Origin of the sequence: Shinella sp. G-2 (assembly GCF_050172695.1) — a bacterium.
Classification (GTDB): domain Bacteria; phylum Pseudomonadota; class Alphaproteobacteria; order Rhizobiales; family Rhizobiaceae; genus Shinella.
In genome coordinates, this window is the sequence record NZ_JBBEYH010000004.1 from 113,536 (window position 1) to 224,617 (window position 111,082).

General features: G+C 65.8%; 105 protein-coding genes, 3 tRNA genes and 1 other RNA gene (2 of these 109 running past the window's edge). 66 read left to right on the forward strand and 43 right to left on the reverse strand.

Annotated features, from left to right (window positions below):
* From V8U06_RS09600 to V8U06_RS09610, 3 genes are all read left to right on the forward strand, one after another.
* Positions 1–3,184: the 3' portion of a peptidoglycan-binding protein gene (locus V8U06_RS09600; RefSeq protein ID WP_427140451.1), read on the forward strand. It extends 668 nt beyond the left edge of the window; the window shows 3,184 of its 3,852 coding nt (coding positions 669–3,852); its start codon lies beyond the left edge, outside the window; the stop codon is at positions 3,182–3,184.
* Positions 3,185–3,702: 518 nt separating this feature from the next.
* The gene (locus V8U06_RS09605; protein ID WP_226920560.1) at positions 3,703–4,629 is read left to right on the forward strand and encodes a sulfite exporter TauE/SafE family protein; all 927 of its coding nucleotides are present in this window, start codon (positions 3,703–3,705) and stop codon (positions 4,627–4,629) included.
* Positions 4,626–5,420 carry a TIGR02186 family protein gene (locus tag V8U06_RS09610; protein ID WP_427140452.1) on the forward strand — a complete coding sequence of 265 codons (795 nt, stop codon included), beginning with the start codon at positions 4,626–4,628 and terminating at the stop codon, positions 5,418–5,420. The genes V8U06_RS09605 and V8U06_RS09610 overlap by 4 nt, the downstream gene beginning before the upstream one ends.
* Here the strand turns inward: V8U06_RS09610 and V8U06_RS09615 are convergent, their stop codons facing one another.
* On the reverse strand, positions 5,421–5,921 hold the full coding sequence (locus tag V8U06_RS09615) for a winged helix-turn-helix transcriptional regulator (RefSeq protein WP_427140453.1): 501 nt from the start codon (positions 5,919–5,921) through the stop codon (positions 5,421–5,423).
* A 116-nt stretch (positions 5,922–6,037) separates the two neighbouring features.
* Here V8U06_RS09615 and V8U06_RS09620 point away from each other — a divergent pair, with 116 nt between their 5' ends.
* Together V8U06_RS09620 and V8U06_RS09625 are read left to right on the forward strand one after the other, a co-directional pair.
* Entirely contained in the window at positions 6,038–6,598 is a 561-nt protein-coding gene (locus V8U06_RS09620) for a dihydrofolate reductase family protein (RefSeq protein WP_427140454.1), read from the forward strand.
* 127 nt (positions 6,599–6,725) lie between these two features.
* Complete coding sequence (locus tag V8U06_RS09625; protein WP_427140455.1) at positions 6,726–7,946, forward strand: PQQ-dependent sugar dehydrogenase; 1,221 nt, start codon at positions 6,726–6,728, stop codon at positions 7,944–7,946.
* 130 nt (positions 7,947–8,076) lie between these two features.
* On the opposite strand, the gene pdeM is transcribed toward V8U06_RS09625, so the two are convergent.
* The 4 genes from pdeM to V8U06_RS09645 form a co-directional block, all read right to left on the reverse strand.
* Entirely contained in the window at positions 8,077–8,802 is a 726-nt protein-coding gene (gene pdeM / locus V8U06_RS09630) for a ligase-associated DNA damage response endonuclease PdeM (protein WP_427140456.1), read from the reverse strand.
* 117 nt (positions 8,803–8,919) lie between these two features.
* A complete protein-coding gene (locus V8U06_RS09635) occupies positions 8,920–11,445 on the reverse strand; it encodes a ligase-associated DNA damage response DEXH box helicase (RefSeq protein ID WP_427140457.1) in 2,526 nt (841 codons plus the stop codon).
* 81 nt (positions 11,446–11,526) lie between these two features.
* Positions 11,527–12,162, reverse strand: a complete 636-nt coding sequence (locus V8U06_RS09640; RefSeq protein ID WP_226920553.1) for a YitT family protein — start codon at positions 12,160–12,162, stop codon at positions 11,527–11,529.
* A gap of 55 nt (positions 12,163–12,217) precedes the next feature.
* A complete protein-coding gene (locus V8U06_RS09645) occupies positions 12,218–13,159 on the reverse strand; it encodes a methyltransferase domain-containing protein (protein ID WP_427140458.1) in 942 nt (313 codons plus the stop codon).
* 143 nt (positions 13,160–13,302) lie between these two features.
* Between V8U06_RS09645 and V8U06_RS09650 the strand changes: the two genes are divergently transcribed.
* From V8U06_RS09650 to V8U06_RS09660, 3 genes are all read left to right on the forward strand, one after another.
* Complete coding sequence (locus tag V8U06_RS09650) at positions 13,303–13,569, forward strand: DUF6460 domain-containing protein (RefSeq protein WP_226920551.1); 267 nt, start codon at positions 13,303–13,305, stop codon at positions 13,567–13,569.
* 2 nt (positions 13,570–13,571) lie between these two features.
* Positions 13,572–14,051 (forward strand): CAP domain-containing protein, encoded by a 480-nt coding sequence (locus tag V8U06_RS09655; protein WP_427140459.1) that lies wholly within the window; start codon positions 13,572–13,574, stop codon positions 14,049–14,051.
* A gap of 79 nt (positions 14,052–14,130) precedes the next feature.
* Complete coding sequence (locus tag V8U06_RS09660) at positions 14,131–15,477, forward strand: MATE family efflux transporter (RefSeq protein ID WP_427140460.1); 1,347 nt, start codon at positions 14,131–14,133, stop codon at positions 15,475–15,477.
* 13 nt (positions 15,478–15,490) lie between these two features.
* Here V8U06_RS09660 and V8U06_RS09665 read toward each other — a convergent pair whose 3' ends face one another.
* From V8U06_RS09665 to V8U06_RS09675, 3 genes are all read right to left on the reverse strand, one after another.
* Entirely contained in the window at positions 15,491–15,868 is a 378-nt protein-coding gene (locus tag V8U06_RS09665) for a DUF2934 domain-containing protein (RefSeq protein ID WP_427140461.1), read from the reverse strand.
* Between the two features lie 138 nt (positions 15,869–16,006).
* Positions 16,007–17,095, reverse strand: coding sequence for a quinone-dependent dihydroorotate dehydrogenase (locus V8U06_RS09670; protein ID WP_427140609.1), 1,089 nt, complete (start codon positions 17,093–17,095; stop codon positions 16,007–16,009).
* On the reverse strand, positions 17,092–17,508 hold the full coding sequence (locus V8U06_RS09675) for a DUF952 domain-containing protein (RefSeq protein WP_427140462.1): 417 nt from the start codon (positions 17,506–17,508) through the stop codon (positions 17,092–17,094). The genes V8U06_RS09670 and V8U06_RS09675 overlap by 4 nt, the downstream gene beginning before the upstream one ends.
* Before the next feature lie 39 nt (positions 17,509–17,547).
* Between V8U06_RS09675 and V8U06_RS09680 the strand changes: the two genes are divergently transcribed.
* Complete coding sequence (locus V8U06_RS09680; RefSeq protein WP_427140463.1) at positions 17,548–17,976, forward strand: hypothetical protein; 429 nt, start codon at positions 17,548–17,550, stop codon at positions 17,974–17,976.
* A 69-nt stretch (positions 17,977–18,045) separates the two neighbouring features.
* Positions 18,046–18,699 carry a response regulator transcription factor gene (locus V8U06_RS09685; RefSeq protein ID WP_226920544.1) on the forward strand — a complete coding sequence of 218 codons (654 nt, stop codon included), beginning with the start codon at positions 18,046–18,048 and terminating at the stop codon, positions 18,697–18,699.
* An 85-nt stretch (positions 18,700–18,784) separates the two neighbouring features.
* Here V8U06_RS09685 and V8U06_RS09690 read toward each other — a convergent pair whose 3' ends face one another.
* The gene (locus V8U06_RS09690; protein ID WP_427140464.1) at positions 18,785–22,285 is read right to left on the reverse strand and encodes a hybrid sensor histidine kinase/response regulator; all 3,501 of its coding nucleotides are present in this window, start codon (positions 22,283–22,285) and stop codon (positions 18,785–18,787) included.
* Between the two features lie 200 nt (positions 22,286–22,485).
* Here V8U06_RS09690 and mscL point away from each other — a divergent pair, with 200 nt between their 5' ends.
* Together mscL and V8U06_RS09700 are read left to right on the forward strand one after the other, a co-directional pair.
* The gene (gene mscL / locus V8U06_RS09695; RefSeq protein ID WP_226920542.1) at positions 22,486–22,926 is read left to right on the forward strand and encodes a large conductance mechanosensitive channel protein MscL; all 441 of its coding nucleotides are present in this window, start codon (positions 22,486–22,488) and stop codon (positions 22,924–22,926) included.
* A gap of 99 nt (positions 22,927–23,025) precedes the next feature.
* Entirely contained in the window at positions 23,026–24,279 is a 1,254-nt protein-coding gene (locus tag V8U06_RS09700) for an MFS transporter (protein ID WP_427140465.1), read from the forward strand.
* Positions 24,280–24,332: 53 nt separating this feature from the next.
* On the opposite strand, the gene V8U06_RS09705 is transcribed toward V8U06_RS09700, so the two are convergent.
* The 4 genes from V8U06_RS09705 to V8U06_RS09720 are packed head-to-tail and all read right to left on the reverse strand — an operon-like array spanning position 24,333 to position 28,685.
* Positions 24,333–25,940 (reverse strand): 5-guanidino-2-oxopentanoate decarboxylase, encoded by a 1,608-nt coding sequence (locus tag V8U06_RS09705; RefSeq protein WP_427140466.1) that lies wholly within the window; start codon positions 25,938–25,940, stop codon positions 24,333–24,335.
* Positions 25,937–27,127, reverse strand: coding sequence for a pyridoxal phosphate-dependent aminotransferase (locus V8U06_RS09710; protein ID WP_427140467.1), 1,191 nt, complete (start codon positions 27,125–27,127; stop codon positions 25,937–25,939). Before V8U06_RS09710 ends, V8U06_RS09705 begins: the two co-directional genes overlap by 4 nt.
* Before the next feature lie 30 nt (positions 27,128–27,157).
* The gene (locus tag V8U06_RS09715; protein ID WP_427140468.1) at positions 27,158–27,796 is read right to left on the reverse strand and encodes a TetR family transcriptional regulator C-terminal domain-containing protein; all 639 of its coding nucleotides are present in this window, start codon (positions 27,794–27,796) and stop codon (positions 27,158–27,160) included.
* Between the two features lie 10 nt (positions 27,797–27,806).
* Positions 27,807–28,685, reverse strand: coding sequence for a dimethylarginine dimethylaminohydrolase family protein (locus tag V8U06_RS09720; RefSeq protein ID WP_427140469.1), 879 nt, complete (start codon positions 28,683–28,685; stop codon positions 27,807–27,809).
* Positions 28,686–28,896: 211 nt separating this feature from the next.
* Between V8U06_RS09720 and V8U06_RS09725 the strand changes: the two genes are divergently transcribed.
* The 11 genes from V8U06_RS09725 to V8U06_RS09775 all read left to right on the forward strand — a co-directional run bounded on the left by V8U06_RS09725 (position 28,897) and on the right by V8U06_RS09775 (position 36,192).
* The gene (locus V8U06_RS09725; RefSeq protein WP_226920536.1) at positions 28,897–29,670 is read left to right on the forward strand and encodes an ABC transporter ATP-binding protein; all 774 of its coding nucleotides are present in this window, start codon (positions 28,897–28,899) and stop codon (positions 29,668–29,670) included.
* 28 nt (positions 29,671–29,698) lie between these two features.
* Positions 29,699–30,478, forward strand: coding sequence for a transporter substrate-binding domain-containing protein (locus V8U06_RS09730; RefSeq protein ID WP_427140470.1), 780 nt, complete (start codon positions 29,699–29,701; stop codon positions 30,476–30,478).
* Between the two features lie 242 nt (positions 30,479–30,720).
* A complete protein-coding gene (locus V8U06_RS09735; protein ID WP_427140471.1) occupies positions 30,721–31,449 on the forward strand; it encodes an ABC transporter permease in 729 nt (242 codons plus the stop codon).
* Positions 31,449–32,267 carry an ABC transporter permease subunit gene (locus tag V8U06_RS09740; RefSeq protein WP_427140610.1) on the forward strand — a complete coding sequence of 273 codons (819 nt, stop codon included), beginning with the start codon at positions 31,449–31,451 and terminating at the stop codon, positions 32,265–32,267. Before V8U06_RS09735 ends, V8U06_RS09740 begins: the two co-directional genes overlap by 1 nt.
* Positions 32,268–32,279: 12 nt before the next feature.
* Positions 32,280–33,449: a M20 aminoacylase family protein gene (locus V8U06_RS09745; protein ID WP_427140472.1), complete on the forward strand. Its 1,170-nt coding sequence runs from the start codon at positions 32,280–32,282 to the stop codon at positions 33,447–33,449.
* A 595-nt stretch (positions 33,450–34,044) separates the two neighbouring features.
* Positions 34,045–34,302, forward strand: a complete 258-nt coding sequence (locus tag V8U06_RS09750; RefSeq protein WP_226920530.1) for a hypothetical protein — start codon at positions 34,045–34,047, stop codon at positions 34,300–34,302.
* Between the two features lie 54 nt (positions 34,303–34,356).
* Positions 34,357–34,614, forward strand: coding sequence for a hypothetical protein (locus V8U06_RS09755; RefSeq protein WP_427140473.1), 258 nt, complete (start codon positions 34,357–34,359; stop codon positions 34,612–34,614).
* 95 nt (positions 34,615–34,709) lie between these two features.
* Positions 34,710–34,961 (forward strand): hypothetical protein, encoded by a 252-nt coding sequence (locus V8U06_RS09760; protein WP_427140474.1) that lies wholly within the window; start codon positions 34,710–34,712, stop codon positions 34,959–34,961.
* A 56-nt stretch (positions 34,962–35,017) separates the two neighbouring features.
* Positions 35,018–35,263: a hypothetical protein gene (locus tag V8U06_RS09765; protein ID WP_226920528.1), complete on the forward strand. Its 246-nt coding sequence runs from the start codon at positions 35,018–35,020 to the stop codon at positions 35,261–35,263.
* Positions 35,264–35,338: 75 nt separating this feature from the next.
* Positions 35,339–35,587 (forward strand): hypothetical protein, encoded by a 249-nt coding sequence (locus V8U06_RS09770; protein ID WP_427140475.1) that lies wholly within the window; start codon positions 35,339–35,341, stop codon positions 35,585–35,587.
* A 305-nt stretch (positions 35,588–35,892) separates the two neighbouring features.
* On the forward strand, positions 35,893–36,192 hold the full coding sequence (locus V8U06_RS09775; protein ID WP_427140476.1) for a chorismate mutase family protein: 300 nt from the start codon (positions 35,893–35,895) through the stop codon (positions 36,190–36,192).
* Between the two features lie 3 nt (positions 36,193–36,195).
* On the opposite strand, the gene galE is transcribed toward V8U06_RS09775, so the two are convergent.
* Entirely contained in the window at positions 36,196–37,188 is a 993-nt protein-coding gene (galE, locus tag V8U06_RS09780; RefSeq protein ID WP_427140477.1) for a UDP-glucose 4-epimerase GalE, read from the reverse strand.
* Positions 37,189–37,296: 108 nt separating this feature from the next.
* On the opposite strand from galE, the gene V8U06_RS09785 reads away from it, so the two are divergent.
* Complete coding sequence (locus V8U06_RS09785) at positions 37,297–37,824, forward strand: AAA family ATPase (protein ID WP_427140478.1); 528 nt, start codon at positions 37,297–37,299, stop codon at positions 37,822–37,824.
* A gap of 6 nt (positions 37,825–37,830) precedes the next feature.
* Here the strand turns inward: V8U06_RS09785 and V8U06_RS09790 are convergent, their stop codons facing one another.
* The 11 genes from V8U06_RS09790 to V8U06_RS09840 form a co-directional block, all read right to left on the reverse strand.
* On the reverse strand, positions 37,831–38,997 hold the full coding sequence (locus tag V8U06_RS09790) for a pyridoxal phosphate-dependent aminotransferase (protein ID WP_427140479.1): 1,167 nt from the start codon (positions 38,995–38,997) through the stop codon (positions 37,831–37,833).
* 316 nt (positions 38,998–39,313) lie between these two features.
* Positions 39,314–39,389: transfer RNA gene (locus V8U06_RS09795), tRNA-Phe, on the reverse strand.
* A gap of 174 nt (positions 39,390–39,563) precedes the next feature.
* Positions 39,564–39,773 (reverse strand): DNA gyrase inhibitor YacG, encoded by a 210-nt coding sequence (gene yacG, locus V8U06_RS09800; RefSeq protein WP_226920521.1) that lies wholly within the window; start codon positions 39,771–39,773, stop codon positions 39,564–39,566.
* Position 39,774: 1 nt separating this feature from the next.
* Positions 39,775–40,395, reverse strand: a complete 621-nt coding sequence (locus V8U06_RS09805; RefSeq protein WP_427140480.1) for a Maf-like protein — start codon at positions 40,393–40,395, stop codon at positions 39,775–39,777.
* A 106-nt stretch (positions 40,396–40,501) separates the two neighbouring features.
* Entirely contained in the window at positions 40,502–40,720 is a 219-nt protein-coding gene (gene infA, locus V8U06_RS09810; RefSeq protein ID WP_004435948.1) for a translation initiation factor IF-1, read from the reverse strand.
* Between the two features lie 145 nt (positions 40,721–40,865).
* Complete coding sequence (locus tag V8U06_RS09815; RefSeq protein WP_427140481.1) at positions 40,866–41,327, reverse strand: low molecular weight phosphatase family protein; 462 nt, start codon at positions 41,325–41,327, stop codon at positions 40,866–40,868.
* 4 nt (positions 41,328–41,331) lie between these two features.
* Positions 41,332–41,808, reverse strand: coding sequence for a UPF0262 family protein (locus V8U06_RS09820; protein ID WP_226920519.1), 477 nt, complete (start codon positions 41,806–41,808; stop codon positions 41,332–41,334).
* A 2-nt stretch (positions 41,809–41,810) separates the two neighbouring features.
* Entirely contained in the window at positions 41,811–43,109 is a 1,299-nt protein-coding gene (hisD, locus tag V8U06_RS09825) for a histidinol dehydrogenase (protein WP_427140482.1), read from the reverse strand.
* A 48-nt stretch (positions 43,110–43,157) separates the two neighbouring features.
* The gene (locus V8U06_RS09830; RefSeq protein WP_427140483.1) at positions 43,158–43,595 is read right to left on the reverse strand and encodes a DUF2948 family protein; all 438 of its coding nucleotides are present in this window, start codon (positions 43,593–43,595) and stop codon (positions 43,158–43,160) included.
* Positions 43,596–43,772: 177 nt separating this feature from the next.
* On the reverse strand, positions 43,773–45,065 hold the full coding sequence (gene murA / locus V8U06_RS09835; RefSeq protein ID WP_427140484.1) for a UDP-N-acetylglucosamine 1-carboxyvinyltransferase: 1,293 nt from the start codon (positions 45,063–45,065) through the stop codon (positions 43,773–43,775).
* A 167-nt stretch (positions 45,066–45,232) separates the two neighbouring features.
* Positions 45,233–45,421: a hypothetical protein gene (locus tag V8U06_RS09840; RefSeq protein WP_226920515.1), complete on the reverse strand. Its 189-nt coding sequence runs from the start codon at positions 45,419–45,421 to the stop codon at positions 45,233–45,235.
* 146 nt (positions 45,422–45,567) lie between these two features.
* Here V8U06_RS09840 and V8U06_RS09845 point away from each other — a divergent pair.
* Positions 45,568–45,642 (forward strand) — tRNA-Thr (locus V8U06_RS09845).
* Here the strand turns inward: V8U06_RS09845 and V8U06_RS09850 are convergent.
* Entirely contained in the window at positions 45,621–46,640 is a 1,020-nt protein-coding gene (locus V8U06_RS09850; protein ID WP_427140485.1) for an AraC family transcriptional regulator, read from the reverse strand. The two genes, V8U06_RS09845 and V8U06_RS09850, sit on opposite strands and share 22 nt — an antisense overlap.
* 78 nt (positions 46,641–46,718) lie before the next feature.
* On the opposite strand from V8U06_RS09850, the gene V8U06_RS09855 reads away from it, so the two are divergent.
* From V8U06_RS09855 to V8U06_RS09900, 10 genes are all read left to right on the forward strand, one after another.
* A complete protein-coding gene (locus V8U06_RS09855) occupies positions 46,719–47,909 on the forward strand; it encodes an MFS transporter (protein ID WP_427140486.1) in 1,191 nt (396 codons plus the stop codon).
* A gap of 68 nt (positions 47,910–47,977) precedes the next feature.
* Positions 47,978–48,658: a permease gene (locus tag V8U06_RS09860; RefSeq protein WP_427140487.1), complete on the forward strand. Its 681-nt coding sequence runs from the start codon at positions 47,978–47,980 to the stop codon at positions 48,656–48,658.
* Between the two features lie 105 nt (positions 48,659–48,763).
* Positions 48,764–49,231, forward strand: coding sequence for an Lrp/AsnC family transcriptional regulator (locus tag V8U06_RS09865; protein WP_226920511.1), 468 nt, complete (start codon positions 48,764–48,766; stop codon positions 49,229–49,231).
* A 162-nt stretch (positions 49,232–49,393) separates the two neighbouring features.
* Positions 49,394–52,855, forward strand: coding sequence for an indolepyruvate ferredoxin oxidoreductase family protein (locus V8U06_RS09870; RefSeq protein ID WP_427140488.1), 3,462 nt, complete (start codon positions 49,394–49,396; stop codon positions 52,853–52,855).
* Between the two features lie 37 nt (positions 52,856–52,892).
* Positions 52,893–54,041, forward strand: a complete 1,149-nt coding sequence (locus V8U06_RS09875) for an isovaleryl-CoA dehydrogenase (protein WP_427140611.1) — start codon at positions 52,893–52,895, stop codon at positions 54,039–54,041.
* Positions 54,041–55,648, forward strand: a complete 1,608-nt coding sequence (locus V8U06_RS09880) for a carboxyl transferase domain-containing protein (RefSeq protein WP_427140489.1) — start codon at positions 54,041–54,043, stop codon at positions 55,646–55,648. Before V8U06_RS09875 ends, V8U06_RS09880 begins: the two co-directional genes overlap by 1 nt.
* 12 nt (positions 55,649–55,660) lie before the next feature.
* A complete protein-coding gene (locus V8U06_RS09885; RefSeq protein WP_427140490.1) occupies positions 55,661–56,044 on the forward strand; it encodes a RidA family protein in 384 nt (127 codons plus the stop codon).
* Between the two features lie 14 nt (positions 56,045–56,058).
* Positions 56,059–58,044, forward strand: a complete 1,986-nt coding sequence (locus tag V8U06_RS09890) for an acetyl/propionyl/methylcrotonyl-CoA carboxylase subunit alpha (RefSeq protein ID WP_427140491.1) — start codon at positions 56,059–56,061, stop codon at positions 58,042–58,044.
* A complete protein-coding gene (locus V8U06_RS09895) occupies positions 58,041–58,916 on the forward strand; it encodes a hydroxymethylglutaryl-CoA lyase (protein ID WP_226920506.1) in 876 nt (291 codons plus the stop codon). Before V8U06_RS09890 ends, V8U06_RS09895 begins: the two co-directional genes overlap by 4 nt.
* 20 nt (positions 58,917–58,936) lie before the next feature.
* Positions 58,937–59,740: a crotonase/enoyl-CoA hydratase family protein gene (locus tag V8U06_RS09900; RefSeq protein ID WP_427140612.1), complete on the forward strand. Its 804-nt coding sequence runs from the start codon at positions 58,937–58,939 to the stop codon at positions 59,738–59,740.
* A 26-nt stretch (positions 59,741–59,766) separates the two neighbouring features.
* Here the strand turns inward: V8U06_RS09900 and pbpC are convergent, their stop codons facing one another.
* Positions 59,767–61,851, reverse strand: a complete 2,085-nt coding sequence (gene pbpC, locus V8U06_RS09905; protein ID WP_427140492.1) for a penicillin-binding protein 1C — start codon at positions 61,849–61,851, stop codon at positions 59,767–59,769.
* A gap of 12 nt (positions 61,852–61,863) precedes the next feature.
* Positions 61,864–67,317: an MG2 domain-containing protein gene (locus V8U06_RS09910; protein WP_427140493.1), complete on the reverse strand. Its 5,454-nt coding sequence runs from the start codon at positions 67,315–67,317 to the stop codon at positions 61,864–61,866.
* A 481-nt stretch (positions 67,318–67,798) separates the two neighbouring features.
* Between V8U06_RS09910 and V8U06_RS09915 the strand changes: the two genes are divergently transcribed.
* The gene (locus V8U06_RS09915; protein ID WP_427140494.1) at positions 67,799–68,743 is read left to right on the forward strand and encodes an AEC family transporter; all 945 of its coding nucleotides are present in this window, start codon (positions 67,799–67,801) and stop codon (positions 68,741–68,743) included.
* Positions 68,744–68,959: 216 nt separating this feature from the next.
* On the opposite strand, the gene V8U06_RS09920 is transcribed toward V8U06_RS09915, so the two are convergent.
* Entirely contained in the window at positions 68,960–69,733 is a 774-nt protein-coding gene (locus V8U06_RS09920) for a c-type cytochrome (RefSeq protein WP_427140495.1), read from the reverse strand.
* 151 nt (positions 69,734–69,884) lie between these two features.
* On the opposite strand from V8U06_RS09920, the gene V8U06_RS09925 reads away from it, so the two are divergent.
* The 3 genes from V8U06_RS09925 (at position 69,885) to V8U06_RS09935 (ending at position 71,815) form a co-directional block, all read left to right on the forward strand.
* Positions 69,885–70,640 carry a 3-deoxy-manno-octulosonate cytidylyltransferase gene (locus V8U06_RS09925; RefSeq protein ID WP_427140496.1) on the forward strand — a complete coding sequence of 252 codons (756 nt, stop codon included), beginning with the start codon at positions 69,885–69,887 and terminating at the stop codon, positions 70,638–70,640.
* 16 nt (positions 70,641–70,656) lie between these two features.
* Positions 70,657–71,508, forward strand: coding sequence for a prephenate dehydratase (locus tag V8U06_RS09930; RefSeq protein WP_427140497.1), 852 nt, complete (start codon positions 70,657–70,659; stop codon positions 71,506–71,508).
* 70 nt (positions 71,509–71,578) lie between these two features.
* On the forward strand, positions 71,579–71,815 hold the full coding sequence (locus V8U06_RS09935; RefSeq protein WP_427140498.1) for a hypothetical protein: 237 nt from the start codon (positions 71,579–71,581) through the stop codon (positions 71,813–71,815).
* On the opposite strand, the gene nudC is transcribed toward V8U06_RS09935, so the two are convergent.
* Together nudC and V8U06_RS09945 are read right to left on the reverse strand one after the other, a co-directional pair.
* On the reverse strand, positions 71,816–72,787 hold the full coding sequence (gene nudC, locus V8U06_RS09940) for an NAD(+) diphosphatase (RefSeq protein ID WP_427140499.1): 972 nt from the start codon (positions 72,785–72,787) through the stop codon (positions 71,816–71,818).
* Entirely contained in the window at positions 72,784–73,221 is a 438-nt protein-coding gene (locus V8U06_RS09945) for an HIT domain-containing protein (protein WP_427140500.1), read from the reverse strand. The genes nudC and V8U06_RS09945 overlap by 4 nt, the downstream gene beginning before the upstream one ends.
* An 89-nt stretch (positions 73,222–73,310) precedes the next feature.
* On the opposite strand from V8U06_RS09945, the gene ffs reads away from it, so the two are divergent.
* The 4 genes from ffs (at position 73,311) to V8U06_RS09965 (ending at position 76,378) form a co-directional block, all read left to right on the forward strand.
* Positions 73,311–73,408, forward strand: an RNA gene (gene ffs, locus V8U06_RS09950) — signal recognition particle sRNA small type.
* A gap of 44 nt (positions 73,409–73,452) precedes the next feature.
* Entirely contained in the window at positions 73,453–75,318 is a 1,866-nt protein-coding gene (locus V8U06_RS09955) for a DNA polymerase III subunit gamma/tau (protein WP_427140501.1), read from the forward strand.
* 89 nt (positions 75,319–75,407) lie between these two features.
* The gene (locus tag V8U06_RS09960) at positions 75,408–75,731 is read left to right on the forward strand and encodes a YbaB/EbfC family nucleoid-associated protein (RefSeq protein ID WP_226920494.1); all 324 of its coding nucleotides are present in this window, start codon (positions 75,408–75,410) and stop codon (positions 75,729–75,731) included.
* Between the two features lie 35 nt (positions 75,732–75,766).
* Complete coding sequence (locus V8U06_RS09965) at positions 75,767–76,378, forward strand: LysE family translocator (RefSeq protein ID WP_427140502.1); 612 nt, start codon at positions 75,767–75,769, stop codon at positions 76,376–76,378.
* Positions 76,379–76,404: 26 nt separating this feature from the next.
* Here V8U06_RS09965 and V8U06_RS09970 read toward each other — a convergent pair whose 3' ends face one another.
* Positions 76,405–77,016 (reverse strand): MOSC domain-containing protein, encoded by a 612-nt coding sequence (locus V8U06_RS09970; protein ID WP_427140613.1) that lies wholly within the window; start codon positions 77,014–77,016, stop codon positions 76,405–76,407.
* A gap of 61 nt (positions 77,017–77,077) precedes the next feature.
* On the opposite strand from V8U06_RS09970, the gene recR reads away from it, so the two are divergent.
* Both recR and V8U06_RS09980 read left to right on the forward strand, forming a co-directional pair.
* The gene (gene recR / locus V8U06_RS09975; RefSeq protein WP_427140503.1) at positions 77,078–77,683 is read left to right on the forward strand and encodes a recombination mediator RecR; all 606 of its coding nucleotides are present in this window, start codon (positions 77,078–77,080) and stop codon (positions 77,681–77,683) included.
* 12 nt (positions 77,684–77,695) lie between these two features.
* Entirely contained in the window at positions 77,696–78,952 is a 1,257-nt protein-coding gene (locus V8U06_RS09980; RefSeq protein ID WP_427140504.1) for a lytic murein transglycosylase, read from the forward strand.
* A 149-nt stretch (positions 78,953–79,101) separates the two neighbouring features.
* On the opposite strand, the gene V8U06_RS09985 is transcribed toward V8U06_RS09980, so the two are convergent.
* Positions 79,102–80,730: an MFS transporter gene (locus tag V8U06_RS09985; RefSeq protein ID WP_427140505.1), complete on the reverse strand. Its 1,629-nt coding sequence runs from the start codon at positions 80,728–80,730 to the stop codon at positions 79,102–79,104.
* Between the two features lie 283 nt (positions 80,731–81,013).
* On the opposite strand from V8U06_RS09985, the gene rimP reads away from it, so the two are divergent.
* The 11 genes from rimP (at position 81,014) to V8U06_RS10040 (ending at position 94,525) form a co-directional block, all read left to right on the forward strand.
* A complete protein-coding gene (gene rimP, locus V8U06_RS09990) occupies positions 81,014–81,628 on the forward strand; it encodes a ribosome maturation factor RimP (protein WP_226920488.1) in 615 nt (204 codons plus the stop codon).
* Positions 81,629–81,743: 115 nt separating this feature from the next.
* A complete protein-coding gene (gene nusA, locus V8U06_RS09995) occupies positions 81,744–83,348 on the forward strand; it encodes a transcription termination factor NusA (RefSeq protein WP_427140506.1) in 1,605 nt (534 codons plus the stop codon).
* A 74-nt stretch (positions 83,349–83,422) separates the two neighbouring features.
* On the forward strand, positions 83,423–84,076 hold the full coding sequence (locus V8U06_RS10000; protein ID WP_427140507.1) for an RNA-binding protein: 654 nt from the start codon (positions 83,423–83,425) through the stop codon (positions 84,074–84,076).
* A gap of 101 nt (positions 84,077–84,177) precedes the next feature.
* The gene (gene infB / locus V8U06_RS10005) at positions 84,178–86,844 is read left to right on the forward strand and encodes a translation initiation factor IF-2 (protein ID WP_427140508.1); all 2,667 of its coding nucleotides are present in this window, start codon (positions 84,178–84,180) and stop codon (positions 86,842–86,844) included.
* 72 nt (positions 86,845–86,916) lie between these two features.
* Positions 86,917–87,327, forward strand: coding sequence for a 30S ribosome-binding factor RbfA (rbfA, locus tag V8U06_RS10010; protein WP_427140509.1), 411 nt, complete (start codon positions 86,917–86,919; stop codon positions 87,325–87,327).
* Between the two features lie 12 nt (positions 87,328–87,339).
* A complete protein-coding gene (truB, locus tag V8U06_RS10015; RefSeq protein WP_226920483.1) occupies positions 87,340–88,272 on the forward strand; it encodes a tRNA pseudouridine(55) synthase TruB in 933 nt (310 codons plus the stop codon).
* A gap of 222 nt (positions 88,273–88,494) precedes the next feature.
* Complete coding sequence (locus tag V8U06_RS10020; protein ID WP_427140510.1) at positions 88,495–90,147, forward strand: sensor histidine kinase; 1,653 nt, start codon at positions 88,495–88,497, stop codon at positions 90,145–90,147.
* A 34-nt stretch (positions 90,148–90,181) separates the two neighbouring features.
* The gene (locus V8U06_RS10025) at positions 90,182–90,499 is read left to right on the forward strand and encodes an SH3 domain-containing protein (protein WP_226920481.1); all 318 of its coding nucleotides are present in this window, start codon (positions 90,182–90,184) and stop codon (positions 90,497–90,499) included.
* 162 nt (positions 90,500–90,661) lie between these two features.
* Positions 90,662–90,931 carry a 30S ribosomal protein S15 gene (gene rpsO, locus V8U06_RS10030; protein WP_119257629.1) on the forward strand — a complete coding sequence of 90 codons (270 nt, stop codon included), beginning with the start codon at positions 90,662–90,664 and terminating at the stop codon, positions 90,929–90,931.
* 348 nt (positions 90,932–91,279) lie between these two features.
* The gene (gene pnp / locus V8U06_RS10035) at positions 91,280–93,421 is read left to right on the forward strand and encodes a polyribonucleotide nucleotidyltransferase (RefSeq protein WP_427140511.1); all 2,142 of its coding nucleotides are present in this window, start codon (positions 91,280–91,282) and stop codon (positions 93,419–93,421) included.
* 87 nt (positions 93,422–93,508) lie between these two features.
* On the forward strand, positions 93,509–94,525 hold the full coding sequence (locus V8U06_RS10040; protein WP_427140512.1) for a class I SAM-dependent methyltransferase: 1,017 nt from the start codon (positions 93,509–93,511) through the stop codon (positions 94,523–94,525).
* A gap of 167 nt (positions 94,526–94,692) precedes the next feature.
* Here the strand turns inward: V8U06_RS10040 and V8U06_RS10045 are convergent, their stop codons facing one another.
* Positions 94,693–95,151: an Lrp/AsnC family transcriptional regulator gene (locus V8U06_RS10045; protein ID WP_427140513.1), complete on the reverse strand. Its 459-nt coding sequence runs from the start codon at positions 95,149–95,151 to the stop codon at positions 94,693–94,695.
* A gap of 129 nt (positions 95,152–95,280) precedes the next feature.
* On the opposite strand from V8U06_RS10045, the gene V8U06_RS10050 reads away from it, so the two are divergent.
* Together V8U06_RS10050 and V8U06_RS10055 are read left to right on the forward strand one after the other, a co-directional pair.
* Positions 95,281–95,880 carry a LysE family translocator gene (locus V8U06_RS10050; protein WP_427140514.1) on the forward strand — a complete coding sequence of 200 codons (600 nt, stop codon included), beginning with the start codon at positions 95,281–95,283 and terminating at the stop codon, positions 95,878–95,880.
* 66 nt (positions 95,881–95,946) lie between these two features.
* Positions 95,947–96,174, forward strand: a complete 228-nt coding sequence (locus V8U06_RS10055) for a hypothetical protein (RefSeq protein WP_226920475.1) — start codon at positions 95,947–95,949, stop codon at positions 96,172–96,174.
* A gap of 46 nt (positions 96,175–96,220) precedes the next feature.
* Here the strand turns inward: V8U06_RS10055 and fabI are convergent, their stop codons facing one another.
* The 3 genes from fabI to fabA form a co-directional block, all read right to left on the reverse strand.
* Entirely contained in the window at positions 96,221–97,027 is an 807-nt protein-coding gene (fabI, locus tag V8U06_RS10060) for an enoyl-ACP reductase FabI (RefSeq protein WP_226920474.1), read from the reverse strand.
* A 5-nt stretch (positions 97,028–97,032) separates the two neighbouring features.
* Positions 97,033–98,256 carry a beta-ketoacyl-ACP synthase I gene (fabB, locus tag V8U06_RS10065; protein ID WP_427140515.1) on the reverse strand — a complete coding sequence of 408 codons (1,224 nt, stop codon included), beginning with the start codon at positions 98,254–98,256 and terminating at the stop codon, positions 97,033–97,035.
* Positions 98,257–98,322: 66 nt separating this feature from the next.
* Entirely contained in the window at positions 98,323–98,838 is a 516-nt protein-coding gene (gene fabA / locus V8U06_RS10070; protein WP_226920472.1) for a 3-hydroxyacyl-[acyl-carrier-protein] dehydratase FabA, read from the reverse strand.
* 315 nt (positions 98,839–99,153) lie between these two features.
* On the opposite strand from fabA, the gene irrA reads away from it, so the two are divergent.
* On the forward strand, positions 99,154–99,573 hold the full coding sequence (irrA, locus tag V8U06_RS10075) for an iron response transcriptional regulator IrrA (protein WP_226920471.1): 420 nt from the start codon (positions 99,154–99,156) through the stop codon (positions 99,571–99,573).
* A gap of 6 nt (positions 99,574–99,579) precedes the next feature.
* Here the strand turns inward: irrA and V8U06_RS10080 are convergent, their stop codons facing one another.
* Positions 99,580–100,215 carry a trimeric intracellular cation channel family protein gene (locus V8U06_RS10080; protein WP_427140516.1) on the reverse strand — a complete coding sequence of 212 codons (636 nt, stop codon included), beginning with the start codon at positions 100,213–100,215 and terminating at the stop codon, positions 99,580–99,582.
* 131 nt (positions 100,216–100,346) lie between these two features.
* On the opposite strand from V8U06_RS10080, the gene V8U06_RS10085 reads away from it, so the two are divergent.
* Positions 100,347–100,820, forward strand: coding sequence for a hypothetical protein (locus V8U06_RS10085; RefSeq protein WP_226920469.1), 474 nt, complete (start codon positions 100,347–100,349; stop codon positions 100,818–100,820).
* A gap of 1 nt (position 100,821) precedes the next feature.
* On the opposite strand, the gene V8U06_RS10090 is transcribed toward V8U06_RS10085, so the two are convergent.
* Both V8U06_RS10090 and V8U06_RS10095 read right to left on the reverse strand, forming a co-directional pair.
* Entirely contained in the window at positions 100,822–101,613 is a 792-nt protein-coding gene (locus V8U06_RS10090; protein WP_427140517.1) for a YdcF family protein, read from the reverse strand.
* Between the two features lie 24 nt (positions 101,614–101,637).
* Positions 101,638–102,807 (reverse strand): TMEM43 family protein, encoded by a 1,170-nt coding sequence (locus V8U06_RS10095; RefSeq protein ID WP_427140518.1) that lies wholly within the window; start codon positions 102,805–102,807, stop codon positions 101,638–101,640.
* Between the two features lie 138 nt (positions 102,808–102,945).
* On the opposite strand from V8U06_RS10095, the gene V8U06_RS10100 reads away from it, so the two are divergent.
* Both V8U06_RS10100 and V8U06_RS10105 read left to right on the forward strand, forming a co-directional pair.
* Positions 102,946–103,215 carry a DUF2934 domain-containing protein gene (locus tag V8U06_RS10100; protein ID WP_427140519.1) on the forward strand — a complete coding sequence of 90 codons (270 nt, stop codon included), beginning with the start codon at positions 102,946–102,948 and terminating at the stop codon, positions 103,213–103,215.
* 101 nt (positions 103,216–103,316) lie between these two features.
* Positions 103,317–103,856, forward strand: coding sequence for an acyloxyacyl hydrolase (locus V8U06_RS10105; RefSeq protein WP_427140520.1), 540 nt, complete (start codon positions 103,317–103,319; stop codon positions 103,854–103,856).
* Between the two features lie 113 nt (positions 103,857–103,969).
* Here the strand turns inward: V8U06_RS10105 and V8U06_RS10110 are convergent.
* Positions 103,970–104,045: transfer RNA gene (locus tag V8U06_RS10110), tRNA-Ala, on the reverse strand.
* Between the two features lie 147 nt (positions 104,046–104,192).
* Positions 104,193–104,582, reverse strand: coding sequence for a TIGR02300 family protein (locus tag V8U06_RS10115; protein ID WP_226920464.1), 390 nt, complete (start codon positions 104,580–104,582; stop codon positions 104,193–104,195).
* A gap of 256 nt (positions 104,583–104,838) precedes the next feature.
* Between V8U06_RS10115 and aroA the strand changes: the two genes are divergently transcribed.
* The 3 genes from aroA (at position 104,839) to rpsA (ending at position 108,656) form a co-directional block, all read left to right on the forward strand.
* Positions 104,839–106,206 (forward strand): 3-phosphoshikimate 1-carboxyvinyltransferase, encoded by a 1,368-nt coding sequence (gene aroA / locus V8U06_RS10120; protein ID WP_427140521.1) that lies wholly within the window; start codon positions 104,839–104,841, stop codon positions 106,204–106,206.
* The gene (cmk, locus tag V8U06_RS10125; protein ID WP_427140522.1) at positions 106,206–106,838 is read left to right on the forward strand and encodes a (d)CMP kinase; all 633 of its coding nucleotides are present in this window, start codon (positions 106,206–106,208) and stop codon (positions 106,836–106,838) included. Before aroA ends, cmk begins: the two co-directional genes overlap by 1 nt.
* A 111-nt stretch (positions 106,839–106,949) precedes the next feature.
* Positions 106,950–108,656, forward strand: coding sequence for a 30S ribosomal protein S1 (gene rpsA, locus V8U06_RS10130; RefSeq protein WP_427140523.1), 1,707 nt, complete (start codon positions 106,950–106,952; stop codon positions 108,654–108,656).
* 69 nt (positions 108,657–108,725) lie between these two features.
* On the opposite strand, the gene V8U06_RS10135 is transcribed toward rpsA, so the two are convergent.
* On the reverse strand, positions 108,726–110,393 hold the full coding sequence (locus V8U06_RS10135) for a hypothetical protein (protein WP_427140524.1): 1,668 nt from the start codon (positions 110,391–110,393) through the stop codon (positions 108,726–108,728).
* Between the two features lie 382 nt (positions 110,394–110,775).
* On the opposite strand from V8U06_RS10135, the gene V8U06_RS10140 reads away from it, so the two are divergent.
* Positions 110,776–111,082: the 5' end (the start) of a nicotinate phosphoribosyltransferase gene (locus tag V8U06_RS10140; RefSeq protein WP_427140525.1), read on the forward strand. The gene runs 1,079 nt beyond the window's last position; only the first 307 of its 1,386 coding nucleotides appear in the window; its start codon is at positions 110,776–110,778; the stop codon falls past the right edge of the window.

The following is a 111,082-nucleotide window of genomic DNA, read 5'->3' on the forward strand; positions in this document are numbered from 1 at the left end:
GCGCCGCATGGAAGACCGCTGGAGCGGCGTCGAGCAGAAGCTGTCCGCTTTCGACCAGACGCGCGACGACGAACTGGTGGCGCTCGCCTACCGGCTCGACGAGTTGAAGACCCAGATCAATACGATGAGCGCCACGCCGGCGATCCGTGCGCTGGAAAGCAAGATCGAAACGATCGCCCAGTCGGTGGAAATGCTCGGCCGCCACGGCGAACCGGACAGCGGCCGCTTCGTTTCCGCCGTCGCCTCGCAATTCGAGGGACTGGATGCGCGCCTCGACGAGATCAGCCGCGCCATTGCCGCCGCCGGCCGCGCGCAGCAGTCGCCCTCCGCCGATCACGGCATGATGCAACGCCTGGAAGGCCGCATCGCCGACCTCGCCGGCCAGCTCGACATGATGGCCCGCCGCCCCGTTCCGGCGGCCGACCACGGCCTTGCCACGCGCATCGAGGCGCTGGCGAGCCGCATCGAGGAAATGTCCAACGAACGCACGGCGCTGCGCCTGGAAGAGCGCATCGAGCACCTGTCGCTGATGCTGGAACAGAACCAGCAGGCAGCGCCCGTTCTGGCGGGCGGCGACGAGCTGGCCTATTTCCTCTCCGACATTTCCCGCAAGATCGACGCGCTCGACCAGGGCAGCGTCAACACCGAACTGGCCGACCGGCTCGACGCGCTGGCCCGCCGCATCGACAATCTCGATGCGCCCGTCGGCAGCCCGTTCCAGGAGGATCGCTTCTCGCATATCGAAGGCCGCCTTTCGGCCATCGCCGACCGGCTCGACGCGACCCGCACGGCGCCCGCCGGCGACCAGGAAGCGCTGCGCGGCCTCGAAGCGCAGATCGCGCATCTCTCCACGCTGATCAGCGCACCGTCGGCTGCTGCCTTCCCCGCCGCATCGCCCGACGTCGAGAGCCGCCTTGCGACCATCGAAGACTATATGGCGACCAATGACGAATATATCGTCGAGGCCGCCCGCCAGGCGGCAGAGGCCGTGATGGAAGCCTACCGTCATGCCGGTCCGGCCGCGGCCGCCAACACCGACATGGAAGCGATCGCCGGCCTTGCCGACGACCTGCGCGCGCTGGAGGAACTGACCCGCTCGAGCGAGGAGCGGACCGCACGCACCTTCGATGCGCTGCACGACACGCTGGTGCAGATCGCCGGCCGCCTCGAAAGCCTCGACGGGCCGCGCGAAACCTTCGGCCGCCGCGAGGCGGCGATGCCGCGCGCCGAAATGCCGGCAATGGATCTCGGCCGCCAGGCCCAGCCGGCCGCCAGCCTCAGCGGCAACGACTACCCGTTCGACGACGACGCCTTCGGCACGACGGACCTGCGCGAGACGGCTGTTGCCGCGCCGCAGGAGGAAAGCCGCTTCGCCGAGATCGAGGTGGAGCACATTCCGGTGCCCGAGCGCGCCGAATACATGGACGAGATTGCCGAAGAGGCCGTCTCCTCCGTTGACGATGCCGCCGAGACCCATCCGAAGGGTGGCCTTCTCGCCGGCCTGAAGCGTCGCTTCGCGCCCGGCCGCAAGGAGACCGTGCCGCAGGCCGCGCGCCACCAGATCGATCCGACGCCTTCCATCGACCCCGCCGACGAACTGGCCCCGGAAGAGGCGAACCAGTTGCTGGAGCCCGGCTCCGGCGTGCCTGACGTGCGCCGCATCCTGGAGCGCGTGCGCGCCGGTCAGGCCTCCGGCGGCCGCGCCGCCGCTGGCAACGAAGGCGACAAGGCCGATTTCATCGCCGCCGCCCGCCGCGCCGCCAAGCTTGCCGCCGAGGAAGCCGACACGATTTCCCGCGTCGCCCCGGCCCGGAAGGCGGAAAAGTCCGCCAAGGGCGAAAAGCCGGCTTCGGCCCTGTCGCGTCACCGCCGGCCGATCCTGCTTGCCGTCGGTGCGGTGCTGCTCGCCATCATGTCCTATCCGCTGGTCAGCACGCTGGTGAGCGGCGACGAAGCGCCCGTCGTCGTCGAACAGACGGCGGTGACGAGCGAAAAGACGGCCGGCGCCAATGACACCGTGACCGCGAATACCGCCGCCGCCCCCGTCATCGAGGAAAAGACCGTCACCGAGCCGGTCCCGGCCGAAACGGGCAGCGAGCGCAGCCTGGCCGCCCCCGACAAGAGCGCGAGCCTCCAGACGACACCGACCGAGACCGCCGCCAAAGACGACGACGTGATCGCCGCCCCGGCCGTGACGGAAGACAACGCGACCGCCGGTTTCGAGCCGGTGACGACGCCGGAAGCCGAGCCGCTGGCCGGCAAGGACACGACGGCCGAAGTCGAGAAGGCGCCGGTCGATGCCATGCAGACGGCGGCCATCGTCGTTCCCACCGCTATCACCCCGGCGTCGCTTTCCAAGGCAGCCGGCGAGGGCGACCCGCTGGCGCTGTTCGAGATCGGCGCACGCTATACGGAAGGCCGCGGCGTCGCCACGGACCTGAAGGAAGCCGCCCGCTGGTACGAGCTTGCCGCCGCCCGCGGCTTCGCTCCGGCCGAGTACCGCCTTGCCAACCTTTATGAAAAGGGCCAGGGCGTCGAACGCGACCTGAACCGTGCCCGCCAGCTCTACGAGGTCTCGGCCGAGAAGGGCAATGCCAGTGCCATGCACAATCTCGCCGTTCTCCTGGCGACAGGCATCGGCGATGCCGCGCCGGACTTCAACGCGGCGGCCAAGTGGTTCCAGAAGGCTTCGGAACTCGGCGTGCGCGACAGCCAGTTCAATCTCGCCATCCTCTATGCGCGCGGCAACGGCGTGAAGCAGGATCTGGAAGAGTCCTACAAGTGGTTCGCCATCGCCGCTCGCGACGGCGACCACGACGCGGCCCAGAAGCGCGACGAGGTGGCCAACGCCATGCGTCCGGAACAGCTCTCCAGCGCCAAGGCGAAGATGGAGCTCTGGAAGCCGCAGGCGCTCGACGACAAGGCGAACTCGGCCGATCTTCCCGACGAATGGGTCGGCAAGCCGACGAAGACCGCGAGCATCGACATGAAGAAGGCGATCCGCAACATCCAGGCCATCCTCAACAACAACGGCTTCAATGCCGGCACGCCGGATGGCGAGATGGGCAAGAAGACGGTCGCCGCCATCAAGGCCTTCCAGAAGTCCGTCGGCCAGACGGAAACCGGCGAGATCGACGACGCGCTCGTCACCGAGCTTCTGAAGCGCAACAAGCAGCCGGGCTGACCCGGCGGCGGAGAGGCCCGATGACAGGGCTTCTCCGGTTGACTTGATCCCATCCCGAGGGCATGACGCTCACCCATGGCGCCGCCAATCGTCCACCCTGGTGTTCACGATGTGCGACAGGCGCCGGGGCATTTTGATCTGCCGTATAATTTCATCCTTAAATCGGCCCCGATTTGCGGAAAGATGCGGATAGAAATTCATGTCGCTCCAAGATGATAACGCCTTCGACAAACGTCATCATCCCTGAGGGCGCAAGGGCGCGCCGTTCGGGCTGCGCCCCGTGACCGATCCTTGCGGAATGCAAGGCGCGACCGGCCGATGGAGGGGGTCTCCTTTCCATGGCAGGGCGCTTCCTTGCATTTTGGGCCTGCCGAAGAGGAGCCGCGGCAGGCACGAGGAATAAATGCGGCTGCAGCACATCTTTGTTTTAAGCAATTTCAGCGAGACTGCGTCGCACGCTTGCCGGAATTGCTCAGGAGCCTCCGCGAGTGCGGGGAATTGCCGATCGGGGTATCGTTGTGACTGTCTATCTGCCCATCGCAGAGCTTTCGGTGAACATCTTCATCATTCTCGGCATGGGTGCGGCCGTCGGTTTCCTGTCCGGCATGTTCGGCGTCGGCGGCGGCTTCCTCATCACGCCGCTCCTCATCTTCTACAACATCCCCCCGATCGTCGCGGTGGCAACCGGCGCCAACCAGGTGGTCGCCTCCTCGATCTCCGGCGCGCTCTCGCATTTCCGGCGCGGCACGCTCGACGTCAAGCTCGGCACGGTGCTGCTCTTCGGCGGCCTTGCGGGCGCCACGGTTGGCATCTGGATCTTCGCGCTCCTGCGCAGCATCGGCCAGCTCGATCTCGTCATCTCGCTGCTCTATGTCGTGCTGCTCGGCACCGTGGGCACGCTGATGCTGCTCGAAAGCATCCGCGCCATGCGCCGCTCGGCCAAGAACCAGCCGGTCTCGCTGCGCCGGCCCGGCCAGCATAGCTGGGTGCATCGCCTGCCGCTGAAGATGCGCTTCAAGAAATCGAAGATCTATCTCTCGGTCATCCCCGTCATCGGGCTCGGCTTCGGCATCGGCATCCTCACCTCCATCATGGGCGTCGGCGGTGGTTTCATCATGGTTCCGGCGATGATCTACCTGCTGCGCATCCCGACCAATGTCGTCGTCGGGACCTCGCTGTTCCAGATCATCTTCGTCACGGCCTATACGACCATCGTGCAGGCGACGACCAACTATTCCGTCGACATCGTACTCGCCTTCATCCTCATGGTGGCGGGGGTGATCGGCGCGCAATACGGCGTGCGCGTCGGCCAGAAGCTGCGCGGCGAACAGTTGCGCGCGCTGCTCGCGCTGCTCGTGCTTGCCGTCGGCGCCCGCCTTGCCGTGGACCTCGTCGTCACGCCGGACGACGTCTATTCGGTCGTCAGCGAGGGGGTCTATCGATGAAGATCCTCGCCGCCCTTCTCCTCGTTCTCGGCCTTGCCGCGCCGGCCGGCGCGCAGGTTCTGGAGGACAAGCCGGTCAACTTTCCCGAGAAGCTCGAGATCGGCATCTCCACCGACGAGATCGCCATCTCCTCGGATTTCCGCGGCGCGGACCTGACGATCTTCGGCGCCATCGAGGGCTACGATCCCTCGCTGCTGGCCCAGGGCAAATACGATATCGTCGTGGCGCTGGAAGGACCGAAGGACAACAACACGGTGCGCATCAAGGAGCGCGTCTTCGGCATCTGGGTCAACCGCCGCTCGATGACCTTCGAGCTGGTGCCGGAATCCTATTCGCTGTCGAGCACGCGCGACGTGGAGACCATCGCGGCCCCCGCCATGCTCAACGGCGTCGGCGTCGGCATCCAGCACATCCGTCTCTCGCCCATCGGCTATGTCGGCGACGGCTCGAAGCTCACCGAATTCCGCGACGCCTTCCGGCGGCTGAAGGAAAGCGGCGGCTTCTACCAGCGCGATCCGGGCGGCGTGCAGTTCATCAGCGCCAGCCTGTTCAAGGCGACCGTCAAGCTGCCGGCGAGCGTGCCGAACGGCACCCATGTGGTGCGCGCCCATCTCTTCCGCGACGGCGTCTTCATCGCCGAAAAGGCGCTGCCGCTGCGCGTGATGAAGACCGGTCTCGAGCAGATGATCTCGAATGCCGCCTACAACAATTCGCTCGCCTATGGCGGGCTGTCGGTGTTGCTGGCGCTGCTGACGGGCTGGCTCGCGAGCGTCGTCTTCCGCCGGGACTGATCAGCCGGCCGCCGCCTGCCGGGCGACGGTCGCGAGATAGGCGGCCTGCAACTCGTTGAACACCGAGCGGGCCGGCGGCGGATTGCCGAGATGGATGGCGCGCAACTCCTCCATGAACGCCTCCCACAGGGCGGGGCCGCCCTCTTCCAGCAGTTCGGCGCGGATCGACAAATCCTTCGTCACCGGCAGGAAGCGCCGGCCCCAGGCGCCCATCATGGCAAAGACCGGCACCAGCGCGATGCCCATCTCGGTAAGGCTGTAGAGCGCCTTCTGCTTGTGGCTCGGATCGTCTTCCCTGGTGATCAGCCCTTCCTCGACGAGGCGGCGCAGACGATCGGCGAGAATGTTCGAGGCGATGCCCTCTTCCGATTTTGTCAGCAGTTCGCGGAAATGACGGCGGTTGCCGAACATCATGTCGCGCAGCACAATCAGGCTCCAGCGGTCGCCGAGGATTTCCAGGGTCAGGTTGATCGGGCAGCCGGAGCGGCGGGCATCTTTCATCAGGGTCTCCAAAACTGCTTGCATAATACAATCGGTTTCGCTATCCATCAACCAGTTGCAAATGACAACTGGTTTGGCTTTTTGACGCGGCACGGTCCGCAAGGGAGGACAGGACGATGGCAAAGGTAATCATCTGGAATCTCGTGACGCTCGACGGGTACTTCGAGGGCGGGAAGAAATGGGATCTCGACTTCCACAACCGCGCCTGGGGACCGGAACTGGAGGCGATGAGCACGGAGTTCGGTGCACTGGCGGGCCTGCTGGTCTTCGGCCGCGTGACCTACGAGGGCATGAAGGCTTACTGGACGACGGCGGAAGGTGAGGGCGAGGTGAAGGCCTTCATGAATGAGCTGCCGAAGCTCGTCGGTTCGCGCACCATTGCCTCTTCCGACTGGAACAACACCGAGATGACGGCCGATATCGTCGGTGAGATCGCCCGCCGCAAGCAGGCGCTGGACAAGACGATCTACATCTTCGGCAGTGCCGCGCTTTCGGACACGCTGCTGAAGGCCGGACTGGTCGACGAGGTCATGCTGGCCATCGTGCCCGTGCAGCTCGGCGAGGGCACGCCCTTCTTCAAGGAAGGCGCCCGGCGCGACTTCGACCTCATCGAGGCAAGGCCGCTGTCCAATGGCACCATCCTCGTGCGTTACACACCGGAACAGATGGCTGCGTGAGGGCGGTAAACATTTCTTGATGGGCGGCCGTGAAACAAATCACGGTGCTGACCTCTTCGGCGGTTAAGGCGGGTTGCGAGACACGCGGCCCGCCGCGTCCTTTGCGGCCGAACCAAGGGGAAATGCCATGCGCCTCAGCCTACGTCTTGCGGGCTCCATGCTCGCCATCTCGCTTCTGACCGTGCCAGCCCTGGCCCAGACAACAGGGACCGCGGAGACGGGGGAGGCCAATGCCCCGGACCAGAAGCCCGCCTTCGAGAACCAGACCCGTGCGGCGCTGCCCGATGCCATCCCGCAGATCAGCGTCGACATCGTCGCGGAAGACCTTCCCCATCTCTGGGCCATGGAATTCCTGCCGGACGGGCGCATGCTGGTGACGGCGAAGGATGGCGCCATGCACGTCATCCTGCAGGAGAACGGCGAGGCGAGCCCGCCCGTCGAGGGCGTGCCGGCGGTGGTGACGGCGGGGCAGGGCGGCCTGCTCGACGTGGCGCTCGCGCCGGATTTCGAGACCTCGAACCGTATCTATTTCTCCTTCTCCGAACCGCGCGACGGCGGCAACGGGACGTCGGTCGCCACGGCGCGCCTGACGGAGGAGGAGGGCAAGTTCGCCCTTCAGGACGTGACGGTGATCTACCGGCAGATGCCGACCTATGACGGCGACAAGCATTTCGGCTCGCGCCTGGTCTTCGGCCCCAAGGGCGAACTCTACGTGACCGTCGGCGAGCGTTCGGACCCCGAGACGCGCGTCGGCGCACAGGACCTCGGCAGCGGTTTCGGCAAGGTGTTTCGTATCGACGCGGAGGGCAAGGCGCTCGCCGACAACCCCTTCGTCAAGACGGACGGCGCCCTGCCGGAAATCTGGAGCTATGGCCACCGCAACCTGCAGGCCGCGACGCTGGATGGCGAGGGACGGCTGTGGACCGTCGAACACGGGCCGAAGGGCGGCGACGAATTGAACCGGCCGGAGGCGGGCAGGAACTACGGCTGGCCGAAGGTGACCTACGGCATCGACTATAGCGGCGCACCGATCGGCGAGGGCATCACCGCCCTCGAAGGCACGGAGCAGCCGGTCTATTACTGGGATCCGGTCATCGGCCCCTCCGGCATGGCCTATTACGCCGGCGATGCCATTCCCGAATGGAAGGGTTCCTTCCTGATCGGCGGGCTCGTCAGCAAGGGGCTCGTCGTGTTGCATATGGACGGCGACCGGGTTGCCCGTGAGGAGCGCGTGCCGCTCGATGCACGCGTCCGCGATGTCAAGGTCGCGCCCGACGGTACGGTCTTCGTGGTGACGGAAGAGCAGGGCGGGCCGTCGACGATCCTTCGGCTGGTCAAGGCGAAGTAAGGAGGCGCGTGTCTCCTAGAGCATGTCCGGTTCAGATTGAACCGGACATGCTCTAAATTCTTTTGTTTTCGTTTGTCTTTTCGGGGAAACCGGTTCCCACTTTTCCCTGACAAACTCTAAGGGCGCGCGCTCAGCCCCTCAGATTGGCGAAGCGGACCGAATAGATGCGGTCGCGGCCGAGCATGTGGGCGACGAGGTTCGGCCGGTCGAAGAGACCGGTCATCGCCTTGTGGCGAAGGTCGAGGCCGCCGGTGAGCACACCGAAGGCCGGCATCAGCAGGCGTCTTCCATCGGTGGCGAAGCAGGGGCGGCGCACGGCCTTTTCGCGGCGGATGACGGTGGCGGCGGGATGGAGATGCCCGGCGATCTCGCCCATCGGCGCGGCGAGTGACGGCTCGTGGCGGAAGGCAAGGCCCGCATAGTGCAGTTCGTCCGCCGATTGGCCGGGCAGGTCCACGGTGCCGTCGGGATCGTGGTTGCCGTTGATCCAGATCCATTCGCGCCCGCGCGCGAGATCCGCGATCTTCGTGCGGAAGATTTCCGGCAGATGGGCCGAGCCGACGCGGTCGTGGAAATTGTCGCCGAGGCTGACGACGATGGCGGGGTCGTGCCGCAGGATGACGGCTTCCAGCACCTTCAGCGTGGCAAGCGTATCGTAGGGCGGCAGCAGCATGCCGCGACGGGCGAAGGCGGCGCCCTTTTCCAGGTGCAGGTCCGAGACGACGAGCAGGCGCGTTTCCGGCAGGTAGAGCGCGCCGAGGGGATCGCACACGGCCTCGACGCCGGCGACAAGCGTGCGCGCCGACGCAGCGCCGAAATCCTGAATGTCCATCGCTGCCAGCGCCAGTCTCTGCATGCGCGTCGTTCAATCCCTGGAGCATGTCCGGCCGAAACGGTTCGCTTCGGCCTCGAACAATGCAATAAAACAAGTGGTTAGAGCTGTCCCGGCGAACCGGTCGTCACCGGAATGGCTCTAGATGTAAGTCTCGCCCATCGCCTCGGCGATCAGGTCTTCGGCGGCCTCCGCCAGCAGGGCATCCTGTGCCTCGCCCGCCACCGGCTCCTTGCCGATCTCCAGCATGATCGGCACGGCGAGCGGCGAGATGCGGTCGAGCCGGCGATGGGTGATGTGGCCCTTGATTCGCGCCAGCATATCGCCCAATCGCTGAATATCCAAAAGCCCCGCCGCCGCATCGTTGCGCGTGGCCTCGAGCAGGATGTGATCCGGCTCGTGGCTGCGGAGCACGTCGTAGATGAGGTCGGCGGAGACCGTGACCTGCCGCCCGGTCTTTTCCTTGCCCGGATGGCGCTGCTCGATAAGACCGGCAATCACGGCGCAATTGCGGAAGGTGCGCTTCAGCATGAAGCTTTCGTCCAGCCAGGCCTCGAGATCGTCGCCCAGCATGTCCTCGTCGAAGAGGCTTGCCAGCGACGGGCGCTCGACGGCGAAGGCATGGCCGAGATCGTCCAGCGCCCAGACGGCCAGCGAATAATCCGTGGCGACGAAGCCGAGCGGGCGGCGGCCGGCGCGCTCCAGCCGGCGGGTCAGCAGCATGCCGAGCGTCTGGTGCGCCAGGCGCCCCTCGAAGGGATAGGCGACCATGTAGTGGCGGCTGCCGCGCGGAAAGGTCTCGATGAGCAGCTCGTCGCGCTTCGGCAGGGCCGAGACGTCGCGCTGAAGGGCGAGCCAGTCGCGCACCTGTTCGGGCAGCGCGCCCCAGCGCTGCGGGTCGTCCAGCATGCCGCGCACCTGCTCGGCGAGATAGGTCGAGAGCGGAAACTTGCCGCCTGCGTAAGCCGGCACTTTCGGATCGAGCGAGAAGGCCTGGGAGACGAGGCATTCGTTCTCGCGGATGCCCTCGAAGCGCAGCACCTTCCCGGAGAAGAGGAAGGTGTCGCCGGGGCTGAGCATTTCGAGGAAATATTCCTCGACCTTGCCGAGCGAGGCGCCGCCGCGCCCGATCGCGCCCTTCGCACCGCGCTTGACCATGCGCACGTTCAGCATCGGCATCTCGACGATGGTGCCGAGATTGAGGCGGTACTGCTGGGCGACGCCCGGATTGGAGACGCGCCAGAGGCCGTCCACCGTCTTGCGGATGCGGGCATAGCGCTCGTAGGTCTTGAGCGCGTAGCCGCCCGTCGCCACGAACTGCACGATGCGGTTGAATTTTTCGCGCGAAAGCCCCGTATAGGACGAGGCGGAGGTGATCTCGGAAAACAGCATGTCCTCGTCGAAGGGCGCGGCGCAGGCCATGCCGAGCACGTGCTGGGCGAGCACGTCGAGCGCGCCCGCGCCGACGGGGGGCGTGTCCTGCGCGCCGAGATAATTGGCGTCGAGCGCGGCCTGGCACTCCATCACCTCGAAGCGATTGGCGGGGACCAGGATGGCGCGGCTCGGCTCGTCCATGCGGTGGTTGGCGCGGCCGATGCGTTGGGCAAGGCGCGAGGCGCCCTTCGGCGCGCCGACATGGATGACGAGATCGACGTCGCCCCAGTCGATGCCGAGATCGAGCGTGGAGGTGGCGACGACGGCGCGCAGACGGTTTTCCGCCATGGCCTGCTCCACCTTGCGCCGCTGGCCGACATCGAGCGAGCCATGGTGGAGAGCGATGGGCAGCGTGTCCTCGTTGATGTTCCAGAGTTCCTGGAAGAGGATTTCCGCCTGGCTGCGCGTGTTGACGAAGAGCAGGGCGGTCTTGTGGTCCTTGATCGCCGCATAGACCTCGGGCATCGCGTATTTTGCCTGATGCCCGGACCAGGGCACGCGCGCCTCGCTTTTGAGGATGGTGATGGTGGGCTTGGCCCCGCCCGGCGCGGTGACGAGACCGGCATGATTTTCCTGGTCCGGCGCCTGCTCGACCAGCCAGCGGCGAAGATCCATCGGCTCGGCGACCGTCGCGGAAAGACCGATGGTCCTGAGCCCCGGGGCAAGACGTCGCAGGCGCGCAAGACCGAGGGAGAGGAGATGCCCGCGCTTGGAGGTGACGAGCGAATGCAGCTCGTCGAAGATGACGTATTTCAGGTCCTTGAAGAAGCGTTGGGCCTCGCCGTTGGCGATCAGCAGGGCGACCTGCTCGGGCGTCGTCAGCAGGATATCCGGTGGGTTGAGGCGCTGGCGCTGGCGCTTGGCCTGCGGCGTGTCGCCGGTGCGCGTCTCGATGGTGATGGGCAGGCCCATCTCCGTGACGGGTTTGGTCAGGTTGCGCTCGATATCGACGGCGAGCGCCTTCAGCGGCGAGATGTAGAGCGTGTGGATGCCGGTAAAGGCGGAGCCCGGCGGGATCTTGCCGCGCTGCGTGAGATCCGTCAGGGCGGGCAGGAAGCCGGCGAGTGTCTTGCCCGCGCCGGTCGGGGCGATGAGCAGCAGGCTTTCGCCCGCCGTGGCGCGCGCGAGCAGCTCCATCTGGTGGGCGCGCGGCTGCCAGCCCTTGGCCGCGAACCAGTCGGCGAAGGATTTGGGCAGGAGAGAGAGGCCGGCGGCAGAATCGGTGCTGTTCACGCGCCTAAGCTAGTGACGGCGCATCGAATGTGAAGCGGCCCCCCGCAAAAATCACAGCGCGAAAAATCCCATCGCGAAACATCACATGGCGATATAGCGGTCGGCGCGGTGGTTGACGGTGAGGAAGAGGTTCAGCACTACGGCGCCGACGACCGAGCAGAGCACGATGAAGGGCGCGGCGACGGAGAAGGCGGCGACCAGAACGACGAGATCGAAGGCAAGCTGCACGAGGCCGGCGCGGATGCCGAAGCGCTCCTGCAGGTAGACGGCGAGCACCCCGACCCCGCCGAGGCTGGCGCGGTGGCGATAGAGGCCGAGCAGGCCGAAGCCGAGCAGGATGCCGGCCAGCACCGCCGTCCACATCGGATCGATGCTCTCGATGCGCACGAAATGCGGCTGGAGCTCGGTGATGGCCGAGGTCATGGCGACGGCAAGGATTGTCTTGATGGTGAAGGCCCAGCCGAGGCGCTTGAGGGCAAGCACGTAGAACGGGATGTTCACGACGGTATAGTAGAGGCCGAAGCTGACGCCCGTGAGGTAGTGCAGGATGAAGGCGACGCCGGCGGTGCCGCTCGCCACCAGGCCGGCGCTGCCCATCAGGGCAAGACCGAGCGCGGCGATCATGCTGCTGGCGAACAGGCCCTGCGCATCTTCCAGCGGCGTATGGCGGGTGGGTGAGGGATTCCAGAAGCCGAAACGCCGTTTTTCGCCGTCCATGGCCGATCTCCGATAATGTCTTGCTGTTGTATAGGGCCGCGCCGCTTGCGCAAGCCTATCCCTGCCGCCGGGCAAGGAAGAGGAGGCCGTGCACCGGCTGGCCGGCATCCTGGCGGATCACGCTCTTCTCCATCGCGACGAGGTCGAAACCGTTCTCGGCAAGCCGCCTGAGGATGAAGGCTTGCGGGTGGGCATAGCGCAGCGAGGGGCGCAGCAGCGGCGTGTCGCCCGCCCCGCCGTCCTCGACGGAAAAGGCGAAGAGAGCACCGGGTTTGACAAGCCGCGCGACGCTCGGGAAGACCTCGGCGAGATCGCCGAGATACATCAGCACGTCGGCGGCGCTGACGAGGTCGGCGCGCGCAGGCGGCGCATCGGCGAAAAGACCGCTTTCCTGGGCGGGGCGGGAGAGATCGGCCTGGGCGAGATGGTCGTAGACGGCCTTCTCCGCGGCTTTCGCCAGCATGCCGGCCGAAAGGTCGTAGCCTTCGAGCCGGCCGGCCTCGGCGCGGAATTCCACGCCGAAAAGGCCGGTGCCGCAGCCGATGTCGCAGACGAGGCCGAACCGGGCATCCTTGCCCGCATGGGCGCGAACGAGGCGGGCGAGCGTCTGGGGCACCGTGTAGTCGAGCTTTGCGACGAGCGCGGTGTCGAAACGGTCGGCATAGTCGTCGAAGAGGCGTTCGACATAGGGCGTCGGCGGCGTCGCGGGAGCCTCTGCCGCGCCGAGCACGGCGCGTTTCAGTCCGGCGCCGAAGATGTCGGTCGGGTCGAGTGCGACGACCTTTTCGAGCGCGGCCACCGCCGCCTCCTTCCGGCCCGATTTCTCGGCATATTCGGCGAGCCGGAACCAGCCGGCGGCCCAGCCAGGCACCTGTTCGAGCGCCTGTTCCATCAACTCCGCGGCCTCCGCGAACTCGCCCGATTCCGCGAACATGCGAGCATAATCGGCGCGACGGTCGGCGATGAGATCGCCGGAGGAGAAATGCGGGCTCGTCATGGGGCGCTTTGCGTTGGGAAACGGACGCCGCTACATGGCAGGGCCGCGGCAAAAGGCAAGCGAATTCTCGTGAGGGCCGCTTGCTTGTCGCGGGACCGGCGACGGCTTATCTGGGGTGCAACGGAATTTTTGGAGAATCAGTGATGTCGAATGGCGTGAACGGCTTCCTCGGCGATACACCGGTCCGCGTGATCATCAAGCTCCTGATCCTGTCGGTGGCCGTGGGCTTCCTGATGTCGATCTTCGGGCTCTATCCGGACGACATCCTCTTCGCCGCGCGCGACTTCGTGCTCGATCTGTGGAACACCGGTTTCAAGACGCTCGGCCGCCTCGGCGACTACCTGCTGCTCGGCGCCGTCATCGTCGTGCCGATCTTCGTCCTCATCCGTCTCCTGAGCTATCGCCGCTGACTATGCTGTCCCGTCGCGCCCTTCTCGCCACGTCCATGGCGGCGCTTGCCGCCGGCTGTTCCACCACGAGTGTGCTTGCCCCCTCGGCCGGCACCGGCAGCGACCAGACGCCGGCTTCGCTCGCCCTCGTCAACAAGCTGCGGGCCGATCGCGGCCTCTCGCCGCTCACCCTCGACAAGGCAGCGCAGCGCGCGGCGATGGACCAGGCGAGCCGCATGGCCGCGGCAGGCAGGATGGAACACAATATCGGCCTCGGCGCGAACTTCCTGAAGCGCATGAAGGGCATGGACGTGCCGCTTCCGGCCGCCGAAAACATCGCGGTCGGACAGGACGGCGCCGCCGCGGCCTTCGAGGCGTGGTATCGCTCGCCGAAGCATCTCGAAAACATGCTGGGGGCCGGCTATCGCGGCCTCGGCGTCGCGGTGGTCTCCAATCCCGCCTCGGGTGGGCGGCCCTATTGGGCGATGGTGCTTTCGAGCTGAGGGATTTGCCCTTCGCCCCGCGAGCGGGGAGATGGTGCCTTAAGGCGATGAGGGGCTGCAGGGCGGCCGGGGGGAAGGCATGAGCGCGACGACGGTGGAAGAGAACGAAGGCGCCGGCCCGTTTGCGGTGACGCACCGGCTGGTGCTGTCCATCGCCATTCCCATGACGCTCGGCTTCCTGACGACGCCGCTGCTCGGCCTTACCGACACGGCGGTCGCCGGGCGGCTCGGTTCGGCGGATGCGCTGGCGGGACTGGCGGTCGGGGCCATTCTCTTCGATCTTCTGCTCGGCAGCTTCAATTTCCTGCGCGCCTCCACCACGGGCCTCATCGCGCAGGCCTTCGGCCGCGGCGCCCGGCGCGAGGAACAGGCGGTGTTCTGGCGCTCGCTCACCATCGCGCTCTGTTCCGGCCTCGTCATCGCCGTCCTGTCGCCGCTGCTGCTTTCGGCCGGTCTCTTCCTGATGGCGCCCTCGCCGGGCGTGGCGGATGTGACGTCCACCTATTTCATCATCCGCGTGCTCTCCGCGCCCATGGCGCTTGCCAACTACGCCCTGCTCGGCTTCGTGCTGGGGCGCGGGCAGGGCATGACGGGTCTGCTGCTGCAGGCGATCATCAACGGTATCAATATCGTCCTCTCCATCTCGCTCGGCCTCGGGCTCGGCTGGGGCGTCGCGGGCATCGCCTGGGGCACCTTCGCCGGCGAGACGGTGGGCGCGCTGGCCGGTTTTCTCATCGTCGTCCTGCGTTTCGACCGGGCGCACCGTCCGGCACGCGGGGAAATCTTCGCGCGTGAGCGCATGAAGGCGCTGTTCTCGCTCAACCGTGACATCATGATCCGCACCTTCGTGCTGATCGGCGCCTTCGCCATCATGACGCGCATCGGCGCGTCGATGGGGCCGCTGGCGCTCGCCGCCAATGCGGTGCTGATGAACATCTTCCTGGTTGCCGGCTACTATCTCGACGGTCTTGCCAATGCGGCCGAGCAGCTGGTCGGCCGCGCTTTCGGCGCGCATTTCCGCCCGGCCTTCGACCGCGCGGTGAAGCTCACGCTGCTCTGGTCCTTCGGTCTCGGCACAGTGACGACGCTGCTCTTCCTCCTTTTCGGCGCCGATGTGATCGGCCTGTTGACGACGACGGAAAGCGTGCGGGCGGAAGCGGTGCAATACCTGCCCTGGGCGGCGCTGACGGCGATTACGGGTGCGCTCGCCTTCCAGATGGACGGGGTCTATATCGGTGCGACCTGGTCCTCGGCCATGCGCAACATGATGCTGGCGGCCTTTGCGGGATATCTTCTGGCGCTGGCGGTCTTCGTGCCGCTGCTCGGCAATCACGGGCTCTGGCTGTCGCTGAACCTCTTCCTGACATTCCGGGGGATCTTCCTGGCATGGCGCCTGCCGGCACTGGCGAGCCGGCAGTTCTCCTGAGGGGCAGGTGCCGTCAGGACGGCTGGTCGAGCTGGGCGTCGATGTCCCTGCCGTCGATCGGCTTCTTCGCGCGAACCGGTTTCAGCCGCGCGATCCTGTCAGGATTTTCCGCCGTCGGGTTTTCCGGCACGGTGCCGGGCGGAAGCGTGTTGCGGGCGATATCCGCCGTGCTGGCGCGTTCCGACGCTTCCTTTTGACGGGGCGCGGCCGGCGCATCGAGATCGGGGCGCAGGATCAGCCCGCTCTGCGCCTGCCGCACGGCCTCGCCCTCCTCTTCATGGATTTCCGCGCGGGCGCGGAGCCAATGAGAATATTCACGGCCTTCCGGGCGGCCTTCGGCCTCCCAGATTTCATGCGCCCGTTCGCGGACCCTTTCGTCGTGATCGTCCATTCGTCGTCCCTTCCTAGCCGTTACGGCCGCTTGGGCGGGATCGGTGCAGGCTACCGTCGACGCATGCCGGCTTCTGCCGAACACTCCACCCGCCTGAGAGAAACCCGGGCGGGCGGGTTTGGTTCCCCCTTTGTCGCGTCAGAGGGCGCGATCCGCCCAGTGGGCGGTGCGGGTGCCGCGAAGCGCGGCGATCGATCCGATCTGCTCGCGGTCGCAGATCCGCGAGAGGCCGGTCACGATCTCGCCGGGCAGCGTCGGGCCGGCATAGACCATGCAGGAATAGAGCTGCACGAGGTTCGCCCCGGCGCGGATCTTCTCCGCCGCCGTCTCGGCCGATGAGACGCCGCCGACGCCGATGATCGGCAGGGTTTCGCCGACGCGCCGGCGCATCTTGGCAAGCGCGATGGTGGATTTTTCGAAGAGCGGCTTGCCGGAAAGGCCGCCCGATTCGCCCGCCTGGCGCGTGTCGCGAAGTCCGTCGCGCGACAGCGTCGTGTTGGAAACGATAAGGCCGTCGAGCGGATGGGCGAGGGCGACCTCGGCGATATCGTCGAGGCCTTCTTCCGTGAGGTCGGGCGCGATCTTCAGGAAGACCGGCACGGCGCGGCCGCTGCGCGCCTGTTCCTCGGCGCGCGCGGCAAGCACGGCCGAAAGCAGCGCATGCAGGCTTTCCTTCGCCTGAAGGTCGCGCAGGCCCGGCGTGTTGGGCGAGGAGATGTTGGCGGTGAAATAGCGTGCGACGTCGTAGAAGGTGCGGATGCCCGCCACATAGTCGGCGATGCGGTCCTCGCTGTCCTTGTTCGCGCCGATATTGACGCCGATGAGCGCATCGCGCTTGCAGGCCTTCAGGCGCTGCAGGGCGGCGGCATGGCCTTCGTTGTTGAAGCCGAGGCGGTTGATGACGGCGTCATCCTCGATCAGGCGGAAGATGCGCGGCTTGGGATTGCCGGCCTGCGCGCGCGGGGTGACGGTGCCGATCTCGGTGAAGCCGAAGCCGAGACGCAGCAGCGCCTCGGGAACCTCGGCATTCTTGTCATAGCCGGCGGCCATGCCGAGCGGATTGGGGAAGGCAAGGCCCGCGACGGTCTGGGCGAGACGCGGATCGGCCTTGGCCGGGCAGGCGGGCACGAGGCCGGTCTTCAGCGCGGCGATGGAGAGGCCGTGCGCGGTTTCCGGATCGAACAGGAAGAGGCCCTTGCGGCCGAGGGCGGAAAAGAGCGACATCAGAGGGACATCTCCGGGAACTGGTGGGCGCCGTCCTCGCCGAGCGGCAGGGGTTTTTCCCAGACGACGGCGGAAAGCGGCAGGTCTGCGTAAAGGTGGGGGAAGAGGTCGCCGCCGCGCGAGGGCTCGAAGACGAGCTTTTCGCCGAGCGCGTCGGCATCGACGGCGATGAGAAGAAGATCGGCCTGGCCGGCGAAATGGCGGGCCACGGTTTCCTTCGCCTGCGGGGCGGTGGAGAAATGGATGTAACCGTCGGTAAGGTCGATGGCTGCGCCCTTGAAAATCCCGGCGTCCTTCGCATTTTGCCACAGACTTGCCGGAACGATCTTGTAGATTGTTTTGGCCATCTCGTCCGTTACTCCCTTGCCTGCCGTACTCACCGGTAGCGCTTGCCGCAAAGAACGGCGAATGTCCACCGGCGACAGGCCCGGAAACCGGCTCTTGGAGGATTTTGCATGCGAATCTCTGCTCTGCCCCTGACCGTCGCCGCCGTGCTGCTTGCGGGCGCCGCCCATGCCGAAGGCGAGGGCCGCTATCGCATGGAGAAGACGGAGACCGGCTTCATCCGCCTCGACACCGCCTCGGGCGAGGTTTCACTCTGCCGGGAGAAGGACGGGCAGATCGTCTGCCGCATGGCGGCGGATGAGCGCGCGGCCTTCGAGAAGGAGCTCGATCTCCTCACCAAACGCGTCGAGGCGCTGGAAAAAGGCGGGGTGAACAGCGAGACGGCGGCAAAACCGTCCCTGCCGACGGATGAAGAGATTGACCGGACCATGACCATCATGGAAAAGATGATGCAAAGGTTCATGGGCATCGTGAAAAACCTGGAGGACGGCAAGGAGGACGCCGCCCCCGGGAAAGACACGGACCCGCAGAAGACCTGACGGACCATTCTGCGCCGGCAAGGCCGTGCCGCATCCGTCGCGAGGTCCAGACACCCTGGGGAGGGACGCATGGCATCGGCACTCACGATCATCATTGCGGACGATCATCCGCTGTTCCGCGGCGCGCTGAAACAGGCGCTGACCGGAATGGCGGGCAATCCCGATATCGTCGAGGCCGGCGATTTCGACGCGGCGCGCAAGGCGGCCGCCGACAATGCCAATGCCGATCTCCTGCTGCTCGATCTCGCCATGCCCGGCGTCAGCGGCCTTTCCGGTCTCATCTCGCTGCGTGCGGAATTCCAGAGCCTTCCCGTCGTCATCGTCTCGGCGAGCGACGACCCGGCCACCATCCGCCGCGCGCTCGATCTCGGCGCTTCGGGCTTCATCTCGAAATCGGCCTCCATCGAGGATATCCGCGAGGGAATCTCCTCGGTGCTGGAGGGAAACATCTATACGCCCGGCGGCTATGTGCGCGGCCCGGAACAGGACAGCGAAGTGGCCGATCTCATCGCGCGGTTGCGCACGCTGACGCCGCAGCAGTCCCGCGTGCTCGCCATGCTGGCCGAGGGCCTGCTCAACAAGCAGATCGCCTATGAACTCGGCGTCTCCGAGGCGACCATCAAGGCGCATGTCTCGGCGATCCTGCTGAAGCTCAATGTCGACAGCCGCACGCAGGCAGTCATCCAGCTCGGCAAGATCGGCGCGGCACAGGCTGCCGCCTGAGGGCTGTCCTGCGTGGTTCCCCTCGTCTGTTCGTAAGGGAGGGCTATCGCTTCGCAGAAGCGCCGCGCCAGATTTCACTCTACCACTATTCCGCCGCCTCCCGCAGCACCGTCGAAAGCTGGGTCAGCCAGGCCCGCATGGATGCGGGGCGGACGGGCTTGTTCTGAACGAGGATCGTGTCCCGCTCGGCTTCGGCGCGCACGTCGGGCGTGCGGTCGGCGGTGACGAGCAGCGCCGGGATGTCGCCGCCGAGCGCGGCGCGCAGCCGGCCGATGGCGGCGATGCCGGTGCCGTCGTCGAGATGGTAGTCGGCGATGACGGCATCCACCGCGGGCGGTCCGGCGGCGACCAGCGCTTCCACGCCTGCGACGGAATCGGCGAGCGTCACCGTGCAGCCCCAGCCGGTGAGCAGGAGCCGCATGCCGTCGAGGATCTTCGGCTCGTTGTCAATGCACAGCACCCGCAGGCCCTTCAGCGGCTCGTCGCTGACCGGCACAGTGGCCGGCTGGTCTGCGACGTGGCGGCTTGCCGCCATGTCGACGGGCACGCGCACCTTGAAGCTGGTGCCCCGGCCCGGCGTCGATTGCAGCTCGACGGGATGGGAGAGCACGCGGGAAATGCGGTCGACGATGGAAAGCCCGAGCCCGAGGCCCGGCGCGGTGCGGGCGCCTTCGTCGAGGCGGGCGAATTCCTTGAAGACCGTGCGGAACTTGGAGGCGGGAATGCCGATGCCCGAATCGAGCACCTGGATGACGGCCTGCCCGCCCTTGCGCCGCACGCCCACCAGCACCTTGCCGGAATTCGTGTACTTGATGGCGTTCGAGACGAGGTTCTGCACGACGCGGCGCAGGAGGTTCGGATCGGTGCGGATGGCGAGCGAAGAGGAGAGCACCGTGAATTTCAGGTTCTTCGCCCGTGCGATGGGCGCGAAATCGGTCTCGATGCGCTTCAGAAGGTCTTTCAGGGCGACGGTTTGCACGCGGGGTTTCATCGCGCCGGTATCGAGGCGGGAAATATCGAGCACGGCGCCGAGGATCGCTTCCACCGATTCCAGCGAGGAATCGATATTGTGCACCATGTCGCGATTTTCCGTCTCGCCCAGCCGCTCGACCAGCGAGGAGGAGTAGAGGCGTGCGGCATTGAGCGGCTGGAGGATGTCGTGGCCGGCGGCGGCGAAGAAGCGCGTCTTGCTGATATTGGCTTCTTCGGCGGCCGCGCGCGCTTCGGCCAGCTCGGTGTTGACGCGGGTGAGTTCGGCGGTGCGCTCGGCGACACGCTGTTCCAGCGTCTCGTTGACCTGCTTGAGGGCGCGGTCGGAGGCGACGCGGTCGGTGATGTCGGTATAGGTGGAGACGAAGCCTTTTTCCGGCATGGCGTTGGTGCGGATTTCGATGATGCGCTCGCCGCCCGCCAGCACCAGCGCGAAGGGTTCGTCGAAGGTCATGGTGCGGGTGATGGCCGCCGCGCGGTCCTCTTCCGCAATGTCGCCGCGCTCGATGAGGATGTCGACGATATCGACCAGCGGAAAACCGACCTGGCCGACATATTCCGGCAGCTCCAGAAGCTGGCGGAAGCGGCGGTTCCAGACGGTGAGGTTGCCCTCGCTGTCGAAGACGGCGATGCCCTGGTCCATCTGGCCGAGCGCGGTCTGCAGCATGTCCTGATTGTATTGCAGCGCCTCGCTGGCCTGGTCGAGCAGCCAGTCGGTGTCGGCGGGCGTGTCGTCGATGCGCTGCAGCACCAGCGAGAGCACGAGGCGGGCGGAGGAGGAGCCGATGGCGCTGCCGAGCAACTGTTCGGAGAAGTGCACGATGGCGGCGTCCGCCGGGGCGTTGTCCTCCAGCCAGCGGCCAACCTGCCGCTCATAGGTATGGAAGGAACGCTGCATGCGCTCCTCGCCGAGATATTTGGCGATGGTGGTCTTGAGGTCGCGCACGGTGACCTTGGTGCGGCGGCCGCGGAAGGCGCGTTCGAGCCTCGGCTTGGAGCGGATGAAGGTGCCGGCCTGCAGACGCTCCAGCGATGTCGGGTTGCGCGTCAGGGACCCGATCACATAGGCGCCGATATTCACCATCATGGCGAGCAGGGTTGCGTTGACCAGCGGGTCGGCGTTCTCGCCGGTGAAGACGGTGGAACCGGGAAAGAGGAAGCCGAGAACGGTTTCGGCGACATAGGCATTGTCGGCGACGCCGATGCTGGGCAGGAAAAGCAGATAGGCCCAGACGACGAGGCCGCAGATCATGCCGGCCATGGCGCCGCGGGCATTGGCGTTGCGCCAGAAGAGGCCGCCGAGCAGGGTGGGGGCGACCTGCGCCACCGCGGCGAAGGCGAGAAGACCCATCGAGGCGAGCCCGGCATTGGCCGTCGCGGCGCGATAGTAGGCGTAACCGAGCAGCAGCACGAAGAAGATGGCGAGCCGGCGGATGCGCAGCAGCATGCGCGACAGGTCGTCCTGCTGTTCGACGCCGCCGATGAGGTTGCGGCGCAGCACGACGGGAATGACGATGTCGTTCGACACCATGATGGAAAGCGCAACCGAGGCGACGATGACCATGGCGGTGGCGGCGGAAAAGCCGCCGATGAAGGCGATCAGCGTCAGCAGCGGCTGATCGAGCGCGAAGGGCAGGGTCAGCACATAGAGGTCGGCATCGCCCGCGCCGTTGAAGGTCATGACGCCGCCGATGGCGACGGGCAGCACGAAGAGGTTGATGGCGATGAGGTAGAGCGGGAAGAGGATGCCCGCCGTGCGCAATTCGCCGGCCGTGCGGTTTTCCACCACCGTGACGTGGAACTGGCGCGGCAGCATGACGATGGCGAAGGCCGAGAGCACGATGAGCAGGATCCAGCGCGCTATCGGCGTCTCGTAGCTCAGCGACTGCATGACGCGCGTGTTTTCCGCCGCGCGCTGCCAGAGATCGCCCGGCCCGTCGAACATGAAATAGATCACGTAGATGCCGACCGAGGCGATGGCGACGAGCTTGACCAGCGATTCCATCGCGATGGCGAGGATGAGGCCGTTCTGGTGCTCGGTCGCATCGGTGTGGCGCGTGCCGAAGACAATGGCGAAGCAGGCAAGGAAGAGGGTGACGACGAGCGGCAGGTCGACGAGCCCGCCCGACGCGTTGATGCCGAAGCCGGTCGTGTCGACCATGGCCGCGACGGAGCTGGACACGGCCTTCAGTTGAAGGGCGATGTAGGGGATGTAGCCGATCAGCGAGATCAGCGCGACGACGGCGGCGACGCCGGGATTCTTGCCGTAGCGGGCGGCGACGAAATCGGCGATCGAGGTGAGGCGCTCGGACTTGGCCAGCGTCACGATGCGGCGGATGAGCGGCATGCCGAAGGTGAACATCAGGATGGGGCCGATATAGATGCCGGCGAATTCCAGCCCGTGGGTGGTCGCCAGACCCACACCGCCGAAATAGGTCCAGGACGTGCAGTAGATCGCAAGGCTCAGGGCATAGACGAGCGGGCGGCCCTTTGCGGCGCGCTCGGAGCCCCTTGCCTTGCGGTCGCCGTAGCTTGCGACTGCGAAGAGCAGCAGCAGATAGGCGAGCGCCAGGGCGAATATCAGCGAGCCCGGCATGCTTCCTCCCGCAGTCCTTCGGCCTTGGTCTTTCGACCGTGTCGAGGAGAGAATAGGCCAAAGCGAAGGGGAAGGAAATTGCGCCGAAGGTCGGGGGTGAAATGCTTTCTGTAGAAACCCCTAAATATTGACGGAGCACAGTTTCTTCCTGCGAAAAACTGCACTAGGTTGCTTTTGCGTCGCAGCAATAGGAGAGGCTTATGCTCAACGAGTTCAAGGCGTTCATCGCCCGCGGCAATGTCATGGACCTTGCGGTGGGTGTCATCATCGGTGCAGCCTTCAACAAGATCGTCGAATCCATCGTCAACGACCTCGTCATGCCCGTCGTCGGCGCCTTGACCGGTGGCGGTTTCGACTTTTCCAACTATTTCATCGCGCTGTCGGGCAATGTGACGGCCACGTCGCTTGCCGCCGCCCGCGAACAGGGCGCGGTCTTCGCCTACGGCAACTTCGTCACCGTGCTCATCAACTTCCTCATCCTCGCCTGGATCATCTTCCTGATGATCAAGGGTGTGAACCGCATGCGCGCGTCGCTGGAGAAGGAAAAGGCAGCCGGTGCCGCCGAACCCGCGCCGCCGCCGGAAGACGTGCTGCTGCTGACGGAAATCCGCGACCTCCTCAAGAGCCGTCCGGCGGTCTGAGGTTTTCGACCTGTCGAAAGGAGCCTCGCCGTCTGCGGCGGGGCTCTTTCTTTTTCCAAAAATGCCATTTCATAACGTCAGCATTGCCGAGGGGCGACGATGGGAACCGAAAAACAAAGACTGAACTACGTGTTGTTCCTCATCGCCGGGGCGGGGCTCGTGAGCGTCGTTCGCGCGATGACGCTGTCCTTCCTTGCCATCAAGCTGCAGCAGTCCTTCGGCCTCGGGCCGGCGATGATCGGCTTGCTTCTGGGCGTCGGCCCGCTGGTGGGCGCCGTCGTTGCGCCTTTCGCGGGGTCCCTGTCGGACAAGGTGGGGCGTACGACCGTGTTGACGCTCACGCTGCTTTCCATGGCGCTCGCGCTTGTCGGGATGGGGATGGCCGAAACGGTCTTCGCCTTCTGCCTTGCCCAGGTCGTCGCGGCTGTTGCAGTCGCGATCAACGAACCGGTCTCGCGCGCCCTGATGAGCGACGTTTGCCCGGAACGCCTGCGCCTCAAATATTTCTCCTGGCGGTACACGGCGATCAATTTCGGCTTCGCCGTCGGCCCGCTGATCGGGATTGCGGCGGGCGCCGCGTCCACGACGCTTTTCATCATTGCCGGCGTCGTTTACGCGCTGTTCGCGCTTGCCCTGCACCTGTGGAAGGTGCCGGTGTCCCAATCCGCAGGCGCGCATGCCGCCGCGCCGCGGGTCTCCGTCCTGCAGAGCATCAGGATGGCGATCCGCGATCCCCGCCTTGCCTTCTTCGTCGGCGGCGGCACCCTGCTGATCGCCGTCTACGGCCAGTGGTCCGCGACGCTCGCGCCCTATCTTGCGGACAATATCGCCGGCGGCGTCGAGATCTTCGCCTATCTGGTTTCCGTCAACGGCGCCGTCGTCCTCCTGGGCAATCCGTTTGCCCGCCGCTTCATCGAGCGCGCCGGCGCGCTGAATGCGCTGGTGATCGGCTGCGTGCTCTTCCTTGTCGGCGAACTCGGCTTCCTGGCCTCGGCGGGCCTGTGGGGCCTGGCGCTGTCGATGGTCGTTTTCACCATCGGGGAAATTCTGGTCGTTCCCTCGGAATATATGCTGGTGGACGGCATCGCGAACGACCGCAACCGCGGCAGCTATTTCGGCGCGCATTCCTTCTCGACCATCGGCAATTTCGTCGGCCCGACGATGGGCGGCCTCATGCTGGGCGCCTTCGGCGGCGCCGGCATGTTCCTGCTGTTCGCGGGCTTTGCGATCCTCAGCGCCGTCCTGTTCGCCGTCGGTACGCGCATGCCGCCGCCGAAGGCATCCGTCGCGCGCGCACCGGCCGGTGCGTCGGAAGGTGCGACCGGCCCGCATCTTCGCGGCGTCTATGCCTGATGCCTCCCCGATCCTGCCGCTGCTCTCGGGGCTGCGGCAGGATGATGTCGTGACTAGGCCGTTGCGCCGGCCGTCCGGGTCTGGTGGATCTCGATGAGGCTCGGACCCTTGCGCCCGCCCGCCCGTTCCATGGCGGCCGGCAGATCGCGCACGTCGGCGAGGCGCTCGGAGGGCACGCCGTAGGCGGTGCCGATGGCGATGAAATCGGGGGCGGAGGGTTTGACGCCTTCCGGGGTGATCCCAGCATCGACCATGTAATTCTCGATCTCCTGATAGCCGTCATTGTTCCAGACGAGGAAGATCACGCGGGCTTCCGCGTCCGCGGCCGAGCCGATTTCCGACAGGGAGAACTGCAGGCCGCCGTCGCCGACGAGGCAGACGATGGGCGCGTCGGGCTCTGCAAGCGCCGCGCCGATGGCGGCGGGCGGGGCGAAGCCGAGCGCGCCGTAACCCGTTGCGGCATTGAACCAGCTGCGGGCGCGCGGTGCGTCGCAGTAATAGTTGCCGGCATAGACGGCCTGTGTCGAGTCGCCGACGATGATCGCCTTGGGCAGCGTGCGCCAGACCGCGTCAATGACACCGACCTCCGCCTGCATCTTCGCCGTCAGCTCGTTCCATGCGCCCTTGCGGGCGGCCTCGGCGCGCGGGGCGCCATTGCCGATGGCCTTGTGCCCCTCGAGGAAGCCGAGCATGCCAGCGGCGGCCGTCTTCGCACTGGAGAAGATGGAAAGGCCGGTCTGCGGCGTGCGGGCGAGCTGGGCGGCGTCGATATCGATGCGGATCAGCGATTTCAGGCGCGGGAAGCCGCCATCGACATTGATGTCGTAATCCGTCGGGCCGAATTCGGTGCCGAAGGCGACGACGAGGTCGGCATCGGACAGAAGCCGGCGCACGGCCTTGAGGCTGGGGCTGGCGGGCACGCGCAGCGGATGGCCGGCCAGCATGCCGCGGCCGTTGACCGTGGTGACGACGGGTGCGCCGAGCCGCTCGGCGAGCGCCCGGATTTCCTCTTCCGCCGTGATCGCGCCGCCGCCGGCCAGGATGACCGGGCGCGAGGCATTGGTGCACAGGATGGCGGCGCGCTGCAGCGTCTCCGCATCGGCGCGCGGGCGCGTGGCGACGGCGGCCGGGAAGCTGCCGGTCTCGATGGGCTTGGCCATCACGTCCGTCGGTATTTCGATATGGACCGGGCCGGGGCGGCCGGAGAGCAGCACGGCGAAGGCGCGCTCGACGACGAGCGGCAGGTCGGCGGGGTTGAGCAGGGTATGGGAATAGAGCGCCAGCGTCTTCATCATGCCCTGCTGGTCCGGCAGTTCATGCAGCAGGCCGCGGCCATGGCCGAGCGAATCGCGCTTGTTGACGCCGGAAATGACCAGCATGGGCACGGAATCCTGCCGCGCCTGCGCCATCGCCGTGATGGTGTTGGTCAGGCCCGGGCCGGTGATGACGAGGGCGACGCCCGGCTTGCCGGAAACGCGCGCATAGCCGTCCGCCATGAAGCCGGCGCCCTGCTCGTGGCGCGGCGTGATATGGCGGATCTTCGAGGCGGCAAGGCCCCGGTAGAGCTCGACCGTGTGCACGCCCGGAATGCCGAACACCACCTCGACGCCGTTCGCCTCCAGGAGATCGACGAGAACTTCCCCGACGGTTTTGGTGGTCATGCGCAACGCTCCTTCGGGCTGGTGGATCGGGCGGCGAGCGCGGCGATGCGCCGGCAGGCCTCGTCGATATGGGCATCGGGTACGGTGAGGCTGAGACGGATGAAGCCCGCAGCCTGCTCGCCGAAGGACGAGCCGGGCATGACGGCGATATGCTCTTCGCGCAGCAGCGCCCAGGCGAAATCCTCGCCGCTCATGCCGGTGGCCGAGACGTCGACGACGATGAACATGCCGGCCTCCGGCGGCAGCGGCACGAGGCCGGGCGCGCGGGCGAGCGCGGCGGCAAAGCGCGCGGCGCGGGCCTTGTAGGTCTCGCGCATCGTGGCAGCGGTGCCGATCGGATTGTCGAGCGCATGGGCGGTCATGTCGGCGATGAAGGGCTGGCCGCCGAACAGCATGGTCTCGGAGACGGAGAGCAGACGCGTGCAGAATTCTTCCGGGCCGACCGCCCAGCCGCTGCGGAAGCCCGGCGCGGCATGGGACTTGGAGATGGAGGAAACGACGACGGTGCGTTCGGCAAGGTCCGGATTGTCGAAGGGCGAGGCGAAGCTGCCGTGGAAGACGAGCTGTTCGTAGACCTCGTCGCAGACGATCCAGAGATCGTGCTTGCGGCAGATGGCGCCGATCTCGGCGATTTCCGCATCCGTCAGCACGGCGCCGGTCGGATTGTGCGGCGTGTTGAGCAGAAGCACGCGGCAGGCGGGCGTGATGGCGGCCTCAAGATCGGCGGCCTTCATGTGGAAACCGTTTTCCGGGCGCAGCGGCACGGTGATGCACTCTGCGCCGGTCGAGCGGATGACGCCTTCGTAACTGGCATAGAGCGGGTCCCCGACGAGCACGGCATCGCCCGCCTCCACGAGGCCGAGCATGACGGCGAAGAGCGCGGTCTGGGTGCCCGGGAAGCAGAGCACGTTCTCGGCGGTGACGCTATCGCGGCGCTTCCTGTACTTGCGCACCAGCGCCTCGACGATGGAGGGCTCGCCCCGGCCGTTGGAATAGCGGTAGCGGCCGGCATGCATGGCGCGCACCGCTTCCGCCAGGAGTGTCGGGTCCGGCGGCACGTCCGGCTCGCCGATGGTGAGCTCGATGATCGGCTTGCCTTCGGCCTTCATGCGCCGCGCTTCGGCGTGGATGGCCCATTTCTCGGAACCGAGAGACTGGAGCCGGTCTGTGATGGATGCGTAGCGCATGGCGTTCTCCGCGGGTGATTGGATCAGGGTTTAGCTGTCGGCGCGCGTGGCGTCGACCGGCTTGAAGCGAAGCCCCAGGAGGGTTTCGATCGAGGTGAGCGCGATGTCGACCAGCTCGCGCTCGCCGAACAATTCGCCGGCAAGGCAGCCTTCCAGCCACAGGCCGTCGAGAAGGCCGTTGATGGCGATGGCCAGATGCCGGCAGCGTTCCGGCGAGGCATCAAGGCCGCGCTCCGTGAAGAAGTCGGCGAGCAGCGCCTCGAGCGAATTGCGGAAGCTGAGATAGCCTTCGCGGTGGATCGCGGCGAGGTCCGGATCGACGCTGACGCGGCTGATGAACGAGGCCCAGAGCGAGAGGCTGCGGCTGTTGGCGACCGGTTCCGTCAGGTTGATGGTGATGAAATCGACCAGCCGCGTCTCCGGATCGCCCGTCACCCGCTCGGCCTTTTCGGTCAGCCGGGCGATGACGATGCGGTAGGCCTCCTGGAGGATATGCTCCTTGGACTGGAAATAGTGCCGGATGAGGCCCGCCGTCACCCCCGCCTTGATGGCGATCTGCCGGACCGTCGCACCCTCGAGGCCGTATTCGGCGATGCAGTCGAGCGTCGCCTCGATCAGGTCGTGGCGGCGTTCGGCTTCGGGGGCGCGATGGAAGGTCCGGCGGGCCATCGTTCCTCCGTTACGCGGCGCGGCGCAGCACCGGCCGCGTCAGGCAGGTCGGGCCGCCCTCGCAGGCGATGCAGAGCGCGTCGGCCTCGAAGGTCTGGACCGTGCAGCCGGCGGCTTCCATCGCCGCCCTGGTTGCTGGGAAGCCTTCCACCATGATGACCTCGTAGGGCTTCATCGGCAGCACGTTCAGCGACAGGCCGTTGCTGGCGTGGAATTCGTCGGCCGGGGCCTCGATGAGCTGGATGCCGCGTTTCTTGAGCAACTGGTAGAAGGCGGCCGGTAGCAGCGGCGCGAAGACGAGCGCGAGGTTTTCCGCCAGCGGGCTCATCACGCTCATCAGGTGAAGGCAGGCTTCCTCGCCATGCCAGAGCGGCAGGTCGTAGGCGAGCACGGTGACGCCGTGGGGGGCGAGGATCGCCGAAATCTGGTCGATGCCTTCCTGGTTGGTGCGCACGCCGCGGCCGATGACCAGCGTTTTGGCGTCGAGCCAGATGCAATCGCCGCCCTCGACGGTGCCGGGCGCCTCGATACGGCCGAGGATCGGGATCTGGCGTTCGGCGTAGGCTTTCTCATGCAGGGCCGTCTCGGCGACGCGCAGCGGCTTGCCCATGCGCAGAAGGATCGCGCCATGGTCGGACATCAGCGACGGGTCATGGGTGAACATGGCGTCGGCGAGGCCGTCGCCGGCATCCTCAAGCCAGATGATTTCGGTGCCGGATTTTTCCACGAGGTCCGCAAAGGCCTTGTACTGGTGGACGGCGCGCGGGCCGTCGAAGGTCGGGCCGTAGTGCCACCTGGCAGGATCGGCGGCCCTCAGGCTTTCGCCGGGGCGGCGCATCAGCACGCGCTTCAGGGGGGCCGACATTTCCTGCGAACCGTAGGCGGTCATTCCATGCTCCTTGAAGAAATTCGTCTTGGGCGGGCGCTGCCGGAAAAGTCGGCGATGACGCTATTATACGCTTGAACAATTTCTTAACAAGTGCCACGATGCTTTCAACAAGACGAACGACGGGCCGAAGATGCCCGCGGGAACATTGGAAAACAGGGGAATTTGGCATGCATCATGCATCGATTTTCCGCGCGCTGGAGACATCTCCGCGATGACGGAACGCGCCGAGGCAATCGCGGTCACGGACCTGCACAAGCGCTTCGGACCGCTCGAGGTTCTCAAGGGCGTATCGCTCACCGCGCATGAGGGCGACGTCATCGCCATCATCGGCGGTTCGGGCTCGGGCAAGTCGACCTTCCTTCGCTGCATCAACATGCTGGAATTGCCGAGCGCCGGCTCGGTGACGATCCACGGCGAGACCATCGCCATGAAGCAGGACGGCCATGGCGGCATGATGCCGGCCGACCGCAAGCAGGTGCAGCGCATCCGCTCGCGTCTCGGCATGGTGTTCCAGAGCTTCAATCTCTGGCAGCACATGACCATCCTGGAAAACGTCATCGAGGCGCCGGTGCACGTGCTCGGCGTGAGGAAGGACGAGGCGGTGGACCGGGCCGAAGCCCTCCTGCGCCGCGTCGGGCTCCACGAGAAGCGCGATGCCTATCCCGCCTTCCTGTCCGGTGGCCAGCAGCAGCGCGCGGCCATCGCCCGGGCGCTCGCCATTCAGCCCCATGTCATGCTCTTCGACGAGCCGACTTCCGCGCTCGACCCGGAACTGGTCGGCGAGGTGCTCTCCGTCATCGGCGATCTCGCCAAGGAAAAGCGCACCATGATCCTCGTCACGCACGAGATGAAGTTCGCGCGCAACGTGGCGAGCCATGTCGTGTTCCTGGCCGGCGGCCTCATCGAGGAACAGGGCCCGCCGGACGAGATTTTCGGCGCGCCGAAATCGGAGCGGCTGAAGAAGTTCATCAGCTCCATCCACTGAGAACCATAAGACCAACAGAGGGAAGATCATGAAGAGTGCCTTGAAGACAATCGCCCTTGCCGCAGCGATCGGCCTTGCCGCGATCAGCGGTGCGGCGGCCCAGCAGGTCCGCGTCGGCTTCGCCGCCGAGCCCTATCCGCCCTTCACCTCGCCGGACGCCTCGGGCAACTGGGAAGGCTGGGAAGTGGACTTCATGAAGGCGATCTGTGCCGAAGCCAAGCTCGACTGCGTCATCACGCCCGTCGCCTGGGACGGCATCATCCCGGCGCTGACGACCAACAAGATCGACATGATCATCGGCTCGATGTCGATCACGCCGGAGCGCCAGCAGACCATCGACTTCTCCGACAAGTACTACAACTCGCCTCCGGGCATTCTCGGCGCCAAGGACGTCAAGTTCGACGCGACGCCGGAAGGCCTTGCCGGCAAGACGCTCGGCGTGCAGGTGGCGACCATCCACCAGGTCTATGCCAACAAGTACTTCGCGCCCGCCGGCGTGACCGTCAAGGAATACCAGACGCAGGACGAGGCCAACAACGACCTCGCCGCCGGCCGTATCGACGCGGTGCAGGCGGACTCCATCGCGCTCAGCGACTTCGCCAAGACCGAACAGGGCGCCTGCTGCGACCTGAAGGGCACCGTGAAGGACGATCCGGAAATCCTCGGCCTCGGCGTCGGCGTCGGCCTGCGCAAGGGCGAGACGGAGCTGAAGGACAAGATCAACGCCGCGATCAAGGCGATCCGCGAGAACGGCACCTACGACACCTTCTCGAAGAAGTATTTCGACTTCGACATCTACGGCGGCTGATCGCTGGCGGGACGGCCGCCTCGCGGCTGCGCCTTTGCTTTGACCCTCTCCCCGTCGGCGGGGAGAGGGAACCTGCCCCGGCCGGACGGCAACGTTCCAAGGCGGGGCGGCATATCCCTTCTTCCGCCTGCGGAAGGAGGGGACCGGCAGGCCGGATGAGGGGCAGGGCAGCAAGGCCGGCCGCTCGCGCGGCAGAAGGATATCGGCACTCATCGCCGCACGACGGAAGGAAAGCGAAACCCATGGCCGATGCCGGATCGCTGATCAACTGGAGCCTGCTTGCCCTCGAACCACCCGGCTGGGGCGGCGTGCTTCTGGCAGGGCTTTGGAACTCCATCCAGATCGCCATCGGCGGCTACGGGCTCGGCCTCATCCTCGGCACCGGCGGGGCGATGGGCAAACTCTACGGCGGCCCCGTCACCAAGGACCTGCTCGAAGTCTATACGACGCTGGTGCGGGCGGTGCCCGAACTCGTGCTGATCCTCATTCTCTATTATGCCGGTACGGACGTGCTGAACCAGATCTCCGCCGCCTTCGGCTGGGGCGTGGTCGATATCAGCGGCCTCGCGGCGGGCATCTTCGTCATCGGTGTGGTGCAGGGCGCCTATTCCACCGAGGTCATCCGCGGGGCGATCAAGGCGGTGCCGGCGGGGCAGATCGAGGCGGCGCGCGCCTATGGCATGTCGCCGATACAGATCATGCGCCGCGTCACGCTGCCGGCGATGCTGCCGCACGCCATTCCCGGTCTTTCCAATCTCTGGCTGATCGCCACCAAGGACACGGCGCTGCTCGCCGTCGTCGGCTTCAGCGAGCTGACGCTCGTCACCCGCCAGGCGGCGGGCAGCACCAAGGCCTATCTGCTCTTCTTCTGCGCGGCGGGCGTGCTCTACCTGACGATCACGCTGCTCTCGAACGTGTTGATCGGTTTCATTGAGCGCCACTACCGGCGCGGCATGACGAGGCCGGCATGATGAGCGAGCAAACCGTTTCCGCCATGGCGCTGACCGAGCTGCCGTCCAGAAAGAGCTTCTTCAAGCCGCACCGCATCGTGTTGATGGCGATCGCCGCCATCCTCGTCTTCTGCGTCGTCTGGTTCATGCGCTGGGACTGGGTGCCGAAATATTCCGGTCGCCTTGCCTATGGCGTCGGCGTGTCGCTGCTGATGCTGTTCAGCACCTCGTTCCTCGGCTTCCTGCTCGCCGTGCCCATCGGGCTCGTGCAGGTGACGGGGCCGTGGCCGCTGAAAATGCTGGCGAAGGTCTTCTGCACCGTCATCCGCGGCACGCCGCTGCTGCTGCAGCTCTGGCTGCTCTATTATGGCCTCGGCTCGCTCTTCCCGCAGTTCCCCGGCATCCGCAGCTCCTTCCTCTGGCCCTATCTGCGCGAGGCCTGGCCCTACGGCGTGGCGGCGCTGACCATTTCCTTCGCCGCCTATGAGGGCGAGGTGATGCGTGGCGCCTTTGCCGGCGTGCCCTCGGGCGAGCTGGAGGCGGCGCGCGCCTATGGCATGAGCCCCTTCACCATGTTCCGCCGCATCTGGCTGCCGCGCGCCGTGCACCGTGCGCTGCCGACGCTGAACGGCGAGACCGTGCTGCAGCTCAAATCGACGCCGCTGGTTGCGACCATCACCGTCATCGACGTCTATGCCGTCATCTCCAAGGTGCGGCAGGAAACCTACATTACCTACGAGCCGCTGCTGCTGCTGGCGCTCATCTATCTTTGCCTGACCGCCATCCTGGTGGTCGCCTTCCGCTATTTCGAAAGCAAGATTCCAACGCGCGGCGCGTAAAAGGAAATTAACATGACGATCCATTCGACCCTCCTCAACTCCATGCCCGAAATGGTGGCGATCCGCCGGGACCTGCACGAGCACCCGGAACTGGGCCTTGAAGAGGTGCGCACGTCCGATGTCATCGCCCGTCACCTGGAAAGCTACGGCTATACGGTCTCGCGCGGCCTTGCGAAGACCGGCCTCGTCGCCACGCTGACGAACGGCACGGGCCGCCGGTCCATCGGCATCCGCGCCGATATCGATGCGCTGCCGATCCTCGAGGAGACCGGCCTTCCCTATGCCAGCAAGACGCCGGGCAAGATGCATGCCTGCGGCCATGACGGACACACGACCATGCTGCTGGGGGCGGCCAAGGCCATTGCCGAACGGCGCAATTTCGACGGCACGGTGCATCTGATCTTCCAGCCGGCGGAGGAGAATTTCGGCGGGGCGAAGATCATGGTGGAGGAGGGACTGTTCGATCGCTTCCCCTGCGACGCCGTCTTCGCGCTTCACAACGAGCCGGGCCTGCCCTTCGGTCAGTTCGCGCTGCGCGAAGGCCCGATCATGGCGGCGGTGGACGAGGCGCGCATCACGGTCAACGGCGTCGGCGGCCATGGCGCGGAGCCGCAGGAGACCTCCGACCCCATCGTCTGCGGCGCCTCCATCGTCATGGCCCTGCAGACCATCGTCTCGCGCAACATCCATCCGCTCGATCCGACGGTGGTGACGGTCGGCTCGTTCCATTCGGGGTCGGCCAGCAACATCATCCCGAGCCGGGCAGAAATCGTCGTCGGCATCCGCTCCTTCGATGCGGGCGTGCGCGACGAACTGGAGCGCCGCATCCGCCTCATCGCCGAGCGGCAGGCGGAAAGCTACGGCATGAGCGCGACCGTCAACTACCAGCGCTTCTACGACGCGACGGTCAACCACAAGGCGGAAACCGATCTCGTGCGCGACCTCGCGGTCCGCTTTGCCGGCGCGGACAAGGTGGTCGACCTTGCGCGGCCCTTCATGGGCAGCGAGGATTTCGCCTATATGTTGAAGGAACGGCCGGGCACCTATTTCTTCCTCGGCGGCAAGAGCGGCGAGAACGACCATTCGCTGCATCACCCGGCCTATAATTTCAACGACGACCTCCTGCCGGTCGGCGCCGCCTTCTGGACGGAACTGACGGAACACTACCTTCGGGCCGCCTGAGTCGGCCCGGAACGGGGAATCGCGCGTCGCCTTCGCCGATGGAGGCACGCGCGGACGTGACTTTTGTCATGGTTTCGTCACAATTCAGATCACGCCGGACCGGGTTTTGTGACGAAATTTTTGAGCGTCACACATTCGTGAAACTCTTGAAATCGGTCCTTCGGATTTTACCGCCACAATTCCTAATGCAGCGGGTTGTAGCTGCATTCCTGGCGTGCGCCTGCGCGGCGGCCGTTTCTGTATTCCTTTAAAATCAATGATTTGAAGTGCAGTTTCTGCGCATTCTCAAACCGTCTTCCTGGACGGTTCCCTCGCTTTTCGCGCTGACCGGTTGTGGCCCGGAACATCCATTTTCACTGTTCAAAAAACGTTGACAGTTGTTTCCAAAAGCAGACCCTTGCGTCCCACAAATTGAGGGACCATCTTTAATTCACGAAAGCGGCACACCCCGCTTCCGGAAGTCAACCAAAGGGAATGACGATGTCGGAACTGTTGAAGCGAAGAGAGCTGTGAGCGCCCCGAACTGGCCCGCCCCGGCAATCAAGCAAGACCACACCGCCGCTTCCACTGTCACATATAGGAAAGGACTACGACCATGACCAAGACCCTGAAGACCACCTTCGCCGCCGCCTTCGTTGCTGCTTCCGCCTTCGGTGCTTCCGCTGCCTTCGCCGGTGGCGACTACTACCAGGGCGTTTCGCCGGACTCGGCTCAGGTCCAGCAGCACAAGATCGACCGCTTCACCACGCAGAGCATCCACAACGGCAATGTCGTCGTGAAGGCTGCTCCGACCAGCGCTGACGTCGGCCCGGCCAACGGCGACTACTACCAGGGCGTTGCAAAGCAGCAGTAACCGCCGCTTTCCACCCAGATCCTCCCCATTGATCCAAATTCAAGGACTACGACCATGACCAAGACCCTCAAGACCACTTTCGCCGCCGCCTTCGTTGCTGCTTCTGCCTTCGGTGCTTCCGCTGCCTTCGCTGGTGGCGACTACTACCAGGGCGTTTCGCCCGACTCGGCTCAGGTCCAGCAGCACAAGATCGACCGCTTCACCACGCAGAGCATCCACAACGGCAACGTCGTCGTGAAGACTGCTCCGACCAGCGCTGACGTCGGCCCGGCCAACGGCGACTATTACCAGGGCGTCGCAAAGCAGCAGTAACGCGCTGCTTTCGACCGAAATCCTCCCAGGACTGCCCGAAATTCCCAAGACTGCAGAAACTCTCCCAAGGCTGCAGAAATTCAAGGACTAAGACCATGAGCAAGACCCTCAAGACCACCTTCGCCGCTGCCTTCGTTGCTGCTTCCGCCTTCGGCGCCTCCGCCGCCTTTGCCGGTGGTGACTACTACCAGGGCGCCTGGCCGCAGCCGGTCGCCAGCCACAGCCAGAAGATCGACCGCACGACGACGCAGAGCATCGGCAACGGCGCCGTGAAGGCCGCTCCGACCAGCGCCGACGTCGGCCCGGCCAACGGCGACTACTACCAGGGCGTCAGCAAGCACCAGTAAGTGCGGCTTCCGTTCGAAACCCTCTCAAGACTGATCCGAATTCAAGGAAAAAGACCATGACCAAGACCCTCAACACCACCTTCGCTGCCGCTCTTCTTGCCGCTTCCGTCTTCGGCGGTTCGGCTGCCCTCGCCGCCGACAACGGCGATTACTATCAGGGCGTTTCGCGCGAACAGGCCCAGGTCGTCGACCGCACGACGACGCAGAGCATCGGCAACGGCGCCGTGAAGGCCGCTCCGACGAGCGCCGAAGTCGGTCCCGCCAATGGCGACTACTACCAGGGCGTCAGCAAGGCCCGCTAACCGGCGGACCTCTGTGCACACCTCCCAAGACACATTGAAATTCCCAAGACACATTGAAATTCAAGGACTAAGACCATGACCAAGACCCTCAACACCACTGTTGCCGCCGCCCTTCTCGCCGCTTCCCTCTTCGGCGGTTCGGCTGCCTTCGCCGCCGGCAAGGGCGACTACTATCCGGGCGTTGCCCGCGAGCAGGCTCAGTCCGTCGACATGATCCGCACGCACAGCACCGGCGACCGCGTCGTCGTCGCCAATGAAACGGCTTCCAATGTCGGCCCGGCCAATGGCGACTACTACCAGGGCGTCAACCGCGACGCCCGGTAACCTGCAAACGCCCGCCCGGCGCTTGCTCGAAGCTCTCGGTGGAAACACCGGGAGCTTCGCTTGTTTTAGCGGTCGAAGACGCGGTGCGATGGCGCTTCACGTAACGTCATTCCATCCAGCTTCGCGCCAGCTTGCTTGCCTAGGTTCCGCCTCGGCCAGCATGCAGGCCCGCAGGCGAAAGACAGGACCGCACCCTCCTTTTGCCTAACCCCCGGGCCTGCATGTGGCCTTGCGCCTTGCGACACCTGAGCGCCTTTCCCCCCAAAGATTCCTCTGCTATCCGATGGCCGACACAGGAGACCGGAATGGCGAAGACTGCGGCAGACTGCACGACGATGGCGGACATCCGGGAAAACATCGACCGGATCGACCGTGCGCTGATGGCGCTCTTTGCCGAGCGCTGGAGCTTCATCGGCCGCGCCGCCGAGATCAAGGCCGGGCTCGGCATTCCCGCCGACGTGCCGGAGCGGGTGCGGCAGGTGCGCGACAACGCGCACCGCAACGCCGAGGCCGAAGGCCTCGACGGCGCGTTCTACGAGGATATCTGGGCGCGGCTCATCGCCCACGCCATCGCGCATGAAAAGACGCTGCTCGGCGAACCGTAAGCGTCAGCGCTGGTTGCGCCGCCCGAGGTGATCTTCCCAGTCGAGCGCGGTGCGCACGATGAAGGCGAGATCGTCATGCTGCGGCTTCCAGCCCAGCTCCGCCATGGCGACGGAAGGATTGGCGACGATGAGCACCGCATCGCCCGGCCGGCGCTCGGCGAAGCGCACCGGGAATTCCATACCGGACACCGCCTTGACCTGCTCCAGCACCTCCAGCACCGAGAAGCCGCGGCCATAACCGCAATTGGCGACGATGGAGTCGCCGCCCGCGCGCATGCGCTGCAGCGCCTTCAGATGCGCATTGGCAAGGTCGGTGACGTGGATGTAGTCGCGGACGCAGGTGCCGTCGGGCGTGGGATAGTCGAGGCCGTAGACATCCATGCCGGCGCGCTTGCCCAGCGCCGCCTCGCACGCCACCTTGATGAGATGCGTCGCGCCCTTGGTGGACTGGCCGGTGCGGCCGCGCGGATCGGCGCCCGCGACGTTGAAGTAGCGCAGCGCCGTATAGGTGAAGTCATGGGCGGCGGCCGTGTCGCGCAGCATGATCTCCGTCATCAGCTTGGACGAGCCATAGGGCGATTCCGGTCGCAGCGCCGCGCTCTCCAGCACCGGTTCGATGCCGTCGGGCGTGCCATAGACGGCGGCAGTGGACGAGAAGACGAAATGCGGCACCTTCGCCGCGACGGCGGCGGCGATCAGCGCCCGTGACTTGACGGTATTGTTGTCGTAGTAGGACAGGGGATCGGCAACCGATTCCGGCACGACGATCGACCCGGCGAAATGGATGATCGCGTCGATCGTGTTCTCCGAGAAGATTTTCGACAGGACCGCCGCATCGGCGATGTCGCCCTCGTAGAAGCGCGCTTCCGGCGCCACGGCCCAGCGGAAACCCGTGGAAAGCCGGTCGAGCACGACCACGTCCTCGCCCGCATCGACAAGGGCCCAGACCATGTGGCTGCCGATGTAACCCGCACCACCCGTCACCAGAACTGCCATGAATAGTCTCCGAATCGTCTGATTTTCAGGCATATCACCCCGCGGACCGGCAAGATGCAACCTTCCGTTCGTCGCCGCGGCCCATTCCCGGTTTCAAGAGGAGGCCCCATGTCCGACAGGTTCATCATTCTCTCCGGCTGTTCGGGCGGCGGAAAGTCGACGCTGCTCGAGGCGCTGCACCGGCGTGGTCATGCGGTGGTCGAGGAGCCGGGGCGGCGCATCGTGCAGCAGGAACTGGCGGCGGGCGGCACGGCGCTGCCCTGGCTGGATCTTGCCGCCTTCGCCCGCCGCGCGGTGGAGATGGCGCTCGCCGACCGGGCGGCGATGAAGGATCATTCCGGTCTCGTCTTCTTCGACCGCGGTCTGATCGACGCGGCTTCGGCGCTCCAAGTGGCTGGCGGTGAACCCGTTCTTGCGACACTGGCAGAGACGCATCGCTACAACAGGCAGGTCTTCCTGACGCCGCCCTGGCCGGAAATCTATGAAGGCGACCCGGAGCGCCGCCACGGTTTCGAGGCGGCGCTTGCCGAATATCAGCGCCTGGAGAGAACCTATCCGTTGCTCGGCTATGAGACGGTCATCCTGCCGAAGGCGCCGGTGGAGGCGCGCGCCGATTTCGTGCTGGCGCGCCTGTGAACGGCTTCAGCGCGCGGCGATGTAGCGGGCAAGCCGCTCCGCCGCCTCGGCCACCTGCGCGGGGTCGCGCAGGAAGCAGGCGCGCATGAAGAGTTCGCCGCCGGGACCGAAGGCCGTGCCCGGCGCGAGGCCGACATTGGTGCGGTCGACGATGTCGAGCGCGGCCTGGCGCGAATCCGTCACGCCGTCGATCTTCAGGAAGGCATAGAGCGCCCCGTCCGGCTTCAGCGTTTCCACCCGGTTGGTGGCGATCAGCGCGTCGCAGAAGACGTCGCGGTTCTTCGCGGCCTTGTCGATATTCGCCTGCACGAAGGCGTCGCCCTCGTCGAGCGCCACGATGGCGCCCTGCTGCAGGAACTGCGGCACGCCCGAGGTGGAATACTGGATGAGGTTTTCCAGCACCTGGCCCATCTCCGGCGGCGCGACGATCCAGCCGACGCGCCAGCCGGTCATCGACCAGTTCTTGGAGAAGGAATTGACGAAGACCACCCGGTCGCCGTCCTCCATCACGTCGAGGAACGAGGGCGCCCGCCCGCCGGCATAGTGGTAGAGCGCATAGATCTCGTCGGCCATGATCCAGAGATCGTGGCGGCGCGCAATGGCGAGAAGATTGGCAAGGTCCTCGCGCGTCGCCGTCCAGCCCGTCGGGTTCGATGGCGTGTTGACGAAGAGAACGCGGGTCTTCGGCGTGATCGCCGCTTCCACGCGGTCGAGATCCACCTGCCAGCGCCCGCCGGCAAAATCGAGCTGCACGGCAATGGGATTGGCGCCGGAAAGCTCGGCCGCCGCCGCGAAATTCGGCCAGGCCGGCGTCAGGTAGATCATGTCGTCGCCAGGCGAAACAAGCGCCTCGATGGCGAGCTTGATCGCCTGCATGCCCGAGCCGACCACGTAGAAATGCTCGGCCGGCAGGGCCGCGCCGAAGCGCCGCGCATAATAGCGCGACAGCGCCGCGCGAAGCTCGGGAATGCCGCGCTGCCAGGTATAGAAGGTCTCGCCGCGCAGAAGCGCCTCGGAGGCCGCCCGCGAAACGAAGTCCGGCGTCGGCAGGTCTCCTTCGCCGACCCACAACGGGATCAGCCCCTCGCGCCCGCGCGCATAATTGACGACCTCCACGATCCCGCTCTCCGGCGCACGAAGCGAACGGGGGCTCAGGCTTTCGACGATGCTCATGCAAACACTCCGGCAAACCGCGATCCGTTTCCGCCTGAAAGGCGGGATGGCCAAGGTCTAGCCGGTTTTCGGAAAGGGTTCACGCGAGTTTCGCTGACACATGCATCGGTTTCGGTGATGGGAATGCTGAGGCCACTCTGTTGCGGCGGCTCGACTTTCTTGGCACGGCGAGGCGGTGGCCCTTGATGAACTGGATGGGCTTGGTGTCCCAGTCGTTCACTTCGCAGTAAAGAGCAGTTCGGACGCGACTGGACGCGCTCACTGACAAGCAGGCGCAAAGAGCATTTCAAAGTTTCAATGAGGCGAAGGCTTAAAATGGTGCCCGGAGGCGGATTTGAACCACCGACACGCGGATTTTCAATCCGCTGCTCTACCAACTGAGCTATCCGGGCATCCGGGTGGATTTCGCTTGGAAATCCGCGGGGCGTTTGGTTTCGCCCCGGAAGCGAGCGGGGTTATAGCATCTTGCAAAAATGTGTCCAGCCCTATCGGCGGTTTTTTGCGGGAAAAATGGCTGGCTTTGCAAGCTGTGGAAAAGATTGCGTTTTCGCCGTGTGACAGCAACGTCACAAATCGTCTTCGTCGACTTTCGCTTCGTCGTCCGCCACCGGAATGGCATAGGAGCCGGAGAGCCAGCGGTTGAGATCGACGTCGCGGCAACGGTTCGAGCAGAAGGGATAGTGCTCGCGGGCCGAGGGGCGCTTGCAGATCGGGCAGGGCACGGCCTTGCGCAGCGGGGCGACGGTCGCCGAGGACTTTTCGTTCTCGTCCGCCATGTCAGGCATCCGCCCAGCCGGCATGCACGTCGAAGCCCTCGCCGGACAGCAGCGTCAGGGTTTCGTAGAGCGGCAGGCCCACGACATTGGTGTAGGAGCCCACCAGCTTAACGACGAAGCTGCCGGCAATGCCCTGGATGGCATAGCCGCCTGCCTTGCCGCGCCATTGGCCGGAGGCGAGGTAATGCTCGATATCGGTGGTCGACAGGCGCTTGAAGCGCACCTTGGTGTCGATGACCTTCTGGCGCACGGTCTTGTCCGGCGTGATCAGGCAGATGCCGGTGAAGACGCGGTGGCTGCGGCCGGAGAGGAGGTGCAGGGCGCTGGAAGCCTCGTCGATCATCTCCGTCTTCGGCAGAATGCGCCGGCCGACCGAGACGACCGTGTCGGCCGCAAGGATATAGCTGCCGGCAAAGGCCGGATCGCCCTTGATGGCGGCAAGCGCGGCCTGCGCCTTGCCGGTCGACAGGCGCCGCGCCAGCGAGCGGGGATGCTCGGAGCGCTTCGGCGTCTCGTCGATATCCATCGGCATCAGGCGCGCGGGTTCGATGCCGGCCTGCGCGAGCAGTTCGACGCGGCGCGGCGAGCCGGAGGCGAGGATGAGCGTGTCGGTCTGCGCCATGGGATCTCCGGGAAATGGGGTCTCCGGGAAAGCGCCGGGGGCGCCTGATATCGCTCTGCGGCCTGCGGCCGGGCGAGGGCGCTGCCCCAGGGCTTTGAGACGCGTCTTACTTGAAACGGTAGGTGATGCGACCCTTGGTAAGGTCGTAGGGGGTCATCTCGACCAGCACCTTATCGCCGGCCAGAACGCGGATGCGGTTCTTGCGCATGCGGCCCGCGGTGTGTGCGATGATCTCGTGTTCGTTTTCGAGCTTGACGCGGAAGGTGGCGTTCGGGAGCAGTTCCGTCACGACGCCGGGAAATTCGAGGACTTCTTCTTTTGCCATCTTTGAGCGGTATTCCTTGAGGGTGGATTCGGGGAGGCTGGATGCCCGCCTCGAAAAAGTTGCCGGAAACTACACAAATCCCAGTGCTTTGTGAACACCGAAGCGCCGGGTTTCTGCATTTGCGTGAATTCACGCCGCTTCGGGCTCAGCCGGGGCCTTTCAGCCGCTTCTCGATCAGCAGCTTCAGGTGCTCGCGGACCTCCCGGTAGGCATGCAGGATCTGGTCGCGCGTGCCGGTCGCCGCGGCCGGGTCCGGCGTCGGCCAGTACATGACATCGACGGCCATGGAGCGGGTCAGTTCGAGCGCGGCATGGTGGGCTTCCGGCGCCAGCGTGACGATGAGGTCGAAATAGTCGTCCTCCAGTTCGTCCAGCGAATGGGGTGCGTGGCGGCCGAGCGACAGGCCGACCTCGCCGAGCACCGCATCGACGAAGGGATCGCGCTCGCCGGGGCGGATGCCGGCGGAGGCGACATAGGTGCCGGGCAGCAGGCTGCGGGCGAGCGTCTCGGCCATCGGCGAGCGAACCGCATTCATGCGGCACATGAAGAGAACCGAACCGGGTGTTCGTGACTTGGGCTTTTCAGGCGACGGGAAAACGCCCTCCATCCGCTCACCCGCGCCAGTAGAGAACGCAGACGAGCGTGAAGAGCCGGCGGGCGGTGTCGAAATCGAATTTGATCTTGCCGGAGAGGCGGTCCATCAGGGTCTGGGAACCCTCGTTGTGGATGCCGCGCCGGCCCATGTCGATGGCCTCGATCTGGCTGGGCGTCGAGGAGCGGATCGCCTGGTAGTAGCTCTCGCAGATCATGAAGTAGTCCTTCACGATGCGCCGGAAGGGCGTCAGCGAGAGGATATGGGTGGCGACATCCTCGCCGCCTTCCGTGCGGATCGCGAAGACGAGCTTGGAATCGAGGAGCGAAAGATTGAGCCGATACGGGCCGCCGGCATGGCCGAGCGGCTCGAACGTGTTCTCCTCGATGAGATCGAAGATGGCGACGGCACGCTCATGCTCCACATCCGGGGTGGCCCGGCCGATCGTATCGTCCAGCACCACGTCGCAGAGGCGGAAGCTGCTCTTCGTGCCCATGGCTATCCTTCCAGGTTGAGCCGGATGGCGACGGAACGCGCATGCGCGCCGAGCCCTTCGGCTTCGGCGAGCGTGACGGCGGCGGGACCGAGCGCGCGCAGCTGCTCGGGGCCGAGCCGCAGGATCGACGTGCGCTTCATATAGTCGAGCACGGACAGGCCCGAGGAGAAACGGGCGGAGCGGGCGGTCGGCAACACGTGGTTGGAGCCGCCGACATAGTCACCGATGACCTCGGGCGTGTGGCGGCCGACGAAGATGGCGCCGGCATTGCGGATGCCGGGCAGCAGCGTGTCGGGATCGGCGGTGGCGATCTCCAGGTGCTCGGCGGCGATGCGGTTGGCGAGCGGCACGGCCTTGCCGAGATCCGGCACGAGGATGACGGCGCCGAAATCGCGCCAGCTTGCTGTGGCGGTTTCGGCCCGCTCCAGCGTCTTCAGCTGCCGCTCGACGGCGGCTTCGACCGCTTCGGCAAGCGCCGCGCTGTCGGTAACGAGGATCGACTGGGCGCCGACATCGTGCTCGGCCTGGGCCAGAAGGTCGGCGGCGAGCCAGTCCGGATCGTTGTCGGCATCGGCGATGACGAGCACTTCCGACGGGCCGGCGATCATGTCGATCCCGACCGTGCCGAAGACCTGGCGCTTGGCGGCGGCGACGAAGGCATTGCCGGGGCCGGTGATCTTGGCGACGGGGGCGATGGTCTCGGTGCCGTAGGCAAGCGCCGCGACGGCCTGCGCGCCGCCGACGCGGTAGATCTCGTCGATGCCGGCAATGCGCGCGGCGGCAAGCACGGCCGGGTTGATCGCGCCATCCTTGGCCGGCACGACCATGACGATGCGCGGCACGCCGGCGACCTTGGCCGGCACGGCGTTCATCAGCACCGAGCTCGGATAGCTCGCCGTGCCGCCCGGAACGTAAAGACCGACCGCATCGATGGCCGTCCAGCGCGAACCGAGGCCGACGCCGATGGCGTCCTCGTAGATGTCGTCCTTCGGCTTCTGGCGGGCGTGGTGCTTTTCGATGCGCTGGGCGGCAAGCTCCAGCGCGGCGATGATCTTCGGATCGACCGCGTCGAAGGCCGCGTCGATCTCCTCCAGCGAAACGCGCATGGAGGTCGTCGCGAAATCGAGGCCGTCGAATTTCTTCGAATAGTCGGCAAGCGCGGCATCGCCACGGGCGCGCACGTCCTCGATGATGGTGCGCACGATGGCGTTGACGTCTTCGGAGACCTCGCGCTTGGTGGTCAGGAAGGCAGCGAACCGGCTTTCGAAATCGCTGCTCTGGTAGTCAAGTCTGATCGCCAAGTCGGTTCGTCCCTGTCGTCTCCCGGCATGCGTGCCGGCCTCATGCATTCAAACCGCTGGATGGCGGGGTTTCAAGCTGGTTTCCCATGCTCCGCCGGTATCTGCAAGCTGAACTTCGATGCATTCCACATCGAGTGCGATGGAGGCATTGCCGGAGAGCACGAGTTCCACCGTTCCCTCCGGGCCTTCGCCCTTCTGGCTGTAGTTCACGGCGAGCAGAGAGAAGACCGCGTCCTTGTCCTTGCGGTCGATGCCGAGCGAGCGCACGGCCTCGACGCGCTTGAAGGCGACGGCGGCACGGCGGCGCTCGAAGGTCTTGCCGCGCCCGCCGGTCTTTTCCCAGACGAAGCGGTTGACGGCGAGCGAAAAGACGTTGTGGCGGGCGTCATAGGCAAGGCCGTCGGTCTTGAAGACCGCGTCCTGCAGGTGGGCCGAGACGACGGCGAGATCTTCGGCGTCGAGGGCGAGCAGTTTCAGGCTGTCCATGTCATGTCCTTCCCGCGGAGGCCGCCGATGCGCGGCATCCTGAATATTTGTCAAACGAGATAGGACGGCGCGCGGCGGACTGCAACTCCGCCGTGCCAGGCGCGCCTTCTTTTGAAGACGCGCCATCGCGTGATCTTCACGCAAGACCTGCGTCGCAGGCCCGCCGGAAGGCTCCGGTCAGTCGCTGACGCGCTCGACGATGGCGCCGCACTGGGTCAGCTTCTCTTCCAGCCGCTCGAAGCCGCGGTCGAGATGGTAGACGCGCGAGACCATGGTCTCGCCCTCGGCGGCAAGGCCGGCGATGACGAGCGAAACGGAGGCGCGCAGGTCCGTCGCCATGACGGGCGCGCCGCGCAGCCGCTCGACGCCCTCGATCTTGGCCGTCTGGCCGGAGAGCGAGATCTTCGCGCCGAGACGGGCAAGCTCCTGCACATGCATGAAGCGGTTCTCGAAGATCGTCTCGGTGATGTGGGAAATGCCGTTCGACTTGGTCATCAGGCCCATGAACTGCGCCTGAAGGTCGGTCGGGAAGCCCGGGAAGGGGTCGGTGACGACGTCGACCGGCTTGATGCCGCCGCCGTTGCGCACGACGCGGATGCCGCTTTCCGTCGCGGTGATCTCGGCGCCCGACCGGCGGATCGCCTCCAGGGCGGTGTCGAGCAGCGCCACATCCGTGCCTTCCAGCACGACGTCGCCGCCGGTCATGGCGACGGCCATGGCATAGGTGCCGGTCTCGATACGGTCCGGCAGCACGCGGTGGCGCGCGCCCGAGAGCTGGTCGACGCCTTCGATGGTGATGGTGGAGGTGCCGGCGCCCGAAATTCTGGCGCCCATGGCGTTGAGGCACTTGGCGAGGTCCTGCACTTCCGGCTCGCGGGCGGCATTGCCGATCACCGTCGTGCCGCGGGCAAGGGTCGCCGCCATCATCATCACATGGGTTGCGCCGACGGAAACCTTCGGGAAGGTGTAGCGCGCGCCGATCAGGCCGCCCTCGGGCGCCGTCGCCTCGACATAGCCGCCGTCGATCTCGATCTTCGCGCCGAGCGCCGCCAGCGCCTCGATGAAGAGGTCGACCGGGCGCGTGCCGATGGCGCAGCCGCCCGGCAGCGAGACGCGGGCCTTGCCTTCGCGGGCGAGCAGCGGGCCGATGACCCAGAACGAGGCGCGCATCTTCGAGACCAGCTCATAGGGCGCCGTCGTGTCGACGATGTTGCGCGAAGTGAAGTGGACCGTGCGGGAATAACCCTCGCCCTGGCGCTCGCGGCGGCCGTTGACGGAAATGTCCGCGCCGTGGTTGCCGAGGATGCGGATGAGCTGCTCGACGTCGGCAAGATGCGGCACGTTTTCCAGCGTCAGCGTGTCGTCGGTCAACAGCGACGCGATCATCAGCGGCAGCGCGGCATTCTTGGCGCCGGAGATCGGGATGATGCCCCGGAGCTCGTTGCCGCCTACAATCCTGATACGATCCATATATGACTACGGGCCGGGCCCGCCTTTCCTGAGATATCGGCTTTCGGAGATGGCGGCTTCTTTAGAGCATCGCGATTGAAAAATGAAGACCATGCCGGCCAGCCGCGTGTTGCGCGCCCGGTTGGTGGATCATCCCCTTGAGCCTTCGTGAATGAAGACCGGTCCGACTAAGCGTCCGATTCGTCTTTTTTTGCGGCAGGAAGCCCCATCGCCTCATCCGCTTCGCCCGCCCGCCGGGCACGCGACTGCTGTTTGCGGCGCTGGAGATTGTCGCGCAACGTCCTCGCCAGCCGCTCGGCGCGAAGCTCCGCTTCCGTCCTGATCTTCCCGCGTTTCGTGTCGTCCTTGCCGTCCATACGTCTCTTTTAATCAAATCTGCCAAGCGAAAAAAGCACCGCCCGCACGCGATTTGTTGCGATAATCGCAAATTGGCCGCTTGCACTGCCCGATCACCTGTGGCAATAGGCCCTCGCCCAAGCGAAGCAGCCTTGTTTCGCCAGATGCTGCTATAGCTCAGGGGTAGAGCACTCCCTTGGTAAGGGAGAGGCCGAGAGTTCAAATCTCTCTAGCAGCACCATTTTTCCTCCCCCGCATTCCAGTCTCAGCCCCGTTTGACATCGCCTTCCGCGTCCTGCCCGGCGGTTCGCCGACGATGCGTTTGAAGGCTCGTGCGAAGGCGGCCTGGGAGCCGAAGCCGAGGCGGCGGGCGGCGGTGTCGATGGGCAGCTTGTCGCGGCGGAACCATTGTTCGGCAAGGCGCATGCGCAGCGCCAGCACGTAGCGCTGCGGCGTGACGCCCGTCACCTCCACGAAACGCTTGGCGAAGACGGAACGGGAGCTGCCCATTTCGCGCGCCATGTCGGAGAGCGTCCAGGCGCGGCCGGGTTCGCGGTGAAGCGCGGCGATGACGCGGCCGAGGCGCGGATCGCGCAGGGCCTCGATCCAGCCCGTCGCATCGCCGCAGCCACACTCCACCCAGCCGCGCACGATGGAGGCGGCGATGACGTCGGCAAGGCGCGCCAGGATGCCGGCCGAGCCGACACGCTCCTCACCCATTTCCCGCTCCATGGCGTCGAGCAGCGGCATCAGTTCCGGCTGGCGGCCGATCAGCGCGCCGACGGACATGACCTGCGGCATGAGACCGACCAGCGGATGCAGCGTGTCGAGCTCGAATTCCATGCGGCCGGTGAAGATCAGCGTATCGCTCTCGCGGCCCGCGGTCTTCAGGCAGGCTTCCACCGCCGCGACCTCGGCGCAGAGCGGCTTCTGCGCATAGCTCTCATAATCGCGCATCTGGACATTCGGACCGGTGACGATCTCGTGCGCCTCGCCGCGCGGCAGCAGCACCGCATCGCCGCAGCCGAGCTCGCGCACCGTCTCTCCCGCGGAGCGCAGCAAAACCTTGCCGCGTGCGACGAAGTGAAAACGCGCGTCCGGTCCCGCGGCAAAGCGGATGCCGAAGGGAGGGCTCAGCTGCAGCCGGCCGTAGCTGGCGCCGCGCAGGCGCATGCCCATCAGGAGTTCGCTGACGGGGTCGTGCGTGTTTTTCGCGTGGTCGGACGATGGATCAAACATTGCGGATAAAATGGCATTGTGCGTCCCTGTTTTCAACCCACCTTTTCCGCACGCACTGCAACAGGAAAGGGACGGCAGATGACGGATGCAACAGTTTTGGCGCCAGACGACGCGGTGGACGCGCGTCCGGCCTGGGGGGCGGTCCTTGCGATGACGCTCGGCGTGTTCGGACTGGTGGGCGCGGAATTCCTGCCGGCGAGCCTCCTGACGCCGATGGCGGCGGATCTCGGCATCAGCGAAGGCATGGCCGGGCAGGCGGTGACGGCGACGGCCGCGGTCGCGCTGGTGACGAGCCTCGTGATCACGGTGGTGACGGGGCGGCTCGACCGGCGGCTGGTGCTGCTCGGCCTTTCGGTTCTGCTGATCCTGTCCAATCTCATGGTCGCGATGGCCTCGAACCTGCCGATGCTTCTGGCCGGCCGCGTGCTGCTCGGCATGGCGCTCGGCGGCTTCTGGACGCTCTCGGCGGCGACCATGATGCGGCTGGTGCCGGAAGCCTATGTGGCGAAGGCGCTGTCGGTGATGTTCCTCGGCGTTTCGGCGGCGACGGTCTTTGCCGCGCCGGTCGGCAGCTATGTCGGCGATATCGTCGGCTGGCGTAACGTCTTCCTCGGCGCGGCCGTGCTGGGTGTGCTCGCCCTCGTCGTGCAGCTCGCTGCGCTCCCCTCGCTGCCGCCGCGCGGCCATTCGCGCTTCGGCACCTTGGTCGAGGTGCTGGCGCGGCCGGGGGTCGGCTTTGCGATGCTGGCGATCCTGCTCGTCTTCACCGGCCATTTCGCCTTCTTCACCTATATCCGTCCGTTCCTTGAAACGGTGACGGGCCTCGGCGTCGAGGGCGTGTCGGCCGTGCTGCTCGGCTTCGGCATCGCCACCTTCTTCGGCAATTCGCTGGGTGCGCTGCTCTTGGAACGGTCGATGCGCCTCACGCTCACCCTCATGCCGGTCGTCATGGGCGTCCTGGCGCTCTCGCTGTCCGTCTTCGGTGGCGGCCTTGCCGGCGATGCGGCCATGGTCGCGCTCTGGGGCCTTGCCTTCGGGGCGGTGCCGGTCGCCTGGTCGACCTGGATCACGCGCGCCGTGCCGGATGAAGCCGAAACCGCCGGGGGCCTCTTCGTCGCAGCCGTCAACTTCGCCATCGCCACGGGCGCGGCGGCCGGCGGCGTGATGTTCGATGCCATCGGCGTGACCAGCGTCTTCATGGCGAGCGGCGTCGTGCTCTTCCTTGCCGCACTCACCATCGTTTCGGCGGTGCGCACCCGCCCGGTATGAGCCCCGGGCTTCCCGGTGGTGGCAAAACGCTCTATGCCAGAGCGGACGCGCCACCGGGGAGCCGCTTCATGGATTTCATGCGCCTGCTGCAATCGCTGGAGGAGCTGCTTTACGAGCTGGTATCCTGGCTCGTCTTCTATCCGGTGACGCTGTGGCGCACGCTCACCCGGCCGCGGCAGATGATGCGTTACGCGGATGTGGAACTCGGCGATACGCTGGAGGAGCGCTACAAGGACACGCTGAGCCCGCCGCTCTTCCTGCTCTTGACACTGCTTCTTGCCCATGGCCTTGAACTGGCGTTGATCGCCCACCGGGACGATGGCATGCTGCCGCAGATCCTGCGCAACGACACCAATCTCCTGATCTTTCGCGCCTTCCTCTTCAGCATCTTTCCGTTGCTGATGGCCGTGCGGCTTTTGAGGAGAAGCGGGGCCGGGCTCGACCGCGAGACGCTGAAGCCGCCGTTCTACAGCCAGTGTTACGTCGCCGCGCCCTTTGCCTTCGGTGTCAGCGCCGGCGCGAATTTCGCGCGCACCGGCGAGCGGGAACTGGTCGTCGCCGGGATCGTGATCCTCGTTCTCTCGCTGCTCTGGTACCTCGTCGTCGAAACCCGCTGGTTCCAGCACGACCTGAAGATCGGCCGGCTTGCGGCGCTCCTCATCGTCGTGCGGGTCGTCGTGGAGGCGACCGTGCTTTTGGTGCTGGCGTCGGCGGTACTCTCCCTTGCGCTGGGGGGCATGCGGGGCTGATGGGCCCTGTTGCCCGCCCTTCTTTTCAGGCTAGAACTCGGACGCGGAATCGGGAGGTGCGGCGCATGGCGACAGACAATGGGATGCGGGAGGCGCGGCGCTGACATGGCTGAGGGCGTTCTGGACGAGACCAGCCGCAAGATCCTGCGGCTTCTGCAAACCGAACCGGAGTTGACGGTGGCCGAGATCGGCGAGCGCGTCGGCCTCAGCCACACGCCCTGCTGGCGGCGCATCAAGGAAATGGAGCGGCTCGGCATCATTCGCGGCCGCATCGTCGCGGTCGATCCCAAGCTCGTCGGCTTCGAGGTTTCGGTCTTCTGTTTCGTGCGGTTGAAGCAGCACGACGAGGAGACGCTGCTCGCCTTCGAGCGGGCGGTGAAGGACATGCCCGAGGTCGTGCAGTGTTACTCCATGACCGGCGATCACGACTATGTGCTGCGCGTCCTGACCAGCAGCGTGCGCCAGTACGAGGAAATCCTGAAGAAGGCGCTGCTGAAGCTGCCGGGCGTCGGTTTCGTCAATTCCAGCTTCGCGCTCGACGAACTGAAAAACACGCATCGCGTCCCGCTTTGAACGGAATAGGATGGCTTTGCGTCAGGCGGCACCTTTTGCGGATGGCATCCTAAAGACATGATTTTCAACCGCGAAAATAAGGACGCGCTCCTCCCAATCTCTGCGTAAGCTCCTACATTAGGAGGATGGCTTTCGTGGAGGAGAGCCATCGAGGAGGAAGTCATGCTGAAGCAGAGCTTTTCTCTCGAGGACAAGTATACGGCGGAGGAGGGAAGGATCTTCCTTTCCGGCATCCAGGCACTCGTGCGCCTGCCGATCGTTCAGATGCGGCGCGACCGCGCCGCAGGCCTGAACACCGCCGCATTCATCTCGGGTTATCGCGGATCGCCGCTCGGCGGCTACGACCAGCAGCTTGCCAAGGCCGGCAAGCATCTGGCCGCGCACGACATCGTGTTCCGCCCGGGTGTCAACGAGGATCTGGCCGCCACCGCCGTCTGGGGCACCCAGCAGCTGCATCTGTCGCCGGGCGCGCGTTATGACGGCGTCGCCGGCTACTGGTACGGCAAGGGGCCGGGCGTCGACCGTTGCGGCGACGTGCTGAAGCACGCCAATGCCGCCGGTACCTCGAAACATGGCGGCGTGCTCTGTTTTGCCGGCGACGACCATTCGGCAAAGTCGTCCTCCATTCCGCATCAGTCCGACCATGCCTTCATGTCGGCGCTGATCCCGGTGCTCTATCCCTCGTCCATCCACGAATTCGTCGAATACGGCCTGCTCGGCACGGCGATGTCGCGCTATTCCGGCTGCTGGGTCGGCATGAAGTTCATCGCCGACACGGTCGAGACGACCGCTTCGGTGGACCTTGCCGGCGAGCGCCGGCAATTCGTCATTCCCGAAGACTTCGAACTGCCGCCGGGCGGGCTCAGCCTGCGCTGGCCCGATCCGCCGCTGCCGCAGGACGAGCGGCTGCAAACCTACAAGGGCTACGCCGCCATCGCCTTTGCCCGCGCCAACCGGGTGGACGAGGTGACGCATGACGTGCCGCGCGCCCGTTTCGGCATCATCGCCTCGGGCAAGGCCTATGAGGATGTGCTGCAGGCGCTGAAGGAGCTGTCGCTCGGGCCGGCGGAAATGGCCGAGATCGGCATGCGCGTCTACAAGGTCCGTATGCCCTGGCCGCTGGAGCCGGAGGGCGTGCGCGAATTCTCGCAGGGGCTGGAAGAGGTGCTCGTCGTCGAGGAGCGGCGCGAGATCATCGAGAACCAGATCAAGCAGCAACTCTTCAACTGGCATCCGGGCGAGCGGCCGCGCATCATCGGCAAGTTCGACCATCAGGACCACCCGTTCCTGCCCCTCTCGCAGGCGCTGACGGTGGGCATGGTGGCACGGGCCATTGCCTCGCGGCTCCTACAGTTCGAGTTCGACGCCGGGCTGAAGACGGTGATCTCCGACGAGCTTGCCTATCTGCTGGATCGCGAGAAGATCCGCAAGACGCATACCGCGCCGGTCGAGCGCGTGCCCTATTTCTGCTCGGGCTGTCCGCACAACACCTCCACCAAGGTGCCCGAAGGCAGCCGCGCGGCGGCTGGCATCGGCTGTCACTACATGGTGCAGTGGATGGACCGCGACACGATGACCTTCACCCATATGGGCGCCGAGGGCGTTCCGTGGTCGGGCATCGCGCCCTTCACCGACGAAAAGCACATGTTCGTCAATCTCGGCGACGGCACCTATTATCATTCCGGCATCCTGGCCGTGCGCCAGTCCGTCGCCGCCGGCGTCAACATCACCTACAAGCTGCTCTACAACGACGCCGTGGCGATGACCGGTGGTCAGGCCGTCGACGGGCCGATCAGCCCCGAAGCGGTGACGCGCCAGCTTCACGATGAAGGCGTCACGCCGATCTACCTCGTCTCCGACCATCCGGAAGCCTATTCGGCCTCGATGCTCGCGCCCGGTGTCATCGTGCGCCACCGCGACGAGATGGACCGGGTGATGCGGGATATCCGCGAGGCGCCCGGCTGCTCGGCCATCGTCTATGTGCAGACCTGCGCGGCGGAAAAGCGCCGCCGTCGCTCGCGCGGCCTGATGGAGGATCCGCCGGTCCGCCTGATGATCAATCCGGCGGTCTGCGAAGGCTGCGGCGACTGTTCCACCCAGTCGAACTGCGTGTCCGTCGAGCCGCTCGACACCGCGCTCGGTCGCAAGCGCAAGATCAACCAGTCGATCTGCAACAAGGACTATTCCTGCCTCAAGGGCTTCTGCCCGTCCTTCGTGACGGTGGAGGGCGGGCGGCTGCGCAAGGCGGCGCGGTCCAACCCGGATATGACGGGCGTTCCCGACCCCGAGATCGCGCGCATCGGCGACCGCTCCTACAACATCGCCATCGCCGGCATCGGCGGCACGGGCATCCTGACGATCAGCGCGATCCTCGGCATGGCCGCCCATCTCGACGGCAAGTCGCCGATGATCCTCGACATGGCCGGCCTCGCGCAGAAGGGCGGGGCCGTGATGAGCCACCTGCGCATCGGCCTGCACGACCAGGACGTCTCCTCGCCGCGCATCATCACCGGCGGGGCGGACCTCCTGATCGCCGCCGACGACGTGGTGGCCGCCTCCAAGGATGCGGCGACGCTCTGCGACCCGCACCGCACGACGGGGGTGGTCAACACCAAGCTGACGCCGGTCGCCGATTTCGTGCGCAAGCGCGATTTCGATTTCCGCCGCCGCGACGTGGAGGGCACGGTGCGCGCCGCGCTGCGCGAGGCCTCATACCTGCTCGACTTCACGACGGTGGCGGAAAAGGTGGCGGGCAATGCCATGGCGACGAACATCCTGATGACGGGCTATGCCTGGCAGAAGGGGCTGATCCCGCTCACCCGTCAGTCCATCGAACAGGCGATCGCGCTCAACGGCGTCGCCGTCGACGCCACGCTCTCGGCCTTCGGCTGGGGCCGGCTGATCGCCGCCGATCCCGCCCGCGCCGAGCGCCTGCTGCATCCGGGCAAGCCGGTGCCGACGCTGGAGACCATGACGACGGCCGATCTCATCGCCCACCGCATGAAGCACCTGACCGCCTATCAGAACGCCGCGCTCGCGAACCGCTACAAGGCGCTGGTGGACCGGGTGCAGGCGGCGGAGACGGCGCTGGGGCTGGACGACAAGCTGACGCGCGCCGTCGCCCATGTCCATGCCCAGCTCCTTGCCTACAAGGACGAATACGAGGTGGCGCGGCTGTTCACCGATCCGGCCTTCAAGGCGGGGCTCGCCGAGCAGTTCGAAGGCAAATACAGCATCGCCTTCAACCTCGCGCCGCCCTTCCTCAAGGGTGAGGATGCCGATGGCCGGCCGCGCAAGCGCCGCTTCGGCCGCTGGATGCTGCCGGCCTTCGGGCTTCTTGCCCGCCTCAAGGGGTTGCGCGGCACGGCTTTCGATCCGTTCGGCCGCACGGCCGAGCGCCGCATGGAGCGCCAGCTCATCGCCGACTACGAAGCGATGGTCGGCCAGGTGTTGCAAGGCCTTGCCCATGAGAACCGTGACGCCGCCGTTGCGCTTCTTTCGCTTTACGGCGAGATTCGCGGCTACGGCCCCGTCAAGGAGGAGGCGGCCAGGCGCGTGAAGGCGCGCGAGGCCGGCATGCGCACGGCTTTCGAGACGGCAGGACAGGAAAAGGCGGTCGCTTGAGAACCGCGAGGGGAGGACGGATATGTATGACGCCGGCATGAGCTTCGGGCTTGGCGAGGACATCGAGGCGCTGCGCGAAAGCGTGCGGCGTTTCGCCATGGACCGCATCGCGCCGCAGGCGGCGGAGATCGACCGCAGCAACAACTTCCCCATGCCGCTCTGGCGGGAAATGGGCGATCTCGGCCTGCTCGGCATCACCGTACCGGAAAGCCTCGGCGGTTCCGGCATGGGCTATCTCGCCCATTGCGTGGCGATGGAGGAGATCAGCCGCGCCTCGGCCTCGGTCGCCCTCAGCTATGGCGCCCATTCCAATCTCTGCGTCAACCAGATCGTGCGCAACGCTTCGCCGGCGCAGCGCGAAAAATACCTGCCGAAGCTGATCTCCGGCGAGCATGTCGGCGCCCTTGCCATGTCCGAGCCGGGCGCCGGCTCCGACGTCGTCTCCATGAAGCTGCGCGCGGAAAAGCGCGGCGACCGCTACGTGCTGAACGGCAACAAGATGTGGATCACCAACGGGCCGGATGCGGACGTTCTGGTGGTCTATGCCAAGACCGACCCCGAGGCCGGCTCGCGCGGCATCACCGCCTTCCTCATCGAGAAGGGCTTCAAGGGTTTCTCCACCGCCCAGAAGCTCGACAAGCTCGGCATGCGCGGCTCCAACACCTGCGAACTCGTCTTTGTCGATTGCGAGGTGCCGGAGGAGAACGTGATGGGCACGGTCGGGCGCGGCGTCAATGTGCTGATGTCCGGCCTCGACTATGAGCGCGTCGTGCTCTCGGGCGGCCCGCTCGGCATCATGGCGGCCTGCCTCGACGTGGTCGTGCCCTACATTCATGAGCGCAAGCAGTTCGACCGTCCCATCGGCGAGTTCCAGCTGATGCAGGGCAAGGTCGCCGACATGTATGTCGCGCTCAATGCCTGCCGCGCCTATGTCTATGCCGTGGCGAGCGCCTGCGACCGCGGCGAGACGACGCGCAAGGACGCGGCGGGCTGCATCCTCTATTCCGCCGAGATGGCGACGAAACTGGCGCTCGACGCCATCCAGTCACTCGGCGGCAACGGCTATATCAACGACTATCCGACCGGCCGGCTGCTGCGCGACGCCAAGCTCTACGAGATCGGCGCCGGCACGTCCGAAATCCGCCGCATGCTGATCGGCCGTGAAATCTTTCAGGAGACGCTGTAATGCCGGTGCTTCCCTCGGCCGTGAACACGCGCAGCGAGACCTTTGCGACCAACCGCAAGGCGATGCTCGACGCACTGGCTCTGGTGGAAGAGGCGGCGACCCTCGCCATGGATGGCGGCGGGCCGAAGGCGCGCGAACGTCACGTTTCCCGCGGCAAGCTCCTGCCGCGCGACCGGGTGGCGCAACTGCTCGACCCCGGCTCCGCCTTCCTCGAAATCGGCCTCACCGCCGGCCACGGCCTCTATGACGGCGCCTCGCCCTCCGGCGGCATGATCGCCGGCATCGGCCGCGTCGCCGGCCGCGAATGCATGATCGTCTGCAACGACGCGACGGTGAAGGGCGGCACCTATTATCCGATCACCGTGAAGAAGCACCTGCGCGCGCAGGAGATCGCCGCGGAAAACCGGCTGCCCTGCATCTACCTCGTCGATTCCGGCGGGGCGAACCTGCCGAACCAGGACGAGGTCTTCCCCGACCGCGATCATTTCGGCCGCATCTTCTACAACCAGGCGCAGATGTCCGCGGCCGGCATTCCGCAGGTCGCCGTCGTCATGGGAAGCTGCACGGCGGGCGGGGCCTATGTGCCCGCCATGAGCGACGAGACCGTCATCGTCGAAAACCAGGGCACCATCTTCCTCGCCGGCCCGCCGCTGGTGAAGGCCGCGACGGGCGAAGTGGTGACGGCGGAAGACCTTGGCGGCGGCGACGTCCACACCCGCCTTTCCGGCGTTGCCGACCATCTCGCCCGCGACGACCGCCACGCATTGGAAATCGCCCGGCAGATCGCCGCGAACCTCAATATGCGTAAGCCAGAGATTACGAAATCAGGCGCCGGAGACGCCCCGCTCTACGATCCGGAAGAGCTGCTCGGCATCGTGCCGGCCGATACACGCACGCCCTATGACGTGCGCGAGGTCATCGCCCGGGTGGTCGACGGGTCACGCTTCGACGAGTTCAAGGCGCGTTTCGGCACCACGCTCGTCTGCGGTTTCGCGGCGCTGCATGGCCTTCCCGTCGGCATCATCGCCAACAATGGCGTGCTCTTTTCCGAGGCCGCGCTGAAGGGGGCGCATTTCATCGAGCTCTGCGCGCAACGCGGCATTCCGCTCCTCTTCCTGCAGAACATCACCGGCTTCATGGTCGGGCGCAAATACGAGGCCGAGGGCATCGCCAAACACGGCGCCAAGCTCGTCACCGCCGTCGCGACGGCGAATGTGCCGAAGCTCACCGTGCTGATCGGCGGCTCCTACGGCGCGGGCAATTACGGCATGTGCGGGCGGGCCTATTCGCCGCGCTTCCTGTGGACCTGGCCGAACAGCCGCATCTCCGTCATGGGCGGCGAACAGGCGGCCGGCGTGCTGGCGACCGTCAAGCGCGAGGGCATCGAGCGCACCGGCGGACGCTGGAGCGCCGAGGAGGAGGCCGCCTTCAAGCAGCCGACCATCGACATGTTCGCCCGCCAGAGCCATCCGCTCTATGCTTCGGCCAGGCTCTGGGACGACGGCATCGTCGATCCGCGCAAGACGCGCGACGTGCTTTCGCTTTCGCTGTCGGCGGCGCTCAACGCGCCCATCGAGCCCACCCGTTTCGGCGTCTTCAGGATGTAGAGGAGGCAAGTGATGAAACGCGAATCGATCAATGCCAAGAACGCGCCCGCCGCGCGCGGCGGCTATTCGCAGGCCGTGAAAATCGAGGATTTCAAGACGCTGGTCTTCATCAGCGGCCAGATCCCCGTCGGCGACGACGACAAGGTGCCGGAGACTTTCGAGGATCAGGCGCGGCTCGTCTGGCGCAATATCGACGCGCAGTTGAAAGCGGCGGGCGTGACGAAGGCCGATCTCGTCAAGGTGACGACCTTCCTGTCCGACCGGCACCACGCCACCGCCAATCGCGAGATCCGCAGCGAATATCTCGGTGCCATCGCCCCGGCGATGAGCGTCGTCATCTGCGCGATCTTCGACGAGAAGTGGCAGCTCGAAGTCGAGGCCATCGCAGCGCGATGAGAACCGGAGCCGGGATGTTCAGAAAGATCCTCATCGCCAACCGCGGCGAAATCGCCTGCCGGGTCATCCGCACCGCACGGCGCATGGGCATCGCGACGGTCGCCGTCCACTCCGACGCCGACCGGGCGGCGCTGCATGTCGCGCTCGCCGACGAGGCCATCCGCATCGGTCCGGCGGAAGCGGCGAAAAGCTACCTGAACATCGCGGCGATCATCGAAGCCGCCAAGGCGAGCGGCGCGGAGGCCGTGCATCCCGGCTACGGCTTCCTGTCGGAAAATCCCGATTTCGTCGAGGCCGTGGAGGCCGCCGGCCTCGCCTTCATCGGTCCCTCTGCCAAGGCCATTCGCGCCATGGGCCTGAAGGACGCCGCCAAGGCGCTGATGGAGAAGGCGGGCGTTCCCGTCGTGCCCGGCTATCACGGCGAGCGGCAGGAGAGCGTCTTCCTGGCCGGCGAAGCGGAAGCCATCGGCTATCCCGTGCTGATCAAGGCGCGCGCCGGCGGTGGCGGCAAGGGCATGCGGCGGGTGGACCATCCGGCGGACTTCGCCGCCGCGCTGGAAAGCGCCCGCCGCGAGGGCGAAAGCGCCTTCGGCGACGGCTGCGTGCTGGTGGAAAAATACATGGCCAAGCCCCGCCATATCGAGGTGCAGGTCTTCGGCGACGGCCACGGCAATGTCGTGCATCTCTTCGAGCGCGACTGCTCGCTGCAGCGCCGCCACCAGAAGGTCATCGAGGAGGCGCCGGCCCCCGGCATGACGGCCGAGATGCGCGAGGCGATGGGGGCGGCCGCGGTGCGCGCGGCGGCGGCCATCGGCTATAGCGGCGCGGGCACGGTGGAGTTCATCGCCGACGTGTCCGAAGGCCTCCGGCAGGACCGCTTCTATTTCATGGAGATGAACACGCGCCTGCAGGTGGAGCATCCGGTGACGGAAGCGATCACCGGTCTCGACCTCGTCGAATGGCAGCTTCGCGTCGCCGCCGGCGAGCCCCTGCCGAAACGGCAGGATGCGCTCTTCATCGACGGCTGGGCCTTCGAGGCGCGGCTCTATGCCGAAAACCCGGCGCGCGATTTCCTGCCCGCCACCGGACGCCTCTCGGTCTTCGAGGGGCCGGAGGGCGTGCGCATCGATTCCGGCGTGCGCGCGGGCGATGTCATCACGCCCTATTACGACCCGATGATCGCCAAGGTCGTCACCCATGGCCGCGCCCGCGCCGAGGCGCTGGCGAAGCTCGAGACGGCGCTGCAGCAGTGCCGCGTCGGCGGCGTAACGACCAATGCCGGCTTCCTTGCCCGGCTTTGCCGCCTGCCGGCCTTTGCCGCCGGCGATGTCGATACCGGCCTGATCGGCCGGGCGGGCGAGGGGCTGCTGGCTGAGCCCGGCGCGCCGGAAGAGGTTTTCGCCCTCGCCGCCCTTGCGGCGCTCGGTTTCCTCGATGCATCGGGTGATGCGGATCCCTGGGGTCACATCCGCGGCTTCCGTCTCTGGGGCGGGGCGGCGCAGACGGTCTTCCTCGAGCATGGCGGAGAGGAGCATGCGCTGCGCGTCACACTTCTCGGCAGCAACCTTTTCCGCGTGGAGCACAGTGGCCTTTCGACGGAGATCGGCCTTGAGGCGAGCGATGGGCGCACCGTCCGGGTCGCCTTCGACGGCCATACATTCCCCGCCACGGTGCATCGCGACGAGACGGGCATCGTCCTCTTCAGCCGCGGCCATGGCCACGCCTTCACCCGCGCCGAAGCGGCCGGCCATCACGGCGCGGCGCAGGCGGGCGGCGACCGGCTGTCGGCGCCCATGCCGGGGCTCGTGCGCATCGTCACGACCGCGCCCGGCGCGCGGGTCGCCAAGGGTGACGCGCTCGTCACCATGGAGGCGATGAAGATGGAGCTGGTGCTGGCCGCGCCCCGCGACGGGGTGGTGGCGGCGGTGCCGGTCGCGGTGGGCGACCAGGTGGCGGAGGGCGCGCTCCTCCTCCAGCTGGAGCCAGAGGAGGCGGCATGAGCGGGCGCGTCGAGATCGTCGAGATGGCGGCCCGCGACGGGCTGCAGAACGAGAAGGCGATCATTCCGTCTACCGAGAAGATCGCGCTGATCGACCTGCTTTCGGACTGCGGCTTCTCGCGCATCGAGGCGACGAGCTTCGTCAGCCCGAAATGGGTGCCGCAACTGGCCGACGGCGCGGCCGTCATGGCCGGCATCCGTCGCCGTCCCGGCATTTCCTACGCGGCCTTGGTGCCCAACATGAAGGGCTACGAGGCGGCGAAGGCGGCCGGCGTTAATGAAGTCGCCGTCTTCCTCTCGGCCTCCGAGGGGTTCTCGCGCGCCAATCTCAACTGCTCGATTGCCGAGAGCATCGAGCGTGCGCGGCCGGTGGCGGAAGCGGCGAGGGCAGATGGCATCCTCCTGCGCGGCTATGTCAGTTGCGTGGTGCAGTGCCCCTATGACGGGCCGGTGGAGCCCTGCGCCGTGGCGCGGGTGACGAACCAGCTCCTGCGCCTCGGCTGTCATGAGGTGAGCCTTGGCGACACGATCGGGCGGGCGCGGCCCGCCGAGGTCGCGGCCATGCTGGATGTCGTGCTCGCCGTCGCGTTTCCGGAAAACCTCGCCGGCCATTTCCACGATACGAACGGCCTGGCGCTGGACAATATCCGCGTTGCGCTCGACCATGGCCTGACGGTGTTCGACGCCTCCGTCGGCGGTCTCGGCGGCTGCCCCTATGCGCCGGGTGCGCGTGGCAATGTCGATACTCTCGCCGTCGCCGAAATGCTGGCGGCGGAAGGCTACGAAACCGGGCTCGACCGGCAGAAACTCGCGGCGGCGGCGGCTTTCGCCCGGCGCATCACCGGCAAGAGCGACACGAGAAAGAGCGCGTAGCGTTTGCGCACAGGAGTGCAATCATGACTTTCGAGACCCTCTCGGTCGCCATCGATCGGCGCGGCGTCGCGGTGCTCACCCTCCGTCGCCCGGCGCAGCACAATGCGCTGTCCGGCCTGATGATCCGCGAACTCACCGCGGCTGCCGGGCGTCTCGGCGCGGACAAGGCGGTGCGCATCGTCGTGCTGACGGGCGAGGGCGAGAGCTTCTGCGCCGGCGGTGACCTCAACTGGATGAAGGCGCAAATCGCCGCGACGCGCGAGGAGCGCATCGCGGAGGCGCGCCAGCTCGCCTTGATGCTGAAGGCGCTGCGCGATCTGCCGAAGCCGCTGATTGCCCGTGTCAACGGTCAGTCCTATGGCGGCGGCGTCGGGCTGATCAGCGTCTGCGACGCGGCGATTGCCGGGGAGAGTGCGCGTTTCGGCCTGACGGAAACCCGCCTCGGCCTTATCCCGGCGACGATCAGCCCCTATGTCGCCGCCCGCATCGGGCCCGCCGCCTTCCTGCGGCTCGCCACCTCGGCGCGCCTGTTCGATACAAAGACTGCAATCGCGATCGGCCTCATAAGCGGCGTCGTTGCGCCGGAGGAACTGGACGCGGCGGTGGAGAGAGAGATCGCGCCCTATTTCGCAGCCTCCCCTAAGGCCGTCGCTGCGTCGAAGGCGCTGGCCCATGCGCTCGCCCCGCCCATCGACGACGCGCTCATCGACATGACGCTGACGCATCTTGCCGATACCTGGGAGACGCCGGAGGCGGCGGAGGGGATTGCTGCGTTTCTGGAAAAGCGCAAGGCGAACTGGGTTCCGGCCGACGGCAAACCGTGAGGGCGCGGGGCTGAGTTGCCTCTCGCCTATTCGATGAACACCCGCACGCTCGCCGCCCGTCCCGCGGCATCGATTACCGTCAGCGTCGAAAAGCCGGCGCCTTCCGGCATCCACTGCGTCGTGCGCCGGCGCGAGGCGTCGGGAAGCACCTTGCCGTTGGCGAGCCAGCGGAAGGGCGCGCGGCCGCCCTGGAGTTTCAGGATCAGCGGCGAGATGTCCGTGCCGGTCGTCGCGCCGAGTTCGACATGCGCCCCTTCGGGTGGGTAGACGATTTCGGGGGCAGGTTCACGCGCCACCGTCGCGACGAGGCCGCTTGCCGTGGTCGAGAAGCGGCGAAGGCTCGCCGGCAGTTCGGACTGGGCGATGCGCACCGCGCCGGCCGGTGCGCGCGGGAGCGCGGTGATGGCGATGCCGGAGCGCGCGAAGGCCTCGAAGAGAATGGGGGCGGCGGCGCCGTAGCCGGTCAGGCCCGGCACGGCGCCATTGTCGGCGCGGCCGACCCAGACGCCAAGCACATGCCGGCCGTCATAGCCGACCGACCAGGCGTCGCGATAGCCGTAGCTCGTGCCGGTCTTGTAGGCGATGCCGAGGCGGCGGCTGCCGGCGGGCGGCGTAACGCCGGAGAGAACGTCCGAGACCTGCCAGACGGCGACGGGGTCGAGCAGCGGATCGCCGCCGATCACCCTGGCATCGTTCGTGATGCCGTCGCCGAGCTGCACCGGCTTGCCGCGATTGGCGAGCGCCGCATAGAGCTGGGTGAGATCGCGCAGCGTGATGCCGAGACCGCCGAGACCGATGGCAAGGCCGGGCGTTTCGCCCGGCGGCAGCTCGGGTCGCACCTCGGCGCGGCGGAACCGCACCATCATCCGCGTCGGCCCGACGGCCTCGAGCAGGCGCACGGCCGGCACGTTGAGCGAAAGCTGCAGCGCCTTGCGCACGCTGACATCGCCCTGATAGGTCATGTCGAAATTGCGCGGGCGGTAGCCGGAAAAGTCCGAAGGGCGGTCCTCGACGATGGTTTCCTGGGCGACGAGGCCTTCCTCGAAGGCGAGGCCGTAGATGAAGGGCTTGAGCGCCGAACCGGGCGAGCGGCGGATGCGCGTCATGTCGATCCAGCCGGCGCGGCTGCCGTCGAAATAATCCGCCGAGCCGACCTCGCCGAGGATTTCGCCGGTGCGGGCATCGGCCATCACCATGGCCACGGAAATCTTCGGGCCGAGCCGTTCGGCTGCCTCGCGGGCGACGGTTTCCAGGCCGTCCTGCACCGTACGGTCGAGCGATGTCTTGTGCTCGGTCGCCTTCGGATCCTTGCGCAGCGCCAGTTCCGAAAGATGCGCGGCATAGGAAGGGAGCTGGCGGCGACGGTCGGGCACGGCCTCGGTGCTGGCGCGTTCGGCCTCGCCCTCGCCGATGACGGCGGAGACGGCCATGCGGGTCAGCACGCGCTCGCGCGCCTTTTCCGCGACGTCGCGGTGCCGGTCGGGGCGGCGTTTTTCGGGAAGCTGCGGCAGGGCGACGAGCAGGGCGGCTTCGGCGACGGAAAGACGCTTCGGCTCCTTGCCGAACCAGGCAAGGCTCGCCGCGCGCACGCCCTCCAGATTGCCGCCATAGGGCGCGAGCGTCAGGTAGAGATCGAGGATCTCGGCCTTGCTGAGCCGCCGTTCGAGCTGCACGGCGCGGGCCATCTGGCGCAGTTTCGCCAGCATGGAGCGGTTCTCGCGCGGTTCGATCAGCCGCGCGACCTGCATGGAAAGCGTCGAGGCGCCGGAAACGATGCGGCCATGGGTGACGAACTGGCCGGCGGCGCGCAGCAGCGCCAGCGGGTCGATGCCGGCATGCTCCTCGAAGCGCCGGTCCTCATAGGCGACGAGCATGCGCAGGAATTGCGGATCGACATCGGCGGCCGTGGTCTTCAGCCGCCAATGGCCCTCGGGTGTCGCGAAGGCGCGCAGCAGGCGGCCGTCGCGGTCGAGCACTTCCTTCGAGACGATCTCCGCCACGGCGACGGGTGGCGGAAAGGCGCGGTCCGCATAGTCGAGCCCGAAGGCGAGGGCGGCGATCGCCGCCGCCCCGCTGAGGGACCCGATGAGGAGCTTGCGCCAGAGCGTCATCGGCGTCGTCCCTTACTCGGCCTTGACGACCTGCATGCGACCGGTCGCGGTGCGGGCGGAGAACTGCGGACGATACATGTCCTCCACCTGCGCGGCCGGCAGGTCGTAGGTGCCGGGGGTCACGGCGCGTACGACATAGGCGAGCGTCACGTCGCGGTTTTCGCCCTCGCTGCGGTTGAAGGCCGCGACGAAACGGTCGTAGCGGAACTCCGTATGTGCCGCTTCCGTCTCGCCGAGCCAGTCGAAGTTGGAAAGCTTCGCGCTGTCGACGAGGCTCGGATTGTCGATCTCGAAACCGGCGGGCAGGAGGTCGGTGATGATGATGCGCGACGCCCAGCTATTGTGCTCCGTCACCTTCAGCACCACGACGTAACGTTCGTTCTGCGTCGCTTCCGTGATGTTCGCCTCTTCGCCGTCGAGGGTGTAGTAGGTGCGCTCGATGGCGAAGCCGTCGCCGCCGGCCGGCAGCGGATCGGCGGGGGCGGCCACCGTCGTCAGCACGGCGGAGACCGGTTCGCTGGTGCGGTTGACGACCGTCAGCGGGTTTTCGAGCAGAGACTTGCCCGTCATCTGCGCGGCATAGCCGCCGGCGCGTTCGGCGCCGTTGATTTCGAGCTTCAGGTCCTTGTCGGCATCCTTCACGGAGCGGGCGGCGAGCAGCATCCAGGTCTGTTCCTGCGTGCTGGTCCAGCGCTTGGTCTCCCACTGCTTGGCGACGAGCTTGCTCAGTTCCGGAATGACATCCGGAACCGGCCGGCTTTCCGCCGCCAGCGCCAGGATCGCCGCGCCGTCGCGCAGCGACGAGCCGTAGTCGGTGCGCGAGAGGCTGGCGGTCATGATGCTGTCGCGGGAAAGACCGAGCGCATTGGAGAAGATCGTCATCGAACGCTGGGCATCGCCGTAGAGGCCGAGCGCACCGGCGATCTGCGCGCGGGCGAGCGGCGAGGAGAACTCCGAGAGCTTCGTGTCGGCGTAGTAGCGCAGGTCGCTGATCGCGGCCTTGCGGTTGCGGGCGAGCACATAGAGCGCATAGGCGATCTCGTTGCCCTGGGTGGAGACGTTCACGTCATAGGAGATGGAGTTCTGCAGGTTGGAAAGCGCCTGCAGCATGGCCTGCTCCGGCACGTCGAACTTCTGTTCGCGGGCGCGGGTCAGGAAGTCCGTGACGAAGGCGTCGAGCCAGAGGTCGCCATAGCCCGGAGACCAGAGGCCGAAGCTGCCCGACGAGGACTGGTTGGCGAGCACGCGGTAGATCGCGTCCTGCACGCGCTTCTGCGTCTCCGGATCCTCCGGCAGGCCGGACTGCTTGGAAAGCTCGCTGAGATAGAGCAGCGGCAGGGCGCGGCTCGTCGTCTGCTCCGTGCAGCCATAGGGATAGCGGTCGAGCGCCATCAGCAGGGCCGGAATGTCGAAGGCCGCGGCGCGCGAGACGCTGAGGCTGACGGAGGCGCCGGCAAGCTGGCTGTCGGCCAGAAGCTGGTCGTCGATGGTCAGGCTGCCGTTGGCGGCAATCTCGATCGGCCGGCGCGTGGTGATCGGCATCGCCGCCGGGCGCACCGGCACGTTGAGCGCCTGTTCGAGCGACATGCCATCGCCATTGGAGAGCTTCACCGTGATGAGGCCGTCGCCCGCCTCGCCGCCGACGAGCGGCAGGGTCAAGGCGGTCTTGCCGCCGGGCGTGAGGTTCACCGTCTGGCCTGCGCCCGATTGTTCGACCATCACGGAGGCGTTGTGGGTGATCTCGACCGTGTAGTCGCCGGCCGGGGCATCGGTGTTGGCGATGTCGAGCCTCAGGTCGGCGCGGTCCCCGGGGGCGAGGAACTTCGGCAGGCTGGCGGTGACGACGACGGGGTCGCGGATCACGACGTCCTTCGATGCGCTGCCGACGCCGGTCTTCGTCCAGGCGACGGCCATCACGCGGGCCGTGCCGTTGAACTGCGGAATGTCGAAGCTGACCTTGGCATTGCCGTCGGCATCGAGCTTTACGGGGCCGGCGAAGAAGGCGACGAGCTTTTCCTTCGGCGGGTTGCCCTGGAGGGCCCCTTCGCCGCCGTCGCCGCCGGTGCGCAGCCGTCCGGTGGTGCCGAGCGAGCCGTCGATCAGGCGGCCGTAGAGGTCGCGGATCTCCATGCCGAGACGGCGCTGGCCAAAATACCAGGTCGCCGGATCGGGCGCTTCATAGCGGGTGAGGTTGAGGATGCCGACGTCCACGGCGGCAACCGTGATATAGGCTTCCTCGTTGGCGCCGGCGCCGGCAACCTTCAGCGAGATGTCGAGCGGCTGGCGCGGCAGGGTCTTTTCCGGCACGTCGAGCGCGACGTCGAGCTTGCGGTCGGCGGGGTCGACCTTCAGCCAGGTGATGCCGATGGCGCGCATCGGCATGCGGCTTTCCTGGTCGGCGCCGGGGCGGAAGAGGGTCGCCGTGACATAGGAGCCCGAGCCCCAGGCCTCGGTGACGGGGATTTCCACCTCGCCGCCCTCCGCGCCGATGCTGGCGGTCTGGGTGGCCACGAGGCTTTCCGCGCCGACGGTGATGAGAAGCTGGCCGGCATGGCGCGGCGAGACCTTCAGCTTCGCGGTGTCGCCGACGGCATAGCTCTCCTTGTCGAGCGAGATTTCCAGCGCGTCGGGCGTTTCCGTCGAGGTCGCGGCGACATACCAGCCGGCGTCGAACTCCACGCTGGTCGCCGGCCCGTCCGGCTCGGCGCTTTCGATTTCGAGGCGGTAGCGGCCCCAGGTGACGGGTGCCGAGATGCGGCCTCCGTCCGTGGTGACGTCGAGCGTGCCGTTGGCGACCTGCTTCGTCGTCATGACGGGCTCATAGCGCCACGAGCTGCCCTCGCGGTACCACTGGTAATCGCGTTCGATGGCGAGCAGCTTCCAGGGCATGCCCTGCATCGTCTCCCGCTTGCCGTCCGGATCGACCGCGACGACGTGGAAGTTGGCGACGCTGTTTTCCGAGAGGTCGCCGGCAAATTCCGGCTTTACGCCGATCATCGCGCCGGTCGCCTTGACCGGCAGGGTGAGGTTGCGTTCGACGGCACGGCCGCCCGCTTCCGTCATGCGCAGCGTCACGAGCGCTTCGAGGCGCTGGGTGGTGGAGGGAAGGTCCGTCACGTTGATGTCGAAGGTCGCCTTGCCCTCGTCGTCGAGCACGTCGAGACCGTCAAGCGGGATGCGGTTCTCTTCGATGGCTTCCTCGTCGGCAAGGCCGAAGACATAGCCCGGATAGGCGGCATCCGCGCGCGTCGGCTTCAACGCGACGTCGCCTTCGATCTCGAGGCCTGCGCCCGGGGCGCCGTAGAGATAGCGGCCCTCGACGGAGACGGGGGCGGCAACGCCGGTCTCGATGGCCTTGGTCTCGCTCGTCATGTCGAATTCGATGCGGTCGGGCACGAAGTCGTCGACGAGGAAGGTCTTTTCGGCAATCGCCGTCGCCTTCGGATCGGTATGGACCTGCATGGTCCAGGTGCCGCGCATGCTGTTTTCCTGCAGCGGCAGGTCGACGGCGTAGCCGCCGAGCGTCGATTCCGCCACCATGCGGCGGTCTTCCACGCCGTCCGGGCGGTTGAAGATGAAGGTGAGCGGCAGCTTCTCGACGGCATTGGATTCGACGTCGCGGGCAAGCGCCGAGACATGCACCGTCTCGCCGGCGCGGTAGATACCGCGCTCGGTCCAGGTCAGCACGTCGATGGCGCCGGGCGCCGGACGGCCGGTGACGCCGCGATCCGAAAGATCGAAGCCGGCGCGCGTCATGTCGAGGAAGACGAAGTCGCCTTCGCCCTTTTTGGCCAGAATGACGGCCGGCGTGTTGGCGGCGGTGCCGCGCATCAGGCCGGCGGTGAAGGTGGCGCGGCCGTCGGCGTCGGTCGTCGCCGTGCCGAGCACCTCGTTGTTCTTGGCGATGAGCTGAAGCTCGACGCCTTCCAGCGGGCCGGCGCTGTCGAGCGAGCGGGCGAAGACATTGAGCCCGTCCGTGCCGGCATAGGTGGTGAGGCCGACATCCGAGACCACGAACCATTGCGTCGCCTTGGCGTCCCACTCGTTGCTGCGGCCGTTCGTGGCGGCGGCAGTCAGCACGTAGACGCCGGGCTTGCGCTGCGGCAGGGCCTCGTCGACCGGGAAGCTGGTCACGACGTCCTTGTTCAGCTCCGGCGAGATGTCGATCTTGCCCTGCCAGACGAGTTCGCCGCTCTGGTCCTCGATATTGCTGGCGGAGTAACCGTCGAGCTGGGTGAGGAAGCGGCTTTCGGCGAGCAGCCCGGCAATGGCGCGGTCGCCGACGCGGTAGAGCTTCAGGTCGGCGCTGTCGGTGTTGACCGAGACGATCGGGATGCCGCGGCGAACGCTGCCGGGCAGCACGAAGCCGTCGCCGGTGAAGCGCACCATGGCGGCGCGGTCCTGCACGTAGACGTCGAGATCGACAGGCGATGCCAGGGGTTCGTCGACTGCCGACGGCAGGCCGGAGCGGAAGGCGATCTTGTAGCGCTGGCCGTGGGCAAGGCCCTCGACGCAAATCTGCCGGTCCTTCGCCTCGACGGCCTTCGGCGCCGCGCCGTCCAGCGTGACGAAGGAGGCGTAGTCCGCGCCGGACTTGACCAGCGGTTCGGAGAATTCGACGCAGGCGCGCGGATTGGCGCTGTCGGAATCGATCGTGTGGTTGACGATGCGGAAGCCCTGGCGGGCGCGAAGGCCGAGATAGGCCGAGCGCACCGCGACGTCGTCCTTCAGCTCGAGGCTCGCCTTGTAGGCGTTGATGCCGGCGCGGTAGTTCGCCGACTTGTCGAGCGTGTCGGCCATCACGGCGAGCGCGCGGGCGCGCGTCTCGGTCGTGCGCGAGAGCTGGTAGGCGTTGATCGCGGCAAGCGCGCCCTGGCCGGCCAGATAGCTGTTGTTGTTCGCGCGGCCCATGGATTCGGCCGTCTCGATCCAGAGATAGTAGTCGTCGGGCGCAATCGAGAGCGCGCCCTTGTAGGCGGCGAGCGCCTCGTCGAAGCGGCTGGAAGCCGTCTCGATGCGGCCGAGCGAGGCGAGGCTTTCCGAGCCCTGGCCTTCCTGCCCGGAAGGCATGGAGAGATTGTCGCGCAGGGCCCGGGCATCGGTCAGCATGTAATCGCTGATGAAGGAAAGCGCCGGTGCCGCGCCGATATCGGCGGCATTGTCGGCCTTGACGACCTTGCCGGCGATGGCGCCCTGGAAATGGTTGAGCTGATTGAAGTCGCTCTTCAGGAAGCACCACTTCACCTTGGGATTATAGGTGAAGGCGCGACACGACATGTCGTCGATGCAGTCGGTCTTGCACTGGTCGAGCGTCACGTCCTGCACGGTGCGCAGGTCGAAACCGAAATAGTCGCTGTTATCCGTCGTCACGACGGTGCGCGTTTCTTCCGCATGTGCGGAAAGGGGTGGGGAGGCGATACTGGCAAGAAGAAGTGCCGAGAAACCGAAGAATGCGCGCATAGACATGAAGTCCTCCTACCGCTGCCCGTCTCGTTGCCGCGCCACTGTCCCGACCTCGCCCGGGCTTGTCAATCGAAAGACTGAGCGCTTGGGGGAGAGGCAAAGGGGATGGCGCATGGAACCAGGGAGAAGACGTTTGAGTTTGCCGGTTCAATCGCAGGAAATGCGAAAAATTTTGGCGAGGCGTCGCGTTAACCTTTTGTTAACCATATCGGCGCAGACTCCAAATCACCGACGGGCGTTCTCTGTCATACCGCTGTTACAGCGGGCCGGTAGAAACCTCGTCAGACACGAAAGTCGTGTTTCGAAATCGCAGCGACCACGGATGTACTGGCGCCGCGCGAAACACTTCCCCGGCCAGACCGGGATGAGGAAGCGGGGGGATAACCCTCGCTTTTTTCATGTCTTCTTCCCACGGTCACTGCTGGACCCGCCCCCGCGATTGCCCTACCCATGATGTCGTCCCTCTTCGTTTCCGGACGGTCTCATGTCTGACGTCGCCCTCAATGTCCTGCCCATCTTCGCGCTGATCCTGATCGGCTGGCTGCTCGTGCGCACCGGCTATCTGCGGCAGGAGCTGGGCGAGGGGCTCGGCGAGTTCGTCTTCCGCGTCGCCGTGCCGCTGCTGCTCTTCCGGACCATTGCCGAGGCGGAGTTCGCCGGCGAATCGCCCTGGCGCATCTGGGTCGCCTATTTCGGCGGCGTCGCCGTCACCTGGACCGTCGCCCATCTGGTCGCGACCCTCATCTTCAAGCGTGACCGGCGGATCGGGGTGCTCGCCGGCGTCTCCTCCGCCTTCGCCAACACGGTCTTCATCGGCCTGCCGCTCGTCTCGCGCGTCGTCGGGGAGGACGGGCTGGTGGCGATTTCCGTGCTGCTCTCGGTGCACCTGCCGACCATGATGATCGCCGGCACCATCCTGATGGAGCGGGCCGAGCGCAAGGAGGGCACCCGCGAGCCGCAGAGCTTCGCGGCCCTTCTTCTCGGCATCGCGAAGAGCCTCGTGCGCAATCCGCTGGTCATCGGTCTTGTCGCCGGCGCGCTGTTCCATGCGTTCAGCGTGCCGCTTGTCGGCCCGGTCAAGGTGGTGGTCGACCAGCTCGCGGCGACGGCCGCGCCCGCCGCGCTTATCTCCATCGGCATGGCGCTCAACAAGTACAAGATCGGCGGCAATGCCGGCATCGCGCTGGCCATGACGGCCCTCAAGCTGGTGCTGCTGCCGGGCTGCGTCTATGTCGCCTGCCGGCTGCTCGGCCTCAGCCCGGAATGGACGGCGGCGATGGTGCTGACCTCCTCGGTGCCGACGGGCGTCAATGCCTGGCTGCTCGCCAACCATTTCGGCGTCGGCCATGCGCTCGCCTCCTCCACCATCACCATGACGACGGCGCTCGGCGTCGTCAGCGTCTCCTTCTGGGCCTGGCTGCTGGCATAGGCGTGGTCGCCGTCCGCCCGTAACGTAAGAAAAGCCCGACTGCGGGTCACCGGTGGCTCGCCGGTTTTCCATCTTGGATCGGCGCTTGGCCCGGAGGGGCAAGTGTGCGCCCGAGGCACGGTGACGATGGGCGGCAAGGAAAGACTGCGAAGCCTCACGGCAAACAAAAAACCCGGCGCGAAGGCCGGGTTTTCCAATTCGTAGCTGGCGCGTCTCTTACTGAGCGGCCGGCTGTTCCGTCGTGGTGCCCTGCGTCGTGGTGCCTTCGGCCGGGGCAGCGCCCTCGGTCGTGGTCGTCGCAGCGCCACCTTCCGTCGTCGTCGCAGCGGCGCCGCCTTCGGTTGTCGTGGCAGCAGCACCACCTTCGGTCGTCGTGGCGGCAGCGCCGCCATCGGCCGGAGCTGCACCGTCCGTGCCCGTTGCGGCAGCGCCTTCGCTCGACGCGGTCGGCAGAGGAGCCGGGTTGTCGGAAAGCGTGTGCAGGTAGGCGATCAGGTTGGCGCGCTCGTCTTCCTTCTTGAGGCCGGCGAAGCCCATGGCGGTGCCCGGGACGTGCTTCTTCGGCGCTTCGAGGAAGTAGTTCAGGTGATCGAAGTCCCAGACGACCTTGTGGCCTTCGGAGAAGGTGGTCATGCCGGCGGAGTAGCTGAAGCCTTCATGCGAGGCGATCGGGCGGTTCACGATGTCCCAGAGATTGGGGCCGACCTTGTTCGGTCCGCCCTTCTCCGGGGTGTGACAGCTCGCACATTTCTTGAAGACGGTTTCGCCGGCTGCGGCATCCGCGCTGGCGAGCAGGGTTGCAATCGGCGTGCCCTTGGCTTCTTCGCCGCCGCCGGCCGCTTCGCCGCCCGCTTCCTCGGCCACGATCGCGAAACCTTCCTTCTCGGGTTCGCCCGAATGGAAAATGCCTTCAGAAGCGATCGACACGGACATCAGTACGAATACGGTGCCCAGAAGGGCCCCCACGCCCATGTTCACATAAGAGTTCATTCAAACGCTCCCCTAGGAACCGGCGGACAGACGCCGGCCAGTCTTGAAATCGCGCGGAACCTATGTCTTTTGCTGCTTCGTTGCAACAGTGATTGTAGCCCCCGCACTGAGACCTTTTGACACTTTTCCCGGGGGTTTTGAAGGGCCTGCGATGAATCCCGGCAAATTTGACAAGACCCTCGTCCTCATTCCCGCGCGCATGGCTTCCACGCGTCTTCCCGGCAAGCCGCTCGCCGACATTGCGGGCCTGCCGATGATCGTGCAGGTTGCGCGCCGGGCGGCCGCGGCCGATGTCGGACGGATCGTCGTCGCGGTCGATCACCAGGACATTCTCGATGCGGTCACCGCCGCGGGCTTCGAGGCGGTGATGACGCGGGTCGACCACCAGTCCGGCTCCGACCGCATCCACGAGGCGCTGATGAAGAGCGATCCGGAGCGCCGGGCCGAGATCGTCATCAACGTGCAGGGCGACCTGCCGACCATCGATCCGGAAACCATCCGCGCCGCGCTGCGCCCGCTGGAAGATGCCGCGACCGATATCGCGACGCTGACGACGGAGATCCGCGAGGACGAGGAAAAGACCAACCCGAACGTCGTCAAGGTCGTCGGCTCGCCGATCGGCGAGAGCCGGCTGCGGGCGCTTTATTTCACGCGCGCGACGGCGCCTTATGGCAACGGCCCGCTCTACCACCATATCGGCCTCTATGCCTATCGCCGCAAGGCGCTGGAAACCTTCGTCTCGCTGAAGCCCTCGACGCTGGAAAAGCGGGAATCGCTGGAGCAGTTGCGCGCGCTCGAAGCCGGCATGCGCATCGATGCCGAGATCGTTGACACCGTTCCGCTCGGTGTCGATACTCCCGCCGACCTCGAAAAGGCCCGCGCGATGCTCGCGGCCCACCCCATCTGATACGGACGCCGACCCCATGATCATGAAGACCAACAAGATCGCCTTCCAGGGCGAATATGGCGCCAATTCCGACATGGCGAGCCGCGACATGTTCCCCAGCATGGAGCCGCTGCCCTGCCAGACCTTCGAGGATGCGTTCCTTGCCGTCGAGAACGGCGATGCCGACCTCGGCATGATTCCGATCGAGAACACGATCGCCGGCCGCGTCGCCGACATCCACCATCTGCTGCCGGAATCGCGCCTGCACATCGTCGGCGAATATTTCATGCCGATCCGCTTCCAGCTCATGGTGCTGCCGGGCGTGACGAAGGATGAAGTGCGCACGGTGCACAGCCACATCCACGCGCTCGGCCAGTGCCGCAAGATCGTGCGTCTCAATGGCTGGAAGCCGGTGATCGCCGGCGACACCGCCGGGGCGGCCAAGCTCGTTTCGGAAACCGGCGACCGCTCCATGGCAGCGCTTGCCCCGCGCCTTGCGGCCGATCTCTACGGCCTGTCGATCATCGCGGAGAATGTCGAGGACACGGAAAGCAACGTCACCCGTTTCGTCGTCCTGTCGCGCGAGGCCAAGCCCATCGAGCGCGACAACGACGAGATCATCGTCACCACCTTCGTCTTCAATGTGCGCAATATCCCGGCAGCGCTCTATAAAGCGCTCGGCGGTTTCGCCACCAACGGCATCAACATGACGAAGCTGGAAAGCTACCAGATCGGCGGCAAGTTCTACGCGACCCAGTTCTATGCCGATATCGAGGGCCATCCGGACGACCTGCCGGTGCGCCGCGCGCTGGAGGAGCTGCGCTTCTTCTCGGAGAAGGTCCGCATTCTCGGCACCTATCGCGCCCATCCGATGCGCAGCGCGTTTTGAACTTGACGATCGTCAGGCGGCGCGGAACAGCGCCGCCGGCGGGGCATTTTCCTTGTGAAAGGAGATGTCCATGCGCACGATCACCTATATTACGCTCTTCGTCTCGATGATGGTGAACGCCGTCGTCTTCGGCGCCGGTACGATCGCCATCCTGACGGTTCCCGCCCTGAACGCCGAGGCGAAATACCTGTTGCCAGCCTGGATCGCGGTGACCTTCCTCGTCAGCCCCGTCATCGCCCGCGTCCTGGCGCCGCGCCTTCGGCTGCGCGAGCATCCGGGCGACAGGCTGCATTTTGGCCTTCGCTGATCAGCCTTGCCAGTCCAGCCAGTCGCGCATCAGCCGGTGCGCGATGGCGCCCTTCGGCGGAGTGGCGACGCCGGTCGCGGGACCGACGATGGCGCTCTGTTCCAGCATCGCCGCAGTCTGCGCGCGGGTGAACCAGCGGCAATCCTCCAGCTCCGTCTCGTCGCGGCGGATGTCGAAGGACATCGCCTCGCCGTAGCAGCCGATCATCAGCGAATGCGGCATGGGCCAGGGCTGCGAGGCATGGTAGCGCACGCGGCCGACCTTGATGCCGGATTCCTCCAGCGTCTCGCGCCGCACGGTGTGCTCGATGGTCTCGCCCGGTTCCAGGAAGCCCGCGAGGCAGGAATAGACGCCCGGCTGAAAGTGCGGCGAACGGCCGAGCAGGCACAGGTCCCGCTCGATATCGATGATCAGCATGATCGCGACGGGATCGGTACGCGGGAAGGTCGTGTGATTGCACGCCTCGCAGACGCGGCGGTAGCCGCCGATCTCCGAACGGGTCGGCGAGCCGCACTTGCCACAGAAACGGTTGTTGCCGTTCCAGGTCATCAGGCTGGAGGCCTGCGCGAACTGGCCGAGCAGGTCGTCGTCCAGCATCTGCTGGCGGTAGAGCGTGCGCCCGTCGGTGGCCTTCAGCGGCTCGTGCAGCGTGTCGGGGTCGGCCCGTACGGGGATCGCCAGCCGCGGTTCGCCGTTCTTGAGGTAGCCGAGCAGGATGGCATCCTCCGGCACGGGGTCGAGTTCGGCCAGTTCATAGGGCGCGAAGAGCGGATCGATGATCTTCTCGTCGTGCTTGACGACGAGCTTGCCGCCGGCAATGGCGAAGGCATGCACCGTCTCGGCCTTGAAGGCCTGTTCCAGGCAGTCCGGCGCGCGGTGCTCCGACTGGCGGTCGAGCGAGTTTTCCGCAAAGGCCACCATGGTGCTGGGTTCCGGATGCGGGCGATAGAAATCGAAAAGCGATGGCTTCATGGGGTCATTGCGTCCAGGAGCTTGGCCGTGAAGGCCTTGGTTTCCGCGGCCGTGCGCGGCTCGGCGGTGCCGTAGCCCCAGACGGGGCCGGGCCAGTTCGCATCGCCCTCGCTGCGCGCGATGACATGGACGTGCAGCTGGCGAACGATGTTGCCGAGCGCGCCGACATTGATCTTCGTCGCGCCCGTGACGGTCTTCAGCGCCTCGGCCACCAGCACGGTCTCGAAGGTCAGCATGGTCTGGTCGAGCGGGGTGAGGTCGAAGACCTCGCTGACATTGGGCCGCTGCGGCACCAGGACCAGCCAGGGCCAGCGCGCATCCTTCATCAGGCGCAGCTCGCACAGGCCGATCTTCGTGATGAGATCGCTGTCGCGCGCCAGTCGTTCGTCGGGTCGAAAATCGCTCAAGGGGTTCTCCCGAAATGCTGCTTGCATGAAATTCATGCCATGCACCTCAATTCCCTCCAACAGTTTTTTGTCGGGTGCGCTTGCATTCGGATGGAATATTGCCGATATGGGGGACGGGAGGTTGGTGGTGGACGAGCCACTCGCCAACCGGGTCAGGTCCGGAAGGAAGCAGCCCTAACGAGCCCCGGCACGGGTCATCGTGCCAGCCTCCCACCTTTCCGTCCTGTCGGGACAGACGTTCGATTTACGGCAGGGTCGATGAGCGACGAAACCCAAAAACCGGCTGCCTACAGAGTCCTCGCGCGCAAATACCGCCCGAAGGATTTTTCCGATCTCATGGTCGGCCAGGAGCCGATGGTCCGCACGCTGACCAATGCGTTCGAGACCGGCCGCATCGCCCAGGCCTATATGCTGACGGGCGTGCGCGGCGTCGGCAAGACGACGACCGCCCGCATCCTTGCCCGCGCGCTGAACTACAAGACGGCCGAGATCGACAAGCCGACGATCGACCTTCGCGTGCCCGGCGAGCATTGCCAGGCGATCATGGAAGGCCGGCATGTCGACGTCATCGAGATGGACGCCGCTTCCCATACCGGCATCGACGATATCAGGGAAATCATCGAGCAGGTGCGCTACCGCCCGGTTTCGGCGCGCTACAAGGTCTATATCATCGACGAAGTGCACATGCTCTCGACGCAGGCCTTCAACGGCCTGCTGAAGACGCTCGAGGAGCCGCCGGAGCATGTGAAGTTCATCTTCGCGACGACGGAAATCCGCAAGGTTCCGATTACCGTCCTGTCGCGCTGCCAGCGCTTCGACCTGCGCCGCATCGGCGCCTCCGACCTCGTCGGCCTCTTCACCACCATCCTGGGCAAGGAAGGCGTCGCGTTCGAGCCGGATGCGCTTGCCATGGTCGCCCGCGCGGCCGAGGGTTCGGCGCGCGACGGCCTGTCGCTGCTCGACCAGGCGATCGCCCATGGGGCGGGCCGCGTCGAGGTCGATGCCGTGCGCTCCATGCTCGGCCTTGCCGACCGCGCCCGCATCGTCGATCTCTTCGAGCATATCGTGAAGGGCGACGCGGCGGCGGCGCTCGCCGAATTCGCCGCGCAATACGAGGCCGGCGCCAGCCCCTCGGTCGTCCTGACCGACCTTGCCGATTTCACCCATCTCGTTACCCGCATGAAATATGTGCCCGATGCCGCCGGCGACCAGTCGCTGAGCGAGATCGAGCGCGTGCGCGGCGTCGAATTCGCCAATTCCATCGCCGTCACCGCGCTTTCGCGCATGTGGCAGATGCTGCTGAAGGGCATTCCGGAAACCGAGGCCTCCAGCCGCCCGGCCGGCGCCGCCGAAATGGTCCTCATCCGCCTCGCGCATGCCGCCAATCTTCCCTCGCCGGAAGAGGCGGCGCGCCGGCTTGCCGAGCTTTCCAGCGGCGAAGGCAACGGCAGTGGCAATGGCGGCCGTTCGCCGCAATCGGGCGGCTATTCTGGCCAGCCTTCTGCGCAGGCCTCCGTCGCCGCCGTCGCGCGCCAGCCCGATGCGCCGCTGCGCGCCCAATCGGGCGGCGCGACCATGCTGCGCGCCGTGCCGCAGGCCGAACCCATGGCCCAGCCCCTTGGCCGCACCGAGGTTGCGCCGGCCGCGCAGCCGGCCGCCACGCCGAAAGTGCCGGTCACGTCGATCGCCGACATTGCCGACCTGTGCACCAAGAACCGCGACATCCGCCTGCGCGCCCTCGTGCGCGCCTTCGTGCGGCCGGTCAGCGTCGAGGCGGGCAAGCTTGAGATCGGCCTTGCCAACGATGCGCCCAAGTCGCTTGTCAGCGAGCTTCAGAACCGGCTGCTCGAATGGACGGGTATCCGCTGGCTGGTGATCCTGTCGCGCGAGGCCGGCGGCCCGACCCTTTCCGAGGCCGAGACGATGGCGCAGGAAGCGCGCGTCGCCGATGCGCGCCAGGACCCCGACGTCGCCGCCATCCTGCAGCGCTTCCCCGGCGCCAAGATCACCGACGTGCGCATCAAGGTGCAGGAAACGGAAGACGAGCCTGAAACCGTCGAGGTGGCGGCCGCCGCCGAATCCGCCGAGGGCGACATCCTGCCCGGCGACGATATCGAACACTAGAGTTTGTCAGGGAAAAGTGGGAACCGGTTTTCCCGAAAAGACAAACGAAAACAAAGAGCCTACCACCACGAGACGAAGAGGAGAGACCGATGCGTGACATCATGGGCATGATGGGCAAGGTCAAGGAAATGCAGGCCAAGATGGAGAAGATGCAGGAGGAGATCGCCGCCCTCGAGGTGAACGGCGCCTCCGGCGGTGGTCTCGTCTCCGTCACGCTCGACGGCAAGGGCAACCTCAAGGGCCTGAAGATCGACCCCTCGCTCTTCAAGGAAGACGACGTCGAGATCCTCGAGGACCTGATCGTCGCCGCTCACAAGGACGCCAAGGAAAAGGCCGAAGCGCAGGCCGCCGAAAAGACCAAGGCGCTGACCGCCGGCCTGCCGATCCCGCCCGGCTTCAAACTGCCGTTCTGATCCTGTAGGCTTCAGGCTCGCGAGGAGGAATTCCCATGAGCCTGATGACCCTGTTTGTCTTTGCCGGCGCGCTGATGATGGCGGCCGGTTCGCCCGGCCCGAGCATTGCCGCGCTTGTCGCCCGCGTTCTTTCGCGCGGGCCGAAGGATGTGCTGCCCTTCCTCGCCGCCATGTGGATCGGCGAGGGCGTCTGGCTCACCTGCGCGGTGCTTGGCCTTGCCGCCATCGCGGAAACCTTCCACGCCGCCTTCGTCGCCATCAAGTGGCTCGGCGTCGCCTATCTGCTCTATCTCGCCTGGAAGATGTGGTTCGCCCCGACCGAGACCGGCGAGGAGACGCTGCCCGACGCGCGCTCCGGCATGAAACTGTTCTTCGCCGGGCTGACGGTGACGCTCGGCAATCCCAAGATCATGATGTTCTATGTCGCGCTGCTGCCGGCGATCATCGATCTCGGCGCCGTCACGCTGGTCGGCTGGGCCGAACTGGTGGCGACCATGTTCGTCGTGCTTGTCGCGATCGATCTCGCCTGGGTCTTCCTTGCCTCGCGCGCCCGGCTTTTCCTGAAGAGCCCGCGTGCCGTGCGCATCGCCAACCGGCTCAGCGCCGGCACCATGGCCGGCGCTGCGGCCGCCATCGCCGCCCGCTAGAAGATTACCGGCCTCAGCGGCATCGCCTAGCCTGTGAGGGCGGCGCGCAGCTTGTCGTTGATCGGGGCGGCGAGGTAACGGATGCGGTCTTCTTCCGAAATGTTCTTGCCGTAGGTGCGCAGCAACTCCGGCATGGTAACCGGTTCGCCGTGAAAGGGCGCATAGGTCACCGCGTCGCCGGCCTGGATGACGCCGTCGCGAAGCACCCGGCAATAAAAGCCTGGCCGGCCGGCCTGCATGAAGCGTCTTGCGAAAGCCGGATCGCCCATGCGCGCCGTCAGCGTGTTGCAGGGAATGCGCGTCGAGGTCACTTCGAGAAGCACGCTCTCGGTCTCGAACCGGTCGCCGACCGAAACGCTGCGGCTGTCGACGCCCTGGATGACGAGGTTCTCGCCGAAGGTGCCGGGCTCGATGCTGCGGCCGAGCGTCTTCGACCACCAGTCGAGATCCACCGAGCCGAGACCGTAGACCGCCTGTTCCGGTCCGCCATGGTGCTTGCGGTTGCAGATGGCGTCGCCCAGAAGCCCCTCGCGGTCGACGACCAGGGCCGCATCGGTCGGCGTCTTGAAAATGCCGGTCTTGTAGCTTTTGCCGGGAACCGGCCGGGCGACGCCCGTGCATACGGCAAGAATTCTGATCACGCGCTGCCTCCCCGCGAGGTGGATTCCGTTTCCCCTGGATATGGGCTAGATACCGGCAATGGCAAAACGAGTCACCGGCCCCGAAATCGAAAAACTCATCCAGCTTCTGGCGAAGGTGCCGGGCCTCGGGCCGCGCTCGGCGCGCCGGGCGGCGCTGCATCTCGTCAAGAAGAAGGACCAGTTGCTCGGTCCCCTGGCCGACGCGATGGGCGAGGCGCATCGCAAGGTGCGCATCTGCTCCTGCTGCGGCAATGTGGACACCAGCGATCCCTGCACGGTCTGCACCGACGTGCGCCGCGACCAGTCGGTCATCATCGTCGTCGAGGACGTCTCCGACCTGTGGGCACTGGAGCGCGCCGGCGCGATGAACGCGGCCTATCACGTGCTCGGCGGCACACTGTCGCCGCTCGACGGCGTCGGGCCCGACGACCTCAACATTCGCGGCCTCGTCGACCGTGTGGCGGGCGGGGTCGTGCGCGAGCTGATCATCGCGGTCAACGCGACCGTCGAGGGGCAGACGACGGCGCACTATATCACCGACCAGCTTTCCGGCCTCGATGTGAAGATCACGCGGCTTGCCCATGGCGTGCCCGTCGGCGGCGAACTCGACTATCTCGACGAGGGCACATTGACGGCGGCGCTCAGGGCGCGCACGGCGATCTGAGGAGGTTTGACGATGTTTCGACGCCTGCGGCGCTTCACCCCCCGCCTCGCATTCGCAACGGCCCTGGTCCTTGCCGCATTCCCCGCCCATGCCGCCTCGAAGGCCGAGGTGGAAAAGCTGTTCCGCGCCTGGATCGACAAGGATCTCTGGCCGGCGGCCGAGAAGACCGGCGTCAGCGAGAAGGCCTTCCACGCCGCCATGGACGGCGTGACGCTCAACTGGGATCTGCCGGACCTCGTTCCGCCGGGCTCCAAGCCGCAGAAGGAACAGGCGCAGAGCCAGGCGGAATTCTCCTCGCCCGGCGCCTATTTCTCCGAAAAGCGCCTTCAGGGACTGGCGGCGACGGGCAGGAACCTTGCCAAGACCCATGCCGCCACGCTGCGCAAGATCGAGCAGCGCTTCGGCGTGCCGGGTGAGGTCGTCGTGGCGATCTGGGGCCGCGAGTCGGGCTTCGGCAGCGCGAAGATCCCCTATTCGGCGGTCGAGGTGCTGGCCACCAAGGCCTTCATGTCTACGCGCAAGGACCTCTTCCGCAAGGAGCTGATCGCCGCGCTGCACATCGTCGACGGCGGCGACCGCACGGTCGCGCAGTTGAAGGGGTCATGGGCCGGCGCGCTCGGCCAGCCGCAGTTCATGCCGACGAGCTACCTGCAATATGCCGTCGATTTCGACGGCGACGGCGTGCGCGACATCTGGGGTTCGGTGCCCGACAGCCTCGCGTCCATCGCCAATTACCTCGTCAAGAAGGGCTGGCAGGCGGGCCGCGGTTGGGGCTACGAGGTCACGATCCCCGATGGCGTCTCCTGCGCGCAGGAAGGGCCCGATCTCGCCAAGCCGATCTCGGCCTGGGCGTCGAGCGGCATCACCCGCATTTCGGGCAAGGCCTTCTCCTCCGGCGAGGCGAAGGCCTCGGGCATGATGCTCGTGCCGGCCGGCACGCATGGGCCGGAATTCATCGTCACGCCGAATTTCTACGTGATCAAGGAATACAACAACTCCGACCTCTATGCTCTTTTCATCGGCAACCTTGCCGACCGCATCGCCTATGGCAGCGGCCCCTTCCAGGGCGCCTGGGGCGATGTCGGCAAGATGCTGCGCTCGGATGTGCTGGCCATGCAGAAGGCGCTCGTCGCCAAGGGCTACGACGTCGGCAAGGTCGATGGCCTGCCGGGCTACAAGACCCGTCGTTCGCTCGGCGACTGGCAGGCGAAGGCCGGCCTCGCGCCGACCTGCTATCCGGATGCCTCGCTGAAATCCAGGCTGCGGTGAAGCTGATCGCTGTTCGGCCAGTGCCGGTCTGCAAATGGCGCTTCGGTTCTAGAGTTTTTAAGGGAAAAGTGGGAACCGGTTTTCCCGAAAAGACAAACGAAAACAAAAGAATTTAGACCATGTCCGGTTCAATCTGAACCTGACATGGTCTAGTGGATCTCGACCTGCCGCTTGAAGCGCTCGTATTCGTGCGGAACGATCGTCTGGCGCTCGATCATGCGGTGGACGCGCGGTTCCTCGGCGCCGCTGTGCAACTGGCGCAGCTTCTCGCCATTGGCGGCGTCCGCGTGGGTGCGGCGCTGGTTGTGCCGCACATATTCCACCCAGGTCGGCACATGGTAGGTCTCGGTCCAGATCGTGGGATTTTCGAGGTCGCGCATCAGCGCCCACTGGCCCGCGCCGTCGCGGATGCGGATGCGCCGCCGCTCGGTCATGGTTTCCAGGAATTCCGGAATATCCCCTTCGGCGATCTCGTAGTCGATGAGAATGACGATGGGGCCGCTGCGGGGTTTCAGGTCCAGCGGCAGGTCGGGTTCGCTGAAGCGGTTGAGCGGGTCGACATTGAGGCTTTCGAGTTCGGGAAGGGCAAAGCGCAGGCCGAGCGCCGCACCGGCGATCATCGCCACGGCCGAGGCGAGCAGCGCGGCCTCCGCGCCGTGCGTCTCCGCCGTCGAGCCCCAGATCCAGCTTCCGGCGGCGATGCCGCCGAAGGTGGTCGTCTGGTAGAGCGAGAGTGCGCGCGCCACCACCCAGCGCGGGGTGGAAAGCTGCACCGTCGTGTTGAACAGCGAGAGCGCCATGACCCAGGAGGCGCCGGCGATCAGCAGCACGGCGCCGGTCAGGAGCGCGGAGGCGCTGATCGCGGAAATGCTGGCGCTGACGGCAAAGCCGGTGAAGGCCATGCGGGCGATGGTCTCGCTGGTGAATTTTTCGCGCAGGCGCGCATTCATCAGCGCGCCGCCGATGGCGCCGAGGCCGAAGCAGCCGAGCAGGATACCGTAAGTCAGCGGCCCGCCCTGGATGAGGTCGCGCGCGATCAGCGGCAGCAGCGAGAGAATGGAGCTGGTGGCAAGGCCGAAGGCGAAGCCGCGCAGCAGCACCTTGCCGATATTGGGCGACATGGAGACGTAGCGCAGGCCAGCCGAGATGGCGCGCACGAAATCCTCGCGCGGCAGGGTGTTCGGCGAAACGTTCGGCTTCCAGCGCAAGAGCGCATAGAGCAGGGCGAAATAGCTGAGCGCATTGGTGGCGAAGGCCGCCGCCGCGCCCGCCGCCGCCACGATGGCGCCGCCGATGGCGGGGCCGACGGAGCGGGTGAGGTTGAAGCCCATGCTGTTGAGCGAGACGGCGGCGGGCAGGTCCTCGCGCGGCACCATGTCGCCGACGGAGGCCTGCCAGGCGGGATTGTTCAGCGCCACGCCGCAGCCCAGCAGGAAGGTGAAGGTCAGGAGCAGCCAGGGCGTGATGACGCCGTACCAGGTACAGAGCGTCAGCCCCACCGCGACAAGAAGCATGAAACACTGCGCCGTCAGCATCAGCTTGCGCCGGTCGAAATTGTCGGCGAGCGCCCCGGCGGCGACGGAAAACAGCATGATCGGCAGCGAGGTCGAGGCCTGCACCAGCGCCACCATGTTGGCGGAAGAGGAGATGGAGGCCATCATCCAGGCCGCGCCGACCGACTGGATGAGCCCGCCGAAGTTGGAAATCAGGCTTGCCGCCCAGATCAGCCGAAAGGTTTCGTTTCGGAAGGGGGCGAGGGGGGATTTCCGGTCCGGCACGGTGGGGCACTCATTCTCGACGCAGCGTTGGGGACAATCTAGTTCAAAGGACGAAAGCGGCAAGCCGGTGGCGGCGAATGTCTTAAATCTCTTCGGACGAAAAGCGTGCACCACCGGGCGCCGCTGGGGAGGGGCCGAACGCCCACCTTGCAATTGTGACGAACCCGGTCTATATCAGCCTCAAATTCTTGATCGTCAGATGAAGAGTGGGCCCGCGAGGACCCGCTCTTTTTTATTGCCCCGATCAAGCGCATGATAACGACTATCCCGGGGAGGGCATGTCATGACTGACACGACCCAGACAGAAAACGCCATCGAGCCGCGGCTGATCGTCGAGACCGGTCTCGACCGCCGCGTCGCCGACATCATCGAGCCGACCATCGAGCAGATCGGTTACCGCCTCGTGCGCGTGCGCCTTCTGGCGCAGAACGGCGCGACGCTGCAGATCATGTGCGAGCGGCCGGACGGCACGATGACCGTCGAGGACTGCGAAGCGGTCTCCATGGCCGTCTCGCCGGTGCTCGACGTTGAGGATCCCATCGACAAGGCGTATCATCTCGAGGTTTCCTCGCCCGGCATCGACCGGCCGATGGTGCGCAAGTCGGATTTCACCCGCTGGCTCGGCCACCTCTTGAAATGCGAGACGTCGATCCTCGTCGAGAGCCGCAAGCGCTTCCGTGGCAAGATCCTCGCCGCCGACGAAAACGGCTTTACGCTGGAACGCGACCAGCCCGCCCCCGGCGAGGAACCGACGATCGTCATTCCGTTCACGGCGCTTGCCGAGGGCAAGCTGATCCTGACGGACGAGCTGATCCGCGACGCGCTGGCCGCCGACAAGAAGGCGAAGGCCGCGCAGGCCGCCAACCAGAACGACGAAGACGGCGACGACGAAGAATAAGTTGTGAATGCGTTCCGCCCGTCGCGGCGGAGCGGAGAGGACGGAACCGGAGCGGCACGCCGCTCCAGATATGCCGGAGGCCAAAGCCCCGGCTCGACCATGGAGACCTGAGACAATGGCAGTCAGTGCGAACCGGCTTGAGCTTCTGCAGATCGCGGATGCCGTGGCCCGTGAAAAGGTCATCGACCGCGAGATCGTGCTTGCCGCGATGGCCGACGCCATCCAGAAGGCGGCCCGCTCGCGTTACGGCACGGAATCGAACATCCGCGCCGACATCAATTCCAAGACCGGCGAAATCCGTCTCCAGCGTCTGCTCGAGGTCGTCGAACACGCCGAGGACTACTCCACCCAGATCCCGCTGGAACTGGCGCGCGACCGCAACCCGGACGCCAAGCTCGGCGACTTCATCGCCGACCCGCTGCCGCCGATGGACTTTGGCCGCATCGCCGCCCAGTCGGCCAAGCAGGTCATCGTGCAGAAGGTGCGCGAAGCCGAGCGTGACCGCCAGTACGACGAATACAAGGATCGTATCGGCGAGATCGTCAACGGCACGGTCAAGCGCGTCGAATACGGCAACGTCATCGTTGACCTCGGCCGCGGCGAAGGCATCATCCGCCGCGACGAGATGATCCCGCGCGAGAACATGCGCTACGGCGACCGCGTCCGCGCCTTCGTCTACGACGTGCGCCGCGAACAGCGCGGCCCGCAGATCTTCCTGTCGCGTACCCATCCGCAGTTCATGGTGAAGCTCTTCACCATGGAAGTTCCGGAAATCTACGACGGCATCATCCAGATCAAGTCGGTTGCCCGTGACCCGGGTTCGCGCGCCAAGATCGCCGTCATCTCGAACGACTCGTCCATTGATCCGGTCGGCGCCTGCGTCGGTATGCGCGGCTCGCGCGTCCAGGCCGTCGTCGGCGAGCTTCAGGGTGAGAAGATCGACATCATTCCGTGGTCGCAGGACCCGGCCTCGTTCATCGTCAACGCCCTGCAGCCGGCGGAAGTCGCCAAGGTCGTTCTCGATGAGGATGCCGAGCGCATCGAAGTGGTCGTTCCGGACGAGCAGCTCTCGCTCGCCATCGGCCGCCGCGGCCAGAACGTGCGCCTCGCCTCGCAGCTCACCGGCTGGGATATCGACATCCTGACGGAAGCCGAAGAGTCCGAGCGCCGCCAGAAGGAATTCAACGAGCGCACCAACCTCTTCATGGAATCGCTCGACGTCGACGAGATGGTCGGTCAGGTTCTGGCCTCCGAGGGCTTCGCGGCCGTCGAGGAGCTTGCCTATGTCGATCTCGACGAAATCGCCTCCATCGACGGTTTCGACGAAGACACGGCCCAGGAAATCCAGACCCGCGCCCGCGAATATCTCGACCGCATCGAGGCCGAGATGGACGCCAAGCGCAAGGAACTCGGCGTTGCCGACGAACTGCGCCAGATCAATGGCATCACGGGTCAGATGCTCGTCGCGCTCGGCGAGGACGGCATCAAGACGATCGAGGACTTCGCCGGCTGCGCTGCCGACGACCTCGTCGGCTGGTCCGAACGCAAGGACGGCGAGACGAAGAAGTTCGAGGGCCTGTTCTCGAAGTTCGAGCTTTCCCGCGCCGAGGCCGAAGCCATGATCGTGCAGGCCCGTCTGGCGGCCGGCTGGATCACGGAAGAGGATCTGGCAAACGAAGAAGAAGAGCCGGCTGTCGAAGGCGGCGAAGAGGACGCCTGATCGGCGTCCTCAAGGTTGAGCATGTCGCCCGCTGATTTGCACGGCGGTTTGCGTTGGCAAGAGCGGAAACCTATATGGGCAAGAAGGACGACGGCGTGAACGACCGCATGTGCATCGTGACACGCGAAAAAGGCGAGGCGGACGATCTGATCCGCTTCGTCGCAGGTCCCGACGGCAGCGTCGTGCCGGACCTGAAGCGTGAACTCCCCGGACGCGGATGCTGGGTAAAGGCGGAACGGGTGATCGTCGACAAGGCGGTTGCCAGAAAGCTTTTCGGGCGTGCGCTGAAGGCGGAGGCCAAGGCCGGACCGGAACTCGGCGCCGAGGTGGACAGGCTCATGGCGGCCCAGCTCGGCGGCATGATGAACATGGCGCGCAAGGCCGGCCAGTTCATAACGGGCGCCTTGAAAGTCGATCAGGCCGTGCGTGCCCTGGCCGCTCTTGCGGTCTTCCACGCGACGGACGCGGCGGCGGACGGCGTCAGGAAAATAGACCAGGCGCGGAAGGCTGCAAGCTTCCTCACCGAGGACGAAATGGAAATACCCTCCTTCAAGCTCTTCTCCGAGGGCGAATTGGAGGGCCTTTTGGGTCAGAATGCTTTTATCCATGCCGCAGCGCTTGCAGGGCAGGCGGGTGAGGGTGTAGTGAAGCGCGCAATCATGCTCGAAAAATACCGGGGCGACGCCCGGGTGGGAGCACATGGCGGCGCTGGCCAGCCAAACCAATGACGCGGTCACCGGCTCTCCGCCGGCCGAAATCGCATTGGATGTACACATTTGAACGACAGGGTCCGATCCGCATCCGGCCCTGATCTTAGGAACGGAACGGAATGACCGACAACGAAGACGACAAGACGATCAGCGTGGCTGGCAAGAAGACCCTGAGCCTGAAGCCCTCGGGGGTTCAGCAGGGAACCGTTCGCCAGGACATGGGTCGTGGCCGGACGAAGGCCGTCGTGGTCGAGACCCGCACGAAGCGCCATTTCAGCCGCCCGGGTGAAGAACGCCAGGCAGCGGCGCCCGTCGCGCCCGTGCAGCGCCAGCCGGAGCCGCAGCAGACGCGCCCCGCGCCGCAGCCCGCGCGCCCCATGCAGCAGCAGCCCTCGCGCCAGGCCGAGCAGAGCCGTCCGCGCGGCGTTGTCCTGAACCAGCTCTCCCCTGACGAGGTCGAAGCCCGTCGTCGCGCGCTTGCCGAAGCGCAGATCCGCGACGCCGCCGAAGCCCGCCAGCGCGCCGAGGACGAGGCCCGCCGCAAGGTGGAAGAAGAAGCCCGTCGCGTCGTCGAGGAAGAAGCCCGCATCCAGCGCGAGAAGGAAGAGGCCGCGCGCCGCGCCGCCGAGGCTGCCGCACCGGCGCCTGTCGTCGAGGAAGAGTTTGCCGCGCAGCCTGTGGCCAACAAGCCTGCTGCCGCGGAAGCTCGCCCGCAGCCGACCCGCACGCCTGCTCCGGCTCCGGCATCCACGCCGGTCGCCGGTCGCGGCCGCCGCGAAACCGAAGAGGACGACGACAAGCGTCCGCGCGGCGGTGCGCCCGCCAATCGCGGTGCGGTCAAGCGTCCCGAGCCGGCCAAGGCGCCCGCCCGTCCGAAGGCCGACGACGGCCGCCGCCAGGGCAAGCTGACGCTGACCACGGCGTCGAGCGACGAGGACGGCGCACAGCGCGGTCGCTCGCTCTCGGCCATGCGTCGCCGTCAGGAGAAGTTCAAGCGCTCCATGATGCAGGAAACGCGCGAGAAGATTTCGCGCGAAGTCGTCCTGCCCGAGACCATCACCATTCAGGAATTGTCGCAGCGCATGTCCGAACGCGCCGTCGACGTCATCAAGTACCTGATGAAGGAAGGTCAGATGATGAAGCCCGGCGATCTGATCGACGCCGACCTGGCTGAACTCATCGCCGGCGAATTCGGCCATACCGTCAAGCGCGTTTCGGAATCCGACGTCGAAGAAGGCATCTTCAACGTTGCCGACGAAGAAGGCGATCAGGAATCCCGTCCGCCGATCGTGACCATCATGGGCCACGTCGACCACGGCAAGACCTCGCTGCTCGACGCCATCCGTCATGCAAACGTGGTCGCTGGCGAAGCCGGCGGCATCACGCAGCATATCGGCGCCTACCAGGTCGAGCAGAACGGCCACAAGATCACCTTCATCGACACCCCCGGCCACGCCGCGTTCACCGCCATGCGTGCCCGTGGTGCGCAGGCGACGGACATCGCGATCCTCGTGGTCGCCGCCGACGACAGCGTGATGCCGCAGACGATCGAGTCCATCAACCACGCCAAGGCGGCGGGTGTTCCGATCATCGTGGCGATCAACAAGATCGACAAGCCGACGGCGGACGCCCAGCGCGTTCGCACGCAGCTCCTCCAGCACGAGGTGTTCGTCGAATCCATGGGCGGTGAAACGCTCGACGTGGAAGTCTCGGCCAAGAACGGCACGAACCTCGACAAGCTGCTCGAAGCCATCCTGCTCCAGGCCGAAATCCTCGACCTGAAGGCCAACCCGAACCGCACGGCAGAGGGCGTCGTCGTCGAAGCCCAGCTCGACCGCGGCCGCGGTGCCGTCGCGACGGTTCTCGTGCAGACCGGTACGCTGAAGCCCGGCCAGATCCTGGTCGCCGGCGATCAGTGGGGCCGCGTGCGCGCGCTCGTCAACGACAAGGGCGAACACGTCAAGGAAGCCGGTCCCGCCATGCCTGTCGAGGTTCTCGGCCTTTCCGGTACGCCGGCCGCCGGCGACAAGTTCGCCGTCGTCGAGAACGAGAGCCGCGCCCGCGAAATCTCCGAATACCGCCAGCGTCTCGCCCGCGAAAAGCAGGTGGCACGCCAGTCGGGTTCGCGCGGCTCGCTCGAGCAGATGATGAACCAGCTGCAGAATTCGGGTCTCAAGGAATTCCCGCTGCTCATCAAGGGCGACGTGCAGGGCTCGATCGAAGCCATTGCCGGCGCGCTCGAAAAGCTCGGCACGGACGAAGTGCGGGTACGCATCGTGCATTCCGGCGCAGGCGCCATCACTGAGTCGGACATTTCGCTCGCCGAAGCGTCCAACGCTGCCATCATCGGCTTCAACGTTCGTGCGAACGCACAGGCCCGCTCGCTTGCCGAGCGCCAGGGCATCGAAATCCGCTACTACAACATCATCTACGATCTGGTGGATGACGTGAAGGCGGCCATGTCCGGTCTGCTCTCGCCCGAGCGTCGCGAAACCTTCCTCGGCTACGCCGAAATCCTCGAGGTATTCAACATCACGAAGGTCGGCAAGGTCGCGGGTTGCCGCGTCACCGAAGGCAAGGTCGAGCGTGGCGTCGGCGTGCGCCTGGTTCGCGACAACGTCGTCATCCACGAAGGCAAGCTCAAGACGCTCAAGCGCTTCAAGGACGAAGTGTCGGAAGTCAATGTCGGCCAGGAATGCGGCATGGCCTTCGAGAGCTACGAAGACATCCGCGCGGGCGACCAGATCGAGTGCTTCCGCGTGGAGCATATCACGCGCACGCTGTAAGCGTTCGACGGATAGAGTATCGTGCGAGCGCCGGACCTTTTCGGCGCTCGCATTTTTTTGAAGGTGACGACCATGACCAGAGCAACATCCTCGGCGCCGTCGCAACGCATGCTGCGCGTGGGCGAGCAGGTGCGCGCGGCGATCACCCAGGTTCTCCAGCGCGGCGAAGTGCGCGACCCGCTTCTCGAAAAGACCGTGATTTCCATTTCGGAAGTGCGCATGTCGCCGGACCTGAAGCACGCCACGGCCTATGTGACGCCGCTCGGCGTCAAGGACCACGAGGCCGTGATCGACGCGCTGAACCGCAATTCGAAGTTCATCCGCGGCCGCCTCGGCCCGCAGCTGCGCCAGATGAAATACATGCCGGACGTGCGCTTCCGCGACGATACCAGCTTCGACAACTACAAGAAGATCGACGATCTCCTGCGTTCGCCGGAAGTCGCCCGCGATCTTTCCGCCGAAGACGGCGAAGACGATCAATAATCCAGGATACAGATGTCCAGACCCCGCAAACCCAAGGGCCGGCCGGTTTCCGGCTGGCTGATCCTCGACAAGCCGTTCGATTTCGGCTCGACCGAAGCCGTCTCCAAGATCAAGTGGCTGTTCAAGGCGCAGAAGGCCGGCCATGCCGGCACGCTCGACCCGCTGGCGTCCGGCATGCTGCCGATCGCGCTGGGCGATGCCACCAAGACCGTGCCCTATGTCATGGACGGGCGGAAGATCTACGAATTCACCGTTACCTGGGGTGAGGAACGCACGACGGACGACCTTGAGGGCGAGGTGGTCCGCAGCGCCGACACGCGCCCGACGGCCGACGCCATCAAGGCGATCCTCGGCGAGTATACCGGCGTCATCCAGCAGATCCCGCCGCAGTTTTCCGCAATCAAGATCGACGGCGAGCGCGCCTATGATCTTGCCCGCGAAGGCGAGACGGTCGAGATCCCCTCGCGCGAGGTGGAAATCCACCGCCTGACGCTGATCGGCTCGGACGAGAACACCGCCGCCTTCGAGGTCGAATGCGGCAAGGGCACCTATGTGCGCGCGCTCGCCCGCGATTTCGGCCGCCAGCTCGGCTGTTACGGCCATATCTCGGCGCTGCGCCGCACCTTCGTCGCGCCCTTCGGCGAGGACGACATGGTGCCGCTCGCCGACCTGACGGCGCTGGAAAAGATCGAGGACGACGCCGAGCGGCTGGCCGCCCTCGACGCCTTCCTGATCGATACCGGCGAGGCGCTCTCCAGCCTGCCGCAGATCGTCGTCAATGACGATCAGGCGCATCGTTTGCGCATGGGCAATCCGATCATCCTGCGCGGCCGCGATGCGCCGGTTTCCGCCGACGAGGCCTATGCCACGGCGCGCGGCAAGCTGGTGGCGATCGGCGAGATCGGCGGCGGCGAGTTCCGTCCGAAGCGGGTCTTCGCGGGCTAAAAATCACGGGGCGGAACCATCCGCCCCTGACTTGATTTCACCACAAGCTGCGGGCTTTATGGGCCGGCGAGGTTCGCTCACGGGTGGGCCGGGCGGCGCTTGGCCGCCGTGTTGCGAAGGGTGAGGGGCTGGCTGTTGACGATGGCGCCGACTGACAGGACGGTGTCCGCCGGAGAAGCGGGCGCGGGGGAAGGCGCAGGGTCCGCCCCTGTGCGCCGGCGGATGCACCATCCGGTCGCGTTCTACCTCGTCTGCCTCATCCTCGTCGTCGTCATCCCGGCTTTCCTCTTTTCCATCGTCGTGCTGAAGCGCACCAACGAGGCGCAGGAGCGCATCTTCGAATCGCTGCTGCGCACCTCCACCGGCGCCGTGAACCGTGCCGTGGAGCGCGAAATCTCCGGCATGTTCTCGACGCTGAACTTCCTGTCGACCTCCGACGGGCTGCTGAAGGGCGACTATGCGGCGCTGCACGGCCAGGCCACCAAGGCGCTGGAAGGCACGGACATCTATTTCCTCGTCATCGACCAGACGATGCGCCAGCTTCTCAACACGCGCGTGCCCTACGGTACGCCGCTGAACGCCACCTCCGAGCCGGTCTCCGCCGGGCTGGCGCTGGCGCGCGGCGAGCGCATGGTCTCGGATATCTTCTTCGGCAAGACCGCCCAGCAATGGGTCTTCAACGTCTACCTGCCGATGCGCCTGCCGAACGGCCAGCATGTGCTGCTGACCCTGACGAAGAACGCCGAAGCGCTGCGCCGCGCGGTCAATCCGGATGTCCTGTCGCCCGGCTGGAATGCCGCGGTGCTCGACACGCAGGGCACCGTCATCGTCTCGACCGACGAAAAGGAAAAGACGGGCAAGCCCTTCTTCCTGCGGGTCGTGCCCTCGCTCCGCCTTGGCGTCAGCACCATGCAGCAGGACAGAACGAACTATCAGGTCGTCACCGAATTCTCCTCGCTTGCCGGCTGGCGCATGATCGCCTGGGCGAAATCCTCCGACGTGCAGGCCCCGGCCGTCTCCTCCTTCCTGTGGCTGACGATCGGCGGGTCGGTCTTCGCGCTGCTTGCCGCCGTGAGCGCGGCCGGCATCGCCCGCGTTCTCTCGCGTGACGTGCGGCTGCTTGCCCAGGATGCGCGCCGCCTCGGCCAAGGCGAGCGGGTCGCGCCGCGCTCCTATGCCATTTCCGAGCTGGAGACCGTTTCGCATGCGCTCGCGGAAGCGGCCGATGCGCGGGTCAAGTCGGAAAACGAGGTGCGTTTCCTGATGCGCGAGGTGGCGCACCGCTCGAAGAACCAGCTGACCGTCATCCAGGCCATGCTGAACCAGTCGGCGGCGGGGGCGGAGAACGCCACGGATTTCGCCGAGACCTTCCGCAAGCGCGTCGCCGGCCTTGCCCGCTCGACGGACCTGATGATCGCCAATGCGACGCAGGGCATCAACCTGTTCGAGCTGGCGAAGAACCAGCTCAAACCCTTCACGCCCGACGATGCCGCGCGCGTGCGCATCGCCGGCCCCGCCGTGCTGCTCGACCCGCAGGCCTCCCAGACCCTCGGCATGGCGCTGCACGAGCTGTCGACCAATGCCACCAAATACGGCGCGCTCGCTAACGAGACGGGCATCGTCTCGCTGAGCTGGGTGGCCGCGGGCGCGGACCTGAACCTCGTCTGGCGCGAAAGCCGGGCGACGATCGACAAGGCGGCCATCGCCGCCAGCCGCAAGGGCTTCGGCAGCGTGGTGCTGGAGCGCATGCTGGGACTGGCGCTCGATGCGAAGCTCGATTTCATCGTGCATGACGACGGCATCGAATGGCGGGTGACGATCCCGCTTGCCCGACTGCGCGACGAGGAAGCCCATCGGCCGGAAGGCGTGCCATGACGCGCCGGCCTTTCCATCATTTCAGGTGCATGTCATGACGCTTTTCTCGCGGACGATCCTGGCCGCCACGCTTCTCTCCGCCGCTCCGGCGCTTGCCGCCGAATGCCTCGTCGACGATCCGACGGGAACGCCGCTCAACGTGCGCGCCGCGCCGAACGGCGCGATCGTGACGACGCTGTCCAACGGCACGCGCGTCGAGGTGCTGGAGGAAACGAAGATCGGCAACAAGCGCTGGCTCTTCGTCGCGCGGCAGGGGGAACGGCTTGGCTGGATCTTCGGCGCCTATGTCGTCTGCCCGAAGGACGGCGATGCACGCGAGGCCGCGCCCGGCCAGCCGGCGGACCGGCGCTGACGGGCCGTTCAGGCGCTTGATGACGGCCCCTTCCATTTCGCCCGCTAATGGTTTATAGGCACCGCCAGCAATGCGGGCCTGCCCGCTTGCCTTCACGGCCATTGCTGGACGACATCCCGGCTTTTGGCGACTTTGGTTCTCCATTCATGAAAGGACATCTCGATGTCGATCACTGCTGAGCGCAAGGCTGCGCTGATCAAGGAATACGCCACCAAGGAAGGCGACACCGGTTCTCCGGAAGTTCAGGTCGCGATCCTGACCGAGCGTATCAACAACCTGACCGGCCACTTCAAGGACCACAAGAAGGACAACCACTCGCGTCGTGGCCTTCTGACGCTGGTTTCCAGCCGTCGCTCGCTTCTTGACTACCTCAAGAAGAAGGACGAAGCCCGTTACAGCAAGCTGATTGCTGCTCTCGGCATTCGCCGCTAATCCTTTCGGCGGGCGTTCCTTGCGAACGCCCGCCGCTTTCTTTTGCGGAAGAAAATTCCGCCGTACCGTTTAGCCAGTGCCGGTTGAGGCCGCCTCGCGAACGGGATTTTCCAGCAGGCCGGATGGGCCGGTCCTGCGGAACCAACCGATGACCTGTCATGGGGCAGGATTGCAGGATGCTTCAGGCGCGCGCCTGTCGTCGGCCAGGCTGAAAAGCCGTAAGACGCGACGATCGCGAGCCCTTTCCGGAAGCCTCCCGTTGTCTTGCCCATGATGCGTCACGAACGCGGATAGACCACCTGCGCCTTTTCGGGCGGCGGTGCGCGTATCTGCCAAGAAGGACAAGACATGTTCGATACCCATACGGTTGAAATCGAATGGGCGGGCCGTCCGCTCAAGCTGGAAACCGGCAAGATCGCCCGTCAGGCTGACGGCGCGGTACTGGCGACCTACGGCGAAACCGTCGTTCTCGCGACCGTCGTTTCCGCCAAGGCCCCGAAGCCGGGCCAGGATTTCTTCCCGCTGACCGTCAACTACCAGGAAAAGACCTACGCCGCCGGCAAGATCCCGGGTGGCTACTTCAAGCGCGAAGGCCGTCCGTCGGAAAAGGAAACGCTGGTTTCCCGCCTGATCGACCGTCCGATCCGCCCGCTCTTCCCGGAAGGCTACAAGAACGACACGCAGGTCGTCGTCACTGTCGTCCAGCATGACCTCGAAAACGATCCCGACATCCTGTCGATGGTTGCCGCTTCGGCCGCGCTCACGATCTCCGGCGTTCCCTTCATGGGCCCGGTCGGCGGCGCGCGCGTCGGCTACATCAACGGCGAATACGTCCTGAACCCGCATCTGGACGAGATGGACGAGTCGGTTCTCGACCTCGTCGTCGCCGGCACGCAGGACGCCGTCCTGATGGTCGAATCCGAAGCCAAGGAACTGAACGAAGACGTCATGCTCGGCGCCGTCATGTTCGGCCACAAGGGCTTCCAGCCGGTCATCGACGCGATCATCAAGCTCGCTGAAGTGGCTGCCAAGGAACCGCGCGACTTCACGCCGGAAGATCATTCCGAACTCGAAGCCGAAATGCTCGGCATCGCAGAAACCGAACTCCGCGCTGCCTACAAGATCACCCAGAAGGCTGATCGCTACGCCGCCGTCGACGCCGTCAAGGCCAAGGTCAAGGCACACTTCCTGCCGGAAGGCGTCGAGCCGAAGTACAGCGCCGAAGTCATCGGCGCCGTCTTCAAGCACCTGCAGGCCAAGATCGTTCGCTGGAACATCCTCGACACCAAGAGCCGCATCGACGGCCGCGATCTCGAAACCGTTCGCGCCATCGTTTCGGAAGTCGGCATCCTGCCGCGCACGCACGGCTCGGCGCTCTTCACCCGCGGTGAAACCCAGGCCGTGGTCGTTGCCACGCTCGGCACCGGCGAAGACGAGCAGTATGTCGACAGCCTGACCGGCATGTACAAGGAACGCTTCCTGCTGCACTACAACTTCCCGCCCTACTCGGTCGGTGAGACGGGCCGCATGGGCTCCCCGGGCCGCCGCGAAATCGGCCACGGCAAGCTTGCCTGGCGCGCGATCCGCCCGATGCTGCCGACGGCGGAACAGTTCCCCTACACGCTGCGCGTCGTCTCCGAGATCACCGAGTCGAACGGCTCGTCCTCGATGGCCACCGTCTGCGGCACCTCGCTCGCTCTGATGGACGCCGGCGTTCCGCTGGCAAAGCCGGTTGCCGGTATCGCCATGGGCCTCATCCTTGAAGGCGACCGTTTCGCGGTTCTCTCCGACATCCTCGGCGACGAAGACCACCTCGGCGACATGGACTTCAAGGTCGCCGGCACCGCCGACGGCATCACCTCGCTGCAGATGGACATCAAGATCGCCGGTATCACCGAAGAGATCATGAAGGTCGCTCTCAGCCAGGCACAGGGCGGCCGCAAGCACATCCTCGGTGAAATGGCCCATGCCATCTCCGAAGGCCGCAGCCAGCTCGGCGAATTCGCACCGCGTATCGAAGTCATGAACATCCCGGTCGACAAGATCCGTGAAGTCATCGGCACGGGCGGCAAGGTCATCCGCGAAATCGTCGAAAAGACCGGCGCCAAGATCAACATCGAAGACGACGGAACGATCAAGATCGCGTCCTCGTCCGGCAAGGAGATCGAAGCGGCCCGCAAGTGGATCCACTCCATCGTCGCTGAACCGGAAGTCGGCCAGATCTACGAAGGCACGGTCGTCAAGACCGCCGACTTCGGCGCCTTCGTCAACTTCTTCGGCCCGCGCGACGGCCTCGTGCACATCTCGCAGCTCGCTCAGGAGCGCGTTGCCAAGACCTCCGACGTCGTCAAGGAAGGCGACAAGGTCTGGGTCAAGCTGATGGGCTTCGACGAGCGCGGCAAGGTTCGCCTCTCCATGAAGGTCGTCGATCAGGCGACCGGCAAGGAAATCGCCGCCGACAAGAAGGGCGACGGCGAAGCTGCCGAGTAATCGCAAGACAATGCATGAAGGGGGCGCGGAGCGGCACGTTCCGCGCCCTTTTCTTTTCCTGGACCAATCACCCGCCGAAAGCCGACCATGACCCGCGACGCCCTGAAAACCCTGTTCCATCCCTTTGCCTCCGGTACGCTCGGCATGCCGGGCGAGGGCGAGCGCTACCTGTTCCTCGGCGCGGAAGCCGGCCAGCGCCCGCCGGAAGGCTTCGGCGCGGCGCTCGAGGCCGTGCAGCCGCTGCGCTCGCTGTATCGCGGTCTGGAAGCCGTGCGTGCCCCCGTGAAGCCCGTCATCGAGGGCGAGGATTTCGACGGCGCGCTCATCCTGATGACCAAGCACAAGGGTGAGAACGAGAACCGCATCGCGGAAGCCCTCCGCCTCGTGCGCACGGGCGGCCTGATCGTCGTTGCCGGCGGCAAGGAAGACGGCGTGCAGTCCATGCGCAAGCGCCTCGACCAGCTTGGCCTGACAGGCGATTCCATGCCGAAGTACCATGGCCTCGCCATCTGGTTCGCCCGGCCGGAAGACCCGGCGGACGCGATCGCCAAGCTCGCGGCGAAGCCGGTGCGCATCGTCGGCCGCTTCACGGCTGCCCCCGGCATGTTCTCGCACGACCGTATCGACGAGGGCTCCGAACTGCTCGCCACCCGCATCCCCGAAGACTTCAACGGCCATGCCGCCGATTTCGGCGCGGGCTGGGGCTATCTCTCGGTCATGCTCGGCGGCCGCGCCCCGCAGGGGAAGGGCATCGACCTCTTCGAGGCGCATTACGAGGCGCTGGAAGCCGCCCGGGAGAACATGGCGGAGAACTGCCCGAATATCCCGGCGCGCTACTACTGGTTCGACCTGACGGCGGAAACGCCGCGCGACCACTACGACCTCATCGTCATGAACCCGCCCTTCCACGAAGGCCATGCCGCCGACCATTCGCTCGGCGCCGGCATGATCCGCATGGCGGCCAAATCGCTCAAGGCCGGCGGCCGCCTGCTGATGGTCGCCAATCGCGGCCTGCCCTACGAGCCGGTCCTGAAGGAAGCCTTCAAGGACAGCGGCGAGCTTTGCCGCAACGCCCGCTTCAAGGTGCTGTGGGGCCGGCGCTGATCGCTAGCGTTTGTCAGGGAAAAGTGGGAACCGGTTTTCCCGAAAAGACAAACGAAAACAAAAGAAGTCAGAGCATGCCTGATTCAAGCTGAACCTGACATGCTCTAACTTTTTGTTTTTACCGCATTATCCGACGCCGAAGCGGTCCCGTTTCGGCTTGATATGCTCTATAGCGGCAGCGCGAAGCTCTGCTTGACCGTTTCGCTGGGCACGTCCGTCTTGACGGTCTGGATGCCGTTCCTGCGGGTGAGATGCGTCGACTGGAAGCGGCGGTAATCCTCGAGATCAGCGACGACGACGCGCAGCAGCGCGTCGCTCTCGCCGAGCATGATGTAGCACTCCACCACCTCCGGCAGCCGCTTCATGGCGGCGATGAAATGGTCGATGGTCTCGGCATCCTGGGCCGTCAGCGAGATGCGTGCGAACATGGAGAGCTTGAGGCCCACCTTCGCCTGATCCACGACCGCGACATAGCGGCCGATGATGCCGGCCTCCTCCAGAAGCTTCACCCGGCGCAGGCACGGGGAGGGGGAGAGGCCGACCCGCCTTGCCAGCTCGATGTTCTGCAGGCGGCCATCCTGCTGCAATTCGCGCAGGATGCGGCGATCGATCTCGTCGAGCTGCATTGAAATCCTCACAAACGTTCAAGCCATGCAGCGGCATGGGATGCCAAATTCTTCTTCATTGCTGGCATCTTCGCAACCCCGTTGCGCGCGGGGCGGCATAGGCTGCCACCGTTTGCAGGGGAGAGCAGGATGGATTGGACCTGGATACTGGCGGCGTCGAGCTTCGCCTTCGCCATGGCCGGCACGCCGGGGCCGAACAACACGATGGTCACGGCCTCCGGTGCGAATTACGGTTTCCGGCGCACGCTGCCCGTCGCCACTGGCATGGGCATCGGCGTCGCGGTCATCATCTTCACGGTGGCGGCCGCCGGTGGCGCGGTCCTCTCGGAGCCGCGCGTGCATCTGGCGCTGAAATGGATCGGCGTCGCCTATCTGCTCTGGCTCGCCTGGCGCATCGCCACGGCGCCTGTTGGCCTTGCGGTGGAGCGCGGCCGCGCGCGACCCTTCACCTTCATCGAGGGCGCGCTGCTGCAACTCGTCAATCCGAAGCTCTGGGTGATGGTTGCGGGCGCCGTCGTCACCTATGGCGGCGGGGCGGCGGGCGATGTCTCGGTGCCTGCCGCCTTTGCCGTCATCTTCGGTGGGGCGACGCTGGTGAGCACGCTCGCCTGGGCCGGCGTCGGCGTGGGGGCGGCGCGGTTCATCACGCGAAAGGAGAGCCTGAAGCTGTTCAACCGCGCCATGGCGCTGCTTCTGGTGCTGTCGCTCGTGCCCGTCCTTTTCGAATAGGCCGATTTGCCATTTTGCCGAAACAGGTCCACCATCGCCGGATCGTCCTCGTTCAGGAGACCCGCAATGGCTTTTGGACCTGCAAGGCCGCCCATGATGGAAGATGTGGCGGAGGTCATCGCAAAGGATGTGAAGGAAGCGGAGGGGCATACGCCGACCTCCGAAGTGCCGCTCGCCTTCTTGAAGCGCGGCGCGGACGGCAAGCCGCTTGAAATGAACCCCAGGGTGCGTCTGCTGCTGCTCGGCGTGCTTGCCGCCGTGATCCTGCTCGTCGCCGTTCTGACGGTGCTGTGAGCGAAAGAAAACGGCGCGAAGCTGAAAACTTCGCGCCGCAATTTGTTTATTCGCTGTCCGCTTTCGCCAGCCGCTCCAGCGTCGGCATGGAGGTGATGTTGTAGCCGGCATCCACATAGTGGATTTCGCCGGTGACGCCGCTCGACATGTCGGAGAGCAGGTAAAGCGCCGAATTGCCGACGTCCTCGATGGTGACGGTGCGGCGCAGCGGCGCGTTCTTCTGCTGCCAGGACAGCATGGCGCGGGCGTCCGAAATGCCGGCGCCGGCCAGCGTGCGGATCGGACCGGCGGAGATGGCGTTGACGCGGATGCCCTGCGGGCCGTAATCGCCGGCGAGGTAACGTACGGACGCTTCAAGCGCGGCCTTGGCGACGCCCATGACGTTGTAGTTCGGCATGATGCGAACCGAGCCGCCATAGGTCAGCGTCAGCAGCGAACCGCCGTCCGTCATGATCTCCGCGGCGCGCTTGGCGATCTCCGTGAAGGAGAAGCAGGAGATCACCATGGTGCGCGAGAAGTTGTCGCGCGAGGTGTCGGCATAAAGGCCCTTGAGCTCGTTCTTGTCGGAGAAGCCGATGGCATGCACGACGAAATCGAGCTTGCCCCACTTTTCCTTGATCGCGTCGATCGTCGCATCGACCGAGGCGATGTCCTCCACGTCGCAGGGGATGACGAAATCCGAGCCGAGTTCGGCGGCAAGCGGCTTCACGCGCTTGCCGAGCGCTTCGCCCTGGTAGGTGAAGGCGAGTTCGGCGCCGGCGCCGGCGAGCTTCTGTGCGATGCCCCAGGCGATAGAGTGGTTGTTCGCGACCCCCATGATGAGGCCGCGCTTGCCGTTCATGATCCCCGTCATTGACGTCATCCGTTGTGGCGCTGGAAGACCAGCGTGGCGTTCGTGCCGCCGAAGCCGAAGGAGTTGGAAAGAACCGTGTCGATCTTGGCATTGTCGATGCGCTTGCGCACGATCGGAACGCCGTCGAATTCGGGGTCCAGTTCGGTGATATGGGCGCTTTCGCCGATGAAGCCGGCCTGCATCATCAGGAGGCCGTAGATCGATTCCTGCACGCCGGCGGCGCCGAGCGAATGGCCGGTCAGCGACTTGGTCGACTGGATGTGCGGGATCTTGTCGCCGAAGACTTCGCGGATCGCGCCGATTTCCTTCGAGTCGCCGACGGGCGTCGAGGTGCCGTGCGTGTTGATGTAATCGACGTCGCCCTTCACGGTGGACAGGGCCTGGCGCATGCAGCGCATCGCGCCTTCGCCCGACGGGGCCACCATGTCGTAGCCGTCGGAGGTCGCGCCGTAGCCGACGATCTCGGCATAGATCTTCGCGCCGCGGGCCTTGGCGTGCTCGAGCTCTTCAAGAACCAGAACGCCCGCGCCGCCGGCGATGACGAAGCCGTCGCGGCTGATGTCATAGGCGCGGGACGCGGTGGAGGGCGTGTCGTTGTACTTGGAGGACATGGCGCCCATGGCGTCGAAGAGGTTCGACATGGTCCAGTCGAGGTCTTCGTGGCCGCCGGCGAACATGATGTCCTGCTTGCCCCACTGGATCATTTCCGCCGCATTGCCGATGCAGTGCGCGGAGGTCGAGCATGCCGACGAGATCGAGTAGTTGACGCCGTGGATCTTGAACCAGGTGGCGAGCGTCGCCGAAGCCGTCGAGGACATCGCCTTCGGCACGGCGAAGGGGCCGATGCGCTTGGGCGAATTGTTCTTGATGGTGATCTCGGCCGCCTCGATGAGCGTGCGGGTGGACGGACCACCCGAGCCCATGATGATGCCGGCGCGCGGATTGGCGGCGTATTCGGACTCCTCAAAGCCGGAATCGGCGATCGCCTGCTTCATGGCGACGTGGTTCCATGCGCCGCCCTGAGAGAGGAAGCGGGCCGCACGGCGATCGACGAGCTCGGTCGTATCGATGTTGGGAGAGCCCCAGACCTGGCACTTGAAGCCGTGGTCGGCGAAATCCTGCGAGAAGCTGATGCCCGAACGCGCGTCGCGCAGCGAGGCCGTCACTTCGTCCGCGTTGTTCCCGATGGAGGATACGATCCCCAGACCCGTGACAACTACCCGTCTCATATTCCTGACCTTTTCTTGAACGTCTCGTGGAGAGGGCGGCGGGCCGCCCTCCAAAGGCTCTACGCCTTAGGCTTCCTTGTCCTTCGACAGGCCGACGCGCAGGTCGGTCGCCTGATAGATGGTCTCGCCATCGGCCTTCAGCCAGCCGTCTGCCGTGCCGAGCACGAGGCGGCCGCGCATCACGCGCTTGAAGTCGATGCCGTATTCGAGGAGCTTCGTATGGGGGCGGACCATGCCCTTGAACTTCACTTCGCCGGTGGAGAGCGCCATGCCGCGGCCGGGCTCGCCGAGCCAGCCGAGGAAGAAGCCGGTGAGCTGCCACATGCCGTCGAGGCCGAGGCAGCCCGGCATGATCGGGTTGCCCTGGAAGTGGCAGGGGAAGTACCAGTCGTCGGGCTTCACGTCGTATTCGGCGCGGATATAGCCCTTGTCGAAGGCGCCGCCCGTTTCGGAAATGTCGGTGATGCGGTGGACCATCAGCATCGGCGGCAGAGGAAGCTGCGCATTGCCGGGGCCGAACAGTTCGCCGCGGCCGCAGGTCAGAATTTCCTCATAGTTGTAGCTGGATTGCCTGGTCGTCATCGAATGTCTCATCCCGGTCTTGAAGAACGCTTGCTCTGCGTCCGTTTTAGAGGAGGAGCGGTGCGAATTGAAGCGCCTCCTCCCCTCCCTTTTTATCGCCGCACCCGGCATGGGCGAGACGTTATTTCAGCAGTCCGCATACATGATGCTCGCCGTGACAGCCAGCGTAAATTGCCGTGACGGGGGCGAAGGCCCCGGTTTTCGGCATGTCGGACGCCCTCACGCCGTCGCAATCCTATTGAATCCCGGCAACGCTAAAGTTATATCGAAAGCTCAAGATTATTGTTCAAGGCCAGACAAGCGGATCGCTCGCCCATGAAGCATGTAAACGAGTTGCCCATCGAAGAGCGCCTGCGCCACTCCGGCCTGCGCCCGACGCGCCAGCGCGTGGCACTCGCCGACCTGCTTTTCGCCAAGGGCGACCGGCATCTGACGGTGGAGGAACTGCACGAGGAGGCCGTCACCGCCGGCGTGCCCGTTTCGCTCGCGACCGTCTACAACACGCTGCACCAGTTCACCGAGGCCGGCCTCATCCGGGTTCTCGCGGTCGAAAGCGCCAAGACCTATTTCGACACCAACATCTCCGACCACCACCACTTCTTCGTGGAGGGCGAGAACCACGTGCTCGATATTCCCGTCAGCAATATCGAGATCGGCAACCTGCCGGAACCGCCCGCCGGCATGGAGATCGCGCATGTCGACGTGATCATCCGCCTGCGCCCCTGCAAGGACTGATCGTCCTCACATCACATCGTCGGGATGCCGTCCGGGCCGCGGCTTGTAGACCGGGAAGCGCCAGCCGAAGCGCAGCGCCCCGCCGCGCACGATGAAGGCCGCCCCCATGCCGATGGCCGACGCCACCCAGAGCGGCGTGCCGGCGACCGTAGCCGCCGTGAAGCCCGCAGCCCCGATCAGCGCCGCCGTCACATAGACCTCCGGGCGCAGCAGCACGGAAGGCTCGTTGGCCAGGAGGTCGCGGATGATGCCGCCGAAGCTGGCGGTGAGCACGCCCGTGGTGATCGCCACCGTCGGCGAACCCGTCGCCGCATAGCCCTTGGCCGCCCCCATCACGCAATAGGCCGAAACGCCCATGGCATCGAGCCAGAGCAGCAGGCGGTAGCGCGATTCGATGCGGTGGGCGAGCATGAAGACGACAAGCGCGACGGCGATGCAGACGATGAGATAGGTCGGGTTCACCACCCAGAAGACGGGCGTCGCGCCGAGGATGACGTCACGGAACGTGCCCCCGCCGATGCCCGTCGCCGCCGCCAGGAACAGGAAGCCGATGATGTCGAGCTGCTTGCGCGAGGCCGACAGCGCGCCAGTCGCGGCAAACACCGCAACGCCGGTATAGTCGAGCAGTTCCAGGATCGGCACGTCTTCCCCCTCTTTGCGAGCTAAGCCTCGCGACAGCTTTGCCGCAGTAGAGTGCGCGCGCCGGCAGAATCACGCCGCGCGCGGCCCTGCCGCATAATGACCGAATCGCCTGCCATGGAAAGGTTTGAGAGATGGCCATCCGCATGAGTTTCCTCGCGCTCGTCTCCGCCGCCCTCGTTTCGGCCGCCGCGCCCGTGCGCGCCGCCGAGATCGTGCCCGATGCGCTGGCCGCGGTTCAGGCGGAGGTCGCCGGTCGCTGCAAGACGGCGCTCTATGGCGAGGACTTCGCCGACACCGTCGATTTCAACAATGACAAGCTGGTCGATGCGATCTTCAATCTCGGCGCGGTGAACTGCGACGGCGTGCCCGGCGGCCTGTGCGGCGATGTCGGTTGCCCGCATGAATTCTACATTCGCGTCGCCGAAGGCGGCTATTTCCTCGCCGCCAATGCCGACCTCTACGGCTACAGCATGAAGAAGCGCTTCGGCAATATGGTGCTGGAACTGAAGGCGAATGCCGCAAGCTGCGGCCGCGATGACGACGAATACTGCACCATGACGATCCGCGTGCGGAACACCCGCTTCGAGACGATCTCGAAGAAGTAGCCTATTGCGGGAAGAAGGCGTGCGTGCGGCCCGCAAGATACGAGAAGAGCAGGCCCGTCCATTCGCGCAGCGCCGTCGTCATCAGCTGGCTGTTGGCTGAGGGCTGCGTGAAATCGAGCCCGAGGCTCGCCTTGCCCGTCGTGCGGTAGTCCGTCGGCCAGGGCAGGACCTCCAGGCCGAGTTTGCGGAAGAGCCCGACCGAGCGCGGCATGTGGAAGGCGGAGGTCACCAGCAGGCAGCCTTCGAGGCCGTTTTCCTTGAGCAGCGCCTGCGTGTTTCCGGCATTTTCGAAGGTGTCGCGCGATTGCGTCTCGCGGATCACCCGCGTTGCCGGAACGCCGAAGGCTTCGAAGAACCGTGTGCCGACCACGGCGTCGCCCTCATAGGCGCCGCTGAACGAGCCGTCCCCGCCCGAAATCAGGATACGCGCCTCGGGGAATTGCCGTGCGAGCCGCAAGGTCTCGACGAAGCGGTCGCCGGCCTGGGTCATCTCGAAGCCGCCGCGCGCCGCGATGATCTCCGACTCGAAGCCGCCACCGAGCGTGATGATGCAGGAAGGCCCGCCCGCGGGCAGGTCCGCGCGCGCGATCCGGTCCTCCAGCGTCTGCAGCAGCACGGCGCCGGTCGAGGTGAAGAGCGTCAGGAAGAGCACCAGCGCCGCCGCGAGGCTCGCTATGGCACGCAGGCGGTTCCATTTCAAAAGCCCCGCCAGCAGGCCGGCGAGGAGGAGGATGAGGGCGAGCGAGAGCGGCTGGGCGAGAAGCCAGAAGATCTTCGAGATGTAGAAGGTCACGCGCCGCTCACCCTGCCTTTGCCGTCACGCCCGGGCGGGTGCCGGGGCTGCCGCCTTGCCGCGTCGCAGATAGAGGATGCCCACGGCGAGCGCAATGCCGGCGGCCAGAACCGCGATGGCGATGAGCGGGCGATAGGCGATCCAGGCGATGGCGATGATCGCCGGGCCGAGCAGCAGCGTGAAGATGAGCGCGATGGCCGACGTGCCGAAACGCACGATGGAGCCGACGAACGGCACGACGTCGGCGATCACCCCGAGGATGGAGAAGATCGAGGCGAAGCCGACGAAGAGGCCGACAAGGCCGCCGATGCGCACCGCCCAGGTGATGATGGTGTTCTCGCTCTGCGCCGCGTCGAACATGGCCGCCGCATCGGTAATGCCGGCGTCGCTGAGGAAAAGCTCGCGCCCGTTCGACGTCTTGTAGGGCGTCAGGCCCGTGCCGTGCTGGGCGGCGACGAAGCTCGCCTCGGCAATGTCCGAGCGCTCGAAATGGATGCGGATGTCGCCGACCTGCGGGTCCTGCGGATTGAAGGAGAAGACGGCCTGGCCCCCGATGGTCGAGACCGGCTTGCCGAGGCTGACGGCCTCGCCGAGACGGTTCGCCTCGATGGCGGTGAGCGGAACGGGACGTTCCTCGCCGAGCCTTGCCACCGCTTCGCCATCCACGCTGAAGGCGCCGATCGTCGCCGAAGGCACCGCAAAGCGTTCGTCGTCGATGGGCTTTCGCGGATTGTCGTGACCCGACTGACGGAAGCTGCCGGAGCTGATTTCACGGCGGTTCCATTCCTTGTGGTAGGAATAGGTGGTCACGGTCTCCTCGCTGCCGCCGAGCTGCTTCTTCGTCTCGGATTTCGAGGTCTCCACCCACTGGTACATCTCGACGATGCGCTCCAGCCCGGCCGCGCCTTCAGCGGAAACGCCGAGCACGTTGTCCTCCGGCACGCCGACCGGCTTCACCGGCCCGGAAATGTGCACGAGCTTGCCGTCGTTGGCGGGATCGATGCTGCCGTTCTCGACGGAAACGACGAGCCCTGCGCCTTCGACCAGCGCGCGGTAGGTCTTCACCGACCGCCCCTCGTTCCAGAAAAGAAGCCAGATGCATCCGATCAGAAGGATGAAGCCGACCAGAATCTTGATCAGCGCGCCCTTCAGCCTGGAAAACCAGGATGTGGTCGTCGTTTCCGTAAAGCTCATGATGTCCCCCGACAAAGCTGGCGTCGTGCGAAAGACGCCTGAAGAAGCATGCTTATTCGCGGTCTCTGAAGCGCGCAAGCGCGGAACATCCCGCCTGGCTGCCCGTTTCCCGCTGACGAGAGAAAAGGGAGCGCTTCCATGACCGACGAACGCGAAGACCGCATCCGCAACCGCGCCTACGAACTCTGGCAGCGGGACGGCGCGCCCGATGGCAAGCCGGACGACCACTGGTATCAGGCCGAGCGCGAAATCGACCAGGGCGATGGCGAGATCGGGCCGGACGACGAGCCCAATCTCGGTGCGCTGCGCGAAGCTGCCCGCCAGCACAATGACACATTCATCGTGAAGACGGATCTCGAAGACGCGGACCAGCGCGAGGCCGCGCCCGGCACGCGCGAGCAGCCCTAGACATCGGGCGGTCGGCTGGAGAGTTTGATGTCTATTCCGTTTCCGCCTGTACAAAACCCGGCGCGGCACGAACACTGCCCCAAAGTGATTCGGGGGATGCGATGAAGGTTTTTCTGGCGGCCGCGCTGATGGCAGCATCTTACGGGCTCTACGCGTCCTCCGTTACGGCGGGCGACCTGGTCGATGAAGTGCGGCTCGGCGCGAGCGGCGTCATCGCCGGCAAGGCCGCGAAGGACAAGGGCGTCGTCGGTTCGGCCGAAGTCTTCATCGCGCCGTTCCACTCCTCGCAGACCGGCGTCGCCAAGGTTCTTCTCGAGCCGCGCGTTCAGGTCGGTGTCTCGGGCGGGGCGGATGCGACCGACCAGGCCTATCTCGGCCTCAACTGGCACCTGCCGATCACGGACACCTTCTTCGCGGAAGTCGGCGCCGGCGGAACGGTGCACAACGGCAATCTCGACAGCGGGACCGGCCCGTTGCTCGGCTGCCGTTTCCTGTTCCGCGAACACGCGGCCCTCGGCATGCAGGTCAGCGAAAAGGTCCGCGTCATGGCCACCGTCGACCACTCCTCCAATGCCGGCCTGTGCGACGGCCCCAACGACGGCCTCACCCATGCCGGCCTCGCCGTGGGCGTGAAGTTCTGAACTTGGCGGCGGGCGGGCGGGATGCGGCTCGCCTCAACGCCTGAACGTTTCGGTGGCTACCGCAGAAATGCGCCTGTACGTGCGGCGAACTTGAATTCTTAACAGGGAAGATTTGGTGGAGCTAAGCGGGATCGAACCGCTGACCTCTTGCATGCCATGCAAGCGCTCTCCCAGCTGAGCTATAGCCCCATAACGGGTCCGGCAAGGCCGGTTTCCGGGAACCGAAGCGGCGTTGCCGTCCGGTGTGGCGGCTTATTACTTCCGGGTTTCGGAGATAGCAAGCCGAAAAATGAAAACCGGCCGATTTTTTTTAAAACCGGCCGGTTTATCAAGGTCTTACGCTTCGTCTTCGTCGCCCGTGACGCCGATGAGGCCGCTCATGTCGTCATCGTCGTCGTCTTCGTCCTGTTCCAGGAACGTGTCGTCGTCGTCGCCGTCGATCTCGACGTCGTCGTCGCCGAGATCCGGCAGGTCGTCGCCGCCTGCTGCATCCTCGTCGGCGTCCTCGAGCGAGACGAGTTCGACTTCCGTGTTCTCCGTATCGACTTCGTTGACGTCCTCGTCCTCATCCTTTTCCAGGACGGCCGCCGCGGAGGTTTCCTCGAAGAAGGAGAGCGGGTAGGACTTGCCCGTATAGGGCGAAACGATCGGGTCGCGGTTCAGGTCGTAGAACTTCTTGCCCGTTTCCGGGTCGATGCGTTTGGTGCCGAGTTCCGGTTTTGCCACTGTCAAAGCCTCTCAGGTGCCGTTTCTTGCCGGCGGGGCCGGTGTTTCCGGCGCGTTGAAGGGGAAAATGATTAGCCGGTCCCCATAATAGTCTTGCGCTATCCTGTCAAAGCCAAACTTCGGGAAGCCCGCCGCCGCCCTTCTGTCGAATGTTTGCAAGACGGGATGATGACGCTTTAAATCGTTTGTGATAGCAAGCCCGCACGCTCCCGGGGCGATCCCGCCGGGGAGCCGTGGATCTACAAGGAAGACGCCCATGTCGCACGGCGCCAGTGCCCGGCCCGCAACCGCCCGCAAATCCTCCGGCCTTTCCGGAACCGTCCGCATTCCCGGCGACAAGTCGATTTCCCACCGGTCCTTCATGTTCGGCGGCCTTGCGAGCGGACAGACGCGCATCACGGGTCTGCTCGAAGGCGAGGACGTCATCAACACGGGCAAGGCCATGCAGGCCATGGGCGCCAGGATCCACAAGGACGGCGACACCTGGATCATCGACGGCGTCGGCAACGGCGCGCTGCTGGCGCCCGAGGCGCCGCTCGATTTCGGCAATGCCGGCACCGGCTGCCGCCTGACCATGGGTCTCGTCGGCGTCTACGATTTCGATTCCACCTTCATCGGCGATGCCTCGCTGACCAAGCGCCCGATGGGCCGCGTGCTCAATCCGCTGCGCGAAATGGGCGTGCAGGTGACCTCCGCCGAGGGCGACCGCCTGCCGGTGACGCTGCGTGGGCCGAAGACGCCGACGCCGATCACCTATCGCGTGCCGATGGCGTCCGCGCAGGTGAAGTCCGCCGTGCTGCTCGCCGGTCTCAACACGCCCGGCATCACCACCGTCATCGAACCGGTAATGACCCGCGACCACACCGAAAAGATGCTGCAGGGCTTTGGCGCCAACCTCACGGTCGATACCGATGCCGACGGCGTGCGCACCATCCGGCTCGAAGGCCGGGGCAAGCTGACCGGCCAGGTCATCGACGTGCCGGGCGATCCGTCCTCGACGGCCTTCCCGCTGGTCGCCGCCCTCCTCGTGCCGGGCTCCGACGTCACCATTCTCAACGTGCTGATGAACCCGACGCGCACCGGCCTCATCCTGACGCTGCAGGACATGGGCGCCGACATCGAGATCATCAATCCGCGCCTTGCCGGCGGCGAGGACATGGCGGACCTGCGGGTGCGCTCCTCGGCGCTGAAGGGCGTCACGGTGCCGGAAGACCGCGCGCCGTCGATGATCGACGAATATCCGGTTCTCGCCGTTGCCGCCGCCTTCGCCGAAGGCACGACGGTCATGAACGGCCTCGAGGAGCTGCGCGTCAAGGAAAGCGACCGCCTCTCGGCCGTCGCCAATGGCCTCAAGCTCAACGGCGTCGATTGCGACGAGGGCGAAGCCTCGCTCGTCGTGCGCGGTCGTCCGGATGGCACGGGCCTCGGCAATGCCGCCGGTGCAGCGGTCGCGACCTATCTCGATCACCGCATCGCCATGAGCTTCCTCGTCATGGGCCTCGTCTCGGAAAACCCCGTCACGGTGGACGATGCCACCATGATCGCCACGAGCTTCCCGGAATTCATGGACCTGATGACCGGCCTCGGCGCGAAGATCGAGCTGCACGACACGAAGGCCGCCTGATGACCTTCACCATCGCCATCGACGGTCCCGCCGCCGCCGGCAAGGGCACGCTGTCGCGCCGCATCGCGGAAGACTACGGTTTCCATCACCTCGATACGGGGCTGACCTACCGCGCGACGGCGAAGGCCCTGCTCGACCGCGGCCTGCCGCTGGATGACGAGGCCGTTGCCGCCGATGTCGCCAAGACCCTCGATCTCGGCGGTCTCGATCGCGCGGTGCTGTCGGCCCATGCCATCGGCGAGGCGGCCTCGAAGATCGCGGTCATGCCCGCGGTGCGCCGGGCGCTGGTCGAGGCGCAGCAGGGGTTTGCGGCCCGCGAGCCCGGCACGGTGCTCGACGGACGCGACATCGGCACGGTCGTCTGCCCGGATGCGCCGGTCAAACTCTATGTCACAGCCTCGGCGGAGGTGCGCGCCAGGCGCCGCTGCGACGAGATTCTTGCCGGCGGCGGGGTGGCCGATTACGGGACGATCCTCGAGGATATCCGCCGCCGCGACGAGCGCGACATGGGCCGGGCGGACAGTCCGCTGAAGCCTGCCGACGATGCGCACTTGCTCGATACCTCGGAAATGAGTATAGAGGCGGCGTTTTCGGCGGCAAAGTCGTTCATCGACGCCGCGCTTAAGCAATAGAACAAGGCCTGTCCCCGCGCCGGATTTGCTGCCCATGGGCAGCGGATAGCGCCTCGTTCATTACCAACGCTAACCCCCGGCGCCCGTGCCTTTGGCACATCAGGAGTTTCAATGTCTCAAGCAAACCCCACGCGCGAAGATTTCGCAGCCCTTCTGCAGGAATCCTTCGCCGCTAACGATCTCGCCGAAGGCTATGTCGCCAAGGGCATCGTTACCGCGATCGAAAAGGACGTCGCCATCGTTGACGTCGGCCTCAAGGTTGAAGGCCGCGTTCCGCTGAAGGAATTCGGCGCGAAGTCGAAGGACGGCACGCTGAAGGTCGGCGACGAAGTCGAAGTTTACGTCGAGCGCATCGAAAACGCGCTTGGTGAAGCTGTTCTCTCGCGCGAAAAGGCTCGCCGCGAAGAAAGCTGGGCCAAGCTCGAAGTCAAGTTCGAAGCTGGCGAGCGCGTCGAAGGCGTCATCTTCAACCAGGTCAAGGGTGGCTTCACCGTCGATCTCGACGGCGCCGTCGCCTTCCTGCCGCGTTCGCAGGTCGACATCCGTCCGATCCGCGACGTCACGCCGCTCATGCACAACCCGCAGCCCTTCGAAATCCTCAAGATGGACAAGCGTCGCGGCAACATCGTCGTTTCGCGCCGCACGGTTCTCGAAGAGTCGCGCGCCGAGCAGCGTTCGGAAATCGTTCAGAACCTCGAAGAAGGCCAGGTTGTTGACGGCGTCGTCAAGAACATCACCGATTACGGTGCGTTCGTTGACCTCGGCGGCATCGACGGCCTGCTGCACGTCACCGACATGGCCTGGCGCCGCGTCAACCATCCGTCGGAAATCCTGTCCATTGGCCAGCAGGTCAAGGTTCAGATCATCCGCATCAACCAGGAAACCCACCGCATCTCGCTCGGCATGAAGCAGCTCGAGTCGGATCCGTGGGATGGCATCGGCACGAAGTACCCGGTCGGCAAGAAGATCTCCGGTACCGTCACGAACATCACCGACTACGGTGCGTTCGTCGAGCTGGAACCGGGCATCGAAGGCCTGATCCACATCTCCGAAATGTCCTGGACGAAGAAGAACGTACATCCCGGCAAGATCCTGTCCACGAGCCAGGAAGTCGACGTTGTCGTTCTCGAAGTCGACCCGACGAAGCGCCGCATCTCGCTCGGTCTCAAGCAGACCCTCGAGAACCCGTGGCAGGCCTTCGCGCACAGCCACCCGGCTGGCACGGAAGTCGAAGGCGAAGTCAAGAACAAGACCGAGTTCGGTCTGTTCATCGGCCTCGAAGGCGACGTGGACGGCATGGTGCACCTCTCCGACCTCGACTGGAACCGTCCGGGCGAGCAGGTCATCGAGGAGTTCAACAAGGGCGACGTCGTCAAGGCTGTTGTTCTCGACGTGGACGTCGACAAGGAGCGCATCTCGCTCGGCATCAAGCAGCTCGGCCGCGATTCGGTCGGCGAAGCTGCCGCTTCCGGCGACCTGCGCAAGAACGCCGTCGTTTCGGCTGAAGTCATCGCGATCAACGATGGCGGCATCGAAGTGAAGCTCGTCAACCACGAAGACATCACCTCGTTCATCCGTCGTGGCGATCTGTCGCGTGACCGTGACGAGCAGCGTCCGGAGCGTTTCTCGGTCGGCCAGACCGTCGACGCCCGCGTCCTGAACTTCTCGAAGAAGGATCGCAAGATCCAGCTTTCGATCAAGGCGCTGGAAATCGCCGAAGAGAAGGAAGCCGTCGCACAGTTCGGTTCGTCCGACTCGGGCGCTTCGCTCGGCGACATCCTCGGCGCGGCTCTGAAGAACCGCAACAACGCCGAGTAAGTCTTCGCTTACGAAAAGAAGAGCCCGCGGGGAGCGATCCCCGCGGGCTTTTTCTTTGGGAGGATGATGTTACGTCCAGTAGTCGCCGAGCTTCTGGTAGAAGACGAGGCCGGGTTCCAGGACGCCCACCATCTCCGCCGTCTTCTCGCGCCGGCGCGCCATGTCGGCGGTCTCCGGTTCGTCGTCGGCGGGTGCATCCTGCGCATCCTCGTCCGCTTCGCCCCCTTCGTCTTCGTTGTCGCCGTCGGTTTCCTCGTCCTTTTCAGGCTCGCGGCTCTGCGGCCATTCGAGGTCCTCTTCGGCCGGAAGGTAGGGAACGAAAGCAACGGGCACGCCCTCGCGCAGCACGGGCGCGGCAAGCAGCCTTTCCGGTGTCGCGTCGACGATGGGCGCGGCCGCATCGCGGGACCGGGGCAAGGGCAGGGGCTCTTCCTGCTCCACCGCCGGCTGCGATGGTATCGATGCGGTCTGCGTGGCGTCGGGCTTTGCCCTGGCGGTTTCGCCGGCAAGCGCCGGGGTATCGCCCTTCGCAAGCGGGACATCGCCGTCTTCCGCCGTGGCGGGCTGCATGCCGGCCGGCAATCCGTCGGGCCGGGTCTTGCGCGCCTCGCTGCCGGTTTCGGGTTTCAGGAATTCTTCTGCCGCCTCGTCCACGTGCTCGCGTACGATCAGGGCGATTTCCTGCTCTATGGCCGGATCGAACGGATGCTCGAGCAGCGTGCGCAGGAACGTCGCTTCTTCCGGCGAAAGGTTCTCGACGAGCTGGACGACGGCCTGCGTCAGAAGGGCGGGCGGCAGGTCCCGCGCCACGGCCTGCAGCACGCTGCGGGCCAGCGCCTGTCCGGCCGTGTTGGTGTCCTGCGCCTTGAGGGGCAGCGCCTCGCGCTTCACGGCGGGCGTTTCCGTCCGTGCTTCTTCCGCCGCGCCATTGTGACGGGCGGCGGCCTCGCTGGCGTCCACGGCTTGCTGCGGGCTGGCGGCGCGGGTGGCGGGCGTCGGAAGGAGGGGTTCGATCTGGGTAGGGCGGGCTTCGCTTGCGGCGCGGGCCGTTCCGGCCGGCATCTGCCGGTCCGCGCCAGCCTCCGCCGCTCGGCCTGGCAGGGGACGCGGCCTGCCGCCGGTGTCGAAGTCGAAGATGCGTTTCAGCGTCGCCTGAAGGGCGCGGGCATCGCCGGGCATCTGGCTCGTCTGAAGGGCCAGCGCGCTCTGCTGCGCCCCTTGGCGGCCGACGGCGGCGAGTTGCTGGGCGGTGAGGCTCACCGGCTTGGCCTGACGCTCCGCGCCGGCGACGGGGCCGTCGAGGTCGAGGCCGGTCGCGATGAGGGTGGCGAGCTTCTGGGCTTCCGGCCCGTTGGGATTGCGCACGATCTCGATGAGGCTGCGCGTCGGCATGGCGGAGAGCACAGTGGAGATCAGTTTCTCGACACTCGGCCGCAGCGCCGGCGGCAATCGGGCAATGATGTCTGCAAGCCTGCCGGCATTGTCGCCGTCCCGCCCGGGCAGGGCCTTCAGCGCGCCGAGCAGCGTTTCCAGGAGATCGCGGCCGGGGCTGGGCTCGGCCGTGCGCGGCATGTGCTTCAGCATGGTTTCGAGCAGGCGAAGCAGCACTTCGGCCTTGAGATTGGCAAGAGCGGCGGCGGAAAGCTGCGGCTTGACGGCGGCATCAACCGCCACCCGCCCCTCGAGGGCGGGGGAGGGCTGTGCTGTTCCGGTCGTCGTCGCCACACGCGGCAGCATGCCTGCCTCCTGTTCGCCGTCGATGCCATCCGCATCGCAAGGCCTGCCAATGTTCCATCATTCGTCGGATGGCGCATCATGCGCGACGCTGCGAGCTGGTGAGCTTTCAGCCCGGCGAACCGGGCATTTCTGCGGGAGGCGGCGGGTAAACCGGCGAAACACTGAACCGCGAACTGTGCCGGACGGGAAACCCCGGTACTCCGAACCACTATGACGCTAACAATTGGCATTTTATGGTTAACAGAAGGTTAACGTCGCGTTCGCGTCGTTCGCATCGGCAGCGAGGCACGGCCCTTGCCCCTTATGCTCACCTCGCGTAAATCTTGCCCGCACTGTCGGCCGCCGGGGATTTGCGGACCGCGGATGCGGCGGAGACCTTTCGATGAACCTCACCAACCTCATCCTCAACACCGACAGCTACAAGTTCAGCCACTACCTGCAATATCCGCCGGAAACCCGGGCGATCTCGTCCTATGTCGAGGCGCGCGGCCATTCCGATCACCCGGAAGTGCTGTTCTTCGGGCTCCAGATGTTCCTCAAGGAATATCTGTCGAAGCCGGTGACGATGGCGGATGTCGACGAGGCCGAGGGTATCGTGACGGCGCATGGCCTGCCGTTCAATCGCGAGGGCTGGACGCATATCGTGCGCAAGCACGGCGGCTACCTGCCGCTGCTCATCGAGGCACTGC

Excerpts from the sequence above, each read along its gene's own strand:
- V8U06_RS10055 (WP_226920475.1), top strand. The coding sequence starts at position 95,947 with ATGGCTTTTGGACCTGCAAGGCCGCCCATGATGGAAGATGTGGCGGAG.
- V8U06_RS09790 (WP_427140479.1), bottom strand. The coding sequence starts at position 38,997 with ATGAGCATCGTCGAAAGCCTGAGCCCCCGTTCGCTTCGTGCGCCGGAG.
- pnp (WP_427140511.1), top strand. The coding sequence starts at position 91,280 with ATGTTCGATACCCATACGGTTGAAATCGAATGGGCGGGCCGTCCGCTC.
- V8U06_RS10085 (WP_226920469.1), top strand. The coding sequence starts at position 100,347 with ATGGCCATCCGCATGAGTTTCCTCGCGCTCGTCTCCGCCGCCCTCGTT.
- murA (WP_427140484.1), bottom strand. The coding sequence starts at position 45,065 with ATGGATCGTATCAGGATTGTAGGCGGCAACGAGCTCCGGGGCATCATC.
- V8U06_RS09715 (WP_427140468.1), bottom strand. The coding sequence starts at position 27,796 with ATGGCCCGCCGGACCTTCCATCGCGCCCCCGAAGCCGAACGCCGCCAC.
- V8U06_RS10020 (WP_427140510.1), top strand. The coding sequence starts at position 88,495 with ATGCACCATCCGGTCGCGTTCTACCTCGTCTGCCTCATCCTCGTCGTC.
- V8U06_RS09720 (WP_427140469.1), bottom strand. The coding sequence starts at position 28,685 with ATGACCGCCTACGGTTCGCAGGAAATGTCGGCCCCCCTGAAGCGCGTG.
- V8U06_RS10025 (WP_226920481.1), top strand. The coding sequence starts at position 90,182 with ATGACGCTTTTCTCGCGGACGATCCTGGCCGCCACGCTTCTCTCCGCC.
- V8U06_RS09870 (WP_427140488.1), top strand. The coding sequence starts at position 49,394 with ATGCTGAAGCAGAGCTTTTCTCTCGAGGACAAGTATACGGCGGAGGAG.
- V8U06_RS09815 (WP_427140481.1), bottom strand. The coding sequence starts at position 41,327 with ATGGAGGGCGTTTTCCCGTCGCCTGAAAAGCCCAAGTCACGAACACCC.
- V8U06_RS09755 (WP_427140473.1), top strand. The coding sequence starts at position 34,357 with ATGACCAAGACCCTCAAGACCACTTTCGCCGCCGCCTTCGTTGCTGCT.
- V8U06_RS09805 (WP_427140480.1), bottom strand. The coding sequence starts at position 40,395 with ATGGCGCAGACCGACACGCTCATCCTCGCCTCCGGCTCGCCGCGCCGC.
- V8U06_RS09655 (WP_427140459.1), top strand. The coding sequence starts at position 13,572 with ATGCTGTCCCGTCGCGCCCTTCTCGCCACGTCCATGGCGGCGCTTGCC.
- V8U06_RS10100 (WP_427140519.1), top strand. The coding sequence starts at position 102,946 with ATGACCGACGAACGCGAAGACCGCATCCGCAACCGCGCCTACGAACTC.
- V8U06_RS09955 (WP_427140501.1), top strand. The coding sequence starts at position 73,453 with ATGAGCGACGAAACCCAAAAACCGGCTGCCTACAGAGTCCTCGCGCGC.
- V8U06_RS09830 (WP_427140483.1), bottom strand. The coding sequence starts at position 43,595 with ATGGACAGCCTGAAACTGCTCGCCCTCGACGCCGAAGATCTCGCCGTC.
- V8U06_RS09640 (WP_226920553.1), bottom strand. The coding sequence starts at position 12,162 with ATGGACGGCGAAAAACGGCGTTTCGGCTTCTGGAATCCCTCACCCACC.
- V8U06_RS09910 (WP_427140493.1), bottom strand. The coding sequence starts at position 67,317 with ATGTCTATGCGCGCATTCTTCGGTTTCTCGGCACTTCTTCTTGCCAGT.
- nusA (WP_427140506.1), top strand. The coding sequence starts at position 81,744 with ATGGCAGTCAGTGCGAACCGGCTTGAGCTTCTGCAGATCGCGGATGCC.
- V8U06_RS09710 (WP_427140467.1), bottom strand. The coding sequence starts at position 27,127 with ATGCGCTACGCATCCATCACAGACCGGCTCCAGTCTCTCGGTTCCGAG.
- truB (WP_226920483.1), top strand. The coding sequence starts at position 87,340 with ATGTCCAGACCCCGCAAACCCAAGGGCCGGCCGGTTTCCGGCTGGCTG.
- pdeM (WP_427140456.1), bottom strand. The coding sequence starts at position 8,802 with ATGCAGAGACTGGCGCTGGCAGCGATGGACATTCAGGATTTCGGCGCT.
- V8U06_RS09890 (WP_427140491.1), top strand. The coding sequence starts at position 56,059 with ATGTTCAGAAAGATCCTCATCGCCAACCGCGGCGAAATCGCCTGCCGG.
- V8U06_RS09775 (WP_427140476.1), top strand. The coding sequence starts at position 35,893 with ATGGCGAAGACTGCGGCAGACTGCACGACGATGGCGGACATCCGGGAA.
- V8U06_RS10105 (WP_427140520.1), top strand. The coding sequence starts at position 103,317 with ATGAAGGTTTTTCTGGCGGCCGCGCTGATGGCAGCATCTTACGGGCTC.
- pbpC (WP_427140492.1), bottom strand. The coding sequence starts at position 61,851 with ATGACGCTCTGGCGCAAGCTCCTCATCGGGTCCCTCAGCGGGGCGGCG.
- V8U06_RS09705 (WP_427140466.1), bottom strand. The coding sequence starts at position 25,940 with ATGACCACCAAAACCGTCGGGGAAGTTCTCGTCGATCTCCTGGAGGCG.
- V8U06_RS10045 (WP_427140513.1), bottom strand. The coding sequence starts at position 95,151 with ATGCAGCTCGACGAGATCGATCGCCGCATCCTGCGCGAATTGCAGCAG.
- V8U06_RS09920 (WP_427140495.1), bottom strand. The coding sequence starts at position 69,733 with ATGAACTCTTATGTGAACATGGGCGTGGGGGCCCTTCTGGGCACCGTA.
- cmk (WP_427140522.1), top strand. The coding sequence starts at position 106,206 with ATGACCTTCACCATCGCCATCGACGGTCCCGCCGCCGCCGGCAAGGGC.
- V8U06_RS09935 (WP_427140498.1), top strand. The coding sequence starts at position 71,579 with ATGCGCACGATCACCTATATTACGCTCTTCGTCTCGATGATGGTGAAC.
- irrA (WP_226920471.1), top strand. The coding sequence starts at position 99,154 with ATGAAGCATGTAAACGAGTTGCCCATCGAAGAGCGCCTGCGCCACTCC.
- V8U06_RS09620 (WP_427140454.1), top strand. The coding sequence starts at position 6,038 with ATGGCAAAGGTAATCATCTGGAATCTCGTGACGCTCGACGGGTACTTC.
- V8U06_RS09760 (WP_427140474.1), top strand. The coding sequence starts at position 34,710 with ATGAGCAAGACCCTCAAGACCACCTTCGCCGCTGCCTTCGTTGCTGCT.
- V8U06_RS09915 (WP_427140494.1), top strand. The coding sequence starts at position 67,799 with ATGTCTGACGTCGCCCTCAATGTCCTGCCCATCTTCGCGCTGATCCTG.
- V8U06_RS09625 (WP_427140455.1), top strand. The coding sequence starts at position 6,726 with ATGCGCCTCAGCCTACGTCTTGCGGGCTCCATGCTCGCCATCTCGCTT.
- rpsA (WP_427140523.1), top strand. The coding sequence starts at position 106,950 with ATGTCTCAAGCAAACCCCACGCGCGAAGATTTCGCAGCCCTTCTGCAG.
- V8U06_RS10135 (WP_427140524.1), bottom strand. The coding sequence starts at position 110,393 with ATGCTGCCGCGTGTGGCGACGACGACCGGAACAGCACAGCCCTCCCCC.
- rpsO (WP_119257629.1), top strand. The coding sequence starts at position 90,662 with ATGTCGATCACTGCTGAGCGCAAGGCTGCGCTGATCAAGGAATACGCC.
- V8U06_RS09880 (WP_427140489.1), top strand. The coding sequence starts at position 54,041 with ATGCCGGTGCTTCCCTCGGCCGTGAACACGCGCAGCGAGACCTTTGCG.
- V8U06_RS09865 (WP_226920511.1), top strand. The coding sequence starts at position 48,764 with ATGGCTGAGGGCGTTCTGGACGAGACCAGCCGCAAGATCCTGCGGCTT.
- infA (WP_004435948.1), bottom strand. The coding sequence starts at position 40,720 with ATGGCAAAAGAAGAAGTCCTCGAATTTCCCGGCGTCGTGACGGAACTG.
- V8U06_RS09645 (WP_427140458.1), bottom strand. The coding sequence starts at position 13,159 with ATGACGAGCCCGCATTTCTCCTCCGGCGATCTCATCGCCGACCGTCGC.
- V8U06_RS09875 (WP_427140611.1), top strand. The coding sequence starts at position 52,893 with ATGAGCTTCGGGCTTGGCGAGGACATCGAGGCGCTGCGCGAAAGCGTG.
- V8U06_RS09730 (WP_427140470.1), top strand. The coding sequence starts at position 29,699 with ATGAAGAGTGCCTTGAAGACAATCGCCCTTGCCGCAGCGATCGGCCTT.
- V8U06_RS09610 (WP_427140452.1), top strand. The coding sequence starts at position 4,626 with ATGAAGATCCTCGCCGCCCTTCTCCTCGTTCTCGGCCTTGCCGCGCCG.
- rbfA (WP_427140509.1), top strand. The coding sequence starts at position 86,917 with ATGACCAGAGCAACATCCTCGGCGCCGTCGCAACGCATGCTGCGCGTG.
- V8U06_RS09765 (WP_226920528.1), top strand. The coding sequence starts at position 35,018 with ATGACCAAGACCCTCAACACCACCTTCGCTGCCGCTCTTCTTGCCGCT.
- V8U06_RS09680 (WP_427140463.1), top strand. The coding sequence starts at position 17,548 with ATGCGAATCTCTGCTCTGCCCCTGACCGTCGCCGCCGTGCTGCTTGCG.
- V8U06_RS10040 (WP_427140512.1), top strand. The coding sequence starts at position 93,509 with ATGACCCGCGACGCCCTGAAAACCCTGTTCCATCCCTTTGCCTCCGGT.
- V8U06_RS09980 (WP_427140504.1), top strand. The coding sequence starts at position 77,696 with ATGTTTCGACGCCTGCGGCGCTTCACCCCCCGCCTCGCATTCGCAACG.
- V8U06_RS09750 (WP_226920530.1), top strand. The coding sequence starts at position 34,045 with ATGACCAAGACCCTGAAGACCACCTTCGCCGCCGCCTTCGTTGCTGCT.
- V8U06_RS10050 (WP_427140514.1), top strand. The coding sequence starts at position 95,281 with ATGGATTGGACCTGGATACTGGCGGCGTCGAGCTTCGCCTTCGCCATG.
- recR (WP_427140503.1), top strand. The coding sequence starts at position 77,078 with ATGGCAAAACGAGTCACCGGCCCCGAAATCGAAAAACTCATCCAGCTT.
- V8U06_RS09660 (WP_427140460.1), top strand. The coding sequence starts at position 14,131 with ATGAGCGCGACGACGGTGGAAGAGAACGAAGGCGCCGGCCCGTTTGCG.
- V8U06_RS09740 (WP_427140610.1), top strand. The coding sequence starts at position 31,449 with ATGAGCGAGCAAACCGTTTCCGCCATGGCGCTGACCGAGCTGCCGTCC.
- V8U06_RS09850 (WP_427140485.1), bottom strand. The coding sequence starts at position 46,640 with ATGTTTGATCCATCGTCCGACCACGCGAAAAACACGCACGACCCCGTC.
- galE (WP_427140477.1), bottom strand. The coding sequence starts at position 37,188 with ATGGCAGTTCTGGTGACGGGTGGTGCGGGTTACATCGGCAGCCACATG.
- V8U06_RS09685 (WP_226920544.1), top strand. The coding sequence starts at position 18,046 with ATGGCATCGGCACTCACGATCATCATTGCGGACGATCATCCGCTGTTC.
- V8U06_RS09770 (WP_427140475.1), top strand. The coding sequence starts at position 35,339 with ATGACCAAGACCCTCAACACCACTGTTGCCGCCGCCCTTCTCGCCGCT.
- V8U06_RS09885 (WP_427140490.1), top strand. The coding sequence starts at position 55,661 with ATGAAACGCGAATCGATCAATGCCAAGAACGCGCCCGCCGCGCGCGGC.
- V8U06_RS09725 (WP_226920536.1), top strand. The coding sequence starts at position 28,897 with ATGACGGAACGCGCCGAGGCAATCGCGGTCACGGACCTGCACAAGCGC.
- V8U06_RS09860 (WP_427140487.1), top strand. The coding sequence starts at position 47,978 with ATGGATTTCATGCGCCTGCTGCAATCGCTGGAGGAGCTGCTTTACGAG.
- V8U06_RS09700 (WP_427140465.1), top strand. The coding sequence starts at position 23,026 with ATGGGAACCGAAAAACAAAGACTGAACTACGTGTTGTTCCTCATCGCC.
- V8U06_RS09820 (WP_226920519.1), bottom strand. The coding sequence starts at position 41,808 with ATGGGCACGAAGAGCAGCTTCCGCCTCTGCGACGTGGTGCTGGACGAT.
- V8U06_RS09960 (WP_226920494.1), top strand. The coding sequence starts at position 75,408 with ATGCGTGACATCATGGGCATGATGGGCAAGGTCAAGGAAATGCAGGCC.
- fabA (WP_226920472.1), bottom strand. The coding sequence starts at position 98,838 with ATGACGACCAGGCAATCCAGCTACAACTATGAGGAAATTCTGACCTGC.
- V8U06_RS09690 (WP_427140464.1), bottom strand. The coding sequence starts at position 22,285 with ATGCCGGGCTCGCTGATATTCGCCCTGGCGCTCGCCTATCTGCTGCTG.
- V8U06_RS09945 (WP_427140500.1), bottom strand. The coding sequence starts at position 73,221 with ATGCAAGCAGCATTTCGGGAGAACCCCTTGAGCGATTTTCGACCCGAC.
- mscL (WP_226920542.1), top strand. The coding sequence starts at position 22,486 with ATGCTCAACGAGTTCAAGGCGTTCATCGCCCGCGGCAATGTCATGGAC.
- V8U06_RS09855 (WP_427140486.1), top strand. The coding sequence starts at position 46,719 with ATGACGGATGCAACAGTTTTGGCGCCAGACGACGCGGTGGACGCGCGT.
- V8U06_RS09965 (WP_427140502.1), top strand. The coding sequence starts at position 75,767 with ATGAGCCTGATGACCCTGTTTGTCTTTGCCGGCGCGCTGATGATGGCG.
- nudC (WP_427140499.1), bottom strand. The coding sequence starts at position 72,787 with ATGAAGCCATCGCTTTTCGATTTCTATCGCCCGCATCCGGAACCCAGC.
- V8U06_RS10095 (WP_427140518.1), bottom strand. The coding sequence starts at position 102,807 with ATGAGCTTTACGGAAACGACGACCACATCCTGGTTTTCCAGGCTGAAG.
- V8U06_RS09785 (WP_427140478.1), top strand. The coding sequence starts at position 37,297 with ATGTCCGACAGGTTCATCATTCTCTCCGGCTGTTCGGGCGGCGGAAAG.
- V8U06_RS09895 (WP_226920506.1), top strand. The coding sequence starts at position 58,041 with ATGAGCGGGCGCGTCGAGATCGTCGAGATGGCGGCCCGCGACGGGCTG.
- fabB (WP_427140515.1), bottom strand. The coding sequence starts at position 98,256 with ATGAGACGGGTAGTTGTCACGGGTCTGGGGATCGTATCCTCCATCGGG.
- V8U06_RS09925 (WP_427140496.1), top strand. The coding sequence starts at position 69,885 with ATGAATCCCGGCAAATTTGACAAGACCCTCGTCCTCATTCCCGCGCGC.
- fabI (WP_226920474.1), bottom strand. The coding sequence starts at position 97,027 with ATGACGGGGATCATGAACGGCAAGCGCGGCCTCATCATGGGGGTCGCG.
- V8U06_RS09745 (WP_427140472.1), top strand. The coding sequence starts at position 32,280 with ATGACGATCCATTCGACCCTCCTCAACTCCATGCCCGAAATGGTGGCG.
- V8U06_RS09665 (WP_427140461.1), bottom strand. The coding sequence starts at position 15,868 with ATGGACGATCACGACGAAAGGGTCCGCGAACGGGCGCATGAAATCTGG.
- V8U06_RS09840 (WP_226920515.1), bottom strand. The coding sequence starts at position 45,421 with ATGGACGGCAAGGACGACACGAAACGCGGGAAGATCAGGACGGAAGCG.
- V8U06_RS10000 (WP_427140507.1), top strand. The coding sequence starts at position 83,423 with ATGGGCAAGAAGGACGACGGCGTGAACGACCGCATGTGCATCGTGACA.
- rimP (WP_226920488.1), top strand. The coding sequence starts at position 81,014 with ATGACTGACACGACCCAGACAGAAAACGCCATCGAGCCGCGGCTGATC.
- aroA (WP_427140521.1), top strand. The coding sequence starts at position 104,839 with ATGTCGCACGGCGCCAGTGCCCGGCCCGCAACCGCCCGCAAATCCTCC.
- V8U06_RS09930 (WP_427140497.1), top strand. The coding sequence starts at position 70,657 with ATGATCATGAAGACCAACAAGATCGCCTTCCAGGGCGAATATGGCGCC.
- V8U06_RS09735 (WP_427140471.1), top strand. The coding sequence starts at position 30,721 with ATGGCCGATGCCGGATCGCTGATCAACTGGAGCCTGCTTGCCCTCGAA.
- V8U06_RS09615 (WP_427140453.1), bottom strand. The coding sequence starts at position 5,921 with ATGAAAGATGCCCGCCGCTCCGGCTGCCCGATCAACCTGACCCTGGAA.
- infB (WP_427140508.1), top strand. The coding sequence starts at position 84,178 with ATGACCGACAACGAAGACGACAAGACGATCAGCGTGGCTGGCAAGAAG.
- V8U06_RS09650 (WP_226920551.1), top strand. The coding sequence starts at position 13,303 with ATGTCGAATGGCGTGAACGGCTTCCTCGGCGATACACCGGTCCGCGTG.
- yacG (WP_226920521.1), bottom strand. The coding sequence starts at position 39,773 with ATGGCGGACGAGAACGAAAAGTCCTCGGCGACCGTCGCCCCGCTGCGC.